This window comes from Roseateles sp. FW305-36 (genome assembly GCF_058787015.1).
The window spans coordinates 218508-330390 of the sequence record NZ_JBYSZK010000007.1; the positions used below are offsets into that span (position 1 = coordinate 218508).

General features: G+C 69.1%; 100 protein-coding genes and 2 riboswitches (2 of these 102 only partly in view). Of the genes, 52 read left to right on the forward strand and 48 right to left on the reverse strand.

The features are described 5' to 3' along the window. The 7 genes from AC3WOE_RS15185 to def form a co-directional block, all read right to left on the reverse strand. Positions 1-320, reverse strand: partial view of an AzlD domain-containing protein gene (locus AC3WOE_RS15185; protein WP_492691523.1) — the 5' portion only. The gene continues 10 nt to the left of window position 1, outside the view; 320 of the gene's 330 nt are visible here — the first part of the coding sequence; its start codon is at positions 318-320; its stop codon lies beyond the left edge, outside the window. Further along, positions 317-1033 (reverse strand): AzlC family ABC transporter permease, encoded by a 717-nt coding sequence (locus AC3WOE_RS15190; RefSeq protein ID WP_492691525.1) that lies wholly within the window; start codon positions 1031-1033, stop codon positions 317-319. The genes AC3WOE_RS15185 and AC3WOE_RS15190 overlap by 4 nt, the downstream gene beginning before the upstream one ends. A gap of 24 nt (positions 1034-1057) precedes the next feature. Continuing rightward, on the reverse strand, positions 1058-1816 hold the full coding sequence (locus AC3WOE_RS15195) for a head GIN domain-containing protein (RefSeq protein WP_492691526.1): 759 nt from the start codon (positions 1814-1816) through the stop codon (positions 1058-1060). A gap of 115 nt (positions 1817-1931) precedes the next feature. Continuing rightward, entirely contained in the window at positions 1932-2318 is a 387-nt protein-coding gene (locus AC3WOE_RS15200) for a hypothetical protein (protein WP_492691527.1), read from the reverse strand. Between the two features lie 36 nt (positions 2319-2354). Further along, positions 2355-3200 (reverse strand): zinc metalloprotease HtpX, encoded by an 846-nt coding sequence (gene htpX, locus AC3WOE_RS15205; RefSeq protein ID WP_492691529.1) that lies wholly within the window; start codon positions 3198-3200, stop codon positions 2355-2357. Between the two features lie 60 nt (positions 3201-3260). Continuing rightward, a complete protein-coding gene (fmt, locus tag AC3WOE_RS15210) occupies positions 3261-4196 on the reverse strand; it encodes a methionyl-tRNA formyltransferase (protein ID WP_492691530.1) in 936 nt (311 codons plus the stop codon). A 5-nt stretch (positions 4197-4201) separates the two neighbouring features. Then, positions 4202-4738, reverse strand: coding sequence for a peptide deformylase (gene def, locus AC3WOE_RS15215; RefSeq protein WP_492691531.1), 537 nt, complete (start codon positions 4736-4738; stop codon positions 4202-4204). Positions 4739-4854: 116 nt separating this feature from the next. Between def and AC3WOE_RS15220 the strand changes: the two genes are divergently transcribed. The 3 genes from AC3WOE_RS15220 to AC3WOE_RS15230 all read left to right on the forward strand — a co-directional run bounded on the left by AC3WOE_RS15220 (position 4855) and on the right by AC3WOE_RS15230 (position 7661). Next, a complete protein-coding gene (locus tag AC3WOE_RS15220) occupies positions 4855-6018 on the forward strand; it encodes a LysM peptidoglycan-binding domain-containing protein (protein ID WP_492691532.1) in 1164 nt (387 codons plus the stop codon). A 9-nt stretch (positions 6019-6027) separates the two neighbouring features. Further along, positions 6028-7122, forward strand: a complete 1095-nt coding sequence (dprA, locus tag AC3WOE_RS15225) for a DNA-processing protein DprA (RefSeq protein ID WP_492691533.1) — start codon at positions 6028-6030, stop codon at positions 7120-7122. Positions 7123-7208: 86 nt separating this feature from the next. Further along, positions 7209-7661, forward strand: a complete 453-nt coding sequence (locus AC3WOE_RS15230; protein ID WP_492691535.1) for a Smg family protein — start codon at positions 7209-7211, stop codon at positions 7659-7661. 61 nt (positions 7662-7722) lie between these two features. On the opposite strand, the gene AC3WOE_RS15235 is transcribed toward AC3WOE_RS15230, so the two are convergent. From AC3WOE_RS15235 to yajC, 4 genes are all read right to left on the reverse strand, one after another. Beyond that, the gene (locus AC3WOE_RS15235; RefSeq protein WP_492691537.1) at positions 7723-10182 is read right to left on the reverse strand and encodes a DUF1631 family protein; all 2460 of its coding nucleotides are present in this window, start codon (positions 10180-10182) and stop codon (positions 7723-7725) included. 45 nt (positions 10183-10227) lie between these two features. Next, positions 10228-11262, reverse strand: coding sequence for a protein translocase subunit SecF (secF, locus tag AC3WOE_RS15240; protein WP_492691539.1), 1035 nt, complete (start codon positions 11260-11262; stop codon positions 10228-10230). An 11-nt stretch (positions 11263-11273) separates the two neighbouring features. Then, the gene (secD, locus tag AC3WOE_RS15245) at positions 11274-13163 is read right to left on the reverse strand and encodes a protein translocase subunit SecD (RefSeq protein ID WP_492691540.1); all 1890 of its coding nucleotides are present in this window, start codon (positions 13161-13163) and stop codon (positions 11274-11276) included. A gap of 69 nt (positions 13164-13232) precedes the next feature. Beyond that, positions 13233-13556 carry a preprotein translocase subunit YajC gene (gene yajC / locus AC3WOE_RS15250; RefSeq protein ID WP_492691542.1) on the reverse strand — a complete coding sequence of 108 codons (324 nt, stop codon included), beginning with the start codon at positions 13554-13556 and terminating at the stop codon, positions 13233-13235. Positions 13557-13717: 161 nt separating this feature from the next. On the opposite strand from yajC, the gene AC3WOE_RS15255 reads away from it, so the two are divergent. Genes AC3WOE_RS15255 through AC3WOE_RS15275 form a run of 5 tightly spaced genes read left to right on the forward strand, consistent with a single transcriptional unit; the run spans position 13718 to position 19967 of the window. Further along, positions 13718-15490: a diguanylate cyclase domain-containing protein gene (locus AC3WOE_RS15255; RefSeq protein ID WP_492691543.1), complete on the forward strand. Its 1773-nt coding sequence runs from the start codon at positions 13718-13720 to the stop codon at positions 15488-15490. After that, on the forward strand, positions 15474-16568 hold the full coding sequence (locus AC3WOE_RS15260; protein WP_492691545.1) for a DNA glycosylase AlkZ-like family protein: 1095 nt from the start codon (positions 15474-15476) through the stop codon (positions 16566-16568). Before AC3WOE_RS15255 ends, AC3WOE_RS15260 begins: the two co-directional genes overlap by 17 nt. Then, positions 16568-17191, forward strand: coding sequence for an FG-GAP repeat protein (locus AC3WOE_RS15265; RefSeq protein ID WP_492691546.1), 624 nt, complete (start codon positions 16568-16570; stop codon positions 17189-17191). Before AC3WOE_RS15260 ends, AC3WOE_RS15265 begins: the two co-directional genes overlap by 1 nt. Positions 17192-17242: 51 nt before the next feature. Continuing rightward, on the forward strand, positions 17243-18739 hold the full coding sequence (locus AC3WOE_RS15270) for a hypothetical protein (protein ID WP_492691547.1): 1497 nt from the start codon (positions 17243-17245) through the stop codon (positions 18737-18739). Positions 18740-18743: 4 nt separating this feature from the next. Continuing rightward, positions 18744-19967 (forward strand): MFS transporter, encoded by a 1224-nt coding sequence (locus tag AC3WOE_RS15275; RefSeq protein WP_492691549.1) that lies wholly within the window; start codon positions 18744-18746, stop codon positions 19965-19967. On the opposite strand, the gene AC3WOE_RS15280 is transcribed toward AC3WOE_RS15275, so the two are convergent. Then, positions 19957-20964: an aldo/keto reductase gene (locus AC3WOE_RS15280; protein ID WP_492691550.1), complete on the reverse strand. Its 1008-nt coding sequence runs from the start codon at positions 20962-20964 to the stop codon at positions 19957-19959. The genes AC3WOE_RS15275 and AC3WOE_RS15280 overlap by 11 nt on opposite strands. Positions 20965-21120: 156 nt before the next feature. Between AC3WOE_RS15280 and AC3WOE_RS15285 the strand changes: the two genes are divergently transcribed. The 9 genes from AC3WOE_RS15285 (at position 21121) to AC3WOE_RS15325 (ending at position 32153) form a co-directional block, all read left to right on the forward strand. Next, complete coding sequence (locus tag AC3WOE_RS15285) at positions 21121-22017, forward strand: AraC family transcriptional regulator (RefSeq protein ID WP_492691552.1); 897 nt, start codon at positions 21121-21123, stop codon at positions 22015-22017. A 9-nt stretch (positions 22018-22026) separates the two neighbouring features. Beyond that, positions 22027-22103: riboswitch (S-adenosyl-L-homocysteine riboswitch) on the forward strand. A 78-nt stretch (positions 22104-22181) separates the two neighbouring features. After that, positions 22182-23600: an adenosylhomocysteinase gene (ahcY, locus tag AC3WOE_RS15290; protein WP_492691554.1), complete on the forward strand. Its 1419-nt coding sequence runs from the start codon at positions 22182-22184 to the stop codon at positions 23598-23600. 6 nt (positions 23601-23606) lie between these two features. After that, a complete protein-coding gene (locus tag AC3WOE_RS15295) occupies positions 23607-24353 on the forward strand; it encodes a TlyA family RNA methyltransferase (RefSeq protein ID WP_492691555.1) in 747 nt (248 codons plus the stop codon). Continuing rightward, entirely contained in the window at positions 24350-25201 is an 852-nt protein-coding gene (gene metF, locus AC3WOE_RS15300) for a methylenetetrahydrofolate reductase [NAD(P)H] (protein ID WP_492691557.1), read from the forward strand. Before AC3WOE_RS15295 ends, metF begins: the two co-directional genes overlap by 4 nt. 127 nt (positions 25202-25328) lie before the next feature. Then, positions 25329-25931: an OmpW/AlkL family protein gene (locus tag AC3WOE_RS15305; protein WP_492691559.1), complete on the forward strand. Its 603-nt coding sequence runs from the start codon at positions 25329-25331 to the stop codon at positions 25929-25931. A gap of 84 nt (positions 25932-26015) precedes the next feature. Next, positions 26016-28304 (forward strand): TonB-dependent receptor plug domain-containing protein, encoded by a 2289-nt coding sequence (locus AC3WOE_RS15310; protein WP_492691561.1) that lies wholly within the window; start codon positions 26016-26018, stop codon positions 28302-28304. Positions 28305-28519: 215 nt separating this feature from the next. Further along, entirely contained in the window at positions 28520-28987 is a 468-nt protein-coding gene (locus AC3WOE_RS15315; RefSeq protein ID WP_492691562.1) for a low molecular weight protein-tyrosine-phosphatase, read from the forward strand. A 26-nt stretch (positions 28988-29013) separates the two neighbouring features. Next, positions 29014-29769, forward strand: a complete 756-nt coding sequence (locus AC3WOE_RS15320) for a tRNA-uridine aminocarboxypropyltransferase (RefSeq protein WP_492691563.1) — start codon at positions 29014-29016, stop codon at positions 29767-29769. Between the two features lie 110 nt (positions 29770-29879). Then, a complete protein-coding gene (locus AC3WOE_RS15325) occupies positions 29880-32153 on the forward strand; it encodes an exo-alpha-sialidase (RefSeq protein WP_492691565.1) in 2274 nt (757 codons plus the stop codon). Here AC3WOE_RS15325 and AC3WOE_RS15330 read toward each other — a convergent pair. The 3 genes from AC3WOE_RS15330 to AC3WOE_RS15340 are packed head-to-tail and all read right to left on the reverse strand — an operon-like array spanning position 32150 to position 34752. Then, positions 32150-33202, reverse strand: a complete 1053-nt coding sequence (locus tag AC3WOE_RS15330; protein ID WP_492691566.1) for a hypothetical protein — start codon at positions 33200-33202, stop codon at positions 32150-32152. The two genes, AC3WOE_RS15325 and AC3WOE_RS15330, sit on opposite strands and share 4 nt — an antisense overlap. Then, positions 33202-34521 carry a Xaa-Pro dipeptidase gene (gene pepQ / locus AC3WOE_RS15335; protein ID WP_492691567.1) on the reverse strand — a complete coding sequence of 440 codons (1320 nt, stop codon included), beginning with the start codon at positions 34519-34521 and terminating at the stop codon, positions 33202-33204. The genes AC3WOE_RS15330 and pepQ overlap by 1 nt, the downstream gene beginning before the upstream one ends. Positions 34522-34527: 6 nt before the next feature. Further along, on the reverse strand, positions 34528-34752 hold the full coding sequence (locus AC3WOE_RS15340; protein WP_492691568.1) for a DUF1161 domain-containing protein: 225 nt from the start codon (positions 34750-34752) through the stop codon (positions 34528-34530). 185 nt (positions 34753-34937) lie between these two features. Here AC3WOE_RS15340 and AC3WOE_RS15345 point away from each other — a divergent pair, with 185 nt between their 5' ends. Next, a complete protein-coding gene (locus AC3WOE_RS15345; protein WP_492691569.1) occupies positions 34938-36800 on the forward strand; it encodes an outer membrane protein assembly factor BamB family protein in 1863 nt (620 codons plus the stop codon). Between the two features lie 12 nt (positions 36801-36812). Here the strand turns inward: AC3WOE_RS15345 and AC3WOE_RS15350 are convergent, their stop codons facing one another. Beyond that, on the reverse strand, positions 36813-37430 hold the full coding sequence (locus AC3WOE_RS15350) for a 5-formyltetrahydrofolate cyclo-ligase (RefSeq protein WP_492691570.1): 618 nt from the start codon (positions 37428-37430) through the stop codon (positions 36813-36815). A gap of 53 nt (positions 37431-37483) precedes the next feature. Between AC3WOE_RS15350 and AC3WOE_RS15355 the strand changes: the two genes are divergently transcribed. After that, a complete protein-coding gene (locus tag AC3WOE_RS15355; RefSeq protein WP_492691571.1) occupies positions 37484-38611 on the forward strand; it encodes a sterol desaturase family protein in 1128 nt (375 codons plus the stop codon). Positions 38612-38613: 2 nt separating this feature from the next. Beyond that, complete coding sequence (locus tag AC3WOE_RS15360) at positions 38614-39054, forward strand: TfoX/Sxy family protein (protein ID WP_492691572.1); 441 nt, start codon at positions 38614-38616, stop codon at positions 39052-39054. Here the strand turns inward: AC3WOE_RS15360 and AC3WOE_RS15365 are convergent. Beyond that, positions 39004-39300, reverse strand: a complete 297-nt coding sequence (locus AC3WOE_RS15365; RefSeq protein ID WP_492691574.1) for a DUF2917 domain-containing protein — start codon at positions 39298-39300, stop codon at positions 39004-39006. The two genes, AC3WOE_RS15360 and AC3WOE_RS15365, sit on opposite strands and share 51 nt — an antisense overlap. 90 nt (positions 39301-39390) lie before the next feature. Here AC3WOE_RS15365 and AC3WOE_RS15370 point away from each other — a divergent pair, with 90 nt between their 5' ends. The 4 genes from AC3WOE_RS15370 (at position 39391) to AC3WOE_RS15385 (ending at position 41724) form a co-directional block, all read left to right on the forward strand. Beyond that, positions 39391-40338, forward strand: a complete 948-nt coding sequence (locus AC3WOE_RS15370) for a LysR substrate-binding domain-containing protein (RefSeq protein WP_492691576.1) — start codon at positions 39391-39393, stop codon at positions 40336-40338. 4 nt (positions 40339-40342) lie between these two features. Continuing rightward, entirely contained in the window at positions 40343-40762 is a 420-nt protein-coding gene (locus AC3WOE_RS15375; protein WP_492691578.1) for a helix-turn-helix transcriptional regulator, read from the forward strand. Positions 40763-40857: 95 nt separating this feature from the next. Beyond that, positions 40858-41391: a DUF4199 domain-containing protein gene (locus AC3WOE_RS15380; RefSeq protein WP_492691580.1), complete on the forward strand. Its 534-nt coding sequence runs from the start codon at positions 40858-40860 to the stop codon at positions 41389-41391. A 9-nt stretch (positions 41392-41400) separates the two neighbouring features. Further along, positions 41401-41724: a hypothetical protein gene (locus AC3WOE_RS15385; RefSeq protein WP_492691582.1), complete on the forward strand. Its 324-nt coding sequence runs from the start codon at positions 41401-41403 to the stop codon at positions 41722-41724. Here AC3WOE_RS15385 and AC3WOE_RS15390 read toward each other — a convergent pair whose 3' ends face one another. After that, positions 41725-43383: a cation:proton antiporter gene (locus AC3WOE_RS15390; RefSeq protein WP_492691584.1), complete on the reverse strand. Its 1659-nt coding sequence runs from the start codon at positions 43381-43383 to the stop codon at positions 41725-41727. 16 nt (positions 43384-43399) lie between these two features. Further along, complete coding sequence (locus AC3WOE_RS15395) at positions 43400-43942, reverse strand: 5-formyltetrahydrofolate cyclo-ligase (RefSeq protein ID WP_492691585.1); 543 nt, start codon at positions 43940-43942, stop codon at positions 43400-43402. A gap of 127 nt (positions 43943-44069) precedes the next feature. On the opposite strand from AC3WOE_RS15395, the gene AC3WOE_RS15400 reads away from it, so the two are divergent. Continuing rightward, positions 44070-45707 carry an esterase/lipase family protein gene (locus AC3WOE_RS15400; RefSeq protein ID WP_492691587.1) on the forward strand — a complete coding sequence of 546 codons (1638 nt, stop codon included), beginning with the start codon at positions 44070-44072 and terminating at the stop codon, positions 45705-45707. A gap of 9 nt (positions 45708-45716) precedes the next feature. Here the strand turns inward: AC3WOE_RS15400 and AC3WOE_RS15405 are convergent, their stop codons facing one another. Beyond that, entirely contained in the window at positions 45717-46289 is a 573-nt protein-coding gene (locus AC3WOE_RS15405) for a DUF4114 domain-containing protein (protein WP_492691588.1), read from the reverse strand. A 208-nt stretch (positions 46290-46497) separates the two neighbouring features. On the opposite strand from AC3WOE_RS15405, the gene AC3WOE_RS15410 reads away from it, so the two are divergent. The 4 genes from AC3WOE_RS15410 to AC3WOE_RS15425 all read left to right on the forward strand — a co-directional run bounded on the left by AC3WOE_RS15410 (position 46498) and on the right by AC3WOE_RS15425 (position 50546). Beyond that, the gene (locus AC3WOE_RS15410) at positions 46498-48531 is read left to right on the forward strand and encodes a lytic transglycosylase domain-containing protein (RefSeq protein WP_492691589.1); all 2034 of its coding nucleotides are present in this window, start codon (positions 46498-46500) and stop codon (positions 48529-48531) included. Continuing rightward, positions 48528-49481, forward strand: a complete 954-nt coding sequence (locus tag AC3WOE_RS15415; RefSeq protein ID WP_492691590.1) for a complex I NDUFA9 subunit family protein — start codon at positions 48528-48530, stop codon at positions 49479-49481. Before AC3WOE_RS15410 ends, AC3WOE_RS15415 begins: the two co-directional genes overlap by 4 nt. 74 nt (positions 49482-49555) lie before the next feature. Then, entirely contained in the window at positions 49556-50236 is a 681-nt protein-coding gene (locus tag AC3WOE_RS15420; protein ID WP_492691592.1) for a glutathione S-transferase, read from the forward strand. Position 50237: 1 nt separating this feature from the next. Beyond that, positions 50238-50546, forward strand: a complete 309-nt coding sequence (locus tag AC3WOE_RS15425; RefSeq protein WP_492691594.1) for a DUF1272 domain-containing protein — start codon at positions 50238-50240, stop codon at positions 50544-50546. A gap of 159 nt (positions 50547-50705) precedes the next feature. Here AC3WOE_RS15425 and AC3WOE_RS15430 read toward each other — a convergent pair whose 3' ends face one another. Genes AC3WOE_RS15430 through AC3WOE_RS15450 form a run of 5 tightly spaced genes read right to left on the reverse strand, consistent with a single transcriptional unit; the run spans position 50706 to position 57849 of the window. Next, entirely contained in the window at positions 50706-51806 is a 1101-nt protein-coding gene (locus tag AC3WOE_RS15430; protein WP_492691675.1) for an S-(hydroxymethyl)glutathione dehydrogenase/class III alcohol dehydrogenase, read from the reverse strand. A gap of 2 nt (positions 51807-51808) precedes the next feature. Then, positions 51809-53923, reverse strand: a complete 2115-nt coding sequence (locus AC3WOE_RS15435) for an FUSC family protein (protein WP_492691596.1) — start codon at positions 53921-53923, stop codon at positions 51809-51811. Beyond that, a complete protein-coding gene (locus tag AC3WOE_RS15440) occupies positions 53920-56328 on the reverse strand; it encodes a tetratricopeptide repeat protein (RefSeq protein ID WP_492691598.1) in 2409 nt (802 codons plus the stop codon). The genes AC3WOE_RS15435 and AC3WOE_RS15440 overlap by 4 nt, the downstream gene beginning before the upstream one ends. A 31-nt stretch (positions 56329-56359) precedes the next feature. Next, positions 56360-57322 carry a Bug family tripartite tricarboxylate transporter substrate binding protein gene (locus tag AC3WOE_RS15445; protein WP_492691600.1) on the reverse strand — a complete coding sequence of 321 codons (963 nt, stop codon included), beginning with the start codon at positions 57320-57322 and terminating at the stop codon, positions 56360-56362. Next, complete coding sequence (locus AC3WOE_RS15450) at positions 57319-57849, reverse strand: MarR family winged helix-turn-helix transcriptional regulator (RefSeq protein WP_492691602.1); 531 nt, start codon at positions 57847-57849, stop codon at positions 57319-57321. The genes AC3WOE_RS15445 and AC3WOE_RS15450 overlap by 4 nt, the downstream gene beginning before the upstream one ends. 54 nt (positions 57850-57903) lie before the next feature. Between AC3WOE_RS15450 and AC3WOE_RS15455 the strand changes: the two genes are divergently transcribed. Continuing rightward, positions 57904-59121: a flavin-dependent oxidoreductase gene (locus AC3WOE_RS15455; protein WP_492691603.1), complete on the forward strand. Its 1218-nt coding sequence runs from the start codon at positions 57904-57906 to the stop codon at positions 59119-59121. A 328-nt stretch (positions 59122-59449) separates the two neighbouring features. Continuing rightward, positions 59450-62089 (forward strand): membrane dipeptidase, encoded by a 2640-nt coding sequence (locus AC3WOE_RS15460; protein WP_492691604.1) that lies wholly within the window; start codon positions 59450-59452, stop codon positions 62087-62089. A 110-nt stretch (positions 62090-62199) separates the two neighbouring features. Here AC3WOE_RS15460 and AC3WOE_RS15465 read toward each other — a convergent pair whose 3' ends face one another. From AC3WOE_RS15465 to AC3WOE_RS15480, 4 genes are all read right to left on the reverse strand, one after another. After that, positions 62200-63882, reverse strand: coding sequence for a DUF885 domain-containing protein (locus AC3WOE_RS15465; RefSeq protein WP_492691606.1), 1683 nt, complete (start codon positions 63880-63882; stop codon positions 62200-62202). Next, positions 63879-64838: a glutathione synthase gene (gene gshB, locus AC3WOE_RS15470; RefSeq protein WP_492691607.1), complete on the reverse strand. Its 960-nt coding sequence runs from the start codon at positions 64836-64838 to the stop codon at positions 63879-63881. The genes AC3WOE_RS15465 and gshB overlap by 4 nt, the downstream gene beginning before the upstream one ends. Before the next feature lie 49 nt (positions 64839-64887). Further along, the gene (locus AC3WOE_RS15475; protein ID WP_492691609.1) at positions 64888-65841 is read right to left on the reverse strand and encodes a DUF535 family protein; all 954 of its coding nucleotides are present in this window, start codon (positions 65839-65841) and stop codon (positions 64888-64890) included. A gap of 150 nt (positions 65842-65991) precedes the next feature. Then, a complete protein-coding gene (locus tag AC3WOE_RS15480) occupies positions 65992-67170 on the reverse strand; it encodes a benzoate/H(+) symporter BenE family transporter (protein ID WP_492691611.1) in 1179 nt (392 codons plus the stop codon). Positions 67171-67214: 44 nt separating this feature from the next. Between AC3WOE_RS15480 and AC3WOE_RS15485 the strand changes: the two genes are divergently transcribed. Then, positions 67215-67997: a class II glutamine amidotransferase gene (locus AC3WOE_RS15485; protein WP_492691612.1), complete on the forward strand. Its 783-nt coding sequence runs from the start codon at positions 67215-67217 to the stop codon at positions 67995-67997. On the opposite strand, the gene AC3WOE_RS15490 is transcribed toward AC3WOE_RS15485, so the two are convergent. The 9 genes from AC3WOE_RS15490 to AC3WOE_RS15530 form a co-directional block, all read right to left on the reverse strand. Then, positions 67984-69291, reverse strand: a complete 1308-nt coding sequence (locus tag AC3WOE_RS15490; RefSeq protein ID WP_492691614.1) for an APC family permease — start codon at positions 69289-69291, stop codon at positions 67984-67986. The genes AC3WOE_RS15485 and AC3WOE_RS15490 overlap by 14 nt on opposite strands. Next, positions 69291-71138 carry a potassium transporter Kup gene (locus tag AC3WOE_RS15495; protein ID WP_492691616.1) on the reverse strand — a complete coding sequence of 616 codons (1848 nt, stop codon included), beginning with the start codon at positions 71136-71138 and terminating at the stop codon, positions 69291-69293. Before AC3WOE_RS15495 ends, AC3WOE_RS15490 begins: the two co-directional genes overlap by 1 nt. Before the next feature lie 313 nt (positions 71139-71451). After that, entirely contained in the window at positions 71452-72717 is a 1266-nt protein-coding gene (gene gshA, locus AC3WOE_RS15500; RefSeq protein WP_492691617.1) for a glutamate--cysteine ligase, read from the reverse strand. A gap of 55 nt (positions 72718-72772) precedes the next feature. Continuing rightward, positions 72773-73897, reverse strand: coding sequence for a GGDEF domain-containing protein (locus AC3WOE_RS15505; RefSeq protein ID WP_492691618.1), 1125 nt, complete (start codon positions 73895-73897; stop codon positions 72773-72775). Positions 73898-73955: 58 nt separating this feature from the next. Then, positions 73956-75329, reverse strand: a complete 1374-nt coding sequence (locus AC3WOE_RS15510) for a CapA family protein (protein ID WP_492691619.1) — start codon at positions 75327-75329, stop codon at positions 73956-73958. Positions 75330-75331: 2 nt separating this feature from the next. Continuing rightward, a complete protein-coding gene (locus AC3WOE_RS15515; RefSeq protein ID WP_492691621.1) occupies positions 75332-78190 on the reverse strand; it encodes a DUF3160 domain-containing protein in 2859 nt (952 codons plus the stop codon). 87 nt (positions 78191-78277) lie between these two features. Further along, positions 78278-79804, reverse strand: a complete 1527-nt coding sequence (locus tag AC3WOE_RS15520; protein ID WP_492691622.1) for an ammonium transporter — start codon at positions 79802-79804, stop codon at positions 78278-78280. Between the two features lie 34 nt (positions 79805-79838). Beyond that, a complete protein-coding gene (glnK, locus tag AC3WOE_RS15525) occupies positions 79839-80177 on the reverse strand; it encodes a P-II family nitrogen regulator (RefSeq protein WP_056192325.1) in 339 nt (112 codons plus the stop codon). Positions 80178-80196: 19 nt separating this feature from the next. Next, positions 80197-80916 carry a TorF family putative porin gene (locus AC3WOE_RS15530; protein WP_492691623.1) on the reverse strand — a complete coding sequence of 240 codons (720 nt, stop codon included), beginning with the start codon at positions 80914-80916 and terminating at the stop codon, positions 80197-80199. Between the two features lie 311 nt (positions 80917-81227). Here AC3WOE_RS15530 and AC3WOE_RS15535 point away from each other — a divergent pair, with 311 nt between their 5' ends. The 4 genes from AC3WOE_RS15535 to AC3WOE_RS15550 are packed head-to-tail and all read left to right on the forward strand — an operon-like array spanning position 81228 to position 86707. Next, complete coding sequence (locus tag AC3WOE_RS15535) at positions 81228-82754, forward strand: YifB family Mg chelatase-like AAA ATPase (RefSeq protein WP_492691624.1); 1527 nt, start codon at positions 81228-81230, stop codon at positions 82752-82754. Between the two features lies 1 nt (position 82755). After that, positions 82756-83724, forward strand: a complete 969-nt coding sequence (locus AC3WOE_RS15540) for an ABC transporter substrate-binding protein (protein ID WP_492691625.1) — start codon at positions 82756-82758, stop codon at positions 83722-83724. A 24-nt stretch (positions 83725-83748) separates the two neighbouring features. Next, positions 83749-84720, forward strand: coding sequence for an ABC transporter substrate-binding protein (locus AC3WOE_RS15545; RefSeq protein ID WP_492691627.1), 972 nt, complete (start codon positions 83749-83751; stop codon positions 84718-84720). A gap of 13 nt (positions 84721-84733) precedes the next feature. Further along, on the forward strand, positions 84734-86707 hold the full coding sequence (locus tag AC3WOE_RS15550) for a diguanylate cyclase domain-containing protein (protein ID WP_492691628.1): 1974 nt from the start codon (positions 84734-84736) through the stop codon (positions 86705-86707). Between the two features lie 7 nt (positions 86708-86714). Here AC3WOE_RS15550 and AC3WOE_RS15555 read toward each other — a convergent pair whose 3' ends face one another. Beyond that, positions 86715-87608, reverse strand: coding sequence for a LysR family transcriptional regulator (locus AC3WOE_RS15555; protein WP_492691629.1), 894 nt, complete (start codon positions 87606-87608; stop codon positions 86715-86717). Between the two features lie 97 nt (positions 87609-87705). Here AC3WOE_RS15555 and AC3WOE_RS15560 point away from each other — a divergent pair, with 97 nt between their 5' ends. After that, the gene (locus AC3WOE_RS15560) at positions 87706-88338 is read left to right on the forward strand and encodes a choice-of-anchor R domain-containing protein (protein ID WP_492691631.1); all 633 of its coding nucleotides are present in this window, start codon (positions 87706-87708) and stop codon (positions 88336-88338) included. Then, positions 88335-89153: a class I SAM-dependent methyltransferase gene (locus AC3WOE_RS15565; protein ID WP_492691632.1), complete on the forward strand. Its 819-nt coding sequence runs from the start codon at positions 88335-88337 to the stop codon at positions 89151-89153. The genes AC3WOE_RS15560 and AC3WOE_RS15565 overlap by 4 nt, the downstream gene beginning before the upstream one ends. 1 nt (position 89154) lies before the next feature. On the opposite strand, the gene AC3WOE_RS15570 is transcribed toward AC3WOE_RS15565, so the two are convergent. Next, the gene (locus AC3WOE_RS15570) at positions 89155-89724 is read right to left on the reverse strand and encodes a glycine zipper 2TM domain-containing protein (RefSeq protein ID WP_492691633.1); all 570 of its coding nucleotides are present in this window, start codon (positions 89722-89724) and stop codon (positions 89155-89157) included. Between the two features lie 91 nt (positions 89725-89815). After that, positions 89816-92518, reverse strand: coding sequence for a methionine synthase (metH, locus tag AC3WOE_RS15575; RefSeq protein ID WP_492691635.1), 2703 nt, complete (start codon positions 92516-92518; stop codon positions 89816-89818). 20 nt (positions 92519-92538) lie between these two features. Then, positions 92539-92610, reverse strand: a riboswitch (S-adenosyl-L-homocysteine riboswitch). Between the two features lie 83 nt (positions 92611-92693). Between metH and AC3WOE_RS15580 the strand changes: the two genes are divergently transcribed. From AC3WOE_RS15580 to AC3WOE_RS15605, 6 genes are all read left to right on the forward strand, one after another. Continuing rightward, complete coding sequence (locus tag AC3WOE_RS15580; RefSeq protein WP_492691636.1) at positions 92694-93896, forward strand: HD-GYP domain-containing protein; 1203 nt, start codon at positions 92694-92696, stop codon at positions 93894-93896. 144 nt (positions 93897-94040) lie between these two features. Then, positions 94041-94388, forward strand: a complete 348-nt coding sequence (locus AC3WOE_RS15585; RefSeq protein WP_492691637.1) for a GntR family transcriptional regulator — start codon at positions 94041-94043, stop codon at positions 94386-94388. After that, positions 94385-95272: an ABC transporter ATP-binding protein gene (locus AC3WOE_RS15590; RefSeq protein ID WP_492691638.1), complete on the forward strand. Its 888-nt coding sequence runs from the start codon at positions 94385-94387 to the stop codon at positions 95270-95272. The genes AC3WOE_RS15585 and AC3WOE_RS15590 overlap by 4 nt, the downstream gene beginning before the upstream one ends. Further along, entirely contained in the window at positions 95269-95937 is a 669-nt protein-coding gene (locus AC3WOE_RS15595; RefSeq protein WP_492691639.1) for a hypothetical protein, read from the forward strand. The genes AC3WOE_RS15590 and AC3WOE_RS15595 overlap by 4 nt, the downstream gene beginning before the upstream one ends. 170 nt (positions 95938-96107) lie before the next feature. Next, positions 96108-98207: an ATP-binding cassette domain-containing protein gene (locus AC3WOE_RS15600; protein WP_492691641.1), complete on the forward strand. Its 2100-nt coding sequence runs from the start codon at positions 96108-96110 to the stop codon at positions 98205-98207. After that, positions 98204-98995 carry an ABC transporter permease gene (locus tag AC3WOE_RS15605; protein ID WP_492691643.1) on the forward strand — a complete coding sequence of 264 codons (792 nt, stop codon included), beginning with the start codon at positions 98204-98206 and terminating at the stop codon, positions 98993-98995. Before AC3WOE_RS15600 ends, AC3WOE_RS15605 begins: the two co-directional genes overlap by 4 nt. Before the next feature lie 36 nt (positions 98996-99031). Here AC3WOE_RS15605 and AC3WOE_RS15610 read toward each other — a convergent pair whose 3' ends face one another. Next, positions 99032-99790, reverse strand: coding sequence for a hypothetical protein (locus AC3WOE_RS15610; protein ID WP_492691644.1), 759 nt, complete (start codon positions 99788-99790; stop codon positions 99032-99034). Between the two features lie 108 nt (positions 99791-99898). Continuing rightward, a complete protein-coding gene (locus tag AC3WOE_RS15615; protein ID WP_492691646.1) occupies positions 99899-101179 on the reverse strand; it encodes a S8 family serine peptidase in 1281 nt (426 codons plus the stop codon). 77 nt (positions 101180-101256) lie between these two features. Here AC3WOE_RS15615 and AC3WOE_RS15620 point away from each other — a divergent pair, with 77 nt between their 5' ends. Then, on the forward strand, positions 101257-101763 hold the full coding sequence (locus tag AC3WOE_RS15620) for an RNA polymerase sigma factor (RefSeq protein WP_492691647.1): 507 nt from the start codon (positions 101257-101259) through the stop codon (positions 101761-101763). Next, the gene (locus tag AC3WOE_RS15625) at positions 101760-102389 is read left to right on the forward strand and encodes a NepR family anti-sigma factor (RefSeq protein WP_492691648.1); all 630 of its coding nucleotides are present in this window, start codon (positions 101760-101762) and stop codon (positions 102387-102389) included. Before AC3WOE_RS15620 ends, AC3WOE_RS15625 begins: the two co-directional genes overlap by 4 nt. Here AC3WOE_RS15625 and AC3WOE_RS15630 read toward each other — a convergent pair. From AC3WOE_RS15630 to AC3WOE_RS15650, 5 genes are read right to left on the reverse strand one after another with little or no spacing between them, the layout of a single operon-like run. Continuing rightward, positions 102386-102679 (reverse strand): antibiotic biosynthesis monooxygenase family protein, encoded by a 294-nt coding sequence (locus AC3WOE_RS15630; protein ID WP_492691649.1) that lies wholly within the window; start codon positions 102677-102679, stop codon positions 102386-102388. The two genes, AC3WOE_RS15625 and AC3WOE_RS15630, sit on opposite strands and share 4 nt — an antisense overlap. Before the next feature lie 37 nt (positions 102680-102716). Further along, positions 102717-103076, reverse strand: a complete 360-nt coding sequence (locus tag AC3WOE_RS15635) for a VOC family protein (RefSeq protein WP_492691650.1) — start codon at positions 103074-103076, stop codon at positions 102717-102719. Continuing rightward, positions 103073-103486 (reverse strand): helix-turn-helix domain-containing protein, encoded by a 414-nt coding sequence (locus AC3WOE_RS15640; protein WP_492691652.1) that lies wholly within the window; start codon positions 103484-103486, stop codon positions 103073-103075. The genes AC3WOE_RS15635 and AC3WOE_RS15640 overlap by 4 nt, the downstream gene beginning before the upstream one ends. A gap of 60 nt (positions 103487-103546) precedes the next feature. Beyond that, positions 103547-104002 (reverse strand): nuclear transport factor 2 family protein, encoded by a 456-nt coding sequence (locus tag AC3WOE_RS15645; protein ID WP_492691653.1) that lies wholly within the window; start codon positions 104000-104002, stop codon positions 103547-103549. Further along, on the reverse strand, positions 103999-104631 hold the full coding sequence (locus AC3WOE_RS15650) for a TetR family transcriptional regulator C-terminal domain-containing protein (RefSeq protein WP_492691655.1): 633 nt from the start codon (positions 104629-104631) through the stop codon (positions 103999-104001). Before AC3WOE_RS15650 ends, AC3WOE_RS15645 begins: the two co-directional genes overlap by 4 nt. A gap of 106 nt (positions 104632-104737) precedes the next feature. On the opposite strand from AC3WOE_RS15650, the gene AC3WOE_RS15655 reads away from it, so the two are divergent. The 6 genes in view from AC3WOE_RS15655 to AC3WOE_RS15680 are tightly spaced (at most 18 nt apart) and all read left to right on the forward strand, a layout consistent with a single transcriptional unit that may run on beyond the window. Beyond that, positions 104738-106111 (forward strand): NAD(P)-dependent oxidoreductase, encoded by a 1374-nt coding sequence (locus AC3WOE_RS15655; RefSeq protein ID WP_492691656.1) that lies wholly within the window; start codon positions 104738-104740, stop codon positions 106109-106111. After that, positions 106104-107411: an NAD-dependent dihydropyrimidine dehydrogenase subunit PreA gene (preA, locus tag AC3WOE_RS15660; protein ID WP_492691658.1), complete on the forward strand. Its 1308-nt coding sequence runs from the start codon at positions 106104-106106 to the stop codon at positions 107409-107411. Before AC3WOE_RS15655 ends, preA begins: the two co-directional genes overlap by 8 nt. A 10-nt stretch (positions 107412-107421) precedes the next feature. Beyond that, complete coding sequence (locus AC3WOE_RS15665) at positions 107422-108921, forward strand: CoA-acylating methylmalonate-semialdehyde dehydrogenase (RefSeq protein ID WP_492691659.1); 1500 nt, start codon at positions 107422-107424, stop codon at positions 108919-108921. Between the two features lie 18 nt (positions 108922-108939). Then, positions 108940-110409: an NCS1 family nucleobase:cation symporter-1 gene (locus AC3WOE_RS15670; protein WP_492691660.1), complete on the forward strand. Its 1470-nt coding sequence runs from the start codon at positions 108940-108942 to the stop codon at positions 110407-110409. Then, positions 110406-111860, forward strand: a complete 1455-nt coding sequence (hydA, locus tag AC3WOE_RS15675) for a dihydropyrimidinase (RefSeq protein ID WP_492691661.1) — start codon at positions 110406-110408, stop codon at positions 111858-111860. Before AC3WOE_RS15670 ends, hydA begins: the two co-directional genes overlap by 4 nt. Beyond that, on the forward strand, positions 111857-111883 hold the 5' end (the start) of the coding sequence (locus AC3WOE_RS15680; protein WP_492691663.1) for a bleomycin resistance protein. The gene runs 339 nt beyond the window's last position; only the first 27 of its 366 coding nucleotides appear in the window; the start codon lies at positions 111857-111859; the stop codon falls past the right edge of the window. The genes hydA and AC3WOE_RS15680 overlap by 4 nt, the downstream gene beginning before the upstream one ends.

Below are 111883 nucleotides of genomic sequence, written 5' to 3' on the forward strand. Positions count from 1 at the left end.
AGTCCGAGCTTCAAGGGCAGCATGACGGCCATGCCGACGAGGATGGTGCCAAGGATGCCCTTGCGCCAGAAAAAATAGGCCGTAGCCGCCACCGCGGCGGGCCAGCGCGCGTCCTGCCAGGTCGTGATGACATGACCTTGCGTCATGAAGATCTCGGGGGCGACGACGGCCATCAGGGCGGCCAGCGGTGCGACCTTGAGCAACTCGCGCAACCAGTCGGGGATGGGCAGGGGCTTCTCGCCGATCATGAAGAAGCCGCGCGTCAGCACGGTGATGGCGCCGAGGCCGAACAGCGCGATCCAGATCAGGATGTCGCTCATCGCCGCGCCTTCCTCGCATCCAGCCACCAGCCCACCGCCCCGGCCGCGACGATGGCGCAGAGGATGTTCAGCTTGAGCGGCAGCGAATAGGTGGCGATGGAAACCGCGCCGGCCGTCAGGGCCACCCACCACAGCATCTTCTCCCCCAGCAGGGAGTAGGAGATGCCGAGCAGGGCCAACACGCCGGCGAAGGCGATGCCCCATTGCGGCGGGATGCGGTCGGCCAGCAGGATGCCGGCGAAGGAGCAGCCCTGCCAGGTCGGCCAGTTGACGGCCACGCCGCCCCAGAAGTAGCGCTGCTGACTCGGCGCCGGCGCAGCGTCGGGATAGCGCTTCACGAAGTAGGCGAAATTCAGGTCGGCGGCGAAATACGTCGTCACCAGCCGGCGCAGGCGGGGCAGGTGGCCGAAGTAGTGGCGCCACTGCGCGCTGAAGATGACGAAGCGCAGATTGACGCAGAAGGCCGTGGCCAGCAGCACCCACAGCGGGGCGCCAGCGGCGATCAGCGGCACCGCCGAAAGCTGGGCGCTGCCGGCGAACACCAGCAGCGACATGCCCATGGCCTGCGGGATGCTGAGCCCGCCCTTCACCATCGTGACGCCGGCGACCAGGCCCCAGGCGGCCAGACCGAGGGAGGGCGAGGCCATGTCGCGTGCGCCCTGGCGGAAATCGGGGTCCGCCGTCAGCGCACGCAGTCGATCAAGAAACTGCATCCCGCCATTGTGGCGGGAGCTGCCTTACTGCCCGATCTTGCGGACTTTGCCGCTGCCGGCGATGGAGCTGGTGATCTCCGGCGTGCCGGCGTACTTCACGTCGCCCGAACCGGCGATGGAGACATGCAGTTTCTTGGTCGCGTTGACCTGGGCATCGCCGCTGCCGGCGATGGTGACCTTGACCTCTTCCGTCACCAGGTCGGCGGCCTTCACGTCGCCGCTGCCGGCGATGGAGACGTTGGCGCTGTTGCAGCGGCCGGCCGCGACGATGTCGCCGCTGCCGCTGACCTTCATGCCCAGGCGCTCGGCCTCGAGGTTGGCGAAGCGGATGTCGCCCGAGCCGGCTATTGCCGCGTCGACGCCGGCCGTCTTCATGGCCTCGACCTTGACCGTGCCGGAACCGGCCACCGACACGGCGCGCAGGGCCGGCATCTCGATGGTCAGGCTGGGGTTGGTGGAGGTGTTGATGTTGAAGCCCTTCTTGGGCTCGACCTGCAGGGTGCGGCCCTTGCCGCTGTCGACGACGCGGGTCTCGATATACGGCAGCAGGTTGCGGTCGGCCTTGACCTCGACCTTGTTGCCCGAGCCCTGGCGGATGACGATGTTGAAGCCGCCGGCCGTGGCCACGCCGTCGAAGGCGCCGGTGTCGCGGGCCTCGGTGGCGATGTCGCCGTTGCCGTTGATGCGCTCGCTGTTGCTGCTCCAGCTCCAGGCCTGGGCGGTGCCGCTGACCGTGGCGGCAGCGATGAGACCAAGGGCGAAAAGACGGCGGGCGTTGTTCATGGCGGGCTCCATCGGGGTTGTGATGGTTCCCATGGTGCCAAGCCGTCCGGGGCGGCGCCCGGAAGAGGTGACGATGCGCGGGATCGGAGGGCCGAAATGCGGCTGGGCGCGCTGGTCAGTGGCCCTTGGCCTTCTCCGGCGCCTTCTCTGCTGCTTTTTCCGCGGCCTTCTCGGGCGCCTTCTCGGCCGGCTTGGCCTCGGCCTCCTCGTCCTTGGGCTTGACCGACCCCGGCCGCGGCACGACGGGCGTGACGCCTTCGAGCTTGTTCTCGCGCATGTACTCGTCCATCTCGCGCCAGCCGGCGTAGATGGCGGCCTTCTGGGCCTTGGGGTTCAGCACATAGCAGTCCTCGATGGCCCGCATGGCGTGCCGGCAGGCGCTGCCGATGGCCTTGCCCTCGGCCTCCTTGGCGGCGGCCACCTTGGCGGGGTCGTCGATGCCCAGTTGCTCGCAGGCGGACAGGGCGGCGAGCAGGGGCAGGGCAAGAAGGAAGCGCTTCATGGGCTCAGGTATCGGCGGCAGGCCGGTGAACTTGAATCAGCGCTTCGCCATCGCGAGCAGACGCGTGACGCGTTCCTCGGTCGACGGGTGGGTGGAGAACAAGCTGCGCCAGCCGCCGCCGGTCAGCGGGTTCATGATCATCATCTGCGCCGTCTCGGGGTGGGCCTCGGCGGGCGCCAGCGGGATGCCCTGGGCAACGCGGTGGATCTTGTCCAGGGCCGACGCCAGGGCGGCCGGATCGCCAGACAGCTCGGCACCGCCGCGGTCGGCCTCGAACTCGCGGGCGCGGCTGATCGCCATCTGGATCAGCATGGCCGCAATCGGTGCCAGGATGGCAACGGCCAAGCCGGCCAGCGGATTGGTCGGACGGCCGTTCTCGTCGCGGCCACCGAAGAAGGCGGCGAAATTGGCCAGCATGGAGATCGCACCGGCCATGGTCGCGCTGACGGTGCTGATGAGGATGTCGCGGTGCGCCACATGGGCCAGCTCATGGGCCATGACGCCGCGCAGTTCGCGCTCCGACAGCACGCGCAGGATGCCGGTGGTCGCGGCGACGGCGGCATGCTCGGGGTTGCGGCCGGTTGCGAAGGCGTTGGGGGCGTCTTCCTGGATCAGATAGACCTTGGGCATAGGCAGGCCGCCCCGTGCGCTGAGCTCCTGCACCATGCGGTAGAACTGCGGCGCCGAGCTCTCGTCCACCTGCTGGGCGTTGTACATGCGCAGCACCATGTCGGCCGAGAACCAGTAGGCGAAGAAGTTCATGCCCGCCGCCACCAGCAACGCGAGCAGCATGCCGGTCTGGCCACCGACGTAGGCGCCGATCAGCATGAACAGTGCCGTGATGGCCGCCATCAGGACGGCAGTCTTCACGAGGTTGAACATCTCAATACGCTTTCAGGGAAGTGGCGACAGCGTGGCAGATGGTGCCACGGCAGCCGGCTTTCAAGCCGCGTCGAAACGTTCGCCGACGGCAATGGGCCGGGCCTGCAGGAAGGCGGCAGCCGGGCCGCGCTTGCCGCCCGCGCGTTGCAGTTCGGTGAGCTTGAGGGCGCCCTGGCCGCAGGCAACGACCGGCCCCGGGGCGATGACCTCGCCCGGCTGGCCCCGGCCTTCGACGACCTCGGCGCGCCAGACCTTGACGACCTCGCCGGCCAGCGTCGCGGCACCACCCGGGAATGGATCGAAGGCACGCAGGCGGCGTTCGATCTCGGCGGCCGGCTGGGTCCAGGCGATGGCGCTTTCGGCCTTCTCTATCTTGTGAGCGTAGGTAACACCCTCGGCCGGCTGAGGCGTGCGCGTCAGGCTGGCGGTCTGCAGGGCCTCGACGATGAGGCGGCCACCCAGAGCGGCCAGGCGGTCATGCAGCACGGCCGTGGTGTCGTCGCCACGGAGGGCCTCACGGCCCACCAGCAGCATGTCGCCGGTGTCCAGGCCCGCGTCCATCTGCATGATGGTGATGCCGGTCTCGGCGTCACCGGCCTCGATGGCACGGTGGATGGGCGCCGCCCCGCGCCAGCGCGGCAACAGCGACGCGTGGATGTTCAGGCAGCCGCGCCGGGGCAGGTCCAGCACCCACTGCGGCAGGATGAGGCCGTAGGCGGCCACGACCACGACGTCGGCGTCGGCCGCCAGCAACGCTTCCCGCGCAGCGGCTGCGTCGACGCCGTACTTGCCGTCCAGCTTCAGGCCTTGCGGCTGGGCGACCGGGATGCCGGCCGCCACGGCGCGCTGCTTGACGCTTGATGCCTGCAGCTTCATGCCGCGACCGGCCGGCCGGTCGGGCTGGGTCAGCACCAGAGGCACGGTGAAGCCGGCGGCCAGGATGGCATCCAGCGCAACGGCGGCGAACTCCGGCGTGCCGGCAAAGACGACCCGCATGGTGGTCAGAGGCGCTGGTTGCGCTTCTTGGCCTCGGCTTCCTCTTCGCGCGTCTTCTTGACCATCTTGGTCTTGATGCGGTCGCGCTTGAGCGGGCTCAGGTATTCGACGAAGACCTTGCCCATCAGGTGGTCCATCTCGTGCTGCACGCAGACGGCCAGCAGGCCTTCTGCGTCGAATTCGTAGACCTCGCCGTCGCGGTTGGTCGCCCGCACGGTGACCTCGGCATGGCGGGGCACCTTGTCGTAGATCTGCGGCACGGACAGGCAGCCTTCCTCGCCGTCGACCATGCGTTCGCTGGTTTTCACCAGTTCGGGGTTGATCAGCACCCGCGGAGTGTCGCGATCTTGCGACGTATCGATGACGACGACGCGCTCGTGCACATCGACCTGGGTGGCGGCCAGGCCGACACCGTCGGCGGCGTACATGGTTTCCAGCATGTCATCGACGAGCTGGCGGATGCGTTCGTCCACGGCGGCGACCGGTTTGGCGACCGTGTGCAGGCGCGGGTCGGGGTAGCGGAGGATGTTGAGTTGGGCCATGGCGCCTTGTAAGCACTCGCAAACGAGCGCTAGCGGTTGTTGGTTGCCCCCGATGATTGCGGGCAGAATCACTCGGATTTTCGCCGATCCGGCAATCCCTTCGGAGACCGCTCCCGATGCCCGCTGCACGCCCCGCTCATTTCGCAGTCCTTGCGACCTGCCTCGCCCTCGCGTCGACGACCTCAGCCTGGGCCCAGACCAGCAAGCTGCCCGTCACCGCCGAGCAGCGGCGCGTGGCCGACGAGGTCGCCAGCGTCGGCATACCCCTGTCCGAACTGGCGCCCAACGCGCCTGACCAGCATGTGGTCAAGGCCGGCGACACCCTGTGGGACATCTCGGCCCTGTTCCTGAAGAGCCCCTGGCGCTGGCCCGAGCTCTGGGGCATGAACCGCGACCAGATCCGCAACCCCCACCTGATCTACCCGGGCCAGGTGCTGATGCTGGTCAAGATCGACGGCCGCGCCCGGTTGCAGCTGGCCCAGGGCGTCGGCCAGGGCAGCAACGGCGTGGTCAAGCTGCGCCCGCAGATGCGCATCGCGGCACTGGATGGCAACCCCATCCCCACCATCCCGATGCACCTGATCCAGCCCTTCCTGACCGACGCCATCGTCTTCGACACCGATGCCCTGGCCAGCGCGCCGCGCATCGTGGCGGCCCAGGAAGGCCATGTGGTGCTGGGCCAGGGCGACCTCGCCTATGCCCGCGGCGACCTCGGCGGCGGCACCGACTTCCGCATCTTCCGTACCGCCCGCCCGCTGGTCGACCCGACCACCAAGGAAATCCTCGGCTACGAAGCGCCCTATGTCGGCACGGCCGAACTGACCCGTGCCGGCGAAGAGCGCCCCAACGGCGACGGCAAGGTCGACATCGTGCCGGCCACCCTGTCCGTCAAGCAGGTCAAGCAGGAAGTCGGCATCGGCGACCGCCTGGCGCCCGCGCCGGCCCGCAACCTCGAGCGCTATGTGCCCCATGCGCCCGACAAGGACATGGCGGGTCAAATCGCGGCCGTCTATGGCGATTCCATCATCGCCGGCCAGAACCAGATCGTCGCCCTGAACCGCGGCAAGCGCGATGGCGTGGAGCGCGGCCATGTGTTCGCGCTGTGGCGCGACGGCGCCCGGGTGCTGGACAAGACCCAGGACCGCGCCGAGGCCATCAAGCTGCCGGACGAGCGCCATGGCGTGCTGTTCGTCTTCGAGGTCTATGAGCGCGTGTCCTATGCGCTGATCATCACGGTCAAGGAACCGGCCAAGCCCGGCGATCGGTTCACACAACCCTGACCGCCGGCCATGCTGGCCTCGGCTGAGCTCGCCGCCTGGCTGCGGCTCACCGAGAGCATGGGGGCGGCGGCGGCCCGCCGGCTGCTGGCCATGGCCGGCAGCCCGGAGGCCGTCTTCGAGTTGCCCGCAGCGGCGCTGGACCAGGCCCTGTCGGGCAAGCAGCGCGAGGCCTTCAACCGGCCGCCCGAACATCTGGCCGAACTCATCGCCAAGGCCGAGGCTTGGCTGGCCGAGCCGGGCCAGGAGCTGCTGGCGCTGGGCGACGCCGACTACCCGCCCCGCCTGCTGGCCACGGCCGACCCGCCGCTGCTGTTGTGGCTGCAGGGCCGCCGCGAGCTGCTGGGCACGCCATCGCTGGCCATCGTCGGCAGCCGCAGCCCGACCGCCCAGGGCCGGGACAACGCCCGCGCCTTCGCCAGGGCCCTGGCTGGCGCCGGCTACACCATCGTGTCGGGGCTGGCGCTGGGCATCGACGCCGCCTCCCATGAGGGCGCGCTGGATGGCGCCGGCGCCACCATCGCCGTCGTCGGCACCGGGCTGGATCAGGTCTACCCGCCGCGCAACAGCGCGCTGGCGGCCCGCCTGCTGGCCGAGGGCGGCCTGATCGTCAGCGAATACTCACTTGGCACGCCGATCACGCAGGGCAACTTTCCCAAGCGCAATCGCATCATTGCCGGCTTGAGCCTGGGCTGCCTGGTGGTCGAGGCGGCCCTGCAGTCGGGCTCGCTGATCACGGCGCGGCTCGCCTCCGAGGCCGGCCGCGAGGTGTTTGCCATACCGGGCTCCATCCACTCGCCCCAGTCGCGGGGCTGCCATGCACTGATCCGCCAGGGCGCCAAGCTGGTCGAATCGGCCCAGGACGTGCTGGAGGAGTTGCCGCCGCTGGGCTCGGTAGACGGCGGGCCGGTGGAGCTTGAGGAAACACCCCACCAGCAGCAGGCGCTGCTGGACGCCATGGGCTTCGATCCCGTCAGCCTGGACGCCCTGATGGCCCGCTGCGGCTGGCCCGCGGCCGAGCTGAGCGCGGCCCTGCTCGAGCTGGAGCTCGACGGCCATGTCGCCCGCCTGGCGGGCCAGCTTTTCCAGCGCCGCAGGCAGGGATGACGAGCTTAACCGCGGATATCAGAGCCCGAACCGAGGGGTTATTCGCGGCCGAGGGCGGCGAAACCCTGGGCTATCATCCCCTCACGATGTTCGATGTCCTGGTTTATCTCTACGAGACCTATTGGCGCCCGGACGCCTGCCCCGACGCGGCGCAACTGACGCGCAAGCTGACGGCGGTGGGCTTCGAGAACGATGAGATCCAGGAGGCGCTGAACTGGCTGGAAGGCCTGGCCGCCGCTGGCGAGTCCTATCAGGGTGAGCAGAGCGAGCATGCCCTGCGCGTCTACTCGGCGGCCGAGATCGAGCATCTGGGCGAAGCCTCCATCGGCTTCATCAGCTTCCTCGAGTCCGCCGGCGTATTGCCCGGCCCCATGCGCGAGATGGTCATCGACCGTGCGATGGCCATTCCCGGCGCCCCCATGGACCTGGAAGACCTGAAGATCATCGTGCTGATGGTGTTCTGGAGCCTGGGCGAGGAGCCCGATGCGCTGATCCTGGACGAACTCTTCGTCGCCCCGGAAGACCGGCTGATCCACTAGGCCGCTCGCCCCCATGAAAAACGGCGCCCGAGGCGCCGTTTTCAATTCCAGAGCCCGCCCGTCACTTGAGCAGTTGGCCCGGATCCGCATCCAGCTTGGCCAGCGCCTTGCGCGTCGCCTGCACCGTCAGCGCCTCGTCCTGGGCCGGCAGCAGCAGGCCGGCCTGCAGGAAGGCCGCCATGCGGTTCAGCGAGAACAGCACGCCCCGGCCCTTGGGCGTGACGAACAGGGCCAGCTGCTTGCGCAGGCCGCGCCAGGCCAGCTGCACCTGCTCGTTGCGGCCGCGGTAGTCCAGCATGAACCAGCCGCCCACCTGCAGTTCGCGGGCCCAGGCGACCATGGCCGGCGTCGGGGCGGAGCCGCCTTCGGCAACGACTTCCATGCCCTCGGACTCGTGGCCGGACAGGTCGCGCACCAGCATCTCGTCGACGTGGCTGTCGCCGCCCTCGACGTCCTCGGGCAGCATGGCTTCCAGCGTCTCGAGCTGGTCCATCAGCTCATCCAGGCGCTCGCGCGGGATGGCGGCCGTCTTGGCCGTGAAGGCCGCGGCCAGCGCGTTGTTCAGGGAGCGCACATGCTCGTCCTGCTTGTCGGTCGGCAGGCCCGCATGGCTCATGCCGTCGCGCAGCGTCTTCAGCAGCGGCGGCAGGCGGCGGATGACGTCGGCGCGTTCCTCGCGCGAGGCCTTGGCGCTGGCGCTCCAGATCAGGTCGGCGGCGGCCCGCTTCATGATCTTGGTGACGTCGGACTGGGCACCGGCGCGCACAGCCGTGACGGCCAGCACGTCGGCCCAGACGTGAAAGAGGAAGTCGCGCACGCCGTCCTGCACCGGCACCTCGGACAGCATCTTGCGCAGCTCGATGGTGTACTGGATGGCCAGGGTCTCGCGCTGCTCGACCTGCTGGGCCAGCGACACGCCGCGCTTGGAGGCCTGGTTCTCGTTCTCGAAATAGTGGTCGAGGAATTTCTCGAACTCGGTCAGCACCGTCGAGAAGACGCGACGGCCGGTGTCCGGGTAGGCCTCGACGACCTGCACCACGCGCTTGATCTCGCGCTCCAGCGCATCGCTGCTGGCGCGCTCCGAGCCCGGCCCGCTGACGTGGGCCGTGTTGAAGCCCATCACGCAGGCGCCCATGCGGTCAATGAGACGACGCGCGGGATGGTCGGCGGCGGCGAAGAAGTCGGGCTCGCTGACGGCGACACGCAGCACCGGCATCTGCAGGCGCGCGAACCAGACCCGCACCGTGGCCGGGATGCGCTCCTCGGTCAGGATGCTCTGGAACATCATCGCGACGATCTCGATGGTCGCGCGTTCGGCCGGGTTGTTGGCCGCCTGCTTCAGGACCTGCTTGAAGGCCTGGTTGCGGGCGCCGATCTCCTCCAGCGCGCGCGGAGCGCTGGCGCTGCCGGCGGAGCCGCTCGAGTCAGCACCGGGGCGGCGGGCCAGCGACTCCTGGGCATGCTTGATGGCGCCCATCAGGCGCGGCGAGGCCGCATTGGCGACGGGCGGCGCATCGGCCAGCGAAGGGCGCGAAGCGGTGCCGGCCGGTGACTCCGCGGCCGTCAGGCCCGTACCGCCGGACAGGCCGCCCGGATGGCTGGGGCCCGCATCGGCCAGGCTGGGCTTGCCGCCGCCCGGCCGGGCCGGCACCTGGCTCTTGGTGACGGGAAAGCCCGGCACATGCCGCGCCAGCACGCGCTGCAGCTGGGCCATGACCTCGTCGGCCTGGCTGCTGGCCTTGCTGCGCACCGTCGGCAGCGGCGTCGGTCCGGACGTGGGGGCGAGGCCGGGGCCCGGGGACACCGGCGGCGGCGGGGGTACCGGCACGCCGGTGGCGGCGGCCGTCGCTGCCGCGGCGGCCTGGGCCGTGCGGCGGATGAAGGGGCGCAGATCGACCTCGGGCAGCACCTTCTGGGCGATCAGCCAGCGGTTGGTCTCGTGATAGGCCTCGCTGATGAGCTGGGCGAATTCCTCATGCAGCTCGTGGTGCAGCAGCTGCCAGATGTTGGCGTCCAGGCCGACACGGCTCCAGGCGTCCAGCGCGACGCGCGCCACCACATGGGCGCGCAGCAGGTCCAGGGGATCCAGGTCGTCGTGGGCTTCCAGGGCCTGCATGCGGGTGCGCAGGTCGGTGAATTCCCAGGTGGCCTTGTCCATCATCACCAGGGCCAGGCGCGAGCTGGTGATCTCGCGCTCGATGGTCGAGTCGTCGACCAGGCTCATCTTCAGCGACTGCGCCGGCACGGTGGAATCGTGCTCGCGGCCGTTGTCGGACACGCCATGCACGGCCGCATGACGCAGGGCCGCGACGATGGCCATCTGCCAGTTCGGGCCCAGCTTCTGCCAGGCCTGCACCGCGTCGCGCCGCGCCATCATGATGGCGTGGGGGGCCGACTGGGCCAGCAACTGGCTGGCCCCCTGGCCGACGGCCGCGACCAGCGGCGTCATGCCACGCACCAGGGCTTCCAGATAGACGCGCCGCGCCTGGGTCGCCAGGGCCTGGTTACGAGCGGCGGTCATGGACGGGTGATGGCGGCGCGGCTGGAGTGAATGGTTGCGATCACTCTACACGACGGCCCCGGAGTTCGGGTCGTTGGGGTCGTCACGATTCACCGCGGCCTTGACCAGGTCCTCCCGCTTGACACCCAGCCACATGGCGATGGCAGCGGCCACGAACACCGAGGAATAGATGCCGAACAGGATGCCGATGGTCAGGGCGACGGCGAAATAGTGCAGCGTCGGGCCGCCGAACAGCAGCATGGAGACCACCATCAGCTGGGTGCAGCCGTGGGTGATGATGGTGCGGCTCATCGTCGACGTGATGGCGTGGTCGATGACCTCGTGGGTGTTCATCTTGCGGAACTTGCGGAAGGCTTCCCGCACCCGGTCGAAGATGACCACCGACTCGTTGACCGAGTAGCCCAGCACGGCCAGGATCGCCGCCAGCACCGCCAGCGAGAACTCCCACTGGAAGAAGGCGAAGAAGCCCAGGATGATGACCACATCGTGCAGGTTGGCGATGATGCCGGCGACCGCGAACTTCCATTCGAAGCGGATGGCCAGGTAGATCATGATGCCGGCCACCGTGACGGCCAGGGCCTTGGCGGCGTCCTGGGCCAGCTCGGCACCGACGGCCGGGCCGACGACCTCGGAGCGCGACAGCCTCAGGGGCTCGGCGCCGTCAGGTTTCTTGCAGATCTGCTTGCTGACCTGCTCGCCCTGGGCCGTCACTTCCTGGTGCTCGCTGACGCTGCCGCTCTCGGCCGTGCACAGCTCGCCGAAGACCTTGCCGACCACCTCGGTCTGCTTCTCGCCGGCACGCACCGGCAGGCGGATCATGACGTCACGCGAGGAGCCGAAGTTCTGCACCTGGACTTCGCCATAGCCCATCTTCTCGATGGTGTGGCGGGTCTTCTCGATCTCGGCCGCCTGCGGATAGGCCACCTCGATGACGGTGCCGCCGGTGAACTCGATGGAGAAATGCAGGGGCCGGGTGATCAGGAAGAACACGGCGGCCGCGAAGGTGACGAAGGAGATGGCGTTGAAGATCAACGCATGCTTCATCAGCGGCAGGTCGCGCTTGATGCGAAAGAGTTCCATGTTCCAGTTCCTCAGGCCTTGGCGGCCACGTCGGTCGTTTCGGCTTCAGGCTCGGGTTTCCAGACCTGGCCGATGGACACGCTCTTGAGCTTCTTCTGGCGGCCGTACCAGAGGTTCACGAGGCCGCGCGAGAACACGACGGACGAGAACATCGAGGTCAGGATGCCCAGGCAGTGCACGACGGCAAAGCCCTTGATCGGACCGGAGCCGAACACCAGCAGCGACACGCCGGCGATCAGCGTCGTCACGTTGGAGTCCAGGATGGTGGCCCAGGCGCGCTCATAGCCCAGGCGGATGGCCTGCTGAGGCGACTCACCGCCGCGCAGTTCCTCGCGCACGCGCTCGTTGATCAGCACGTTGGAGTCGATGGCCATGCCCAGCACCAGCGCGATGGCGGCAATGCCCGGCAGGCTCAGCGTGGCCTGCATCATGGACAGCGCCGCGATCAGCAGCAGCAGGTTGAAGCCCAGGGCCAGCGACGAGAACACGCCGAACAGCAGGTAGTAGACGCACATGAAGGCGGCCACGGCGGCAAAGCCCCACTGCACGCTGGCGATGCCCTTCTCGATGTTTTCCTTGCCCAGGCTCGGGCCGATGGTGCGCGACTCGATGATCTCCATCGGCGCGGCCAGCGAACCGGCGCGCAGCAGCAGGGCCGTGTCACTGGCTTCCTGCGTCGTCATCGCACCGCTGATCTTGATGCGGCCGCCGCTGAGTTCGCTGCGGATGACCGGCGCCGTGACGACCTCGCCCTTGCCCTTCTCGAACAGGATGATGGCCATGCGCTTGCCGATGTTCTCGCGCGACAGGTCCTTCATGATGCGGGCGCCCTTGGCGTCCAGCGTCAGGTCGACGGACGGCGAGTGGTTCTCGTCGAAGCCTGGCTGGGCGTCGACGAGGGCGTCGCCCGTCAGGACGACCTGGCGCTTGACGATGATGGGGCCGAAGCCGCGGTCCATGAAGCGCTCGGTGCCGAAGGGCACGGGACCATTGCCCTTCAGTGCCTCCAGCGACTCGGCACCGTCGTCCACCATGCGCAGCTCCAGCGTCGCGGTGCGGCCGATGATGTCCTGGGCCTTGGCCGAGTCCTGCACGCCGGGCAGCTGCACGACGACGCGGTCGGCGCCCTGCTGCTGGATGACCGGTTCGGCCACGCCCAGTTCGTTGACGCGGTTGTGCAGCGTCGTGATGTTCTGCTTGATGGCCGCTTCCTGCACGGCGACCTGGGCCTTGGGGCTCAGTGCGCCGGACAGCTGCAACTCGCTGCCTTCGCCCAGCGGCGTCCAGATGACGTCGGGCAGCTGGTTCTTCAGCACGTCGGTGGCGGCGGTGCGCTGCTCGGCGTCGCGGAAGGCAATGACCACGGTATTGCCGTCACGGGTGATGCCGGCGTGGCGGATGTTCTTGTCGCGCAGCATGGTGCGCGCATCGCCGGTCAGGGCCTCGGCCTTCTTGGTCAGGGCCGCCTTCATGTCGACCTGCATCAGGAAGTGCACGCCGCCGCGCAGGTCCAGACCCAGGTACATGGGATTGGCGTGCAGGCTGGACAGCCACTGCGGCGAACGCGACAGCAGGTTCAGCGCAACGATGTAGCTGGGCTCCGCGGCGTTGGGATTCAGCGCCTTGTTGATGACGTCCTTGGCCTTGAGCTGGGTGTCGGTGTCACCGAAGCGCGCCTTGATCGAATTGCCGTCGAACTGCACATAGTCCGCCTGGACGCTGGCGTCCTTCAGCGCGGCCTCGATGCGCTCTTGCAGCGCCGTGTCGACCTTGACGGTGACCTTGGCGCTGGAGATCTGCACGGCCGGCGCTTCGCCGAAGAGGTTGGGCAGCGTGTACAACGTGCCGATCAGCAGCGCGACGAGCAGGATCGCGTACTTCCAGAGCGGATAGCGGTTCATGGGGACTTCCTTGTCGGCGCCCGGGCGGCGTGGTGGCCCGGCGGAATGGGCAAGTGGGCGCGTGGCCGCTTACTTCAAGCTGCCCTTAGGGAGAACCTGGGTGATGGCGCCGCGCTGGATCTGCAGCTCGACGCCATTGGCGACCTCGAGGTGGACGAAGTTGTCACCCAGCTTGCTGATCTTGCCGATGACGCCGCCGGCGGTGACGACCTCGTCGCCCTTGGCCAGCGCCTCGATCATGGCCTTGGCCTCTTTCTGGCGCTTCATCTGCGGCCGGATCATGACGAAATAGAGCACGACGAACATCAGCACCAGGGGCAGCATGCCGAGGAGGCCGGATTCGGGGCTGGCGGCCGGGGCGGCAGCCTGGGCGTAGGCGTTGGAGATGAACACGTTGAATTCCTTGGATGGGCGGCCGCAAAAACCGCAGGGCAACCTTGAATTCTAGTGCGCCCCGCCGACCACCCGCCGACAGGGGCCCAGGGGGCTACGCCGGGACGCCGGCCCCTGCTAACCTGCCGCCGCCGTCCCACCCATCCGCCCGGAGCCCTCCCTTGCCGATCAGGACCCTGACCGATCGACTGAGCCTGCGCAGCCTGCTGACCCTGCCCTATGTCGTGTTGGTGCTGGCCCTGGTGCTGCTGGTGGGCGCCCTGTCCTGGCGCGCCGGCCGCGACACGGTGGACAACCTGTCGGGCCAGCTCCTCGCCGAGGCGGTCAATCGCATCTCGGTGGCGCTGGAGCGCCATGTCGGCGGCGCCGACGCCGTGCTGGAAGCCGCCTTCCCCACCGGCCTGCCGGCGCCCGAGAACCTGCCCAAGGAGCTGGACACCCTGCGCACCCGCTTCTGGCTGGCCACCTCGGTGCACCGCGACCCCAACAACTACGTCTACTACGGCGACCGCCGCGGCCATTTCCTCGGCCTGTGGCGCTTCTCCGAACTGGAGGCCGAGCTGCGCCTGCGCATCAAGGGTGAAGGCCCGCGCACCATCTACCGCCTCAGCGGCATCACCGGCGACCTGCGCTCGCCCGTCGTCGAGGACAAGGTCTTCGAGCCGCGCGAGCGGCCCTGGTACCAGGCCGCCCTGGCCAACCCGGCACCGCTGAGCTGGACACCGGTCTATATCGACTTCAAGACCCTGGACCTCGTCACCACGCGCACCAAGCGCGTCGGCAACGACGTCGGCGAGCCCGAGGGCGTGGCGGCCACCGACCTGCCGCTCAAGCAGGTCAATTCACTGCTGCAGCGTGTGGCGCTGACCGAGAACGCGGTCGCCATGGTCGTCGAGGCGGATGGCCCGCTGGTCGGGGTGTCCCGTGGCGCCCACATGAAGACGCTGGCCGTCGGCCAGCACGAGCGCCTGAACGCCGCCCAGAGCCCGGACGCCCTGGTCGCCTCCGCCTACGAGGCGGTGCGCCAGCGCACGGCGGCGGCCGGCGCCGACGCCCTCGGCACCGCGGCGCGCACGTCCAGCTTCACCGATGCCGAGGGCCGCGTCGTGCAGATCGGCTACGCCCGCGTCGAGCCGGCCCTGGGCCTGAACTGGCTCATCATCGTCGCGGTGCCACGCTCGGACTTCCTGGCCGGCGTGCAGCGCAACTTCGTGCAGGCCGCCGTGCTGGCGGGCCTGGGCGTCGTCATCGCCCTGGGCCTGGGCTGGGCGGTGCTGGGCATCGTCACCCGCGAGCTGCGCGAACTGGCCGAGGCGGCGCGCCGCGTGGGCGATGGGGTGCTGGACGAGCCACCCGAGGTGCACCGCACCGACGAGCTGGGCGAACTGGCACGCAGCTTCGCCGACATGCAGCGTCGCCTGCTGACCGACCAGCTGACCGGCCTGTCCAACCGCGGCGCCATCCTGCGCCGCATCGAGGACCGCATCCTGCAACAGCGCCGCCGCGGCGACCGCTGGCCCTTCGCCGTCATGTTCGTCGACCTCGAGCGCGTCAAGGAAGTCAACAAGCGCTTCGGCCACGGCGTCGGCGATGCCGTCCTGAAGGAGGTCGGCCAGCGCCTGCGCGCCGGCGTGCGCATCGGCGACATCGTGGCCCGTTATGCCGGCGACGAGTTCGTACTGCTGCTGGACTCGGTCGAGAACCGCGCCGACGCCGAGGCCGCGCGCGACCATCTCGAGGCCGCCATGCGCGCGCCGCTGGAGGCCCTGACCGGCATCGCCCCGGCCGGCTTCCAGGTCAGCGCCAGCTTCGGCATCGCCCTCTACCCGGACGACGGCCAGGAAACCGAAAGCCTGCTCCGCCATGCCGATGCCGACATGTTCGCCCGCAAGCAGGGCCAGCCGAACACCAGCTCGAATGCCTCAAGGTTTTGACATCGCCGCCCTGCGCCGCCAGGCGATCGCGCGCAGCCTGTTCACGCCCACCACGCTGCTGAAGGCCGTCGAGCAGCTCGGCGGCTTCGTGCAGGCCGACCCGCTGCGCGCGCCCGCCCGCGCCCAGGACCTGACGCTGCGCCACCGCGTCAAGGGCTACCAGGCCGGCGACCTGGAACGCCGCTACCCGCGTCTGCCGCTGCAGGAAGACTTCTTCATCAACTACGGCTTCGTCACGCCCGAGCTGCGCGCGCTGATGCACCCGCGCACCACGCGCCGCGTCTGGGACAAGCCGCGCTGGAAGCTCGCCAAGGCCGTGCTGGCCGAGGTCGAGCGCCTGGGCGAGGCTCATCCGGCCGAGGTCGATGCTGCCCTGGGCCACGGCGCGGTGAAGAACTGGTTCGGCGGCAACAGCCGGCTGTCCACCGAGCTGCTGGACGGCCTGCACTACCGCGGCCATCTCGACGTGGTGCGGCGGGACAGCGGCACCCGCGTCTATGCCCTCGGGCCGCAGTGGGAGGCCCACCCCGACCCGCAGCTCGCCATGGATGCAATGGCCGATGCGCTAGTGAAGAAATACGCGCCGCTGCCGGCCGCCAGCCTGTCGCTGGTCATCCGCATGCTCTTCCACGGCGCCCACCAGTGGCGCGAGCTGGCGCCGGCCACCATCGCCCGCGCCAAGGCCCGGCTGGCCCATGCCCAGGTCGACGGCGTGGACTGGTACTGGCCCGCCGACGAAGACCCGACACGCGGCTGGCGTATTCCGTCACAGGTGCGGCTGCTCGCGCCTTTCGACCCCGTCGTCTGGGACCGCCGCCGTTTCGAACTACTGTGGGGCTGGGCCTACCGCTTCGAGGCCTACACGCCGGCGGCCAAGCGGGTGCGCGGCCACTATGCGCTGCCGATGCTGTGGCGGGATCAGGTCGTCGGCTGGGCCAATGCGGGGGTCAAGGACGGGCGGTTGAAGGTGGAGTGCGGCTATGTGAGCGGCAAGGCGCCGCGGGATGCGGGGTTCAAGACGGCGCTGGACGAAGAGCGCGAACGACTGGCGACATTTCTCGCCGTGGAACTGGCGTGATGGTGAACCGGCTGCGTCGCATGTCCTGCCTGGTCTTGTTCTGGGCACTGTCTGCCTCCGCCCAGGACAGTGACCGATTCCAACGGGCTTTTTCCGAGCTGGCGCCCGAGCTTCGGCATCTCAACTTCTTGTGGGCGGTGACGACGGGCGATTTGAACGGCGACGGGATTGACGACGTCGCCATGGTGATGACGGGAAGCAGGCGGGATGACGCCGATCGCGAGGAGCGGCTGGTGGTGCTCGCCGGACAACCCGACGGCAACTACAGAATCCTCTCCATTTCCGGCGAGTTCTGCCATCCCGCCAAGTTCTACAACCTGGACATCAAGAGGAATTCGCTGTTCGTCCAGGCGGTGGAATACGCCGATGCCGCCCGGGTGTCGAGCTACACCTTGCAGTTTCGCTACGACGCGCGGCTTCGGGACTTCGCGCTGATCGGCAACGAGACGGTTTCCGAGGGCTATGAAGACGGCACACTGGATCGCCTCAGCACCAACCGCCTGACCGGCGAGACGCTTCACACCATCCGACAAAAAGGCAAGACCCGCTCGGTGAAGGGGCGCATCGCGCTCGCCGCCAAGCAGGTTCTCGGTGGCACCGCCTGCGACGTTTTTCAGGACTAGAGGACTGACGCGCCTACGATGCATGCGGTCCCCTGATTGCGGAATCGCCCCATGCGCCCTCTTGCCCTTCTGCTGTTGTCCGCCGCCGCGTTCACCGCCCACGCCGACGAAGCCAGCACCGCCAAGGCCTTCCAGAAGCTGCGCACCAGTCCCTGGCTGCTGCGCCAGTTCATGGCCGAATTCCCCAAGGGCGGCGACCTGCACAACCATCTGGACGGCAGCATCTACGCCGAGAACATCATCCAATGGGCGGCCGAGGACGGCAAATGCGTGGCGCCCATCACCGGGCAGATCAGCTTCCCGCCCTGCGATGCGTCGCGGCCGCCGATGAAGGATTACGCGGCCGACTCGGTCAACTACCGCCAACTCGTCGACGCCTACTCGGTGCGCAACTACGAGCGCGGGCCCAAGTCCGGCCACGACCAGGTCTTCGACACCTTTGGCCGCTTCATGCCCGGCACCCTGGGCCGCGAGGGCGACATGCTGCGTGAGGCGACCAATCGTCGCGGCGCCGAGAACACGGTCTACCTGGAACTGCTGCAGTCCTGGGGCATGGACAAGGCCCGCGCCATCGCCGCGGCCGAGCCGGGGGCCTTCCGTGCCGGCCGCTCGGCCAAGGATTGGGCCGCCCACCCGGCCCTGCAGAAGATCGTGGCCGACACCCGCGCCGAGCTGGACCGCATCGAGAAGCGCTGGCGCGAGCTGTCCCATTGCAACCAGGCCAATGCCGAGCCCGGCTGCGGCGTGGCCCTGCGCTATCTGGCGCAGGTCATCCGCACCTTCCCGTCCGAACAGGTCAATGCACAGATCGCGCTGGCCTTCCTGCTCGTCAAGGCCGACCCGCGCTGGGTCGGGCTCAACCTCGTCGCACCCGAGGACGACCCGAGCACGCTGCGCCACTACACCGAGCAGATGAGCGTCATCGGCGCGCTGGCCAAGCTCTACCCGGACGTGAAGGTCTCGCTGCACGCCGGCGAGTTCGGTTTCGGCCTGGTGCCGCCCGAGGACTTCCGCGACCACATCCGCCAGGCCCTGGACATCGCCGGCGCGCGCCGCATCGGCCATGGCGAAGCCATCGGCCTGGAGACCGGCGCCCTCGACACCCTGCGCGACATGGCCAAACGCGGCATCGCCGTCGAGATCAACCTGACCAGCAATGCCATCGTCCACGACCTCAAGGGCGACCAGCACCCCTTCCTGCTGTATCGCCAGTTCGGCGTGCCGACGGCGCTGTCGGCGGACGACGAGGGTGTGTTCCGCATCGATTTGACGAACGAGTACCAGCGCGCCGCGGCGACCTATCCGCGGCTGAGCTACCGTGACTTCAAGCAACTGTCTCGCAATGCCCTCCACTACGGCTTTGTCGAAGGCCAGGCCCTGCTGGCCGACACGGCGAACGGTCGCCTCGTTGCGGCCTGCACCGGCGAACGCCCAGGCCGCGAAGCCAAGGGCGCCCACTGCCGCGACTTCCTGACTACCAACACCAAGGCCCGCCTGCAATGGGACCTGGAAGCGCGCTTTGCCCGCTTCGAAAGCCAAGCTCGCTGACTGCATGCTTCTTGATATCGGGCCGCTGCGCCGCAACACCGCCTTTCGCCGCCTTTTCGCCAGCCAGTTCATCTCCGGGCTGGGCACCATGGTCAGCTATGTGGCCGTGCCCTGGCAGCTCTATCAGCTGACCCACTCCAACGCCCAGGTCGGCCTGCTCGGCCTGGTGCAATTGATTCCCGTCGTCGTCTGCGGCCTGCTCGGCGGCGCCGTGGCGGACCGCGTGGACCGCAAGCGACTGCTGATCGGCTCGGAAGCGCTGATGGCGCTGTGCCTGGCGGGCCTGCTGATGAACGCAGTGAGCGCCGCACCCAGCGTGCTCGCCATCTACGCGCTGGTGGCCGTGCTGCAGGGCGCCAGCGGCTTCCACCGCCCGGCGCTGGAGGCCTTGACTCAAAAACTGGCCAAGCCCGAGGAGTTCGCCGCCGTGGCGGCGCTGTCGTCCGTGCGCGGCACGGTGGGCATGGTGGCCGGGCCGGCGCTGGCCGGCATCCTGCTCGCCGAGTGGGGCGCGGTCGGCGCCTATGTCTTCGACTTCGCGACCTTCATCGCCGCACTGTTCTTCATCGCCCGCATTCCCCGCGAAGCCATCGGCACCCTCGATGCACCGGGCGAGCGCCCGCATCTGCTGGCCGACCTGGCCGAGGGCCTGCGCTTCGCGTGGAAACGCCCCGAGCTGATGGGGACGTACATCGTCGACATCGTCGCCATGGCCTTTGCCTTCCCGGTGGCGCTCTTCCCGGCCATGGCGGCGGCGGACGGGCGCACCGAGTCGGTCGGCTGGCTGCTGTCGGCGATGTCGGTCGGCGCTTTGATCATCGGCCTCTTCAGCGGTTGGACCGGCAAGGTCAGCCGCCACGGCCGCGCCGTCGTCATCGCGGCGGCCGTGTGGGCCATCGGCATCGTCGCGCTGGGCTTTGCACCCAGCCTGGTGCTGGGCCTGGTGTGCCTCGCGATTGCGGGCGCCGCCGACATGGTCAGCGGCGTGTTCCGCGGCACGATCTGGAACGAGACCATTCCCAACACGCTGCGGGGCCGCCTCGCCGGCATCGAGATGATCAGCTACCTGACCGGCCCGCTGATCGGCAATGCGCGGGCCGGCTTCATGGCGGACGCCTGGGGCGTCGCGCCCGCCATTTGGGTCGGTGGGGCGATCTGCCTGGTCGGCGTCATCGCCACCGGCTTTTTGCTGCCGCGCTTCTGGGCCTACAGAAGCATCACACGTTGACCGAGCCCATCTGCGCCGTGGGATAGCGCGTGCCCGCGATGGCATGCGTGGCCAGCAGGGTCTCGATGCGGTCGCGCCGGCCGCCGTCAAGCTGGACGCGGGCCGCCAGCGCGTTCTCGTCCAGGCGGGCGATGCTGCGTGTGCCGGGAATGGGAATGATGTCGGGGCCCCGGTCCAGCAGCCAGGCGAGAACCAGTTGGGCCGGCGTATAGCTCCATTCCTCGGCCAGGGCGCGCAAGGCATCGGCCAGAGCGAGGTTGTGATCCATGTTCTCGCCCTGGAAGCGCGGGTGGATGCGGCGGCGGTCGTCGGCGGCCAGTTGATCGGCGGAGCGGATGGCGCCGGTCAGGAAGCCGCGGCCCAGCGGGCTGTAGGGCACCAGGGCGATGCCAAGCTGGCGGCAGGTCGGCAGCACCTCGGCCTCGACGTCGCGCGTCCACATCGAGTACTCAGTCTGCACGGCCGCGATCGGGTGCACGCCATGGGCGCGGCGGATGGTCGTCGCCGAGGCCTCGGACAGGCCGAGATGGCGCACCTTGCCGGCCTTGACCAGCTCGGCCATGGCGCCGACGGTCTCCTCGATGGGCACGGTCTTGTCGACGCGGTGCTGGTAGTAGAGGTCGATGTGGTCGACACCCAGCCGCTTGAGGCTGGCGTCACAGGCTTCGCGCACATAGGCGGGGCTGCCGTCGATGCGTGTGACGGCGCCGTCGGTCGAGCGCACATGGCCGAACTTGGTGGCGATGAAGACCTCGTCGCGGCGCGTGGCCAGCAGCTGGGCGATCAGGCGCTCGTTGGCGCCGATGCCATACATGTCGGCCGTGTCGAGGAAGTTGATGCCGATGTCCAGCGCATGGTTCAGCACGGCCAGGGACAGGGCGTCGTCGGCCGGGCCGTAGAAATCGGACATGCCCATGCAGCCCAGGCCCAGGGCCGAGACCTCGGGGCCGGCGCTGCCGAGGCGTCGGCGGGGAAAGTTCGTCGTGTTCGTCGTCATGAAGGGACTCCTTGAATCAATCATCAACGGGACGGCGACAGCTTAGGAAATCACCCCGGCATCGCCCAGCACAAAGCTCGGACTTGCTTGCCCAATCCTCCGGGCCAAGACCCCACAGGACGCCGGGCCGGTTGAAGCATTTGCACAATCCACCGCATGGCCACCGATGACGACCTGCAAACCCTGCGCCAGCGCAGCATCGCGCTGACCCTGGCCCGCGCGCCGGCGGACGGCCTGCACGACACCGCCCTGCCCTGGCTGAGGCTGATCCGCGCCAGCGCGCCGGCCCTGCCCGTGCCGGCCATCTACGACCCCGGCCTCGTCCTCGTCCTGCAGGGGCGCAAGCAGGCCCAGCTGGGCGAACGCATCGTGCACTACGACGCCCTGCAATGCCTGGTCGTGCCCATGACCCTGCTGCCGCGCGGCCGCGTCGTCGAGGCCAGCGCCGACAAGCCCTATCTCTGCATCCGCATCTCCTGCGAGACCCAGGCCCTGGCCGAGCTGCTGCTGGACGGCGACGCGCCGGCCGGCGACGACGAGCCGGGCCTGCAGGTCGCGCCCGTCACCGTGCCGCTGCTGGACGCCGCCCTGCGCCTGCTGCAGCTGCTGGACCAGCCCCAGGACCTGAAGACGCTGGCGCCCCTGGTGCAGCGCGAGATCCTCTACCGCGTGCTGACCGGGCCGCTGGGGCCGCGGCTGCGGGCGCTGGCCCACACCGACAGCACCACGCGGCGGCTTGCTCGCGTCGTGGAACAGATGTCGCGCCGCTATGCCGAGCCCCTGTCCATCGAGGAGCTGGCCGAGCTGGCCCATATGAGCCCGTCAACCCTGCATCTGCGCTTCAAGCAGCTGACCGCCCTGTCGCCGCTGCAGTTCCAGAAGAACCTGCGCCTGCAGCAGGCGCGGCGGCTGATGCTCTCCGACGGCCTGGACGCCGCCAGCGCCGCCCACCGGGTCGGCTACGAGAGCCCCAGCCAGTTCAGCCGTGAATACCGCCGCCTTTTCGGCGCCCCGCCGCGCGAAGACATCTCGCTTTTGCGCGCCGCCGGCTAGAATGCCGCCTCTTCCGAGGAGCGTTGCAACCTCATCCCTTGAGGCCAGGCTCGGAAGTTTGCCCCCTGCAACTGCGCTCACCCGCTGGCCGACCGTGCCTGGGTGAGGATTGATCCCCCCGCACCGTCATTGCCAGCGGCTTCATTCGCTTGAAGGAGCCCCGCATGACCGCTGCCATCCCCGCCCATATCGTCAAGGACCTGTCGCTCGCCGACTGGGGCCGCAAGGAAATCAAGATCGCCGAGCACGAGATGCCGGCGCTGATGGCCATCCGCAAGGAATACGCCGCCTCGCAGCCGCTGAAGGGCGCCCGCGTCACCGGCTCCCTGCACATGACCATCCAGACGGCCGTGCTGGTCGAGACCCTGCAGGCCCTGGGCGCCGAAGTGCGCTGGGCCTCGTGCAACATCTTCTCGACGCAGGACCACGCCGCCGCGGCCCTGGCCGCCGTCGGCACGCCCGTGTTCGCCTACAAGGGCGAGACGCTGGAAGACTACTGGGACTACACCCATCGCATCTTCGAATTCGGCGCCAAGGGCACGGCCGGCGAAGGCCCCAACATGATCCTGGACGACGGCGGCGACGCGACGCTGCTGATGCACCTGGGCCAGAAGGCCGAGAAGGACTTGTCCGTGCTGGCCAACCCCGGCAGCGAGGAAGAGCGCATCCTGTTCGCGGCCATCAAGAAGAAGGTCGCCGAAGACGCCACCTGGTACACCCGCAAGAGCGCCGAGATCATCGGCGTGACCGAAGAGACGACCACGGGCGTGCACCGCCTGAAGGAAATGTCGGACAAGGGCACGCTGCTGTTCCGCGCCATCAACGTGAACGACTCGGTCACCAAGAGCAAGTTCGACAACCTCTACGGCTGCCGTGAGAGCCTGGTGGACGGCATCAAGCGCGCCACCGACGTGATGATCGCCGGCAAGATCGCCGTCATCGCGGGTTACGGCGACGTGGGCAAGGGCTCGGCCCAGGCGATGCGTGCGCTGTCGGCGCAAGTGTGGGTCACCGAGATCGACCCCATCTGCGCCCTGCAGGCCGCGATGGAAGGCTATCGCGTCGTGACCATGGAATACGCCCAGGACAAGGCCGACATCTTCGTGACGACGACGGGCAACAAGAACGTCATCCGCCACGAGCACATGGCCGCGATGAAGAACAACGCCATCGTCTGCAACATCGGCCACTTCGACAACGAGATCGAGGTCGCGGCCCTCGAGAAGTACGAGTGGGAAGAGATCAAGCCCCAGGTCGACCACGTCATCTTCCCGGACGGCAAGCGCATCATCCTGCTGGCCAAGGGTCGCCTGGTGAACCTGGGCTGCGGCACGGGCCACCCGAGCTATGTGATGAGCTCGTCCTTCGCCAACCAGACCATCGCCCAGATCGAGCTGTTCGCGCACAAGGACAACTACGCCGTCGGCCAGGTCTATGTGCTGCCCAAGCACCTGGACGAGAAGGTCGCCCGCCTGCAGCTGACCACGCTGAACGCCCAGCTCACCGAGCTGACCGAGGAGCAGGCGGCCTACATCGGCGTCAGCAAGGCCGGCCCGTACAAGCCGGACACCTATCGCTATTGATCGCCAATGCGCGCTGACCAGCTCCTCGTCGCCCAAGGCCTGGCACCGACCCGTTCGGTGGCCCAGCGTCTGATCAGCAATGGTGCCGCCGAATGGGCCTCGCCCACCGGCTGGGCCGTGCTGAAAAAGGCCGGCGAGGACCTGCCCGACACGGCCCAGCTGCGCGTCACCGACGACGCGGAGCTGCGCTATGTGTCGCGCGGCGGGCTCAAGCTGGAAGGCGCGCTGGCCCGCGTGGGCTTCGACGTCACGGCCCACACCGTGCTGGACGTCGGCCAGAGCACCGGCGGCTTCACCGACTGCCTGCTGGCCCATGGCGCCCGCCATGTCGTAGGTGTGGACGTCGGCCACGGCCAGCTGCATGCCAGGCTGCAGGCCGACCCGCGCGTGACCGCCCTGGAGGGCGTGCATGTGCGCGAGCTGGACGTGCTGCGCCAGCACCAGCCGACGGGGGGCTTCACCCTCATCGTCGGCGACCTGAGTTTCATTTCCATGGTGGGCAGCCTCCCGGAGTTGCTGCCCTGGCTGGAGGTGCACGGCCATCTGCTCGTGCTCATCAAGCCGCAGTTCGAACTGGGGCCACAAGCCCTGGGCAAGGGTGGTCTCGTCAAGGACGAGGCCGACTACCCGCGACTGGAAGCCCGCGTGCGCCTGGCCTGCACGGCCCTCGGCCTCAAGGTGCTGGACTACTTCGACAGCCCCATCACCGGCGGTGATGGCAATCGCGAATTCTTCTTGTGGGCCTCCCGATGAGCACCCCTGTCAGTTTCGAATTTTTCCCTCCCAACACGCCGGTCGGCGTCGAGAAGCTCAAGACCGTCGTGCAAGACCTGGGCGCACTGAAGCCCCAGTACTTCAGCGTCACCTATGGCGCCGGCGGCTCCACGCGCGACAAGACCCTCTCCGCCGTGATGGACATCGCCGCGGCTGGCTTCGAGGCCGCGCCGCATCTGAGCTGCGTAGGCTCCACGCGCGAGAACATCGCCGAGATCCTGGCCACCTACCGCGCCCAGAACATCCACCGCGTCGTGGCCCTGCGCGGCGACCTGCCCAGCGGCACGGCCACGGCCGGCGAGTTCCGCTACGCCTCCGAGCTGGTCAGCTTCATCCGCCAATTTGAGAAAAACAGGCAGGGCGAGGCATGGCACATTGAAGTCGCCGCCTACCCCGAGGTGCATCCGCAGCAGCGTTATGCCGCCAAGGACATGCAGCACTTCGCCGACAAGATGCGCGCCGGCGCCGATGGCGCCATCACGCAGTTCTTCTTCAACGCCGACGCCTATTTCCATTTCGTCGACGAGGCCCGCAAGCTGGGTGTCACCCAGCCCATAGTCCCGGGCATCATGCCCTTCCACAACTACGGCCGCATCGCCCAGTTCGCGCAGCGCGACGGCATCGACATCCCGCGCTGGGTGCAGATGAAGATGGAAGGCTTCATGGACGATGCCGCCAGCATCCGCGCCTTCGGGCTGGACGTCATCTCGCGGCTGTGCGAACGCTTGATCGACGGCGGCGCGCCGGGCCTCCACTTCTACACGCTGAACCAATCGGCGCTGACGCTCGAGTTGTGCAAACGCCTCGGCCTCGGCAACAAGTCTTGATGCAACACAAACCCGGCCACTGAGCGCCAGCGCCGGGCGGGGCGACCTTGCGTTGCCTCAAACCCGTGTTGCGGCCCAGGGCTTGCAATGACTCCATCGGGATACGTCCCATCTTTGGAGCCATTGAATGAAGAAGATCCTCATCGCCGCTGCCGTCGCCGCACTGGCCCTGCAACCCGCCTTCGCCGACGAAGGCCCGCTGCTCGTGCGCGTGCGCGCCCTGCACCTGGATTCCGCCAACAAGGACAGCACGGGTCTGGGTCTGTCCATCAACAACAAGACCTTTCCCGAGGTCGACTTCAGCTACTTCATCGCGCCGAACATCGCCGCCGAGCTGATCCTGACCTATCCGCAGAAGCAGACGATCTACTCCAACGGCAGCGCCATCGGTTCGCTGAAGCATCTGCCGCCCACGCTGACGCTGCAGTACCACTTCCTCCCGACCGGCACGGTGCGCCCCTACGTCGGCGCCGGCGTGAACTACACCAACTTCTCCAGCGTGGAGTTCGCGCCTGCCGTGCAGACTGCCCTGCATCCCAGCATCAAGCGCAACAGCTGGGGCGCCGCCTGGCAAATCGGCGCTGACGTCGAGGTCGCCAAGGGCACCTATCTGAACTTCGACCTGAAGAAGGTCGACCTGAAGACCACGGTCTATTCCAGCGGCACCGCGGCCGGCAAGTTCAAGGTCAATCCGACCCTGGCCAGCATCGGCCTCGGCTGGCGTTTCTGACCGCGTAGAGCCATCACTTCCGCTCATGTAAATGAGCGCTTTACGTGAGCGGCCGTAACGGCCGCGCCGCCAGAATGCGCGGCCATGAGCCGCCTTCTTGTTGCGCTGGCAATGCTGTGTGCCAGCGCCTTGTGCGCGGCCCAGACGCCGCCTGCCAAGCCACCCGCCGCGCCCGCTTCTGCCGCCAGCAGTGCGGGCAACCGGCTGGACCGCGTCGAGGTCAGCGGCGGCCCCACCGCCAACAGCCGCCGCCGCAACAGCACGGCCAGCAAGATCGTCATCGAGCGCGAGGACCTGGACCGCTATGGCGACACGGTGCTGGGCGACGTGCTGCGCCGCCTGCCTGGCGTCACCATCGGCGGCCGTCCCGGCCGTGGCGGCGACATCCGCATGCGCGGCCTTGGGGCAGGCTTCACGCAGATCCTCGTCGACGGTGAACGCGCGCCGGCCGGCTTTGCGGTGGAAGACCTGCCGCCCGACCAGGTCGAGCGCATCGAGATCTACCGCGCCCCCACCGCCGAGACCGGCGCGCGGGCGATTGCCGGCACCATCAACATCATCCTGCGCGAGCCTCTGGTCAAGTCCAACCACGAGTTGCGCTTCACGCTGGGCCGCGACCGCGGCGAACCGCAGGCCGACTTCAGCTGGACGCGCAACCTGAAATGGGGCGGCCCGAACGGCGACGAGTTCGTCGGCGCCATGTCCACCAACGGCGGCCTGCACCGGCGCTTCAACAACATCGATTCGCACAACCGCGTCGTCGACACCGACACCGGCGAAGTGCTGAACGAGACCGTGCAGCAGGGCCAGAGCATGGGCCACAGCGCCAACCTGAACGGCAATGCCCGGCTGCGCTGGAAGTACAGCGACACGCTGAGCTTCAACCTCGCGCCCTTCTTCGCGCTGTCGCAGAGCGAAGGCAGCAGCCAGAACAACGCCGTGGGCTTCACGCGCTTTCGCGACGTGCAGGGCGAGAACGACGGCCGCGTGCACAACATCCGCGTCAACCTGTCGGCCAACTACCGGCCCACTGCAAACGAGACATGGGACTTCCGCGTCGGCCGCGGCGGCTTCAAGTCCACCAGCAACAGCCAGCGCCGCGAGACGCTGAAGGACGTGGGCATCGACATGCAGCGCGTCCAGGACGACCACAACGTCACCGAGGACGACCAGACCAGCCTGGGCGCCAAATGGAGCCTGAAGACCGCCAAGGAGCATCAGTGGGTGACCGGCGTCGAGAGCGAGCAGAGCCGCCGCACCCAGCGGCGCCGCACCCTGATCGATGGCGAGGAGTCGCCGGCGCTGCAGAAGTTCGGCGACACCCTGGGCTCGCGCGGCCAGCGCTTCGCCACCTATACACAGGACGAGTGGAGCCCGAGCAAGATCTGGTCGGTCTACGCCGGCATCCGCTACGAGCGCATCGAGACCCAGGCCGACGCCGCCGGCCTGCTGCCCGACACGCGCAATGTGTCCCAGGTCACCTCGCCCCTCTTCCACCTGCTGTGGAAGCCAGAGTCCATGCCCAAGGACCAGGTGCGCCTGAGCCTGACGCGCAGCTACCGCTCGCCCAATCTCAACGACCTGATCGCGCGACCCACCATCAACACCACCTATCCCAGCGGCCCCAATCTGCCGACCTATGCCGACCGCGCCGGCAACCCCGACCTCAAGCCCGAACTCGCCACCGGCGTGGACCTGAGCCTGGAGCACTGGCTGCCCACCGGCGGCATCGTGTCGGGCAGCGCCTTCCTGCGCGACATCAAGAGCCTGATCCGCAGCCGCATCGACCTGGAGACCGTGCCCTGGGACAGCACTTCGCAGCGCTGGGTCAGCCGGCCACGCAACATGGAAGGCGCCCGCACCATGGGCCTGGAATTCGAGGTCAAGGCCAGGCTGGACGAGGTCTGGGAAGAAGCGCCGCCCGAGTGGCAGTTGCTGCTGCTGCGCTTCAACGTCGCCGTCTTTGACAGCAAGGTCAAGGGCATCCCCGGCTCCAACGCCCGCCTGGACCAGCAGCCCCGCGGCAGCCTGAACTTCGGCCTGGACCATCGCTGGAAGGCCCTGGGCCAGAACTTCGGCAGCGGCTTCAACTTCAACTACGTGCCGGGTACGCGCGTGCAGCAGACCGAGAACCTGAGGCGTGAGGAGACCTCGCGCCGCCAGTTCGACGCCTACCTGTCCTGGGCCAGCGGCTCGGTGCGCGACGGCATCAACTGGCGGCTGTCCCTGGCCAACCTGCTGCCGCGCGACGCGCAGGTCACGTCCGAGGCGAGCTATGTCGACCCGATCAGCAGCCACAACCTGGTGACCGACACCTGGTCGCGCAACACGACCTTCCGCGTCATTTCCCTGCGCGCCGACATGAGGTTCTAGGAATCTGAAGCCCCTCGTCCAGTGAGTACCCTGGCCGGGACCGCTCTGCGGCCAAGACCGCAGAGCTTCGGCAGGCACAGCGCGCCCACTGGGCGCACTGGGTCCGGCCTCAGCCCCCGAGGGGACGGCGATGCTTGCCGGTTCGACCGGCAAGCACATCGCCAGAGCGGGCCGGCTAGGGAGCGGCCCGGCGCTCGGCCCGCAAAATCGCTGTCATGACCACACGCCGCATCCTGTTCTTCTGCATGGGCAATATCTGCCGCAGCCCCACGGCCGAGGGCGTCATGCGCGCCAAGCTGGCGGCGGCCGGGCTGGACGTCGAGGTGGACTTGGCGGGCACGCACGGCTATCACGTCGGCGCACCGCCGGATGAACGCAGCCAGGAGCATGCGTTGAAGCGAGGCTACGACCTCGGCTCGCTGCGTGCGCGCAAGCTGATCGCCGAGGACTTCACCCGCTTCGATCTCGTGCTCGCCATGGACGAGGACAATCTCGCCAATGCGCAAGCGCTGTGCCCGTCTGCACAAAGGCACAGGCTCAAGCTGCTGCTGGACTACGCGCCGCAAGCCGGCAAGCGCCATGTGCCCGACCCCTACTACGGCGGCGCAGCCGGCTTCGACGAAGTGCTGGACCTGGTGGAACAGGCCTGCGATGGGTTGGTCGCATCCCTGCGCACACGCTGAGCGAAGAGCGCCTGGACAATCCAAGCATGTCTCATGCTGTCTCTCGGCTGCGCGCCGCGCGCCTGGCGAATTCCACCAAGCCCTTTTCGGCTCGCGGCGGCTTCAAGCGGGAGCGCTGCGAGGGCTGCCGGCTGGTGCCGACGCACTGCATGTGCGCCCTGCGCCCCTCGATGAACACGCACGCCGCGGTCTGCCTGCTGATGGCCGACATCGAACCGCTGAAGCCGACCAACACGGGTTGGCTGATCGCGGACGTGGTCGCCGACAGCTTCGCCTTCGGCTGGTCGCGCACCCAGCCCGATCCCGCCCTCCTCGCGCTGTTGAGCGACCCGGCCTGGGAGTGCTATGTCGTGTTCCCGGGCCAGTACGCCGCGCCGGAACGCGTGGTGCACACCCTCGCACCCCGCGCGCCGGACCCGGGCGGCCAGACCCGGCGACCGCTCTTCATCCTGCTCGACGGCACCTGGTCGGAGGCGCGCAAGATGTTCAGCCGCAGCCCCTATCTGAACCACATGCCGGTGCTCAGCCTGGCGCCCGCGGGGGGCTCGCAATACCGGCTGCGCCGGTCCCGCTGCAGCGACCATTTCTGCACCAGCGAAGTCGCCGCGCGCTGCCTGCAGCTGGCGGGCGACGCGTCCGCCGAGAAGACCCTGCAAGCCTACCTGGGCGTCTTCACTCACCACTACCTGCAAGCCAGGAACCAGCTGCCCGTCGTCTGGGAAGGACCGGCGCATCGGCACCTGAGTGAGGCGATCGCACAGCAGGCCCCGCGCCCCGCCTGAGCGCCGGCCGGCGGGCCGCCACGGCCGGTTTCCACGGGTAAACCGTATTTGTTCGTCTCGCGAACAAATTACGATGTCCAGCGCTGTCATTTGAAGAATGAGCTGGAGACATGAATTCCATCAAGCCCCTGCTGGGCGCCCTGCTGCTGGCCGGCGCCTGCGCGCAGGTCACCCAGGCCGCACCGCCCGCCAACCTGCCCTACCAGTGGCGCTCCATCGCCATCGTCGGCGGCGGCTTTGTCGACGGCTTCGCTTTCCAGCCCGCCGTGCCGGGGCTGAGCTACGCCCGCACCGACATGGGCGGTGCCTACCGCCGCGACACGGCCACCGGCCGGTGGCAGCCGCTGCTGGACTGGCTGCCGCTCAGCGAGGTCAACCTGATGGGCGTCGAGAGCCTGGCCGTCGACCCCAACAACCCCGACGCCCTCTATCTGGCCTGCGGCACCTACACCAACCCGGCCGTGCCCAACGGCGCCCTGCTGCGCTCCAGGGACCGCGGCCAAAGCTTCCAGCGCACCGAGCTGCCCTTCAAGCTCGGCGGCAACGAAGGCGGTCGCGGCAACGGCGAGCGCCTGGCCGTGGACCCCAACGACGGCCGCGTGATCTACCTGGCCTCACGCCTCGCCGGGCTGTGGCGCAGCGGCGATTCGGCCGCCAGCTTCCAGCGCGTCAACGCCTTCCCCGACAGCGCCTGGCAACGCAACGAGTCCGACGGCCCGCCACCCAGCTGGGGCGGCAGCGACGGCAAGGCGACCATCAACTTCATCCTCTTCGACCCGGCCAGCGGCCAACGCGGCCAGCCCAGCCGCACGATCTACGCCGGTGTCTCCGTCATCGGCCGGCCCAGCCTGTGGCGCAGCGTCGATGCCGGTGCCAGCTGGCAGCCCCTGCCAGGCGCGCCAGCCGCGCACCGCCCCATGCGCGCCGCACTCGCGAGCGACGGCAAGCTCTATGTCGCCTATGCCAGCGAACCCGGCCCGCATCGCATGAAGGACGGCGCCGTCTGGCGCTATGAGGTGGGCACACAGGCCTGGGCCGACATCACGCCCGAGCGCCCCAGCGCCACCGAGCCTTTCGGCTATGCCGCCGTCACCGTCGACGCCAGCAACCCGCGCCGCCTGCTCGCCAGCACCGCCGGCCGCGGCAAGGGCGACGAGCTGTTCCGCAGCACGGACGGCGGCGCGACGTGGAAGCCGCTGTTCGCCGCCGCGAAGTTCGACGCCTCGGCCGCGCCCTATGTGGCCGACACGCCCCTGCACTGGCTCTACGACGTCAAGATCAATCCCACCAACCCCGACCACGCCCTCTTCACCACCGGCTACGGCGGCTGGGAAACCCTGGACCTGACCCAGGTCGACAAAGGCCAACCCACGCACTGGCGTGTCATGAGCACCGGCATCGAGGAGACCGTCGCCCTGGCCCTGCATAGCCCGACCCAGGGCGTGCCGCTGGTGACGGCCATCGGCGACTACTCGGGCTTCGTCCACACCGACCTCGACACGCCCGCGCCCGGCAACCCCAAGCCGCCCTTCTTCGGCAACACCCACGATGTGACCGGTGCTGAGCTGGCGCCCGAGGTGATCGTGCGCATCGGCCATGCGCGCGATGGCGGCAAGAACCTCGGCTATTCGCTGGACGGTGGCAAGACCTGGCGCGAGCCGAAGACGGCGCCCGAAGGCAAGACGGGTGACGGCTTCATCGCCGTGTCGGCCGACGGCAAGTCCTGGGTCTGGACGCCTGAATCCAGGGACGGCGGCATGCCTCATGTCAGCCTCGACCGCGGCGACAGCTGGACCGCCGTCAAAGGCCTGCCCGCCGGCACCCGCGTCGTCGCCGACCGCGTGAATCCGAAGCGCTTCCACGCGATGGCGCTGTTCGACAACCAGCTCTACGCCAGCGACGACGGCGGCAACAGCTTCAGCGTGCGCCCGCTGGCCCTGCCAGATGCATCCCAGGGCCCCGTCACCCGCGCTGCAGCCGGCAGCAACAACCGCAGCAACCGTGGCGACAACCGCGGCGGCCAGGACCGCCTCTACGCCGCACCGGGCCGCGAAGGCGAGCTCTGGCTGGCCGCCTTCCACGGCCTCTACCGCGCCGGCGACAGCGGGGTCTTCAAGCGCCTGCCGGCCGTCTCGGAAATCCACGCCTTCGGCTTCGGCCACGCCGCGCCTGGAGTGAGCGAACCGGCCCTCTACCTCGTCGGCAGCGTCGCCGGCCAATACGGTGTCTTCCGCTCCACCGATGGCGCCGCCAGCTGGCAGCGCATCAACGACGACGCCCACCAGTGGGGTCTGATCCTGCAGATCAGCGGCGATCCCAAGGTCTTTGGCCGTGTCTATGTCGGCACGCACGGGCGGGGCGTGCAGGTCGGCGATCCGCGCTAACGCCTGGGCAGATCGAAGCGTCGAAGCGAGGTCTTCAGCAGGCGGCCGTTGGCATCGAACAGGCTGACCAGCTCCAGCTGCACCGGCCCGGCCGGCGTCTTGAGGTCGCGCAGATGGCGCTGCAGCCGACGACCCGATTCGAAGCGGGTGTCGTCGCTGGCCGGGCCGACCTGCTGTGCGACCTCGGCGGGTGTCATGTCAGGCTTGAGGGCCAGCGCGGCCTGGACCCAGTCGTCCTTGAGCGCGAGCAAGGCCGCATCGGGCGGCGTCGCGGGATCGTCCATGGCCTCGAAGACGACCCGCGTGTCGTCCGGCCACGTCGTGTCACCCATGGGCAGGCGGAACATGCGCTCGCGCAGCGAATAGCCCCAGTCGTACTTGGGCCCGCCGTCGTCGCGCAACCCGTGCAGAAAGCGCTCGCTGAGGGTCAGCCGCCGATCGCCGCTCACCAGCGTCACCGCGAAGAGGGGCCGATCCGCGAAGTTGCTCGGGCTCCAGTCGCGGTCCCAGCAGTCATCGACACCGAAGGAGAACAGGCCGCCGAAAAAGTCGGTGCCGCGAGCGACGCCGCTGCCGAAGGCAACACGGCATTGCAGCCGCAGATCACCCAGGCGGCGCTCGCCTTCGCTCGAGCCAGGCAGGCCGGGCGTGCGGATGTCGGGCCGCCAGGTCACGCGGCCATCGGCCAGGCGGCTGCGCACCTCGGTGCGCTCGTCCAGGGCGCGCCAGGCCGGGTCGACGACGAAACGGTCTTCGCCATCCAGCGCGACGGGCCGGCGGCCGCCGGGCGCCATCAGGCCCAGCTCCAGCGCCTGCGTCGTCTCGGCCTGGGTGCGCGCATAGACCTTGAACTTCAGGGTCGCGGCCGGTGCCAGGGCGTGATGCTTCTCGAACAAGGCCTCGGCCTTGAAGAGCTGGCCCAGCGTCTTCTTCTCGCGCGCCGTGGCGGCCTCGCCCTGGACCGCGACCAGGCCAAGCTGGGCTTCGGGCTGTGGCGCGCTGGCGGGCAGCGCAAGCGCGCCGGCCAGCAACACCGCCGCCGTCAGCATCACGCCAGCGCGAACGCGTCCCGCGTCAGGTTCTCGGGCGCCTCGCCGGCGGCACGGCAGGCCACGTCGTCCTCGATGCGAATGCCGCCGTAGCGCGCCAGCCGGTCCACCGCGTCCCAATCCACCTGGGCTGCGTGAGGCGAGGCGCGCAGCTGGCGCAGCAGCGTCGGGATGAAATACAGCCCCGGCTCGATGGTGACCACCATGCCGGCCTGCAGCGGCCGCGTCAGGCGCAGATAGCGATGGCCCTCGGGCTTGGTCGCAACGCCGCCCGTCTCGCTGGCCATGAAGCCGCCGACATCATGCACCTGCAGGCCCAGCAGATGGCCGATGCCGTGCGGGAAGAAGGGCTTGGTGACGCCCTCCTCCACCATGGCTTCGACGCTGATGCCCTTGACGATGCCAGCACCGCGCAGCACGCCGGCGATGCGGCGATGCGTGCTCAAGTGGATGTCGCGATAGTCCACACCCTCGCGCACCTCGTCGACAAGGGCCAGCTGCTCGACCTCCATCGCCGCGACCAGCGCCGCGAACTCGTCATGGCCGGGTGCAACCCAGGTGCGGGTGATGTCGCTGGCATAGCCGTTGACCTGGGCGCCGGCATCGATGAGGAAGCTGCGCGCTTCGGCCGGCGGGCTCTCGTCCTGGTACTGGTAGTGCAGCACCGCGGCATGCTCGTTGAGGCCGACGATGTTGGTGTAGGGCAGGTCGCGGTCGGTGTGGCCGGTGGCGACCAGATAGGCGCGGTGGATGCCGGCCTCGCTCTCGCCGCGCAGGAAGGCCGCGCGGGCGGCGTTGTGGCCCGGCACGGCGCGGCGCTGGGCGGCGCGCATCTGCTCCAGCTCGTAGGCGCTCTTCGCGCCACGCGCCCAGTGCAGCAAATTGAGCAGGGCCTCGGGGTTGTTGGGCGTGAGGCCAGGCAGGGCCGCGTCGGCCTCGCCGAGGATGGCGGTGCGCGGCGTGACCAGGTCGGCCAGGGCCTTGGCGGCCTCTTCCGGCTCGCGGATGACGACCAGCTCGACCGCATCCACCCATTCGCCGCTGGGCGCGCTCGGCGGCACATGCCAGTAGTCGTCGGGCTGGTAGTAGATGACGCGCGGCTTCTGGCCCGGGCGCACCGCCAGCCAGGAATGCGGGTGATTCGTCAGCGGCAGCCAGTGCTTGAAATGCGGGTTGGCCTGGAAGAGATAGGGCCGGTCATCGAGGAAGGCGTATTTCTCGATGCCGGAGGCAATCAGCAACGCTTCGAAGCCGGTGCGCTCGAGTGCCGATTCAGCATGCTGCTGCAGCGCGGCGAGGTGGTCGGTGTAGAGACTCATGTCAGTTCACTTGCGCACATAGGTCAGCTTCTTGGTGCCGCCCTCACAGCTGCCGATGACCTTGGCGTCGCCGACCTTGTCGTTCTCGACGGCAGCGATCTCGTAGTTCTTGACGCCCTTGGCATCGAGCTTGGCGGCGATCTCGGCCTTGAGTTCGTCGCAGGGCTTGGCAGCGGCGAAGGCGCCGGTGCAGGCGGCGGACAACACGAAGACGGTGAAAAGCTGGGACATGAGGCACCCGAGGCTGGAAGTGATGGATGGGATTGTGGAGGACACCGTACCCCCCGCAAGGACGGGGGCCGCAAGCGGTCGAGCGACAACCTGCTCCCTAAAATCCGCCGACTCAAAAAACACAGAACACCGAGGGAGGGTTCATGCTCAAGTGGCGGCAACTGGGGTGCCTGCTGGCGCTCGCCATGGTTTTGACAGGTTGCGGTGGGGGCGGCGGAGGCGGCGGCCAGGACTCGTCCTACCAGCTCACGTTCTCGCCCGGCACCTTGACGGCCAGCTATGACCAGGGCTGGTCCATGCCCATGACCGTGACGGGCTCGTTGGACCGCCCCGTCGACAAGACACTCAACGTCGCCATCATCGACAGCGAGGGTGTCCTCGAGCCCGCCATCAAGCTGAATGCCGGCGCGGGCTACAGCTTCGTGGTCAACATCACGCCCAAGGCCTCGCTGGCGGCGGGCGAGCATTCCGGATCGCTGCAGATCAAGCTGTGCTTCGACCAGCCCTCGGTCTGCAGCTCGCAGCTCCCCGGTTCGCCCTTTTATCTTCCCTACCGATTCAAGGTCACCATCCCGCCGGCCGCAGTGGCCAGCCCGGAGCGACTGTCCGTGGACGACTATCCCGGCGAAGCGCAGCCGATCACGCTGTCGGCGCAGTTGGCCAGCGGCCAGCTCTACTACCCCAAGATCATCGACAAGGCGGGGGTGTTCCAGGCCAGCCCGCCGATGACGACAGGCAGCAACACGGTGCGCGCCACCCTGACCATGAGTTCGACGCTGGCGCCGGGCAGCTACACCGGCAACGTGGAGATCCATGTCTGCAAGGACCCCGCGTGCACCGAGGAGGCCCCCAACTCACCGGCGCTGGTGCCCTATGCCGTCACGCTGAAGCCGTCCACCAACCTGACACCGCTGGCCCGCGCAGCCGGCGTCGGTGAATGGGCCCAGCACCAGGCCAACGCGGCGCACACCGGCTATGTGCCGGTGACGCTGGACCCGGCCAAGTTCAACCGCCGCTGGCGCTGGTCGGTGCCGGCATCGCTGGACGCCATCCATCCGGTGGTGACGTCCAACGGCAGCGTCTATGCCTTGGCCAACGGCTTCTCGTCGTATCAATACACGCTGTTCGCGCTGTCGGAGCACGACATGTCGCTGCGCTGGAAGAAGGAATTTGGCAGCTTCAGCACGGTGAACCCACCATCCTCCGAAGCCGGCCAGATCTACCTGGCCACCAGCGGTTACTCGGACGCCGCCATGTGGAGCTTTGACGGCAGCACCGGCGCAGTCGGCTTCCGCACGCCCTTCCGTTCGCAAGGGCAGCACTACCTGGCGCCCGCGATCGCCAATGGTGCCGTCTATACCAACGGCGGCTATGTCGGTGGTCTGTTGAGCTTCGGGCTGGGCAGCGGCGCGCAGAACTGGTTCACCGACCTGTATACACAGGACATGTGGACGCCGGCCGTCGATGCGCGTCATGCCTACAGGCGAGCAAACAACGATCTGCAGGCCTTCGATGTGAGCACCGGCCAGCTGGCGTTCAGCATCGTCGACGCCGCCAGCCAGAGCACTGACCAGACCGGCGCGCCGATGATCATCGGCACCAACAATGTCGTCGCGGTGAGTGGCGGCACGCGGCTGGCGAACTTCGATCTCACGACCCGCAGCGTCAAATGGGCCATCACCGGCTCGTTCGCCATGACGCCCGCGGCCGCCAAGGGCGTCATCTACATCGCCAACGGCGCCAAGCTCGAGGCCCGCAGCGACACCGATGGCAGCCTGCTGTGGTCCTGGACGCCCGGCGAGGCCTCCGCGACCCCTTTCGACGATGGCGCCAACTACGCCCATGTCGGGCGCAACATCGTCGTGACGGACAACCTCGTCTTCGTCAGCTCGACCACCCAGGTCTATGCCATCAGCCTGAGCAGCCACCAGGCGGTCTGGTCCTTCCCCAGGGCGGGCCGGCTGTCGCTGTCGCCCAGCGGCCTGCTCTACATCAACGTGACGCCGCCCCACCCCGCCACGGGCCTGTATGCGATCAACCTGAACTGAGGCCCGCCCGGCTCAGCCCTCGCGGTCCCAGACGACGCCTTCTTCCGTCAGCATCGCATCCAGCGCCACGTCCAGCGCGCTGGGCTTGAGCAGCGGCAGAAAGCCGTGCGCGTAGCCGATGCCCACCGCCGCGGGCCGGGGCTGCAGCTCCGACAGGGTCTTGTCCATGAAGCCGCCGCCATAGCCCAGGCGCAGGCCGCAGGGGCCGAAGCCCAGGCAGGGCACCAGCATCAGCTGGGGCCGGAATTCCTCGGTGCCCTTGGGCTTGGGGATGTGGAAGGCGTCTTCCTCCATCGGGCAACCGGGATACCAGACATGAAAGCGCAGCGTGCCGTGCTCCTTGTCGACCACCGGCAGACCGATGCGCCTCTCGGGGTGGTCTTCGCTCCAGCGATAGAGGGCCGGCAGCGGATCGAACTCGCCCTTGATGGGCCAGTAGGCGCCGATGGTGGTTTCCGGGCGGCGCAGCAGCCAGACGCGCAGCACCTCCTGCAGGTCGGCAGCCAGGCCCAGGCGGTTGGGCAGGGCCAGGCGTTGTTCGATCAGCTTGTGCCGGATGGCGGCGCGGTCGTTGGCGTCCAAGGGTGAGAACTTCCTGGCTGACCTGGGAATCTGGCCATTGTGGGCCATGGGCCGGCATCACTACAGTCGCGCCACGCAATCGCCATCAGGGACAACAACAGATGCTGGACAAGCTCAATCAACTCAGTGAATCGAGCGGGGCGCTCAAGCCGGGCCGCGGCATGGTCAGCGGCGTCATCGCGCTGATGCTGGCCATCCTGTGCTTTCTCGGCGTGCTGGCCTTCCATTTCCCCGAATACCTGACGACACCGCAGTTGCGTCAGGCCTATGACGTGGAAGTCATCCGGCGCCTGCTGTATTGGAGCCTGGTAGTGGCGGGCGGCCTGGCCCTGTTCAACATCGTCTTCAGCCGCCAGCGCTGGCTGGCCCTGTGGACCTTCGTGCTGCTGGGCCTGGCCCTGGGCCTGGGCGGCCACAAGGTCGAGGTGGATCCCAACTTCCCCGACCACACGCCCTATGTCGGCCTGGACTGGTTCATCCTCGACCTGCTGGGCTCGACGCTGATCTTCGTCTTCATCGAGAAGCTGTTCGCGCTGCGCCGCGACCAGCCGGTGTTCCGCCCCGAATGGCAGACCGACTTCCAGCACTTCATCGTCAACCACCTGGCCGTCGGCTTCGTGATGCTGGCCACCAATCTGCTGGTGCACAAATTCTTCGGCTGGGCGGCCAAGGACGGCATCCAGGGCTGGGTGCAGAACCTGCCCTTCCCCATCGCCCTCTTCCTCATCATCCTGGTCGCCGACCTGATGCAGTACTGGACGCACCGGGCCTATCACGAGGTGCCCGCGCTGTGGCGGCTGCATGCGGTGCATCACAGCGTGAAGAGCATGGACTGGCTGGCCGGTTCGCGCCAGCACATCCTGGAGCTCATCCTGACCCGCACCCTGGTGCTGGCGCCCATCTTCGTGCTGGGCTTCAGCAAGGAGGTCATCGACGCCTACATCGTCGTCGTCGGCTTCCAGGCCGTGTTCAACCATGCCAACGTCAGCGTGCGCCTGGGGCCGCTGCGCTATGTCATCGTGACACCCAACTTCCACCACTGGCATCACTCCCAGGACCAGGAGGCCCTGGACAAGAACTACGCGGCTCATTTCGCCTTCCTGGACCACCTGTTCGGCACGGCCGTGCAGTCGGAGCGCAAGTGGCCGGAGCGTTATGGCGTGCTGGGCGACTATGTGCCGGACGGCTTCCTGCGCCAGTTGCACTTCCCGTTCACCTGGAAAGGCTGAACGTGGCAAAGCCCCCAGACGCCTTCACCGAGCTCTGCATCGAGATGCTGTCGCCGCTGGGGCCCGTGCGCCCGCTGCGCATGTTCGGCGGCCAAGGGCTTTATGTGGACGGCCTCTTCATGGCGCTGATCATCCAGAACCAGCTCTACCTGAAGACCGACGACACCACGCGGGAACGCTTCGTCGCCGCCGGCTGCGAGCCCTTCACCTACGAGACCAAGACCGGCGAGGTCCAGGTGCTGAGCTACTACCGGCCGCCCGAGGAGACGCTGGAGTCGCCGCCGCTGATGCTGCCCTGGGCGCGGCTGGCCATGGAGGCGGCACTGCGCGCGGCGAACGCCAAGAAGCCCAAGAAACCCGCCGCCAGCAAGACGCCGGCGGCCAAGAAAACTTCAGCGGCTAAAAAGAAGACGCCCACCAAGAAAACCGCGGCGCGCGGCTGAGGTCGGCGGCACCAGCAGCTCGAAGTCAGCAGCCGGCCAGCCCTCCAGCACGGCCGTCTGGCCCGGGGCGAGGGCCACGGCCTCACCAGCTTCCAGCCACTGGTCTTCAGCCGGCTCGTCGGCCGTGCCGGACAGGGTCAGCCAGACGCGGCCACGGGCCACTGCCAGGCGGCGTGCCTCGGCGGCACCGGCCAGGGTCAGGGCCCGGCCACCGTCCAAATGCCATGTAGATTGCGCATCACTCATGATGACTCTCCTGGGTTGATGTCAGGGATTCTGCTGATTTCACCCAGGGCGGTCCAATGACTCCGCCGCGCGGATTGATACCATTCGCGCATGAATCAGCCGATGCGTCAGCGTCCCTTGTCGATTGGCCCCCTGCGCGCCTTCGAGGCCGTGGCCCGGCTGCTGTCCTTCCGCGCCGCGGCGGACGAGCTGAGCCTGACGCAGTCGGCCATCAGCCGGCAGATCCAGTCCCTGGAGGAGGAGATCGGCTGCACCCTCTTCCTGCGCGGCACCCGCAAGGTCGAGCTGTCCAGCGACGGCGCCCAGCTGCTGCCGACGGCCGTGGCCGTGCTGTCCAAGCTGGACCAGACCGTGCGCCAGATCCGCCGCGCGCGCGGCCGGCGCATCGTCAACGTCAGCACCTTCGCCTCCTTCGCCTCGCTGTGGCTGATCCCGCGCATGGAAGCCTTCCAGCGCGAACACGAGGACATCGACATCCGCGTGTCGGCCTATGACCGCAAGGTCGACCTGGAAGAAGGCGAGAGCGACCTCGCCCTGCGCTACGACGACCGCCCCTCGGTGCCGGCGGACGCCGAGCAGCTGTTCGAGGAAATGCTGTCGCCCTGCGTCAGCCCCTGGTATCTGCAGAAGCCGCCGGCGCCGCTGAAGAAGCCCGCCGACCTCCAGGGCCACGCCCTGGCCGAGGAGGACGATCCCCGCCCCAGCGCCGAATACCTGAGCTGGCGGCGCTGGTTGACGGAGATGGGCGAGCACGACCTGCAGCCGCGTCGCTGGCTGTATCTGAACTTCACCTACCAGCAGGTGCAGGCCGCCCTGACCGGCCAGGGCGTGGCCCTGGCCCGCCTGCCCCTGGTGCACGAGCATGTGCAACGCGGCGAACTCGTCGAGCCCTTCGGCAAGCAGGGCCGGCTGGGCAGCCCCTTCAGCTACTGGCTCATCATGGGCACGGGCGCGGCCCGCCGGCCCGAGGTGCAGCAGTTTGCGGAATGGGTGAAGCAGCAGGCCGCCCTCACACGCGACGCGCTCGCCGGGGTCTAGCCCGATGTGGAAGCGCATCGTCCTCTACGGCCTGGCCCTGGCGGCCGGCACGGGGCTGCTGCAATGGCTGGACTACCGCCACCTCGCCCGGGCCCAGTCCGAAACCTTCTACATCGCCGTCATCGCCCTCGTCTTCCTGGCCCTGGGTGCCTGGGCCGGCATCCGGCTGCTCGGCCACCGCGCGCCGCCGCCTCCGCCCTTCGACGGCAACCCGCAGGCCCAGGCCAGCCTGGGCATCAGCCCACGCGAACGCGAGGTGCTGGAGCTGCTGGCGGCCGGCCTGAGCAACAAGCAGATCGCCGACAAGCTGAATGTGTCGCCCCACACGGTCAAGACGCATGTGGCCCGGCTGTTCGAAAAGCTCGACGCGCGGCGCCGCACCGAAGCCATCCTGAAGGCGAGAGAGCTCGGTTTGTTGCGCTGAAGGGCTGATTTCAGCGAAATCACCCATTTGTCCGATGGCCTTGGCGGCCCGAACATCGTTCCATGGCGGCTCTTTCAACCCGCCATGAGGCTTCCATGCTGAAAACCATCCTGACCTTCGGCGGCGCTGCCGGCTTGGCTGCCGGTGTGCCGCTGTTCGCCCTGCTGATCCTGAACCGGGGCGCGCCGCCGGCGCACGGCATGCTCATCGGCTACACGCTGATGCTGATCGCGCTGAGCCTGGTCTTCGTCGCCACCAAGCGGCGCCGCGACGACGAACTCGGCGGCGTCATCCGCTTCTGGCCGGCCTTCGCCCTCGGCCTGGCCATCAGCCTGGTGGCCAGCGTCATCTACGCCGCGGCCTGGGAGGTGACCCTGGCCGTCACCAAGATGGACTTCGGCACCGAATGGGCCAAGATGTATCTGGCCCAGAGCAAGGCCAAGGGCCTGCCCGAGACGGAGCTCGCCAAGCTCGCCGCCGAGATGGACGAGTTCAAGCGCAACTACGCCAACCCGCTCTACCGCTTCCCCATGACCATGTGCGAGATCCTGCCGGTGGGCCTGCTGGTGTCGGTGGTGTCGGCGGCGCTGCTGCGCAATCCGCGCTTCATGGCGAGGCAGCGAACCTAGACTGCATCGATGCTGCGTCGCGACTGGCCCGACTACTCCGTCACCGAATATGTGCTGTGCGGCCTCTTCCTCGGCGGCGCCATCGTCTGCTTCATCGTCGCCGGCCACGCATGGTCTGGCGACGAGGGCTTCACGGCGCTGGAGGCCGCTGGCGGCGCCCTGCTGTTGCTGGGCGGCTGCGTCGATCCGGTGCGCTACGTCGTGGACACGCTGACCGTCCCCTGGCATTTCAGCGAGCCGGCCGGGCGCGACACCTGGGTCACGCGCATCGCCGCTGGCCTCGGACTGGCGATGTGGCTGGCCGGTGCGGCCGGCAATTGGTGGACGGCCTGATCAGGCCGCCACGACCTTGGCCAGTGCCTGAGCCATGGCCTGCTGCGAGCGCAGCACCTCGTTGACGCCGGCGTCCTTCAGCCACTGAGCCTCTTCGCGCGTGTGCGCCACGACGGCGCAGCGCAGCTCGGGGTTGAGCTGCCGCGCCGCGGCCAGCATGGCCGGCACGCCGCGCACATCGGTCACGGCGACGACCAGCCAGGCGGCCTGGGCGATATGGGCCTGCACCAGGGTCATGGCCTCCGCGGCCTCGCCCAGCACGGCGGCCTGGCCGGTGGCGCGCAGCTTCTCGACGACCTCGCGGTCATGGTCGATGACGACCAGCGGGCGGCTGCCCAGCTCGTCATGCAGGGCCGTGCCCAGCGAGCCGTGGCCCACGAGCACGACCTGGCCGGCCAGCGCGCTCTCGGGCGTGTCGGCCGGCAACTCGGCCAGTGGGTCGTCGCGCGCCTCCAGCTTGCGCGCCCAGGCCGAGCGCTTCAGCACCCAGTGGCGCAGCGGCTCCACGCCCGCGAACAGCACCGGGTTGAGCGCGATGGAGACGATGGCACCGGCCACGACCAGGCTGGTCGCCTCGGCCGGCACCAGGCCGAGGCTCTGGCCCAGGCCGAGCAGGATGAAGCTGAACTCGCCGATCTGCGCCAGGCTGACCGCCACCGTCAACGCCGTGGACAGCGGGTAGCGCAGCAGCAGCACCAGCACGCCCGCGGCCAGCGTCTTGCCGATCAGGATGACAGCCACGGTGGCCAGCACGGCCAGCGGCTGCTCGATGAGGACGCGCGGGTCGAACAGCATGCCGACGGCAACGAAGAAGAGCACCGCGAAAGCATCGCGCAGCGGCAGGCTCTCGTGGGCCGCGCGCTCGCTGAAGGCCGATTCGCGCAGCACCAGGCCGGCGAAGAAGGCGCCCAGGGCCACGCTGACGCCGAACAGCGCCGCCGCACCCACCGCCAGGCCCACGGCCGCGGCCACGGTGGCCAGCGTGAACAGCTCGCGCGAGCCGGTGCGGTTGACCTGCCACAGCATCCACGGCAGCAGGCGCCGCCCGGCCACCAGCATCACCGCGACGAACACGCCGACGGCCAGCAGCGTCTTGCCAATGGTCAGCCACAGCGCGCTGCCGCTGGCACCGCCCTCGCCGCCCAGCACCGGGATCAGCACCAGGGCCAGCACCATGGCCAGGTCCTCGACGACCAGCCAGCCGACGGCGATGCGGCCATTGCCGGTATGCAGCAGCTCGCGCGACTCCAGCGCCCGCAGCAGCACCACCGTGCTCGCCACCGAAAGCGCCAGACCGAAGATCAGCGACGCCGGGAGCGCCCAGCCCCACCACCCGTGCGCCATCGCCGCGCCCATGCCGGTGGCGGCTGCCATCTGCACCAACGCACCGGGCAGCGCAATGCCCTTGACCGACATCAGATCGCCGACCGAGAAGTGCAGGCCGACGCCGAACATCAGCAGCATGACGCCGACCTCCGACAGCTGCTGGGCCAGATGCACGTCACCGACAAAGCCCGGTGTGTGCGGCCCGATCAGCACGCCGGCCAGCAGATAGCCCACCAGGGCCGGCAGCCGCGCCCATTGCGCGAGCAGGCCCAGCACCAGGGCCAGGCCAAAGGCGGCGGCCAGCGTCGAGATCAGGGTCATGCCGTCATGCATCGTGAGAGGGTTCCTGTCAGTCGGGAGCGATGAGTTCGCGTTCGGTGAGGACGAGCGTCAACGCGCGGTCATGCGCCTCGACGGGGAAATGGGTCTCGGCACCCGACCAGGCGAGGCCGATGGTCGTCACGCCGGGATGCAAGGCCAGCCAGCGGTCGAAGTAGCCGCCGCCATAGCCGAGGCGAAAGCCCGCGCGCGTGAAGCCCACGCAGGGCACCAGCACCACGTCGGGCACGGCCACGGCACCAGTGGACGTCGCGATGCCGCATTCGTCCTGGGCCGTCGTTGGGCCGCCGTCCCAGCGGCGGAACACCATCTCGGCCGGATCGCGCCGTGCGAACGGCAGCGCGCGCGGGAAGGGCAAGGCGCCGGGATCGAACTCGCCCGGCAGCGGCCAGTAGACGCCGAGCAGCTCAGGCTCCAGCTGAGCCAGCAGTTCGCGCAGCGGCCCGTCGAGGGCGGCCCGCGCGGTCTGGAAGGCCGGGCTGGACGCGAACTCGCGGCGCGCGGCCAGCAGCTCGCGGCGCAGGGTGGGTCGGTCGGGAGGGGCGGCACTCATCGGCCTATTAAAACCCAGGCCCCGTTTCGGTCCTCAGCCCTGAGGATGAAGGCTGGGCACGGGATGGCGCGCAGCGTACCGCCGGGACTATGGTCGCCGTCGTCTTCAGCCCTTCTGGGAAGCCGCCATGCCCACGCCCGACGCCCCCTTCCATCCCATCATCTATGTGCGCGGCTACGCCATGTCGCGCGGCGAGATCGACGAGACCACGGCCGACCCTTTTTGCGGCTTCAACCTGGGATCGACCATGTACCGCGCCGTGCCGAACAAGGACGAGAGACCGCGCAAATACGTCTTCGAGTCGCCCGTCGTGCGCCTGGCCTCGGAGTACGGCTACCAGGACGTCTACGAGGACGGCTACGACATCGTCGACCCCGAGTGGGAGGCCGACTCCCTGGGCAAGCCGACCGACAACAAGCTCGGCAGCCGCTGCATCGTCATCTACCGCTATTACGACGCCGCCTCCTCCTACCTGGGCAACAGCAAGACCCCGGAGATCGAGGATTTCGCCAAGGGCCTGTCCAAGCTCGTGGCCCGCGTGCGCGACCTGGTCTGCAAGAACCCGGAGAACAAGATCGTCCCGGCCGACTTCCGCTGCTACCTCGTCGCCCACTCCATGGGCGGCCTGGTCTGCCGCGCCTTCCTGCAGAACGTCGCGCTGGACACCGAGAAGGTCGCGAAGCATGTCGACAAGTTCTTCACCTATGCCACGCCGCACAACGGCATCGACGTGCTGGGCCAGAACATCCCGTCCTGGCTGAGCGTCAACGACATCTCCAACTTCGACCGCGACAAGCGCATGCCGGCCTATCTGGACCTGGCGGCCGCGGCCAAGAAGTACAAGCGCGTGGACCTGCTGCCCGAAGCCCGCTTCCCGTCGCGGCGCGTGTTCACGCTGGTGGGCAGCAACCGCCTCGACTACGAAGCCGCGGCGGGCATGTCGCGCAGCTTCGTCGGCCATGGCAGCGACGGCCTCGTCAAGATCGAGAACGCGACGCTGTGCGGGCTGGACGCCAAGGGCAACATCACCGAGCAATGCGCCAAGGCCTTCGTCTACCGCGCCCACTCGGGCTACTTCGGCATCGTCAACAGCGAAGAGGGCTTCCAGAACCTGTCGCGCTTCCTGTTCGGTGACGTGCGCGTGGACCTGTGGCTGGAGATCGACGACATCCGCCTGCCCGACCCGGTGCAGAAGGAGGCCGACGCCGGCCGCGCCGTCAACGCCCTCTACCAGATCGAGGTGCTGGCCTCGCCACGCGGCAAGCTCTGGTTCGTGAGCCGGCGCACGTCGGAGGAAGACTCGGTGGCCTGCGTGGCCCAGGCCAACTGGAAGAAGGATTCCAGCCAATACCTCAGCACCGTCTTCCTCGCCAACCGGGCCAAGGTCAACCCGCGCCGCAAGTCGCTGGCCTATGGCATGACGTTGGGTGTGCGCGTGCCCGACTACGAGATCGAGAAGCGGCTCTGGCTCAACGAGCACTTCGAGGGCGGCTATCTGTTCCGCAATGCGCTGATCCTGGAGATGGTGCCGCCGACCAGCGGGGGCGAAACCTGGAAGGTCAAGTACGCCTGGCAGGACGCCGGCGTGTCCATGGCCGACACCGAGATCGCGCCCAAGCAGCTGAAGTCCGGGCGCATCGAGGTCAGCGTGCCTTTCGACAGCAGCGCCGTGGCGGCCAACGGCAAGATGAAGCCGACCAACCCCGGCATCCGCGGCCGGCTGCGCTTCGAGATCGAGGGCTGGAACCTGGACGCGGCGGACTGAGGCCGAGCGTCAGCCCCGCGCGCGGCGACGCCAGGCCAGCAGGGCCATGCCGCCCAGCAGCAGGGCCGCACTCTGCGGCTCGGGCACGGCGGTGATCTGGTAGACGAAGCTGTGGTCGCGGTAGTTGAAGTCGCCGCCGCTGGGCAGATCCTCGAAGGCGAGGTTGGTGCCGGCCGGCACCTGGGCATCGCCGGCAAAGGCCTTGGCCCAGACATGGTTGACGCCGTCGCTGTTCAGGCTCACGTCGCTGTAATAGCGCGCCGCCCCGCTGTTGGCATCGATGAAGAACACCAGGCTGTCGCCGGCCGACACCTGGCCCAGCACGAAAGTCTGGCCATAGGCGCTGCCATGGTTGGACAGTCCGGGCGTGCCGTCGACGCCATTGATGCGCACGCCGACGAGGTTGGTGAAGCCGCCGGCCTCGCCGGTGTAGTAGGCCACCAGCAGGCCGCTGGCGCCCGCCGTGAAGCTGCTGGCCGGCGCCTGGGTGCCGGGCGTCGGGTAGACGTCGGGGTTGGCCTGGGCAGACAGGCTCAGCAGCAGGGCCGAGGCCAGGAGGACATGTTGTGCGGCGGTCTTCATCCACAGTCTCCTTGTCGATCGGCGTCATGATCAGCGAGACTGGTAGCGCTATCCAGCCCCTAACTCTTGGGCCGCCCCAGCCGAGGGCGCCAGCCTGCGTAAAAGGCGAAGCCGCGGGTTTGCCTGGGTTAAATTCAGGCAGGAGGCGCGGCGCTCGGCCAGCTGGCCGGGACGCACGCAGTGTTGGGCAGTCACGGGCGTCAAGCGCATGAGTCAGATCGGTGGTCGAGTTTTCCAATGCATGGGCCGCGGCGCGCTGGCCCTGCTGTTGTCGGTGGCACTGAGCGCCGATGCCGCGCCGTCGGCGCCACCCGAGTCCGACCTCGCCGTGCAGGCCCGTGATGCCTGGGTCAAGCGCGACCGCAAGCGCCTCACCGCCCTCGTCGACGCGGCCCGCGCGCAGAACCATCCGCTGGCCGGCTGGGTCGAGTATTTCGACCTCAATGTCCGCCTGGCCGAGGTGCGCCAGCCGGAGATGGACGGTTTCTATGCCCGCTACCCCGGCAGCTATGTCGAGGACCGGCTGCGCAACGACTGGCTGCTGGAGCTGGGCCGCCGCCGCGACTGGGCTAACTTCAAGCGCGACCATACGAACTACCAGATGCGCGACGACCGCGAGGTGGCTTGCTATGCCATGCTGGCCGACCATGTCGCCGGCACCAAGGCCGACACCGAGGCCGCCCGAGCAGAGTTTGTGAACGCCGCGCGAGCGGCGTGGATGGCCCAGAAGGACGGCGACGACGGCTGCCTGCAGCTCGCCAGCGTCCTGGTCGACGCCGGCCAGTTCAAGCCCGACACCCTGTGGGCCAAGGCGAGGCTGGCCACCGAACTGAGCCGCCCCCGCGCCGCGCGCCAGGCCGTGTCCTTGCTCAACAGCAAGCCCCTGGACCAGAAGCTCGCCGAGCTGCAGGACAACGCCGGCCGCTATCTGACGCGCAAGGCCCGCACCGCGCCGAGGCCCGAGGCCGAACTGACGGCCCTGGCCCTGGCCCGCGTCGCCGCCAACGACCCCGGCCAGGCCGGCGACCTGCTGCAGGACAAATGGAAGTCGCTGTCGCCCGAGCTGCAGGCCTGGGTCTGGGTGCAGGTGGGCCGCCAGTTCGCCCTGCGCCTGCAGGACGGCGCCCTGACCGCCTTTGCCCGCGCCGAGAAGCTGGCACCCGACCTGGCCTGGACCGACGACGCGCTGGCTTGGGCAGCCCGCGCCGCCCTGCGCGTGCGCCAGCCCGCCACGGCCCTGCGCGCCATCGAGCGCATGACGTCGGCCGAACAGCGCGATCCGACCTGGGCCTACTGGAAGGCCCGCGCGACGCGCCAGAACGGCGACCAGCCAGCCGCGCGTGCCCAGCTCGCCACGCTCGCGGCCACGCCGCTGAACTACTTCGGCCGCCTGGCCGCCGAGGACCTCGGCCTGCCCACGCCGCTGCCGCCCGCGCCCGCGCCGCTGACGGCGGAGGAGCGGCGGGTCGCGCGCCAGCATGCGGGCCTGGCGCGCGCGCTGCGCCTCATCGACCTCGGCCTGCGCAGCGAAGGCGTGCGTGAGTGGAACTTCTCGCTGCGCGGCATGAACGACCGCGCCCTGCTGGCCGCGGCCCAGGAGGCCTGCGACCGCGAGGTCTGGGACCGCTGCATCAACACCAGCGAGCGCACCAAGGCCGAGATCGACATCAGCCAGCGCTACCCCACGCCTCACCGCGCCGAGCTGCAGCGCGAGGCCCAGGCCAGCGGCATCGACCCGGCCTATGTCTACGGACTGATCCGCCAGGAATCGCGCTTCGTGCTGGACGCCCGCTCCCATGTCGGCGCCGCCGGCCTGATGCAGGTCATGCCCGCCACCGCCAAGTGGACGGCCAAGAAGGCCGGCCTCAACTACAGCGCCGAGCTGATGCACGACCGCGACTTCAACCTGCGCATCGGCACCCAATACCTCAAGCTGGTGCTGGACCGCTTCGACGGCGCCCAGGCCCTGGCCGCCGCGGCCTACAACGCCGGCCCCGGCCGCCCGGCGCGCTGGCGCGACGGCCCCGTCATGGACGCGGCCATCTGGGCCGAGAACATTCCCTTCAACGAGACGCGCGACTATGTGCGCAAGGTGCTGCTCGGAGGCGCCATCTACGCCCAGGTGATGGGTCTGCCGGCCACCTCGCTGCGCGAGCGTCTGGGCGTCAGCATCGGCCCGGCGGGCGCGCGCGAGGCCGACGTCAGCGATGTGCCGCCGGCGGCGGTGGGGGACAAATCATGAGTCTTTCCGTCCTTGTTCTCGGCGGCAGCGGCTTTGTCGGCCGCGCGCTGTGCGAGCAGTTGCTGAGGCGCTGCGGCGCCGATGTGCGCATCACCGTGCCGACGCGCCGTCTGCCGCATGCGCAAAGCGTGCAGAGCCTGCCCGGTGTCACGGTCGTGCAGGCCGATGTCTTCAAGGACCTGCCCCGCCTCATGCCCGGGCACGACGTCGTCGTCAACCTCGTCGCCATCCTGCAAGGCAGCATGGCCGCCTTCGAGCATGTGCATGTGGAGCTGCCCAAGCGCATCGCCCACGCCATGAGCGACGCCGGCGTGAAGCGCCTCGTCCACATCAGCGCCCTCGGCGTGGCCGAGCATGCGCCGTCGCGCTATCTGCGCAGCAAGGCGGCCGGCGAAGCCGCCCTGCAGGTCGCGGCCCAGACCCATCCGCTGGAGCTGACGCTGGTGCGACCGTCCCTGGTGTTCGGCGACGGCGACGAGAGCGTCAATTTCTTCGCCTGGCTGCAGGGCCTGTTCCCGCTGATCCCCCTCGGTGGCGCCGGGGCACGCCTGCAGCCGGTGTGGGTGCAGGATCTGGCCCGTGCCCTCGTCGAAGTGCTGCTGCGCCGCGAGTCCGTCGGCCAGACCTACGAGATCGCCGGCCCGCGCGAGCTGACGCTGGCCGAGCTGGTGAAGCTGGCGGGCCGCGTCTCGGGCCGCGAACGGCCCGTGCTGGCCCTGCCCCACGCGTTGGCCACGCTGCAGGCCCTCGTCATGGAATGCCTGCCCGGCGTGCCCAAGCTGTCGCGCGACAACCTGGCCTCGCTGAGCGTGCCCAACGTGCCCAGCGGCCAGCTGCCCGGCCTGGCCGAACTCGGCATCCGCGCCAGCTCGCTGGAGGCCGTGCTGCCGACCTATCTGTCGGGCAAGGGCGGTGTCGCGCGCCTGGATGCCTGGCGCGCCAGGCATTAATCCCTTGCGGATTGCTCAACCCTGACGCGGCCTGCGGCCCCTAAGCTCGGTCGCCTGTTCAACGCGGTCCCGTCATGAAGCTCTACATCGGCAACAAGAACTACTCGTCCTGGTCCATGCGCAGCGGCGTGCTGCTGGCGGCCTTCGGCATTCCCTTCGAAGAGGTCAAGCTGCGCTTCGACTTCAGCGAAGGCTCGGAGTGGAACCAGGTCATCGCCGGCATCACGCCCACCAAGCGCGTGCCCGTCATCGTCGAGGCCGACGGCTTCGCCGTCTGGGACACCCTGGCCATTGCCGAGTACATCGCCGATCGCCATCCCGAGCACGCCATCTGGCCGCGCGACGCCAGGGCCCGCGCCCGCGCGCGCAGCCTCTGCGCCGAGATGCATGCCGGCTTCACGCGGCTGCGCACCGTCTGCCCGATGAACATCGAGGTCTTCTTCCCCGACGTGGGCCAGAAGCTCTGGGCCGAGGACGAAGCCCTGCGCGCCGACGTGGCGCGCCTGGACGCCGCCTGGAGCGATGCGCTGAAGACCAGCGGCGGGCCCTTCCTGTTCGGCGCCTTCAGCGCGGCGGATGCCTATTTCGCGCCGGTGGCGGTGCGGCTGAGCCGCTTCGGCCTGCCGGTCTCCGAAGCGGCGGCCGCCTATCGCGATGCGCTGCTGGCCCATCCGGCCGTGGAAGACTGGATCGCCGACTCGATGCGCGAGCAGGACTTCATCGCCGAGGACGAGCCGTACAGAAAGAGCCGCTGACATGCTTGAACTGCGCCCCAGCTGCGAGCACTGCGATGTCGCCCTGCCGCCCGAGTCGACGGCAGCGCGCATCTGCAGCTTCGAATGCACCTTCTGCGCGGACTGCGCGGAAGGGCTGCTGAGCACTGTCTGCCCCAACTGCGGCGGCGGCTTCGTGCCGAGACCGGTGAGGCCGGCGCGGAACTGGAAGGGCGGCAACTACCTCGGGGACTATCCGGCGCGGACGGTGCCGAAGTTCAGGCCGGTGGATCTGGAGGCGCATGCGCGGTTGGTGGAGTCGCTTGCTGGGCTGGCGCCGGAGAAGCGGTAGGAGGCTTTGTGAAGGTCCTCATGACTCGCGTGCAGTGCCGCGGGAATCCGCCCCGCGAGGGCGGGTAACTTTCTTCTGACGCGCCAGAAGAAAGTTACCCGGCCGCCGGGACGGACTCCCGGCAATGCAACGGGCAGACACACACTCGCCCAAGCAACCTTAGAACTCCACCACCGAGCGAATGCTCTCCCCGCGCCGCATCAGCTCGAAGCCCTCGTTGATGTCCTCGAGCTTGAGCTTGTGCGTGATCAGCTCGTCGATCTTGACCTTGCCGTCCATATACCAATCGACGATCTTGGGCACATCGGTACGCCCGCGCGCGCCACCGAACGCCGAGCCTTCCCAGTGCCGCCCCGTCACCAACTGGAACGGCCGCGTCGCAATCTCCGCACCCGCCGGCGCCACGCCGATGATGATGCTGCGGCCCCAGCCCTTGTGGGTGCACTCCAGGGCCTGGCGCATCAGCTGCACATTGCCGACGCACTCAAACGAATAGTCGGCGCCGCCGTCGGTCATCTGCACGAGGTGGTCCACGACATTGGGCACGTCCTTGGGATTCACGAAGTCGGTCATGCCGAACTGCCTTGCCATCGCTTCGCGGCCCGGGTTGATGTCGACGCCGATGATCTTGTTGGCGCCCACCATCCTGGCACCCTGGATGACGTTCAGGCCGATGCCGCCCAGGCCGAAGACGACGACGTTGGCGCCCGCCTCCACCTTGGCCGTGAACAGCACGGCGCCGACGCCCGTCGTCACGCCGCAGCCGATGTAGCAGACCTTGTCGAAGGGCGCGTCCGGCCGGATCTTGGCCAGGGCGATGCCGGGCACGACGATGTGGTTGGCAAAGGTGCTGGTGCCCATGTAGTGGAAGATGGGCTCGCCGTTCAGCGAGAAGCGCGACGTGCCGTTGGGCATCAGCCCCTTGCCCTGCGTCGAGCGGATGGCCTGGCAGAGATTGGTCTTGCGACTCAGGCAGAACTTGCACTCACGGCATTCCGGCGTGTACAGCGGAATGACATGGTCACCCGCCTTCAACCACGGCACCTTGCTCTCCAGCACGACGCCTGCGCCTTCATGGCCCAGCACGGCGGGGAACAGGCCTTCGGGGTCGGCACCCGACAGCGTGAAGTCGTCGGTGTGGCAGATGCCGGTGGCCTTGACCTCGACCAGGACCTCGCCGTCCTTCGGCCCCTCCAGGTCCAGGGTCTCGATGGTCAACGGCTGGCCGGCCTTCCAGGCAACGGCGGCTCGGGTCTGGATGCTCATGAAGCTTCTCCTAGTTGATTCAGGGCGGCGACGAGTTGTCGCGATTCGTGGCGACACAGCCTGAGGCGGCGCAACAGCCACGGGGTCAAATCCTGCTGGCCCAGATGTTCAGGCCAGGCACCGGCGTCGCCGTCGGGAATTTCTGCCGGGTCGGTACCGGTGGCAGCTTCGCCCTTGAGGATGTCGACGCAGGCCTTGCGAGCCAGCGGCAACGCGGTCCCGGCTTTCGGCGCGTCCAGGCGCTCGGTGCGGCGCTGCACTTGGTGCTGCACGGCCCCTAATAGTGCCATCAGGCGGTAGCCGTGGCTGAGGGCCGACTCGATCTCACGCTCCGACAGGCGCACGCTTTCGGGCTCGACGCGCGTGCGCTGGGCCGCGGCAGCCAGCGCGGCCAAGGCGGCGTAGGCCTGCTGGCGCGACAGGCGCTGGGCCAGCTGCTCCTCGGCGCTGGGCATCCAGCGCAGCATGTTGGACGAATGCCGGGCCAGGGCACCCCGCAGCTGTGAGCCCAGCCGCGGCGCGGCGGCACGCTCCCAGGACGGCAGCACGAAGCTGAACAGCCAGGCCAGGCCCGCGCCGATGAGGGTGTCGGCCAGGCGCTCGACGACGGCGGGGTTGCTGCCCGGCGCCAGCATCAGCGGCTGCAGCAGGGCCATCAGCGTGGCGGCCGTGGCGGCGACGCGGTAGCGGCGGTTCACATAGGCGTGGGCCGTGCCGACGGCGGCGATGAAGCACAGGCTGAGCAGCGGCGTCCAGTGCACATGGGCCAGCAGCAGCACCAGCAGGCAGCCCTGCACGGTGCCGATGATGCGTTCGTTGCGGCGCGACAGCGTCTGCTCGAGATTGCCGCGCAGCACGACGGCCACGCTGAGCATCAGCCAGAAGGGATGGGCCGCCCAAGGCAGCAGCGCGCCCAGCCAGTAGGCGAACGACAGGGCCAGGGCCGAGCGCAGCGCGTGACGCATGACGCTGGACTGCAGGTTCAGATGCGGCTTCAGCGCGGCCAGCGGCCAGCCCTCGGGCGAGACGAACGGCGCCAGGCGTTCCGGCGTCCACGGGCTGTCCGGGTCATCAGCCGCCGCCTGGCGGGCCACCATGGCGCTGACGTCGTCCAGCATATGCCCCAGGCGTGATTGCAGGGCCGACACCAGGTGGCTGCGCGAGTCGCCGGCCGGCGCGCTGACATCGGCGAGCCGGGCTGCGAGCTGCTGGCGCCAGGCATCCGCCGACACCTCGGGCAAGGGCGCGCCGAAGGCCACCGTGTTGGCCAGGGCCGCCAGCACGTCGGCCAGATGGCGCAGCGTCTCGGCCAGGGCGGCGCGCCACTGGCGGCCGGGGAAGTCCTGGCCGAGCAGCTCGGTGTCCAGGCGGCTGGCCAGCAGCAGGTCGCGCAGCTCGATGAGGCCGAGCACGAGGTCGGTCTGGCGGCGGCTGCGCGGCGAACGGCGGGCGGCGAAGACCTGGTCACGCGCGGCCTGCAGCGCGTCGGCCAGCAACACGTCGTCGGCAATGGACGCACGGATGCTGGCCTCGGCCCCGCCCACGGCGCCGGCGATGCGTTCGGCGCGCGAACGCAGCCGCTTCTCGGTCGCGCGCAGGGCCGTGGCCAGCGCCAGTTGGCGCAGTCGGTGGCGCAGCACGACGGCGCTGGCCCGTGCCCAGCCGGCATAGATGCAGCCGCCCAGGCCCACCCACAGCGCATGCTCCCAGGGCGAGGCTGCTCCCGCCGTGCGGTCCCAGGCCATCGCGAACACCATGGCCAGCACCGGTGCGAAGGACAGCGGCCCGGCGCGCAGACCCCAGGCCAGGGCCATCAACGACACGAAGCTGACGACGGCCACCAGGGCCACGGTCAGCGGCAGGGAGCCGTCGGTGAGGCCGACCAGCAAGGTAACGAGGGCCGCGGCCGCGGCGGCCGGCAGCACCCGGGGCAGCACGCGTTGCGGGGGGTTGGGCACATCGGTCAGGCTGGCGCAGACCGCGCCGCCGACGGCGGCCAGCCCCGCCGTCTCGCCAAACGAGGCGCCCACGAGCAGATGCGTCGCCGACACGCCGAGGGCGACGCTGAGACCGTTGAGATGGGCGGCCTCCAGCCGCTTCAGGAATCTCACTTGACGAGCAGCTCCATCACCTTGCGTTCGTTGGCCGGCAGCTCATGCACCGAGAACCAGCCCGATTTGTCGGCCCGGTAGACGTATTGCGGTGGCGCCTGCGTGGCGATGCGCTGCTTCAGCGGCGCGATGGCGGTTTGAGCCGCTTCGGTCTGGCCCAGCGACTGCAGGGCCGCGGTCTGCACGATGAGGGCCAGGTCGCTCCAGGCCCCCAGGGCCAGCGCCTCGCCGGCATCGCGGCGTGCGGCTGTCGCATCGCCGTCGGCCAGGGCCAGCCAGCCCTTCAGTGCCAAGGTGTCGGGGTCGGCCGGGTCGAGGATGAGGGCTTCCCTGACCTGGGCCCGCGCGGCCTCCTTGCGGCCGGCGCGCAGCAGGTCCAGCGCATAGTCGCGGCGCAGCGGCACAAGGCCGGTGCGCAGGCGCAGCACCGCCTCGTACTGTGCAAAGGCCTCGTCCCAGCGGCCATCGAGCGCCAGGGTCGCGGCACGGCCCCACAGCGCCTCGGGCTGGTCGCCCTGGTAGGCCAGCACGGCCTCGTAGGCCGCCAGCGCACGCGGTACATCGCCGAGGCGGCGGTAGTGGTCGGCCAGGGCCAGGTCGACACGGAAGCGGTCCTCGCCCTTCAGCGCATCGACATCGCGCACCAGGCCCGGCAACACCTCTCCGGCCAGCGGGCGGCCGCCATGCCAGAGGGCATCGGCCACGCCCACGCGCAGGGCACCGCTCTTCGGATGCGCAGCCGTTGCGCGTGTGGCCAGTTCGCCGACCGCGGCGCCATCGCCCTCGATGGCCAGCGCATTGAGCTGGGCCGTCAGCGCGCGCTCGTCGGTCGGCGCCAGTTTCAGCGCCCGCGCGAACAGCGGCCTGGCCTCGGCCAGCTTGCCGTCTTCGAGCTTCTGGTTGCCGGCATTCACGAGCGCCACCGGCAGGCTGGCGCGCGTGTCGCGCTGGGCATAGAAGCGCTGGATGGCGGCGCGCAGGGCCGGGTCCATCGCGATGAGGCGCTCACGCACGATCTCGCGGCCGTCGTAGGCGTCACGGCGGGGCGAGGCCTCGGCATTGGCGCCCTCGGCGAAGTACTCCCAGACCGAACCACCGGCATAGCGGGACAAAAAACCATTGCGAGTCTTGGCCTCGCGCGCCTTGGCCTGCTGGTACAGCGCCTCGATGCCGCGCGACTGGTCGGCCGTCAGCACGCCGTGGACCTGGTGGGTCAGCTCGTGCAGCACGGTGTTGTATTTGGCGAAGATGCTGCGCTCGACGTCCTCGATGCCGGTGACGGTGAAGTGGCCGCCCATGCCGCGCACGTCGTCCCACAGGCGCGAGTCGTAGTCGATGCGGGCATCCTTCAGCGCGTGGGCCTCGGGCGTCTCGGACAGGCGCATCCACATCGGCTTGATGAAGTGGGTGGCGCCACCTTCGACCAGTACGGGGATGAAGGCCTTCCACGGCGCGACGGACAGGGCGACGCGCTTCTGGTGGCGCGGCGACAGATCCTTCCAGTTCAGCACATAGCGCTCGATGCCAGGCACCCGGGGCATGGGCGTGGCGGCGAAGCGGCGCTCATAGTCGGCACGGTGCACGTCGATGAGGAAGCGTTGCGACTCCAGGGCCTTGGCCGCGATGGCATGGGCGCGGCCGAGCTGGGGGCAGCGCTGCAGCACGGCCAGGCTGATCGACAGCGCAGTGTCGAACTCGCCTTTCTCGAAAGCGTCCGACGCGCGCTTCACATCGGCCATCAAGGGCGCAAAGCCGTCGCCCAGGCGCGCCGCGAGCTGGCTGTAGTTCTCGCGCACATAGCCGTTGCCGAGCAGGTAGTGGGCAGCCTCGTGGTGGCGGTTCAGCGCGACGGCGCCCTCGGCCGCTGCGATGGCGTCCTCGGTGCGGCCGAGGCGAATCAGCGTGTCGGCCAGGGCCGAAAGGCCGTCGGCGGTGCGGGCCTCGGCGAGGCCCTTTTCCAGCTGGGCCAGCGAGGCGTCGAACTCGCGCAGCTGGTAGTGGCGCTGGCCGAGGCCGCGCCGGGCCTGGGCGCGGTCGACAGGACGAGAGGCCTTTTCCAGTGCCCGCTCGAAGCAGGCCTTGGCGCGGTCGAAGTCGCGGCGGTCCAGGGCCAGGCGGCCCGCGGCCAGCAGGTCGATGGCCTCGGCCTTGTCGTCCGTCAGCGCGGCCTGCGTGCGGCGGTCGATGGCGGCGCCGTCGTCGCGGGCGACCAGCCACTGATAGAGGGCTTCGCGCTCGGCGGCGTCAGGCTGCTGCTTGCGCAGCAGCGCTTCCATGTCGCCGCGCACGGCGGCGTACTGCTGCTCGGTCAGCAGGGCCTGCAGCCGCGCGGCATCAGTGGCCGCGTGGGCGGCATTCAGGGTCAGGCAGACAGCGAGGGCAAGGGCCAGTCGACGCCAGGGCATGCAGGCAGCTCCATTTTGTGGAGCGCCGATGCTAATCGTCCGAGCTGAATCCCGAAGCCTTGACGACCGGCCCCCAGTAGTCGCGCTCGGCGGCCAGGCGCTTGCTGTAGTCGGCCGGCGCCAGGCTTAGCGGCTCGAAACCGAGCTTGCCCAGGGCCTCGACGACGCTGGGCTCGCGCACGGCGTTGCGGGCGAGGTCGGCCAGCTTGTCGACCATGGCCTGCGGCGTTTTCGCCGGCACGAAGAGGCCATAGGTCTCGACGCCGACGATGCCCTTGAAGCCCTGCTCCTCGAAGGTCGGCGCGTCGGGCACGAAGCGCGAGCGGGCCTTGTCAGTCACGCCGAGCAGGCGCACGCGGCCGCTGGGCAGATGGGGCAGAAAGTCGCCGATGGAGAAGCAGCCCGAGGCGATCTGGCCGCCCATCAGGTCCTGCATGCCGGGTGCCGCGCCGCGGTAGGGCGCATGCGTCAGCTTGAGCCCGGCGGCATGCTCGAATTGGTTGCCCAGGAAGTGGGGCATAGCGCCCGCCGCCGGCGAGGCGTAGGCGGCCTTGTCGGGGTTGGCCTTGGCCCATTCGGCGAACTGGGCCAGCGTCTTCACCGTGGCCGGCACCATGGGACCGACGCCGAAGCCGCAGGTCGACAGGGCCAGCGGCGCGACGGCGATGACATCGGTGGCCGGGTTGTAGGCGAGCTTGCGGTAGGCGTGGGGGTAGATGGTGAACATCGACGACGGGCTGATCAGCAGCGTCTGGCCGTCGGGCGCAGCGTCCTTCAGCGCGGCGATGGCGATGCGGCCGCCGGCACCGACCTTCTGCTCGACGAGCACGGTCTCGGCCAGCTTGCCGCGGCTGAATTCGGCGATGCGGCGCGCCGTGGTGTCCACCGAGCCCCCGGCCGGAAAGCCGACGAGGATGCGCGGCGGCTGGCCCTGGGCGCGGGCGGCGAAGGGAACTGCCGCCAATGCGGCAAGGAGGTGGCGTCTGTCCATCATGGCTGTCTCCTGGGCTTGTTGTCGGGTGCGGTGCTCTGCGCGGTGGCGACCCAGGCCAGGCGTTCCAGCCCGGCCTTGAGTGCGGCGCCCTGCTCGCCGAGGGCGGCGACCAGCGCGCGGTCGTGTTCGGCGACGACGGCTTCCAGCTTGACGAGGCGGCGCCTGCCGGTCGGCGTCAGGTAGAGGCCCCAGGCGCGGGCGTCGTCGGGCGCATCGCGTCGCTCGGCCCAACCCTGGGCGGTGAGCCAGTCCGTCAGGCGCAGGGCGCCGCTGCGGTGCAGGCCCATGGCCTGGCCGAGCAGGCCCTGGCGCATGCCCGGGTTGCGGGCGATCAGCACCAGGGCGGCGAAGCGCTGCGGGCTGACGTCCCACTCGGCGGTGGCCCGGTAGAAGTCCAGATAGAGGGCGTTCTGCGCGCGGCGCAGTGCATAGCCGAGCAGGCCGTCCAGCGCGCCGTAATCGACGCCGGGCACGGGCAGCATCAGGCCTTCGGGCGTCACGGCATCGAGGCTGTCGGTCTTGCTCACCCTTGCAGGCTAGTTTTAGTTGCGTACTGCAACAATCTCGCATACCCTGAGTTGATGCAGATCATCATTGCTGGCGGTGGCATCGGCGGGCTGACGGCCGCCCTGGCCCTGCGCGCACGCGGCCATGAGGTGACCGTGCTGGAGGCCGTGCGCGAACCCCGTCCGCTGGGGGTGGGCATCAACCTGCTGCCTCATGCGGTGGAGGTGCTCGATGAGCTGGGCCTGCTGCCGGTCCTGCGCGACATGGCCGTCGAGACCTCGGCCCTGGTGTTCGCCAACAGGCATGGCCAGGCCATCTACCGCGACCCGCGCGGCCTGGCCGGGGGCTACAGCCACCCGCAATTCAGCATCCACCGCGGCGAGCTGCAGATGCGGCTGTGGCGGGAGGCAAGCGCCAAGGTCAGGGTGCTGGGCGGCCAGCGCGTCGTCGGCGTACGTGACGGCCATGTCGCGCTGATCGAAACGGCGGATGGCCCGCGCGAGCAGGTGGCCGACCTCATCGTCGGCGCCGACGGCATCCATTCGGCGCTGCGCAGGCGCCTGGCCCCCGACGAAGGTGCGCCCCGCTGGCGCGGCGTCATGATGTGGCGCGGCACGTCATGGGCGCCGCCCTTCCTCGACGGCCGCACCATGGTGCAGGCCGGCCACAGCCAGGCCAAGTTCGTCGTCTACCCGATAGGCGCGCCGAGGGCCGACGGCCTGCAGCTCATCAACTGGATCGCCGACCGCCGCGTGCACGAACCCACGCCCGGTCTGACCGCGCCCGACCGGGCCGACTGGAGCCGCGCCGGCAGGCTCGAAGACCTGCTGCCCACCTTCGGCCGCTGGCGCTTCGACTGGCTGGACGTGCCCGGCCTCATCAGCGGCGCGGAGCAGATGCTGGAATGGCCCATGGTGGACCGCGACCCGCTGCCGCAATGGCGGTTGGGGCCTTCAACACTGCTGGGCGACGCGGCGCATCCCATGTATCCCATAGGCAGCAACGGCGCGACCCAGGCCATCATGGATGCGAAGGCCCTGGCCGAGGCGCTGTCCAACCACGCCGACCTCGACACGGCGTTTGCGGCCTACGAAGACGAGCGCCGCCCCCTGTGCGCCCGCATCGTCGAGATGAACCGCCGCGAAGGGCTGGACGCCATCCTGGATCGCGTGGAGGCGCTGGCGCCGGACGGCTTTGCGCGGTTGGAGGACGTCATCGACCCGGCCGAGGTGGCCCGCGAGATCAACAGCTACAAAGCCGCGGCGGGACATCGGACGCAGGCAAGCCGATAGGCGGGCCGCTGATGGATGCGCGCCTGGCCGGCGGGTTCAGTCCCCGTTCTTGGTCAGCCGCAGCGCGAGCTTCATGAACGTGGGAACGCGCTTGCGGCCGTGCATGGCGCGCAGGCCACGACCAGCGGCCTGGCCTCGGCTTCGAGGGCAGTTGCCCCCTGCTCGAGGTCGCTCCAGGCTTTCAGGGTGCAGACCAGAGCCATGTCACCCGCTGAATGCCCGATGTCCGGATCGGAGGCAAGGCGTCGTCTGAATCTGCATGGACGCAGACGCGGTCCAGCGTCACCCGCCCAAGCCCGATCCGTTCAACCCACCTGGGAGAAGAGAAATGCCAACGACCCTTCGCTTCAGGGCGTGCCGGCTAAGGCTGGCCGCCGGCATGGCGGCTGTTCTCGCGGCCGGCAGCCCCGGCATTTCGTCGGCCGAGACTTTCAGCCTCTCGGCGTCCATGCAGGCCGGAACCAATCCGAGCGGGCAGTGGGAATATGGCGAGACCGCTGGATTCGGCGGCGCGTTCACGCGCTATCTGCCGTCGTCGAGGACGACGAACCACGGCGTCGCCATCTGGATGGGCGCGAATCCCTTCGCGTCGACGCCAACGGTCTATTTCAATCCGACTGCCGCGGCCGTGAGCCTCGGCACGCCGATTTACGAATCGCACACGGCCGGTTTTCACCCGGGACTCGGCGACCGGGTGAGCACGGTGCGCTTCACTGCCAAACGCGCCGGCGCACACCTCGTCGAAGCCGCGCTGTTCGGACAAGACAGCCGCGGCACAACGACCGAAGTCGGCGTCTTCGTCAACGGCATTCAGCAGGGCGGCCTGGTGCCGGTGAATGGATTCGGGCCGACCAGCGTTCAATTGCTCAAGCGCACGCTTTCGGTACAGCCGGGCGACCATATCGACGTCTCGGTCGGCAACCGCGGGAACGTCTCGAACGACTCGACGCAGATCGATCTGCGGATTACGGACCCGGGCGATGCCTTTACGCCGACCCTGCGCGGATATGCCGATATCCACAACCACGCCTTCGCGAATCTCGCATTCGGCGGCAAGTTCCTGTACGGCTCGGCTCATGGGCCGGAAAGCGCGGTACTTTCCGTCGACGGCGATATCGCCTCGCACGGCCTGATTCACGGCAACGAGATCATCGGCGCCGGAATGGACGGGCGCTGGGGGCTCTTTCTCGGCAACAACGGCGCGCCGAATCTGGGTGACTGGCCGACGCACCGCGATACCGACCACCAGAAGGTCTACAAGGACTGGCTGGCGCGCGCCGTCAAGGGCGGCATGCGACTGATGGTGATCTTCGCCGTCGACAGCCCCAAGCTGTGCCTGAGCGTCGGCAATGACGGCCGCAACTGCGGCGACGAAGCGCCGACGCTCGAAGCCCAGTTGCGCGAGGCGCGAGCGATGCAGGCCGAGATCGACGCCGAGGCCGGCGGCAACGGACTCGGCTTCTTCCGCGTCGTGAAGACGCCTCTCGAGGCCCGCACCGCGATCGGCAAGGGCCAGCTCGCCGTCGTGCTCGGCGTCGAATCGTTGAACTCGCTCGGCATCCAGGCGTCGTCGGCCCGCATCGCGCAATTGCACGCACTCGGCGTGCGCCATGTGTTTCCGATTCACCAGGCCGACAACAGCGTCGGTGGTGCCTCGTTCTTCGAGGCGCGGGTGCAGGGGCAGACCAACCATGCCGATCCACCGTTCCTGAACTTCGATGTCGACTACCACTTCGCCAAGATTGCCGGGCGCTACTCGATCACGACCGAAGACTGCCCTGAACTGGAAAAGTACGGGCGCTGCAACGTGCTCGGCCTGAACGCGAACGGCAAATTGATCGTCGAGGAATTGATGCGCGCCGGGATGCTCGTTGACGTCGATCACATGTCGCGCAAGTCGTTCTCCGACACCCTGGACATCGCCGAACGCTTCGGCGCGCCGGCCGTCGCCAGCCATGCGGGCTTCAACGACGTGAACCACAGCGGCGGCCGCTTCACCGAGCTTCTGCCGCTGCCGCACCCGCGGCCAAGCGACCAGGACCATGAAGGCCAGCTCACCGCGGCCAAATACCACCGCGTTCTCGATTCCGGCGGCATGGTCGGCGTGATCCTCGCGCAGGGCCGCGACATCCGCGACGTGCAGACCTATCAGCGTGCCCCGGGCAAGGCGACGATCCCGCACCGCTGCGGGCGCAGCAGCGAGACCTTCGCGCAGGGGTATCTGTACGCCGTCGATCAAGGCGGCGGGCAGGCCGTGGCTTTCGGCACCGACATCAACACGCCCTCTCTGCTGCAGCCGAGCCCGCGCTTCGGTCCCGGCGCCTGCGGCGGCGGAACCGACACCTCGCTGCCCGGCTGGGGGCCGCGGTTGGCGTATCCCTTCGCCAGCCAGTTCTCCGCGGGCATGACGATGCCGCCGATGACGGACGGCCAGCGCACCTTCGACTTCAATACCGACGGCTTCGCGACGATCGGCCAGTTCCCCGATCTGATTGCCGACTTGAGTGCACTCGGCGTGCCGGCGCCAGATATCGAGCCGCTGTTTCATTCGGCCGAGGCGTATATCCGGATGTGGGAAAAAGCCGAAGCCGCGGCCCTCTCGTCCTCGATGCTGCGGCGGCCGGTGGTCACGGTTTCGCCGAGCCCCTTCAAGGCCGACCAGCCCGTTGCCATCAAGGTCACGGCTGTCGACGCCTATTTCGGAACGCAGGCCAGCGGCGGGACGGTTTGGGTGAACGGCGTTGCCAAGGGCGCGCTCGGCGATACGTTCACGATGACATTCAAATCGAGAATCGTGAAGAAAAACTGCCACATGGTCACCGACCCGCCGGACGCTGGCCAGCCCAGGCCCAAGCCACACCAGGAATGCGAACAGGGCAAGGTGGCCGACACCGTACGAATCGACGTGAAAGGCGTGCCGCAGTTTCTCGATGCCGATCCGCTGTTCGTCGACGTGGCAACGGATTGAGGCAGTCGTCAGAAGGCAGCCGCCGCCGGATGAGGGGCACTTCTGGTTCGACTTCATCGCCGGCACCCGCGATAGCGGCCATGCCAGCCATGCCGCGGGTGCATGCCGCTTCAGGCTTTCAGCATCTCCGCTGCAATCAACCGCACCGGCGCATTGCCATAGCTGAGGAATTGCTCGTGGAAGGCCTTGAGGTTGAAGCCGGGGCGTGACTTCAACTGCTCACGCAGCGCAAAGATCTCGCTGTAGCCGCTGAAATAGCTGGTCAGCTGCACCGAGGTCAGCTGCACGCGGCGCCACTTCTCCTTGGCCTCGCGCTCGGTCTGGAAGGCCTGGCGCACCAGCAGGTCGGTCGCGTCGGCCTCGCTCATGCCGAGCACATGGACGCTGTAGTCGAGCACGGTGTTGGTGACCGAGCGCAGATGCCACTTGCCCCACATCAGCGTCATCTCGGGCGAGGCGCCGTAGCCGCTCTCGATCATCATGCGCTCGCCGTAGACGGCCCAGCCTTCCACCATGGCGCCATTGCCGAACAGGGCCTTGACCTTGCTCGGCGCGCGGTTGGCGTGCACGAGCTGGGTGTAGTGGCCGGGAATGGCTTCGTGGATATTGAGAATCTGCAGGATCCAGTGGTTGTACTCGCGCAGCGAACTCTCGGCCTCGTCGGCCTTGAGATCGTCCAGCGGCGTGACGTTGTAGTAGGTGCGGTCCTGCGGTCGGTAGGCGCCGGGCGCCTCGATGCTGGCACCGGCCACGCCGCGCTGGTATTCGGGCGTCTCGCGCACGGCCAGGGGCTTGCTGACGTCCTGGCTCAGCAGGTCGTGGTCGCGGACCCAGGCTTCCAGCTGCGGAATCTGGGCGCGGATCTCGTCGACGAAGCGCTCGCGGGCCACATGGCGCTCGCTGAGCTTGGCGATGACGCGGCCGATCAGCGCGAAGCGGTCGGTCGGCGGCGCCTCGCTGCCGATGACCGTGGGCCACAGCGCGGCGGCCTGGGTCTGCATGCTGGCCAGCACCTCTTCGCGGCGCGCCTGAGCCAGCTCATAGGTTTCCCTGGCCGTGCGGGCCGACTGGATGTCGTGGGTGAACTTGGGTTCGTAGAGCTCGGCGCCGAGGCGGAAGCCACGCGTCGGCTTGAGTTTCTTCAGATGCGCCACATAGCCGTTGACGGCGGCGCGTGCAGCGGCAAACGGCTCGTTCATGTTCAGGCCAATCTCGGCGTAGCGCTTGGCGACGTCATCCAGGACGCCCAGCACGCCGGGTGCCTGCTGGATGGCCAGCTCGGCGTGCTCGCGCGAGACGCCTGAGAGACTGGCCTGGGCCGCACGGTAGTAGGCCGGCAAGGCCGCGACGCGCGGCTTCAACGCCTTCAGTCTTGCAGGCAAGGGTGCGTATTCGGTATTGAGCAGCAGGTCCAGCGGCGCGGCCGGGTTGTGCTCGGCCGGGTTCCACGACCATTCACGCAGCGTGTCCAGGCGCCAGAGATCGCTCTGCAGCTTGGCGATGAGCACGCTGCGGTCCATGCGCTGGCTGGTGTTCAGCGGCGCCTCGGGCTGGCGCTCGAACTCGGCCTGCCACTGCTTCAGGAAGGCCCGCATGCGCTCACGCTGCGCGTTGCTGGGCAGGGTGACCTGGGGCACGAACTCGAAGCGGCCGGCAGCGACGGCGGCATCGGGGTCCTGGCGCCACAGCGCCTCGAGGAACTTCTCGGTCAGCTTGTCGAAGCCGGCGTCCTGGGCAAAGGCGGGCAGCGCAAAAGCGGCGAGTCCGACGGCAGCAAATTCACGACGTTTCATGCCAGGGCCTCTTCCAATGCATCGATGAACATCTTGGCGACGTCGAAGCCGCTCTGATCCGTGATCTCCTGGAAGCAGGTCGGGCTGGTCACATTGATCTCGGTGACGTTCTCGCCGATGACGTCCAGGCCCACCAGCAGCAGGCCGCGGGCGGCGAGGATGGGGCCGAGGTATTCGGCGATCTCGCGGTCGCGCGCAGTCAGCGGCCGGGCCACACCCTTGCCGCCCGCGGCGAGGTTGCCGCGCACTTCACCGCCCTGCGGAATGCGGGCCAGGCAATGCGGCACCGGCTTGCCGCCGATGATGAGGATGCGCTTGTCGCCCTCGGCGATGGCCGGGATGAAGCGCTGCACCATGACCGTCTGCGTGCCGTCCTTGTTCAGCGTCTCGATGATGGCACCGAGGTTCAGCCCGTCGTCCTTGACGCGGAAGATGCCCATGCCGCCCATGCCGTCCAGGGGCTTGAGGATGATGTCGCGCTGCTCGGCGTGGAAGGCGCGGATCTCGGCCGGATCGCGCGTCACGAGCGTGGGCGAGATGAACTGCGGGAACTCGAGGATGGCGAGCTTCTCGGGGTGCTCGCGCAGGGCGCTGGCCCTGTTGAAGACGCGGGCGCCTTCGCGCTCGGCCTGACTGAGCAGATGGGTGGCGTAGAAGAACTCGCTGTCGAAGGGCGGGTCCTTGCGCATCAGCACGGCGTCGACGTCGGCCAGGGCGACGTCGGCGGTGGACTCGACCTTGAACCAGTCGTGGCCGTCCTTCTGGCTCAGGCCGGTCAGCGTGATGTGGCGGGCGCCGCGCGCCGTCACGCGGCCGCCGCGCAGCCAGACGAGTTGGTTCACCTCGCAGGCCAGGATGCTGTGGCCACGCCTGGCGGCCTCGCGCATCATCGCGAAGGTGGAGTCCTTGTAGGTCTTGAAGGTGTCGAGCGGGTCGGCAACGAAGAGAAGCTTCATGGGGCGGGCCTGTCAATTCAGCGCCGGCCAGTGTTGCACAGCGCTGCCTTCAGCCTCTGACGTAGGGGCTCAGGGCCGCCTCGGCGGCGCTGGCGATGCCGCGCCAATGCTCGCGCCTTTGGCGGGCCCTGGCGCGATGCTTGGCCTTGAGCTCGGACAGCGGCGCGACGGTGACGGGCACCCGGATCTCCACGCCGTGCCGCTCGAGCGGCAGGCCGCCGAAACCCAGCCAGAAGTCGTCGTAGGAGCGCCTGAAGCCGGTCGCGTAGCAAGCCTCGTAGGCGATCTGGTGCGTGTCGCGTACGCCGACGATGCGGGTCTGGCCCAGGGCGCGCGCGAGGCCGTTCAGCGCGGCGAAGGCGAAATAGGCGGGCGAGTTCTGCGGGAACTCGGCGCGAAAGCGCGCCAGCGCGGACGCGTCCGGGCGCACCGACTGGTTGCGCGTCGCGAACAGCACCGGGCCCGCCCCCGCATCGGGCCCGAGCCGGCTGGCCTCGATCCAGGCGAAGGACAGCTCGTGCAGGGCCTCCCCGCGATGGCCCAGCAGCAGGCTGAGCGGGCCCTCGTGGCGGGTCGCGGCATTGGCCCGCAGGCGCAGGTCATGGCCTGCCGGGTCACGCCACAGCAGCAGGCCTTCGCCATGCAGGGCCGGCAGCAAGGTTGGCGTGAAATGGGCCTGCTCGAACTGGAAATGGTCGAGGGCGCAGGCCAGGCGCTCGGCGCCGCCGAAGCCGCGCGACAGGAAGTGGCGGTGGCTGATGAAGAAGAAGGCATCGGCCCGCGGCTGGGCGGTCATCAGCCGCGCAAAGGCGGGAATGGCGAAGAGCCGGGCCAGGCCCTCTCGTTCGCCAAGCATCCGGCCGCCGCCGAACAGCACCCGCAGGCCGTCGGGCAGCCCCTCGGCCTGGGTCCGCAGCCAGGCATTGCCGGCAACGCGGCTCAGCAGTTGCAGGCTGCTCGGCAGCTCAGGGATCGGCCAGTCAGGCGCGGTGGTGGGGGGCACGTCTCGAAGGGAAAGCCGCCTGGGCGGCAATGATTGACAGCTTCGAGAAAGATTATCGACAGATACAGGGCATGAAAGCGCTGCCACGCCCCTCGATCCGAGGGCGGGGAAGTCCCCGGGGCGGGATTTGCGTGACTTAAGGCGCGCCGCTTACACGTGGGCGCGGCGCCAGCGCGCGGCGACGGTGGCCACGCCCCCGGCGACCACGCCCCAGAAGGCCGCGCCAATGCCGAAGAGGCTGATGCCCGACAGGCAGACCAGGAAGGTCAGGATGGCGGCGTCGCGGTGACCCTCGTCCTTCAGCGCCGCGGCCAGGGCGCCGGCGATGGTGCCAAGCAGGGCCAGGCCGGCGATCGCCGCGACCAGTTCGCGCGGAAAGGCGGTCAGCAGCAGGGCGACCGCGCCGCCGGCCAGGCCCAGCAGCACATAGAACAGGCCGGCGCTCACGCTGGCCGTGTAGCGCCGCGCCGGGTCTTCATGCGCCTCGCGGCCCATGCAGATGGCGGCCGTGATGGCGGCCAGGTTGAAGGCATAGCCGCCGAAGGGCGCCAGCAGCGTCGTCGCGGCGCCGGTCACGGCGATGGAAGCGGACACCGGCGTCTGGTAGCCGCTGGCGCGCTGGGCGGCCACACCGGGCAGGTTCTGCGAGGCCATGGTGACGATGAAGAGGGGCAGGGCCACACCGATGGCGGCATGCCAGCTGAAGGCCGGCGCCGTCCAGACCGGCAGCGCGAAGACCTGGGAGGTATCGACGCCGGCGAAGCTCAGGCGCCCCTGGGCCAGGGCGACGACGACGCCGGCGATCAGCACGCCGGGCACCGCATAGCGCGGCCAGACGCGCCGGCCGACCAGATAGGCCGCGGCCATGGCGAGGACGAGCAGCGGCGCCGTCTTCACGCTGCTGACGGCGTCGAGGCCGAAGCGCGCCAGCACGCCGGCCAGCAGGGCCGAGGCAATGGCCACGGGGATGCGGTCCATCAACTTCTCGAACCAGCCGCTGGCGCCGGCCCAGGCGATCAGCAGGCCGCAGACGATGAAGGCGCCGATGGCCTCGGGCATCTCCACGCCCGAGGTCGAGGCCAGCAGGGCCGCGCCGGGCGTGGACCAGGCCGTGAGCACGGGCTGGCGCGTCCACAGGCTCAGGGCGAGGCTGGTCAGGCCCATGCCCAGGCCCAGGGCCCACAGCCAGGAGGCGGTCTGGGCCGGCGTCGCCCCCAGGGCCACGGTGGCCTGGAAGATGATGGCGACCGAGCTGGTGTAACCCACCAGCACCGCGACGAAGCCGGCAACAACAGTGGACGGCGAAAAATCTTGCAGCAGGCGACTCATGCGGTCAGCATAGCCGTCACCTCAATGACGAAAGTGCTGAGCGGATGTGCCGTTTCCTCGCCTACTCGGGCGACGCGATCTTTCTGGAAGACCTGGTCTGCAAGCCGCGCCATTCGCTGGTGCGCCAGAGCCTGCAGGCCGAGCAGGCCAAGTCGGTGACCAATGGCGACGGCTTCGGCATCGGCTGGTATGGCGAGCGCGACACGCCGGGCGTCTACCGCGAGGTGATGCCGGCCTGGAGCGACGACAACCTGATGGCCTTGTGCGCCAATGTGCGCTCCCATCTCTTCATGGCCCATGTGCGGGCCGCGACCGGCGGCGGCGTGTCCAGGCAGAACTGCCACCCCTTCCACCTCGGCCGCTACCTCTTCATCCACAACGGCCAGATCGGCGACTTTCCGCGCCTGCGCCGCGGCATGGAGGCGCGACTGACGGACGAGCTCTACGACCTGAAGCGCGGCGCGACCGATTCGGAGCTGCTCTTCCTGCTCATCATGGCCCGCGTGCAGGACGGTGCCACGGTCCAGGCCGCGACGCGCGAAGTGCTGCTGGACACCGTAGCCGAGATGCAGGCACGCGGCATCACCACGCCGCTGCGTTTTTCGGCGGCTCTCGCCGACGGCGAGCAGCTCTGGGCGGTGCGCTGGGCCAGCGACGACAAGCCACCCAGCCTCTACCTCAAACCCCAGCCGGGTGGCTGGGCCATCGCGTCGGAGCCGCTGGGCGACGATGCCGAGGCCTGGTCACCGCTGGCCAAGGGCGAGATGGTGCATGTGCGTGACGGGCGCATCGAGCGCCGCCTGCTCTGCGGCGCTAGCGACGCCTGAGCAGGGGCAGCAACAGCGCTCCCGCGGCCAGCACCGCCACGCCGATCACGGCACCGGCCTTCACATAGACCAGGCTGGCCCACAGCACATAGGCGCTGCAGGCACAGAACAGCAGCGGCAGCCACGGGTACAGGGGCACGCGAAAGGGTCGCGGCTGGTCGGGCTCGCGCCGACGCAGCACGATGAGGGCGGCACCGCTGAGCACCAGGAAGAACCAATACACCGGCGAGAGGTAGTCCACCATGGTCGAGAAGCCGCCGCGCGTGAAGTCGCCCAGGCCCACCAGCAGCAGGGCCATGGCAGCGGTCGCGACGACGGCAGCACTCGGCGTACCGCGCCGCGCATTCCACTGCGCCAGCTTCCACTCGGCCGCGAGGTCGCGCGCCGCGGCATAGGTGGTGCGCGGGCCGGCGATCAGGATGGCGTTCATGACCGACAGGGCCGTCAGCGTGACGACGCCCACCATGACCAGCTCGGCACCACGCCCCAAGGCCAGGCGCATGGCCTCGGCCGCGGGCGCCTCGCTGTGGGCCAGGCCGGGCAGGCCCAGCACCCGCACATAGGCCCAGTTGGCGAGCAGATAGAGGGCCATGACGACGCCCAGGCCCAGCAGCAGCGCACGCACCATGCCGCGCTGGCCGTCGCGCATCTCGGCGGACAGCGTCGCCGCATCGCTCCAGCCGCCATAGGCCAGGAAGACAAAGACCATGGCCGTGCCCCAGTCGGTCGTGGCCGTCGCCGCGCCCTGGGTCGCGGGAGGCTGAAGCCCCAACTGCGCAGCGCCCGCCCCCAACAGCAGCAGGCCGCACAGCACCAGCGTCGTCAGCCCCAGCTGGGTCCCGAGGCCGACGCGAACACCCAGCAGATTGAGCCCGGTCAGCACCACGATCAGCGCGGCGGCCAGCAGCGCACTGGCATGGCTGCCCAACCAGGGGCTGAGGTCCACAACCTGGGACAGGTAGTCACCGAAGACAAAGCCCAGCAGGGCCATCGAGCCGGTGTGGATGACGGCGAAGCGCGACCAGGCGAACAAAAAGCCCAGGCGCCGGCCATAGGCGCGGCTCAGGAAGTGATAGTCACCACCGGCGTCGGGGAAGGCCGCCGCCAGCTCGGCAAAGCACAGCGCGCCGACGAAGGACAGCACACCGCCCAGGGCCCAGGCCAGGTAGAGCTGGCCCGCCTCCGGCAGCGACTGCGCCACCATGGGCGAGGTCTTGAAGATGCCGGCACCGACGACCATGCCGACGCACAGGGCGCCGGCATGCCGGGCGCCCAGGCGCGGCTCGGGCCGCATCAGATCTCGACCTTGGAGCCCAGCTCGACGATGCGGTTGGTCGGCAGATGCAGGAAGTCGGCCGCGGCGGCCGCGTTGCGGTGCATGCTGGCGAACAGCTTCTCGCGCCACAGGGCCATGCCCGAGCCTATGGTCGGAATGATGATGTCGCGGCTCAGGAAGTAGCTCGTCTCCATCTCGTCGAGCTGCACACCGTGCTTCTTCAGCAGGGCCAGGGCCTCGGGCACGTCGGGCTCGTTCTTGAAGCCGAAATGCAGGGCCACCTGCCAGCAGCAATGGCCCAGGGCCTCGACCTCGCAGCGCTTCTCGAAGCCGACCCAGGGCACCTCGTGGTGCTTGACGGTGACGAAGACGTTCTGCTCGTGCAGCACCTTGTTGTGCTTGAGGTTGTGCAGCAGGGCGTTGGGCGTGGAGCCCTTCTCGGACGACAGGAAGACGGCCGTGCCGGCAACGCGCGTCGGCGGGTTGATGAAGACGGCGTCGAGGAAGGTGTTGAGCTCGATGGCGTCCTCGCGCAGCTTGTCGGACAGCTGCTTGCGGCCCTGCTTCCAGGTCAGCATCAGCGTGAACATGCCGATGCCGATCAGCAGCGGGAACCAGCCGCCGGCGGCGATCTTCAGCAGGTTGGACGCCAGGAAGGTCACGTCGATGAGGAAGAAGACGCCGGTGGCCGCGACGCAAAGCGCCAGCGGATATTTCCAGCCGTAGCGGATGACGAAGAAGGTCATCACCGTCGTGATCGTCATGTCGATGGTGACGGCCACGCCGTAGGCCCCGGCCAGCTTGGTGGACGAGCCGAAGAAGACGACGGCGACGACGACCAGGGCGAACAAGCCCCAGTTGATGAAGGGCACGTAGATCTGGCCGGTGTCGCGCACGCTGGTGTGCAGGATGCGCAGGCGCGGCAGGATGCCGAGCTGGATGGCCTGCTTGGTGACCGAGAAGGCTGCGGTGATCAGGGCCTGGGACGCGACGATGGCTGCTGCGGTGGCGAGCAGGAAGAGCGGAATCTCGGCCCAGCCCGGCGCCAGCAGGAAGAAGGGGTTCTGCACGCCGGCCGGGTTGTCCAGCAGCATGGCACCCTGGCCGAAATAGTTGATGACCAGGGCCGGCATGACGACGCCATACCAGGCGATGCGGATGGGCTTCTTGCCGAAATGGCCCAGGTCGGCGTACAGCGCCTCGCCGCCGGTCACGACGAGGACGACGGCGCCCAGGGCGACGAAGGCCACCCAGCGGTACTCGAGGCAGAAGTTCAGCGCATAGACCGGGTTGACGGCCGCCAGCACGCGCGGGTTGTCGAAGATGTGCGGCAGGCCGAGGGCCGCCAGCGTGATGAACCACACCATCATGACCGGCCCGAAGGCCTTGCCGATGCCGCCCGTGCCGAAGCGCTGCACGGCGAACAGGCCGACCATGACGATGAGCGTCAGCGGCAGGATGGCGTCGTGGAACTGCGGCTCGTAGACGTCGATGCCCTCGACGGCGCCCAGCACCGTCATGGCCGGCGTGATGACGGCGTCGCCAAAGAAGATGGCGGTGCCGAACAGCCCGACCAGCAGCAGGGTGCGGCGCAGCGGCGGCTTGTCGTTCACGGCATTGGTGGCCAGGGCCAGCATGGCGATGAGGCCACCTTCGCCGTTGTTGTCGGCGCGCAGGATCAGCAGCACGTACTTGATCGAGACGACGACGGTCAGGGTCCAGAACAGCAATGACAGCACGCCGAGGATGTTCTCGGGCGTGGTGCCGACATGGCCGCCATGGAAGACTTCTTTGAGGGCGTACAACGGGCTGGTGCCGATGTCGCCGTAGACCACTCCGAGTGCCCCGAGGGTCAGACCCGCCATCGCCGAAGGGCTGCGGGCCGCATGGGAAGAACTCACTTCACGAAGGCCAGCGGCTTGGGCTGGCGTTTGTTCGAAAGTGGGGATTCTGCGCCCGGTTTTGGTGTTTTGTGCAGCGCAGCAAACCTGCAACTCCGGCTTGACTCCTTATGCGTCCAGGCGTAGCGACAGCCATTTCTTCGCCTCGAGGGCGGCAGGCGTATTCGCAGCCGCAAGGCGGGCTGCTACTCCAGCGACTGCCATGGATCCGGCTTTGCCGGTCCATCGGCAGCGCCCCCTTGAGGGGGCGGCCGCTAGGCCGTAGGGGGTGGGAGAGTCAGGCCGCTTCAGCCTCGGCCTGCGGGTCCGTCGCTTCCAGCTCGTAGCTGGCCGCCAGCATGGCCAGGCGGCCGATGACGCCGTACATATAGAAGCGATTGGGCGCGCTGGCACCGGGCTTCTCGCCGGGCCGGGGCAGATGAGGTGACTCGGCGAAGGCCAGCGGCACATAGCTCGCGCCGGGGGCGTTCAGGCTCTCGTCGATGCCGCGGTGGGCATGCACGCGGTAGTAACCCCCGACGACATAGCGGTCCATCATGTAGACGACCGGCTCGGCCACCGCCTCGTGCACGCGCTCATGCGTCGGCACGCCTTCCTGCACGATGACTTCCTGACCGAGGTTCTCGGGCAGGCGATCGGCCAGGGTCTCGATGTCCTTGGCGTCGCGCACGGTCATGACGCCCTTGCCATAGCTGCCGACGTCGCTCTTGATGATGACGAAGGGCTTCTCGTTGATGCCGTATTCCTTGTACTTGCGGCGCACCTTGGTCAGCTGGGCGTCGGCCGCCGTCTGCAGCGCCTCCAGGCCCTTCTTGCCGTGCAGGTCGACGCTCTGGGACATCGGCGTGATCAGCCAGGGGTCCATGCCCAGCAGCTTGGCGAAGCGCTTGGCGACCTCGTCGTAGGCGCGGAAGTGCTGGCTCTTGCGCCGCACCGTCCAGCCGGCGTGCAGGGGCGGCAGCAGGTATTGCTCGTGCAGGCCCATCAGCTGCGGCGGCGTGCCGGCGGCGAGATCGTTGTTGAGCAGAATGGTGCAGGGATCGAAGCCCTTGAGCGTCAGGCGGCCGCGCTTGCGCACCACCGGTTCCAGGGTCAGCGACTCGCCGTTCTGCATGCGCAGCTCGGTCGGTTCGGTGACGCGGCTGTCCAGCGTGCCGAAGCGCACGTTCAGCCCGGCCTGGGTGAAGATGCGCGCCAGCGTCGCCAGGTTCTCCAGGTAGAAGCTGCATTGCGCGCCGGTCTCGGGGATGACGAGCAGGTTGCGCGCCTCGGGGCAGATCTTCTCGATGGCCGCCATGGCCGCCTGCACGGCCTGGGGCAGCATCTGGGCGGTCAGGTGGTGGAAACCGCCGGGGAAGAGGTTGGTGTCCACCGGCGCCAGCTTGAAGCCGGCGTTGCGCAGGTCCACCGAGGCGTAGAAGGTCGGCGTGTGCTCCATCCATTCCAGCCTGAACCAGCGTTCGGTGGCCGGCATGGATTCCAGCACGCGGGCTTCCAGCTCGTTGATGGGGCCGTTCAGGGCGGTGATCAGATGGGGAACCATGGCCGAATGATCTCAAACTCGGGAAGGGCGTCCCACTTGGGGGCGCCCGGCGGGATCACAAGACGCCGTCGGCGCAGCAGGTCTGGCCGCGCCCGGCATGCTTGGCGCGGTAGAGCTGGTCGTCGGCCCGCTTGATGGCGGCGGACAGGGTTTCGCCCGCCTCGATGCGCACCGCGCCGGCACTGAAGTCGACGACGAAACCCAGGCTGGCCTCGCAACGCCGCCGCATGGCCTGGTGCAGGCGGCTGTCCAGGCGGCCGAAGGCCTCGGCGTCGCACTGGCGCACCAGCAGGCAGAACTCCTCGCCGCCGTAGCGGCCCACCAGGTCGCTGGCGCGCAGCTCGCCGCGCAGCACCTCGCCGGCCAGCTTGAGCACCTCGTCGCCGACCGGGTGGCCGCGCTCATCGTTGATGCGCTTGAAGTGGTCCAGGTCCAGCATCATCAGCACGCTGGCGGGGCCCGCGGCGCCCAGGGTCGCCGCCGCCCGGCTCATCCACTCACGGCGGTTCAGCAGGCCGGTCAGGGTGTCCAGCGAGGCCAGCCTCACCAGGGCCTGCTCCGCCGCGTCGCGGTGGGCCAGCAGGAAACCCATGGTGCCCAGCACCAGGCTGGCGTTGAGCAGCATCATCGAACCGATGTTGAGCGGGTTGGGCGTCAGGAAGCGCGGGTAGATCTCGGGCCAGCCCAGCACCAGGCAGCCGCGCGCCAGCGTCATGACGCCATTGGCCAGGGCGGCGCCGCCGCACAGCCAGCGCCAGCGCACACCACCGGCACCGCGCAGCAGCACGACGCTGGCCCAGATGATCTGGGCACCTATGGTCAGGTTGGTCAGGCCGGTGGCGACTCCCAGGTCGCTGAAGACCAGGGCATGCACGACGCCCAGGCCCAGCGGTGCGCCCCACAGCCAGCCGCGCCGCGCCGTCAGGCCGAGAAAACGGCAGGCCGTGATGACCGTGGCGGACGCCGACCCGCTCAACGCCATGACGCCCAGCGTCGCCAGCAGGCGCGGCGCCGCCAGGGTGGCGCCGATCAGCAGGGCAAAGCCGGCCGCCTGGCCCAGCAGCATGAACTGCCAGGCCTGCAGGCCACTGCGGGTGCGCAGGCCCACGCCGACGGCCAGCGCCAGGCTCATCAGCAGCGCATTGACCAGCACCGCCCCGAGGAGGGTGATCACATCCATGACGGGCCAGCATAACGGGCGGTCAGGGCGGCCCGGCGTGAAAGACGACCGGGCCGGGTCAGGAACTCACCCCGGCATAGCGCTCGGCGCAGCGCTGCTGCTCCTGCGGCGACCGGGCCGCGCCGAAGCCGAAGCCCGACCAGCGATAGGCGAGGGTGCGCCGGCTGGTCGAGCCGGCACCGCCCAGGAAGGACTGGTCGGCATGCAGGGCGCAGAGCAGGTCGCCGCCTTCGCCCGGCAGCACGACGGCGTCGATCAGCGGATAGGCCAGTGCCGTGCCGCGCCACTGCGCCAGCAGGCCCGACGCGCGCACCGCATAGACATAGGGCCGCGGCGCCACGCGACCGTCGAGGTCGGAGGCATGGTCCTCCAGCACCAGCAGCGAGGGTGGCAAGCCGGGCGCAAGCCGGATGCTGGCGATGCGCCGGATGACCCGCGCGGCCTCGACCTTCAGGCGCCGCCCCTGCGACCACAGCTCGAGGCGGATGCCCTCTGCCACGCCTATGCCCGAGGGCTGGGCTCGCAGCTGCACGCCGTCGAACACCAGGCCGGGCCGCGTCGGCACGCTGCAGGCCGGCCTCACGGGCGGCTGCGCGGCGGCCTGGGGAAAGGAGGTGCCTTCCGGCGTGCGCGAGGCCCGCCCTTCGCAAGCCAGCCCGGCCTCGCCCCATTCGCAGCGGGCCATCAGGCCCTGGCGCGTGATGGGGTATTTCTGGTCGAACACGTGATTGCCCAGCGAGAAGAACACCGGCCGCCCGTCGACGCAGGCCGGCGCCTGCACGACATGGGGGTGATGGCCCACCACCACGTCGGCCCCCTGCGCCATCAGCGTCTGGGCCTCGCGGAACTGCACCTCGTCGGGCCAGTCCTGCAGCTCCGTGCCCCAGTGGACGTAGGCGATGCTGGCGTCGCTCAGCGCACGCGCCGTGTCCAGCTTCTGCTCGAGCGCGATGTCCAGCGGCGCGAAGCCGCCGGCCGCATCGGCCACGCGCGAGAAGCTGACGATGCCGACACGGTGCTCGCCCACCTGCAGGAAGCTCGGACCGTCGGCAAGGCTCAGGCCCAGCAGGCCGGCCGCGGCGACGGCCTGTCGCGTCCTCTGCCGACCTGGCGGGCCCAGGTCGGCCGCATGGTTGTTCTCCAGGCCCAGGGCCGTGAAGCCGGCCTGGCGCGCCAGGTCGAGATGGGCGGCCTCGATGGAGAAGCACAGGGTGGGGCGCACGCAGTCCGATGCCGGCCCCACGGCGCCCTCGAGATTGCCGACGACGACATCGCCCGCGTCGAAAAGGCGGCGCCATGCCGCCGGCCCCTTGTGCGCCAGCTCCTCCGCCACACGTCGCGACAGCAGCACGTCGCCCGTCATCACGAGAGCTGGCTCGGCCCGCACGGCACTCGCCAGCATCAGGGCCGCGCCGAACAGCCAGGCGCGCATGGTCAACGCGGCGTCGTCGACATCGGCTGCGCCGGGCCGGCCGACGGCAGCAGATAGGGCTTCAACCAGTCCGGTCGCGCCTGCGTGGTCACCCGCTTGCGCCACTCCTCGTCGGTCAGCACGCCACCGCTGGCGAACTCGTAATAGGAATAGGCCGCCCCCTTGACGATCTGGCGCCGGCCATGAAAGGGCACGACCTGCTGCCACTCCAGCGGCTCGCCGACGGCCACCAGCAGCCGGCCGCTGGGGCCGTTCGCGACGTCGGCCACCTTGGGCACGTCTTCGGGCACGACCAGGCCATAGGGCTCGGCCTCGCTGCCGCGCTTGCTCTGGGCGCTCTTGAAGACCAGGAAGTTGTGCTCCACGGCACCGCCGACCTGCATGATGAGGGCGTACTCCTCGTCGTCGAGCAGCTTGCCGGCGGCCTGCTTGCGCGCCATGGCCTCGAAGCGCAGCACGAGGTCGCGGGAGTCGACAAGGCGCTGCTTGTAGCCCTCGCGCAGCTGGCGCGCAGCGGGCGTCTTCCAGTTCAGGGCGATGCCGTCGAAGGCCTGGGCGGCCCGGTCGAACAGGCCGGCGATGGCCTTGAAGGTCGGTGCGTCGGGTTCGACATAGCCGCGTGGCGGGCGCTGGATCATGAACTCGAAGGTCGGCCCGCCCTCGCCGCCCTCGGCGCCGGCCTGGTCGTTCACGAGCAGGGTGCTGTGGCGCAGCGTCGCCCAGGACGCCAGCCCCGTCTGCAGCCGCTTGGCCGCCCACAGGCCGTCGGACCTCGGGCTGCCAGGGAAGCTCGGCTTGTTCGCCCACTGCACGCCGAGGGCCTGCAGCCAGGCGTGATACAGGCCATCCTTCAGTTCGGGCGTGTCGCGCTTGGCCAGGGCGTAGGAGCGCAGGCGCTGCAATTGCTGGCGGTAGTTGGGCTGCGCCCGGATCTCCGGCTCCAGCAGCTTCAACGCGAGGTCGCTGCCCATGACGACGGCCAGGTCCAGGCCCGAGGGCAGCATGCGGTTGACCTGCTCGTCCGACGGTGCATCGGCGTGCAAGACGACCCGGTCGAACACCTCGTTGTCCAGGCCCCAGGCCAGCGGGAACAGCTTGGCCTCGAGCACGGGCCTGCGCGCATAGCTGGCCAGCGGGGCGCCGTCCTGCCAGACGAGCGGCGCGCGGGCCGCCGCGATGAAGGGCCGGTAGCAGCGGATCCATTCCTGGGCCGCCTGCTGCACCGCCGGCGGCATGCCCTTGAACGCCGCCAGGCTGCGCTCGCTGAAGGGCGCCGACGTCAGATAGCGCATGGCCTGGAAATAGCGGCTGGCCGCCTCGGAGCGCGTGTAGAAGCCGCGCGGCGCCATGCCACCGAAGTCCAGCAGCACGGGGCGGCGCTTGGGATCCCCGAACACGGTCGACGGCTGCGCCCGCCCGGCCTCGATCAGCGCCACCTCGAGATGCTTCACCCGGCCGGCGCGCAGCGCGGCCAGCGCGTCGAAGGCGGCCACCAGCTCGGCCTCCTTGTTCGGCGTGGCGGCCAGATGGCGCTGCACCTCGGCCACCATGCGCCAGAAGGCAGGAATGGCCGACTGGTCCTCGCTGACCGTCAACATGCTCTCGAAGGCCGACGAGAACAGCTCCCAGAACAGGTCGGTGGTGATCAGATAGGGCAGCGGCGCACGGTCCTGGGTGTCGACATAGCGCTCGACGTCGTAGAGGCTGTGCATCTGCGGCATGACGCCCGGCTTCAGCAGCCCCTCGTGCTGCAGCAACGTCGCCAGGGCCTGACGGTCGCGGGTGAAGGCCTCGGCATTGACGACGTCAGCCAGTGGCAGCGCGATGGGCACATAGCGCAGCTCGACGCCGGCCGGCCCCGCCACCGGTCCGACCAGGCCGCGCCCATCGGACGTCGGCCGCGGCCGCGCGGTGAAGCGCTGCTCCGTTGCGATGAAGCGCGCGCCGTAATGCCTGAGGCCGAGGTTGACGCCGTCGACGCCGGCCGCCCAGTGCAGCCAGCCCAGACCGTTGGGCAGGTAGTCCACCTCGCCGACACAGGCGAGGTCGTCACGCAAGGTCGCGCCCTCGCCGCGCCAGCGCCAGTTGTCGCCGACATGGCGCAGGATCTGGAAACAGCCCTTGTCGTCCTGCAGGGCCAGTTCGCCACCGCCGGGATGGGCCGCCACGGGACGCGCCGCCCCCTGGCCCTGGAACACCTCGGTGCCCTCCTCCAGGCCGCCGAGAAAGCTGGAGGGGCCCAGCACCTGCAGGGCCCTGGGCGTGGCGAACATCGTGTACAGGCCACGGCCGTCCTCGCGCACCGTCTGCACCGCCATGCCGGCTTCGGTCTGCACCGAAAAATAGAGGCGATAGCCCACCGACCCGCCCTCCATCGCCGAGGTGAAGCGGCGCGGCACCACCAGGACGTCGGCGAGAGGCTGCTTGCTGGTCGCGAGAAGCGACGGTGCCCACTTCGAGCCGGGGAAGCGCTGCCCCAGCAGTTGCCAGACCGTGCCGCGACGCGCGCTGACGAAAAGCTCTGGCTGCTCGGGGTGGAAGGCCAGCCCGGAGACGTCGACGTCGGCTGGCAGCGGCAGCTCCTGGGCCTGGTCGGGCTCGCGGACATCCCAGCTGATGAGCCGCTGGCGGGCGCCTTCGCTGACCACCACGGCCACCACCGGGGCCAGCGGCGACACCGCCCAGGCCTTGATCTGTTCATTGGCACCGAGCTTGAGGCTGGCGGGCGACGCCGGCGCGGCCGCCACGACCGGTTCCGGCGTGCTCTTGAGCCAGTCCAGGTCAGCCTCGCCAGCCACGGCCTGCATGCCGGCCAGCAGGGCCCAGCCCCCCACGGCCAGGCCGTGAAACCTCTTCTTCATCGCGCCCCCTGCGTCGTCTTTGCGCAAATCATAGGCACGAAAAAAAGCCGCCCCGGAGGGCGGCTTCGTGACTGCCGCAGCAGTGGATCACTTGTGATAGGCCGTCTCGCCGTGCGACGAGATGTCCAGGCCTTCGCGCTCTTCCTCTTCGGTGACGCGCAGGCCGATGGTCATGTCCACCAGCTTGTAGGCCACCAGGGAGACGATGCCCGACCAGACGATGGTCACGCCGACGGCCTTGGCCTGGATGATGAACTGGCTGGCGATGGAGTAGGCCTCCGGCGTGGTCATGCCGGCGGTGACCCAATCGGCCACGGTGCTCGGGCCGCCCAGGGCCGGGCTGTTGAACACACCGGTCAGCAGGGCGCCGACGATACCGCCCACGCCGTGCACGCCGAACACGTCCAGCGAGTCGTCCTTGCCGAGCAGCTTCTTCAGGCCCGTCACGCCCCACAGGCAGGCGAAGCCGGCGACGATGCCGATGACCAGGCCACCACCGATGCCGACGTTGCCGGCGGCGGGCGTGATGGCCACGAGGCCGGCGACGGCACCCGAGGCAGCACCCAGCATGGAAGCCTTGCCCTTGAGCAGCGCTTCACCCACGCACCAGGCCAGCACGGCGGCAGCCGTGGCGGCGAAGGTGTTGATGAAGGCCAGGGCGGCGAAGCCGTTGGCTTCCAGCGCGGAGCCGGCGTTGAAGCCGAACCAGCCCACCCACAGCAGCGCGGCACCGACCATGGTCAGCGTCAGGCTGTGGGGCGTGAACTGCTCCTTGCCGTAGCCGACGCGCTTGCCGACCATGATGGCGCCCACCAGGCCCGCGACGGCGGCGTTGATGTGCACCACCGTGCCGCCGGCGAAGTCCAGCGCGCCCCATTGCCAGATCAGGCCAGCCTTGGCGTTCATCGCGTCAACGACTTCCTTGCCCGTATAGGCATCCGGACCCATCCAGAACCACACCATATGGGCGATCGGCAGATAGCTGAAGGTGAACCACAGCGTCAGGAAGGCCAGGCAGGCGGAGAACTTGATGCGCTCGGCGAAGGCGCCGACGATCAGGCAGGCGGTGATGCCGGCGAAGGTGGCCTGGAAGGCGGCGAACACCATCTCGTACATCGGCACACCCTTGCTGAAGGTGCCGCCGGTGGCGAAGGTGCCTGCGACGTTGTCCCAGATGCCCTTCATGAAGAGGCGATCGGTGCCGCCGATGAAGGCATTGCCCTCGGTGAAGGCGAAGCTGTAGCCGTACAGCACCCACAGCACGACGATCAGCGAGAAGCCGACCATGACCTGCATCAGCACCGACAGCATGTTCTTGCTGCGCACCAGGCCGCCGTAGAACAGCGCCAGGCCCGGCACCGTCATCATGATGACGAGCAGGGTGGACAGCAGCATCCAGGCGGTGTCGCCCTTGTTCGGCACGGGGGCCGGTGCCGAGGCGGCTTCAGCCGGTGCAGAGGCCGCCGCAGCAGCGGGGGCGGAGGCGGCATCGGCCGCAGGAGCGGTGGCCGTGGCCGCCGCAGCAACGGGCGCCGAGGCGGCCGGATCCTGGGCCCAGGCGGCCGGCGCCAGCAGGCCGGCAGCGAGCGCGAGCCCGGCAAGGATTTTCTTCATTTGAATGGTCTCCAACGGGTGGTGGTGCGACGCTTCAGAGCGCGTCATTGCCGGTTTCGCCGGTGCGGATGCGTACGACCTGATCCAGCGGCGACACGAAAATCTTGCCGTCACCGATCTTGCCGGTGCGGGCGGAGGACTCGATGGCCTCGATGACGCGCTCGACGACGTCGTCATTCACGGCCGCTTCGATCTTGACCTTGGGCAGGAAGTCGACGACGTACTCGGCGCCGCGGTACAGCTCGGTGTGGCCCTTCTGGCGGCCGAAGCCCTTGACCTCGGTGACCGTCAGGCCCTGCACGCCGATGGCGCTCAGGGCCTCACGCACCTCGTCGAGCTTGAAAGGCTTGATGACGGCAGTGATCAGTTTCATGTCGCTCTCCAATGAGTTCTTAGAAAGTCTTCTTCAGGCCGACCACGAGCATGGTCTTGCCCAGGTCCTTGCCGTTGGGGCTCAGATAACCCTTGGCATCGGTGCCGATGACGCCGCCGCTGACGACCAGGCCCGAGAAGTCCTTGGCCAGGGTCAGGGAGTAGTCGGTGTAGGAGGCACCGGAGTTGCGCTTGACGGTCTGGTGGCCGACGTGGGGCGACAGGGTCATGCCGTCACCGAGGTCGAAGTTGGCCGTCACGTCGAAGTAGCCGGAGTTCTTGCTGTCGGCGAAGCCGAACAGATTGGTCGCGCTGTGCGAGTACTTGGCCGTCACCGGGCCGAAGCTCAGGGCGCCGTAGAGCTCGAAGGTGTTGGCGCTGGGGTGGAGCTTGTTGCTGGGGTAGAGGTACTGCAGCACGCCGACGTCCAGCGTCAGGCCCTTGGCCACTTCGGTCTTGTAGCCGCCGTAGAGGTCGATCTCGACCTGGCCGTCGCCGCCGGCGTCCTTGATCCACTTGATGGTGGAGGCCCAGGTGCCGACGTAGAAGCCGTTCGGGGCGGCGTAGTCGATGCCGCCCTGCAGGGCCGGCTTCAGGCGGCTCTGGGAGATGCCGCGGTAGCGGTATTCGCTGACGGCGCCGACGTTGAACGACAGGGGGTCCGGCGCCGGCTCATCGGCGAACGCGGGCAGGGCGACCGCGGACAGCGCGAGTGCGATCAGCGAAGGGGACAACTTCATGGCGGAGCTCCTGAGTAGAAAGAAAGTGGGTGGGAATACGGTCCGCCGGGGTATTTGCAGCTTCCGTGCCAAGGGTCACGCCTTGTCACACTGCACGGATCTGGGCTGGCGGCGCCCCCAACTCAGGCATTTGCACCAAACTGGATCCCAAGCATGAAGGAGGAGGCACTCATATGGTGCATTCCTGGGAGAAGCACTGGGCCGACTCGCGCCGGACCGGCGGCTAGACTGGTCCGCCACCCCTGGGAGCCTCTCGATGCCGGAGCCGTCCGCCACCCCGCCCGCCCCCACGCCGAGCCCGGCCTGAGCCGATGAGCCTCGCCATCGTCCACAGCCGCGCCCTCGATGGCCTGGCCGCCGCGCCGGTCACCGTCGAGGTCCATCTGGCCAACGGACTGCCGTCCTTCACCGTCGTCGGCCTGGCCGACACCGAGGTCAAGGAAGCCCGCGAGCGGGTGCGTGCGGCACTGCAGAACAGCGGGCTGTCATTCCCGGCCAACAAGCGCATCACGGTCAATCTCGCACCGGCCGACCTGCCCAAGGAGGGCGGGCGCTTCGACCTGCCCATGGCCCTGGGCCTGCTCGCGGCCAACGGCCAGATCGATGCGGCCCGGCTGGTGGGCTACGAGTGCGCCGGTGAACTGTCGCTGGCGGGCGAGTTGCGCGCCGTGCGCGGCGCCCTGGCCATGGCCCTGGCACTGCGCCAGGACGGTGCAAATGGCGAGATCCGGCGCGAACTGCTGCTGCCCGAAGCCAGCGCTGCCGAGGCCGCCCTGGTCGACGGCCTGGTGGTCAGGCAGGCCCGCCATCTGCTCGACGTCGTGGCGGCCCTGCAGCCCGGGGGCGAGACCCTGCCGCGCGCCACCGCCCTGCCCCGCGAGGCGGCGCGCGGCCTGCCCGACATCGCCGACATCAAGGGCCAGGCCGCGCCGAAGCGCGCGCTGGAGATTGCCGCGGCCGGCGGGCACAGCCTGCTGATGGTGGGTCCGCCCGGCACCGGCAAGTCCATGCTGGCCCAGCGCCTGGCCGGCCTGCTGCCCCCGCTGGACGACGAAGCGGCCCTTGAATCGGCCGCCGTCCTCAGCCTGGCCGGACAGTTCGACGTCGAGCGCTGGGGCCAGCGCCCGCTGCGCTCGCCCCATCACTCGGCCTCCAGCGTGGCCCTGGTGGGCGGCGGCTCGCCGCCGCGGCCGGGCGAGATCTCACTGGCCCAGCATGGCGTGCTCTTCCTCGACGAACTGCCCGAGTTCCCGAGGGCGGCGTTGGAGGCCCTTCGCGAGCCGCTGGAGACCGGCCGCATCCTGATCTCCCGCGCCGCGCGCCAGGCCGAATTCCCGGCCCGCTTCCAGTTGATCGCCGCCATGAACCCCTGCCCCTGTGGTCATCTGGGCAGCCCGCTGAAGGCCTGCCGCTGCACGCCCGACCAGGTCTCGCGCTACCAAGGTCGGCTCAGCGGCCCCTTCCTCGACCGCCTCGACCTGCTCATCGAAGTGCCCGCCATCCCACCCCGCGAGCTGCAGGACCTGGCGCCCGGTGAAGCCAGCGCCGCCGTCGCCGAGCGCGTCGCCGCGGCGCGCCAACGGGCGCTGGCACGCCAGGGCATGGCCAACGCCCAGCTGCAGGCTCAGGACCTCAATGAGCACGCCGTGCTGGAGCCGACCGCCAAGGCCCTGCTGGAGCGCTCGGCGGAGCGCCTGGGCTGGTCGGCGCGCGGCTTCCACCGCGTGCTGCGCGTCGCCCGCACGGTGGCCGACCTGGCCGCGGCCGCATCGATCGCCAGCCCCCACGTCGCCGAGGCCATCCAGTTGCGCCGCGGCCTGCCCGGCCAGGCGGGCTGAGATGCGCCCGCTGCAACTCACCCTCGCGACGCTGCTGGCCCTGTCGGCTGCCTCTTCCGCGCTGGCCGCCACCATCAGCATCGCCATGCCCAGCGGCCCAGTCTCGCTGCCGCTGACGGTGGCCGTCGAGCAGCGCCTCTTCCAGGCCGAAGGCCTGGACGTCGTCCGCATCCCCTGCACCAGCGGCAAGGCCTGCCTGGCCGCCCTGCGGTCCGGCGCCGCCGACATCGCCGCCAGCGCCGAGTTCGCCGTCGCGATGACGGCGACCCAGACGCCCTCCGTCGCCATCCTCGCGTCCATCGGCGAATCCACCGCCCAGATCAAGCTCATCGCCAGCCGCCGGGCCGGCGTGCGGCAAGGCCCCGACATGTCGGGCAAGCGCATCGCCACGGTCGCCGGCACTTCGGCCGAATATTTCCTCGATCGCTGGCTGACCTACCAGGGCATCGACCCGGACCGCGTCAAGCTGAGCTTCGCCGAGCCCGGCGCCCTGGGTGACCTGGTCCTGCAGGGCAAGGCCGCCGCCGCCGTCGTCTGGGAGCCGGAAGCGGGCCGCATCGAGGACAAGCTCGCCGCCGATGCGGTGCGCCTGCCGTCGGCCCATGTCTACACCCAGCACTTCTGCATCGTGGCCCAGGCACGCGCGGTCGAACGGGACCGGCCCCGCTTCGAGAAGGTCTTGCGGGCCCTGCTGCGGGCCCAGCGTTTCATCGCGGACGCACCTGCCGAGGCCCAGGCCATCCTCGCGGCCAGCCTGAAGGTCGGCGTGCCGGTGGCGCAGAGGCTGATGGCCGAACAGGACTACCGGATCGCCCTGCACACCTCGCTGCCCACGACCATGCTCAGCCAGATCCGCTGGCAGCTGGGCCAGGACAACAAGTCCGGCGAGCCGCCGCCCTCGGTGCAGCAACTGATCGACGCGCGCCTGCTGCAGGCCCTCGCGCCCGGCGCGGTCACCCTCGCCCGCTGAAAGCCTCTCCGCAAGGACGCAGCCATGTGGACTCCGCGCCTGAAACCCGCTTCGCTGCTGCTGGCCGTCTGGCTGGCAGGCAGCGCGGCGGCCGCCCCGCTGACGGTCGCGGTGTCGCGGTCGCCGCATTCCCTGCCGGTGTTCGTCGCGCTCGCGGACGGGCTCTTCGAAGCCGAAGGCCTGGAGGTCAAGGCCGTCGAGGCGCCCAGCGGCCGGCGCTGCCTGAAGTTGATGGCCGAGGGTCGCGCCGACGTCGGTACCGCCGCCGAAACCGCCATCGTCTTCGAGTCCTTCGAGCGCACCGACTTCGCCGTCATCGCCACCTTCTCCAGCACCACCAGCGACGTCGAGCTGGTGGCCCGCCGCGCCGCCGGCGTCAAGGTGCCTGCCGACCTCGTCGGCAAGCGTGTGGGCGTCGTCAAGGGCACCTCGGCGCAGTACTTCCTGGACAGCTTCCTGCTCAACAACAACGTCGACCCGCAAAGCATCGTGCAGGTCCCCATCCAGCCCGATGCGGCGTTGAATGCCATGGCCACGGGCCAGGTCGACGCCGTCGCGGTCTTCCAGCCCTTCGCCTACGCCACCGCCCACAGCCCGCGCGTAGACGGCGTGGTGCTGAGCGAATCGGGCGACTACAAGCAGACCTTCAACCTCGTCGCGCAGAACAGCGTGTTGAAGACACGGCGCAGCGACGTCGAGCGCTTCCTGCGCGCCATCCACCGCGCCAACGAATCCATCCGTGCCCAGCCGCGCCGGGCCGAGGCCATCTTCGTCGCCCGCCTCGCCGTCGAGCCCAGCTTCGCCGCCTGGTCCATGCAGCGCACGCATGCGCTGCTGGCGCTGGAAGAAGGCCTGCTGCGAACCCTGCAGCTGCAGGCCAACTGGGCGCTGCGCGAAGGCTATGCGACCGGCAGCAAGCCGGCCGACTACCGCGTGATGATCGACGCCGCGCCGCTGCGCGCCGTTCTGCCCAACGCCGTGGGCCTGGCGCGTTGAGACCGGGACGGTCATGAAGATCCGCACCCTCTTCGTCGCCGCGGGCAGCATCGCCCTGCTGCTGAGTGCGCTGGCCATCGGTGCGATGTGGAAGGCCACGCAGGAGGAAGCCCGGGCGGAGGCCCAGCAGCAGCGTGCCCAGCAGGTGGCGCGCGACGTCGCCGGCCTGGTCGGCGCGACCTATGTGTTCCAGCGCGAACGCGACGAACTGTCGGTCTCGGAATGGAAGACCTGGCATGCCAACATCTCCCGCGAACTGGCCGCCGCCGAGTCGCAGCGCGGCTCGCAGGCGGAACTGGAACTGCTCAAGGACGCGGTCTCCCGCCTCCCCAGCCTGTTCGAGCGCGCGCTGAAGACCTCCAGCGCGCCGGCCAGCGACTTCGAGCGGCGCCGCCGCGACCAGGCCTTCGATCTGCTGCTGGCTGACGCGCAAGCCATGGCGGACGCCGCCTTCCGCTGGTCGCGCAACGCGGGCCAGGCGCGCCGGACGGCGGAGGACGTGCATGAGCAGGTCACCATGGCCGCCGTCGCCACCTTCGGCCTGCTGCTGCTGGCCCTCGCCATCGTCGCCGTGCACCGCGTGCTCCGGCCGCTGGCGCGGCTCACGGAGGCGACCGAGGCTCTGGAGCGCGGCGAGCAGGTGCCGCTGTTCGACAGCACGACGCGCGACGAGATCGGCACGTTGAAGCGGCGCTTCGACGCCATGAGCATCGCACTGCAGCGCCGCACCGACGAGCTGCGCGAGGCCGAGAGGCGCATGCGCGAGATCACCGACAACGTCCCGGCAGTCATCTCGCACTTCGACCGCGAGCTGCGCGCCGACTTCGGCAACCTGGCCGTCGAGAAGACCATGCGGCGGCCCGTCAAGGAATTGATGGGGCAGACCTTCCAGCAGATCCGCGGCGAGGCGGTCTGGCAGATCGCCAAGCCCTATATCGAAGGGGTGCTGCGCGGCGAGCCGCAGCAGTTCGAATCCTACGTCAGGCATGGCGACGACACGCGCTTCTTCGCGCAGAAATACGTGCCGGACTTCGATGCCCAGGGCGAGATCCGCGGCTTCTATTCCGTCTCCTTCGACATCACCGAGCGCCGCCGGGCCGAGGAGAAGCTGGCCGAAAGCGAGAAGCGGCTGCGCGACATCGCCGACAACCTGCCGGTCATGATTTCGTACATCGACAAGGACGAGCGCCTGCTCTTCCTCAACGAGACCTTCAGCAGGTGGACGGGCCTGGATCACCGCGCCACCATCGGCAAGACAGTGGCCGAGGCGATTCCGGCGCCGCTTTACGAGCAGCGCCGCGAACCGCTGGCGCGCGCGCTGGCCGGCGAGCGGGTCGAGTTCCATCTCGAATCCCTGGCCCTGGGCGTGGCCCGCTCCCTGCACAACCTCTATCTGCCGGACATCGCGCCTGACGGATCGGTGCGCGGCCTGTATGCGCTGAGCACCGACGTCACCGAGCACCGGCGTTTCGAGCGCCAGCTCGCCGAGTTGGCCCGTACCGACGCCCTCACCGGCCTGCCCAACCGCTACAGCTTCAACGAGCAGCTGGCGGCCGTCATCAAGCGCGCCCACCGGGCCCAGAGCTTCACGGCCCTGCTGTTCCTGGACATCGACCAGTTCAAGCTCATCAACGACGGCCATGGCCACGGCGTCGGCGACGAGGTGCTGCGCGAGTTCGCGCGACGCCTGCTCGGCCTGGTGCGCGGCACGGACTTCGTCGGCCGGCTGGCGGGCGATGAATTCGTCGTCGTGCTGGAGGGCCTGCGCGCCGCCACGGAGGCCGAAATCGTGGCCGGCAAGATCATCGAGGCCGTCAACCAGCCCTTCGTGATGTCGGTCGGCCCCCTGGCCGTGGGCACCAGCATCGGCGTTGCCGTGCACCCGCGCGATGAGCTCGGTGGCGAGGAACTGCTGGGCCGCGCCGACCAGGCCCTCTATCTGGCCAAGGGCGCGGGGCGCAACCAGTACCGGGTGCACACCGGCTAGCGCCGCCTCAGCCCGTGACGATGGGACGCAGCGCGTCCAGCTCGTCGATGATGAAATCGAAGAAGGCCGCGATGCGCGGCGTGTGGCGCAGCTCGACGCGGGTCAGCAGCCGCCAGATGCGGGTCAGCTCGGGCACGGGACCGAACAGGCGCACGAGGTCGGCATCGCCATCGCCCAGGGGCATGGGCAGGGGCGCGATGCCGACACCCGCCTTGACCGAATACAGCATGCCCAGCACGCTGTTGTTGCGCGCCGCCAGCGTGGCGTCGGGCGCGACCTGGCGCAGCCATTGCGACACGCGGTGCTGGGGCAGCGAATCGTCGAAGCCGACCAGGGCGTAGCGGCCCAGTTCGTCCAGGCTCTGTGGACGCCCATGGGCTTCGACATAGGCGCGGCTGGCGTAGACACCCCAGAAGGAATCGCCCACCTTGCGGCCGACGAGCTCGCCGTCCTCGGTGTCGCCGGAGCGCAGCGCGATGTCGGCCTCTCCTTTGGCCAGGTCGATGTAGCGGTCACTCATGACCCATTCGACGCGCAGGCCCGGATGCTTGGCATGGAAACGCTCCAGCAGCTGTGATCGGGTGATGCGCTGGGCCAGCGGCTCGGGGCAGGTGACGCGGATGACGCCGACGACGTCGTCGCGGCGTGCCAGCACCTGCTGCTCCACTTCCTGCACCGCCGCGGCCACGCGCTCGACCGCCGGCAGCAGGGCGCGGGCGTAGTCGGTCAGCTGGTAGCCCTGGGCCTCGCGCCTGACCAGGGTCTGGCCGACGCGTCGCTCCAGTTCCTGCAGCCGGCGCTGCACCGTCGTCGCGCTGACATCCAGCGCCCGGGCCACGGCCAGGGTGCTGCCGTGGCGGGCCAGCGCATGCAGGTATCGGAGGTCGTCCCAATCGAACATGGGGGATGCAGAAAGGAAGGGGCGGGGTGCAGTTTCGCGGCTTCCGCTGGGCGAGCGCGAACCCTAGGCTGAAGCCATCCCAACCCAGGAGATCGCGATGAAGAAATCCCTGCTGCTGGCTTCGGCCGCCCTGCTCGCCGGCGCCACCCAGGCCGAAGTGCTGCTCGGCAACCTCGACCAGCCCTCGCGGGCGACCAGCGAACTGAGCGCGCAGTTCTGGGCCGCGCAGAGCTTCACGACCGATGCGTCCGCTCACGGCCTGCTGTCCATCGACGCCCTGCTCAACGTTCACCTGCGCCAGCCCGGCACGGTCTTCGTCGCCGAGCTGCATGCCGATGGTGGCGCCAGCGGTATCGGCAGCCTGCTGACGAGCTTCAGCTTCGCGGCCCTGCCTCAAGCCCTGCCTACGACTGTCCGGCTGCTGCCTGACAGCGCGGCCCTGCTGCAACCCGGCCAGACCTACTGGCTGGTCATCGGTGAGCACTTCAGCAGCGACGACCGCGAATACCTGGGCTGGACCTATGCCCAGGGCAATGCCAGCAAGGGGCCGGGCCATTTCGGCGCCTTCGGCTTCTCGACCGACGGCGGCGCGAGCTGGACGGCGTCGACCTTCGACACGCCCAACCCCTTCCAGATGGCGGTCAACGTGTCCGCCGTGCCCGAGCCCGCGGCCTGGGCGCTGCTGACGGCCGGCCTGGGCCTGATCGCACTGCGCCGGAGGCCGGCATGAGTGCCCGCGAGCAATGGGATGCCGCCGCCGCCGGCTGGGATGCCTTCACGCCGGCCCTGCATGCCTGGCTGGCCGCGCCGACCCAGGCCTTGCTGGCCATGGCCGGCATCGCATCCGGCAGCCGCGTGCTGGACGTGGCCGCCGGCGCGGGCGACCAGACCCTGGACGTCGCCCGGCGCGTCGGCGCCAGCGGGTTCGTGCTGGCGACCGACGTGTCACCCGTCATCCTCGAACACGCCCGACGGCGCGCGGCCGGCCTGTCCCAGGTCTCGACGCGGGTGGCCGACGCCGAGGCGCTGCCGGCCGATCTGGTCGACTTCGACGCCGCCATCTGCCGCCTGGGACTGATGCTGATGGCCGAGCCGCTGGCGGCCCTGCGCGGCATGCGGCGCTCGTTGCGCGAGGGCGGCGGTGTCTGCGCCCTGGTCTTCGGCGCACCGGCGCGCAACCCGGCGGTGGCCCTGCTGATGAAGGCGGCCTGCGAACACGCCGGCCTGCCCCTGCCCGATCCCGCACGGCCCGGCGGCCTGTTCAGCCTGGGTGAGGCGCGGCGCCTCGATGCGCTGTTCGAACAGGCCGGCTTTCGCGAGATCGCGACGACGGCCATCGACGCCCCCTTCCATTGGGCGTCGGCCCGGCACTACCTGGACTTCGTGAGGGCGTCGGCCAGCCCGGTGCTGGTGCTGCTGTCGCGGTTGGACGCAGCCGCTCAGCTAGCCGCCTGGGACGACATGGCACAACGGCTAACGGCCTTCGAGACGGCCGCTGGTTTCACCGCACCGCATGAGCTGCTGCTCACCGCGGCGCGGCGCTGAATCAGGCCCGCGTGAACCCGTTCTCCGTCAGCCTGACCTCGTCGCCGACGCGCAGACCCGGGTCGGCGCTGCGCTCGAAGCGACGCAGGCGACCATCGCCTTCACGCACCTGGACGACCCAGACGGTGTAGGTCTTCTGGTTCTTCTCGATCTCGTTGCCGGCATAGCCGCCGCCGACGGCACCGGCCACGGTGGCGAGCTTGCGGCCATTGCCGCCGCCCACCATATTGCCCAGCAGGCCGCCGACGACGGCACCGCCCACGGCACCCACGCCGCTGGCCTTGCCGTGGCGCGACTCGGTGTGCACGTCAGTCACCCGGCCGCAGCTCGAGCACAGGGCCGGCGCGGCCTGGGTTTCAACCGGGGCCGGCTGGGCCGTGGAGCGCACGGGGTCGGCGCTGGCCAGACGTTGCGGCTGGGCGCTGGTCTGCGGCTGCGTCGCCCCGGCCACCGGCTCGGGGCTATCGGTGTGCGAACGCCCCACGGCATAGGCGCCGCCGAGCAGCGCCAGCACGACGGCGACGCCGGCGACGATCTGGGTGGACTTGACGGGAAGGGTGGGGGTCGACATGGGGCCTCCTGGCGTTGATATGACCCGCAGGATGCCGCCCCGGCGCGACCCGCCCTGTAGGACGGAGCCGCTTCAGCCTAGGGATGTCGACCTAACCCAACAGCGGCGCCAGCGCGCGGCGCGCCTGCTCTTCACTGAGGCCGCAGCGGGCGGCCCAGTCGGCGAGCTGGTCGTCGCCGATGCGGCCGACATTGAAGTAGGCCGCGTCGGGATGGGCCAGGTAGAAGCCGCTGACGCTGGCAGCCGGCGTCATCGCCATGCTGTCGGTCAGGCCCATGCCGATCTCTTCCGGACCCAGCACCTTGAACAGATCGCGCTTGGCAAGGTGATCCGGGCAGGCCGGATAGCCGGGCGCGGGGCGGATGCCCTGGTATTTCTCGGCGATGAGAGCTTCGTTGCTCAGGGCTTCGGCGGGCGCATAGCCCCAGAACTCGCGGCGCACGCGCTCGTGCAGCCATTCGGCGGCCGCTTCGGCGAGGCGATCCGCCAGGGCCTTGAGCATGATGGCCGAGTAGTCGTCGTGTGTCGCGAGGAAGTCGGCTTCCTTCTTGTCGACGCCCAGGCCCGCCGTCACGGCGAACAGGCCGACGTGGTCGCCCTGCTCCGCCACGAAGTCCGACAGGCAACGATTCGGTCGCTTCACGCCATCGACGACCGGGCGCTCCGATTGCATGCGCAGGCCGCGCCAGGTCATGGGCGGCTCGCTGCGGATGGCGATGTCGTCCTCGTTGACGCGCGCCGCCGGGTAGAGACCGAAGACGGCATGGGCCTGCAGCCAGCGGCCGTCGATGATCTTCTTCAGCATCGCCTGGGCGTCGGCGAAGACCTTGCGCGCCTCGGTGCCGACGACGGCGTCGTCGAGGATGGCCGGGTAGGGACCGGCCAGGTCCCAGGTCTGGAAGTAGGGCCCCCAGTCGATGTAGCGGGCCAGCTCGGCGAGGTCGAGGTTCTTCAGCACGCGGCGGCCGGTGAACTTCGGCGCGGGTGCAACGCGGTTCAGGTCCAGCACCGCCTTGTTGGCGCGCGCCTGCTCCAGCGTGACCAGCGGCGTCTGCTTCTTGCTGGCGTGCAGCCGGCGGGTCTTCTCGATGTCGGCGCGCAGCTCGGCGATATAGGCCGCGGCGCGCTCATCGCTGAGCAGTTCGGTGCACACGCCCACGGCGCGTGACGCATCCGGCACATAGACGACCGGCCCTTCGTAATGCGGCGAGATCTTGACGGCGGTGTGCACGCGGCTGGTCGTTGCGCCGCCGATCAGCAGCGGCATGTGGCGCGAGGCGAAGTAGTCGTCGCGCTGCATCTCGGCGGCGACATGCTGCATCTCCTCGAGGCTGGGCGTGATCAGGCCGGACAGGCCGATGATGTCGGCGCCCTCTTCCTTGGCTTTGCGCAGGATGTCCTGGGCCGGCACCATGACGCCCATGTTGACGACCTCGTAGTTGTTGCACTGCAGGACCACCGTGACGATGTTCTTGCCGATGTCGTGCACATCGCCCTTGACGGTGGCCATGACGATCTTGCCCTTGGGCTTGACGTCGCCGCCGGCGGCTTCGAGCTGGCGCTTCTCTTCCTCGATGTAGGGCACGAGATGGGCCACGGCGCTCTTCATCACGCGGGCGCTCTTGACCACCTGGGGCAGGAACATCTTGCCCTGGCCGAACAGGTCGCCCACGATGTTCATGCCGGCCATCAGCGGGCCTTCGATGACATGCAGCGGCCGGCCGCCACCGGCCTTGATGGCCTGCCAGGCCTCCTCGGTGTCGTCGACGATGAAGTCGGTGATGCCGTGCACCAGCGCATGCGACAGCCGCGCGTTCACGTCACCGGCACGCCAGGCCAGGCGGGCCGAGTCGTCCTTGCCGGCGCTCTTGGCGCGGTCGGCGATCTCGATGAGGCGCTCGCCGGCGTCGGGGCGACGGTTCAGCACCACGTCCTCGACGCGCTCGCGCAGCTCGGCATCGAGGTCGTCATAGACGCCCACCATGCCGGCGTTGACGATGCCCATGTCCATGCCCGCCTGGATGGCGTGGTACAGGAAGACGGTGTGGATGGCTTCGCGCACCGGCTCGTTGCCGCGGAAGCTGAAGGAGACGTTGGACACGCCGCCCGAGACCTTGGCGCCGGGCAGGTTCTTCTTGATCCAGCGCGTGGCCTCGATGAAGTCCACGGCGTAGTTGTCGTGCTCCTCGATGCCCGTCGCGATGGCGAAGATGTTGGGGTCGAAGATGATGTCCTCGGGCGGGAAGTCCACCTCGTCGACGAGGAAGCGGTAGGCCCGCTCGCAGATCTCGGTCTTGCGCGCGAAGGTGTCGGCCTGGCCCTTCTCGTCGAAGGCCATCACGACCGCGGCCGCGCCGTAGCGCTTGACCAGCTTGGCCTGGCGCTTGAATTCCGCCTCGCCTTCCTTCAGCGAGATGGAGTTGACGATGCCCTTGCCCTGGATGCATTTCAGGCCGGCCTCGATGACCGCCCATTTGGACGAGTCGATCATGATGGGCACGCGCGCGATCTCGGGCTCGCCGGCGATCAGGTTCAGGAAGCGCACCATGGCCGCCTGGCTGTCCAGCATGGCCTCGTCCATGTTGATGTCGATGACCTGGGCGCCGTTCTCGACCTGCTGGCGCGCGACGGCCAGCGCCTCCTCGAACTGACCGGCCAGGATCATGCGGGCGAAGGCCTTGGAGCCGGTGACGTTGGTGCGCTCGCCGATGTTGACGAACAGGCTGCCGGCGTCGATGGCGACGGGCTCGAGGCCGGAGAGTTTGAGGGCTGGAGGCGAAAGGGGGGCGGTCATCGATGGCGGCTCAAGCAGAGGATCGATGAGCGCCGTTTCGGTCAATCCGAGCCTGGCAGGCTGGAAAACCCGTCGCAGCGCTCCTCGGATGGGCGGGAATTCTACGCAGCACCCCCTTCGTCAACACTCAAGCTTGGCTTGTTCGTGCCGAAGCGCACGGAGAATGCCTCAATCCATGGCCTCAGACCTCATCCCCCTTCCAGCCCGCACGCTGCGGCTGGGCATGACCCTGCCCTATGACCTGTTCGACGCCAACGGCAAGCTGCTGTTCGCGCGCGGCCAGGTGCTGCGCGACTCGCCGCTGGTGCGCAGCCTCGTCGAGGGCGGCGCCTGGGTGAACTCCGAGGACACCCTCGAGTACCAGCGCGCCCTGGCCCACCGGCTGGACACCATGGTCATGCAGGACGTGTCGCTGTCCGACATCGCCAAGGCCGATGGCAGCTTCCGGCTCGAGGCCCCGGCACCCACCAAGGTCGAGCTCGGCCCGCGCGAGGCCTGGTCGGACCTGCTGCTGCACCTCCACAGCCTGCTGCGCGAGGCCGAGCCGGCGGACTTCGCGGCCCGCCTCGGCCAACTGCGCGACGCGGCCCTGAAGCGCCTGCACGCCCACCCCGATGCCACGCTGATGCTGCTGGTCTTCGAGAGCAGCCAGGAATTCGGCGACTACAGCGCCCGCCATGCCCTGCTGACCCTGCTGGTCTGCGACCTGGTCGCCCAGCAGCTGCAGTTGGCGCCCGAGCTGCGCACCGCCCTGCAAGGCGCGGCGTTGACGATGAACTATGGCGCCACGGCGGCCCACGACCGCATGGCGGCTCAGGCCGACGCCGCCACGCCAGCCCAGCGCCAGGCCCTGGCCGCCCATGGCGACCGCGCCGCCCAGCGCCTGGCCCAGGTCGGCGTCAACGACCCCGTCTGGCTGACCGCCGTGCGCCTGCATCACGAGGCCGGCCCCGGCCCGCTGGGCAGCCGCGGCGACGGCGAGAAGCTGGCTCGCCTGCTGCGCCGCATCGACCTCTTCGGTGCCCGCCTGTCGCCGCGCCGCAGCCGCCAGGCCATGAGCGGTGCCGCGGCGGCCCGCGCCGTCTTCCTCGACGAACTCGGCCAGCCCGACGAGGCCGGCGCCGCCCTGATCAAGACCGTCGGCCTCTACCCGCCGGGCAGCATCGTGCGCTTGGCCAATGGCGAGGTCGGCCTGGTCTTCAAGCGCGGCTTCAGCGCCAACGAGCCGCTCGTCGCCGCCCTGATCGGCAAGAGCGGCAGCCCGCTGAGCAACCCGGTGCCGCGCGACACGCGCCTGGCGGCCCAGGCCATCACCGCCAGCCTGGCGCCGGCGGAATTCAAGCTGCGGGTGAACCTTGAGGCGCTTCTGAAGCTCTGAGCGTTCGGCGATTCCGACGCACAAGGGCGGCCCGCGGGCCGCCCTTGCTCATTCGGGGACTTGCATTCGCCCGACTGTGCATATATTCTGTGTATACACATTATGCACAGCAGTCTTTTCATATCCCAGACGGACGCCCGGCCGATGTATCTGCAGATCGTCGAGCAGATCCGTCAGCGCGTGGCCGCCGGGGATTGGCCGGCGGGACAGGAATTGCCCTCCATCCGCGCGCTGGCGGCCGACCTGCGGGTCAGCGTCATCACCGTCAAGCGCGCCTACCTGGACCTGGAATCCGAGGGCGTCATCGTGACCCGACACGGCAAGGGCTCCTTCGTGGCCGACGCGCAAGGCCTGGCCAAGGACATGCGACTGGCCCAGCTCGACACCCATCTCGCCGCCGCTGGCGAGATCGCACGTTCGCTGGCCATGCCAGAGCCCGAACTGATTGAACGACTGCGCAGCGCGCTGAACACCGAGGAGCACGAGCAATGAGCGCAAGGGCCATCGACATGAAAGGCGTGCGCAAGGCGTTCCGCTTCTTCACGCTGGAAGACGTCTCCCTCGAGCTCGAGCAGGGCCAGATCATGGGCCTGGTCGGCCCCAACGGCGCCGGCAAGAGCACCACCATCCGGCTGCTGATGGGCCTGCTGACGCCCGATGCCGGCAGCATCCGACTGCTCGGCCACGAGATGCCGCGCCGCCAGGCCGTGGCCAAGGCCGACGTCGGCTTCGTCAGCGACGACATGAAGCTGCTGCCGCAGGCGACGCTGGCCTGGCATATGGACTTCGTCGCCTCCATCTACCCCGGCTGGGACGCGGCCTACGCCGCCAGGCTGATGAAGCGCTTTGGCCTGCATGCGGCGCAGACGGCCAGGCACCTGTCCACCGGCGAGCAGGCCAAGGCCCTGCTGCTGCTGGCCCTGGCCCGCCGTCCGCGCTTGCTGGTGCTGGACGAACCCACGGCCGGCATGGACCCGGTCGCACGGCAAGAGCTGCTGACCGAGTTCATGGACGTGCTGCGTGACGACAGCCGCTCCATCCTGTTCTCGTCACACAACACGCTGGACGTCGAGCGCATTTCCGACCGCATCAGCTTCATCGACCGCGGTCGCGTCGTCGCGTCGGACAACAAGGAGGATTTCCTTGAACGCTGGCGCACGCTGCGTTTGCGGCTGCCGGAAGGTGCCCCCGATTGGCAGCTGCCCGAGATCGTCCACCGCGATGTGGACGGCCCCAACATCACGCTGACGGTTGACGGCTTCAGCGACGACTTCCTGGCCCGCCTCGGCGCACCCGTGCAGGAGATGCACCGCATGAGCCTGGAAGAGGTCTTTGTCGCCACCGTCATGCACAGCCGGGAGGCACGGCCCTCATGAACCTGCTCACGCGCAAGCTCATCGCCAAGGAGCTTCACCTCTTCCGCTGGCTGCTGGTCGGCGCCACGGCCGCCGGCTTCGCGGGCCTGCTGAGTGCGGCCTCGGGCGAGGTGGGCTTCAACGTCGGCTTCATCGTCTGGCTGACGGCCATCATCGCCCTGGGCGTCATGCTCGCGCTGTTCGGCGTCGCCCAGGAGCGCAAGGAGCGCTCGCTGCTGTTCGTGCTCAGCCTGCCGCTTTCTCCAGGTGACTACGTGCGCGCCAAGCTGCTGGGCCTGCTCGCCTGCTTCCTGCTGCCCTGGGGCCTGCTGAGCGCCGGCGCGCTGGGCCTCATCCTCGTCATGCCGGGCATCCCGGACGGCCTGCTCCCATATGCACTGCTGCTGTGCGTCTTCCTGCTGCTGAACTTCTCGATGGTGCTGTGCGGCGCGCTGCACATCGCCTCCGAAGCCGGCATGGGCGGACTGATCATCCTGACCAATATGTCCATCTCGCTGTTCATGATGGGCGTCGGCCGCATCCCCGCCATCGGCCAGTACACCCAGGCCGCTGCCCCGGTCTGGAATGCCGCGTTCTGGCAGCTGCTCGCTGCCGAGCTGGCCCTGACCCTGCTGACCCTCTCCCTGCCCCTGTTCATCGCCGCCAGACGGCGTGACTTCCTGTGAGAAGGCATGAACGAACCCCTCACACCCGCTCGTCCCGCCGCAACGCCGCCACTCGGCGTTGCAAATGCTCGCCGTAGCACGGGCTACGGCTCCGCTTTGCGCCTTGATTGGCGCCGCCGCGACGGTCCGCTCGGCCGCGCGGAGTCCGTCCACACCTTCTAGGAGTTCCCATGCACACCCAACCCAACGGCGAGAGGCTGCACGCCCTCGACGCAGTGCGGAGCTTTGCCCTTTTGCTGGGCGTGGCCTTCCACGCGACGCTGTCCTTCATCCCCGGCATGCCGCCCGGCCTCTGGGCCATGGTCGACAACTCGCCCAGCCCTTTCCTGGCCGACGCGAGCTTCGTGGCCCACAGCTTGCGCATGACGCTGTTCTTCTTCATCGCCGGCTTCTTCGCGCGGCTGCTGCATCAGCGGCTGGGCACGAAAGGCTTCTGGGTCAACCGCGGCAAGCGCATCGCCGTACCCCTGGTGGTGGGCTGGATGCTGATCTTCCCGGCCATCGCCGCGGTCTGGTATTTCGGCATGCAGAAGGTCTTCCACGGCGCGCCGCCGACCATGCCGGCGCTGCCCAAGACGCCGGGCGCCTTTCCGCTGACGCATCTGTGGTTCCTCTACCAGCTGCTGTGGCTGTATGCCGGGGCGCTGCTGATTCGCAGCCTCGTCGTGCGGCTGGATGCCAGCCAGAAGCTGCGTGGCCTGGCCGATCGCATCACCGTCGGCGCCCTGCGCTGGCCCGCGGGCGCGCTGCTGCTGGGCCTGCCGCTGGCCTCCGCCCTGCTGTCGCTGCCGACGTGGCTGCCCGTGATGGGCATTCCCACGCCCGACCAGTCGCTGATCCCGCAGCTGCCCGCCACGGTCGGCTACGGCACGGCCTTCGTGTTCGGCTGGCTGGTGCAGCGCGCCCCGGAGGCACTGGCCGCGATGCGTTCGCGTTGGATACTGCATCTGGCCCTGGCCGCCGCGTCGTCGGCCGTCTGCCTCTACATCCTGAAGACCCAGCCCATGTTCGGCATGCCCGAGCAACCGAAGCTGATCTTCACGCTGGCCTTCGTCGCCTCGGCCTGGGCCTGGAGCTTTGCCGTCACCGGCGCCGCGCTGCGCTACCTGTCCGGCCATCGCCCGGCGGTGCGCTATGTGGCCGATGCGTCCTACTGGATCTATCTCGTCCACCTGCCCGTCGTCGCGGCCCTGCAGGTCTGGGTCGGCGACTGGCCCCTGCATTGGAGCCTGAAGTACCCCTTCATCGTCGCCGTCAGCCTGGCCCTGCTGCTGTTGAGCTATCACTGGCTGGTGCGGCCGACGCCGCTCGGCAAGCTGCTCAACGGCAAGACCTATCCGCGCCGCACGGCAGCCGCAGCGCCGGCCGAGAAGACCGAGTCCCCAAGCGACGTCGTCGCATCGCTGCGCGGCGTGTCAAAGCGCTATGGGAATCTCGAAGCCCTGACCCGCATCGACCTGGACCTGAAGCGCGGTGAGCTGCTCGCCCTGCTCGGCCCCAACGGCGCCGGCAAGTCCACCGCCATCTCACTGTGGCTGGGCTTGAGCGAGGCCGACAGCGGCGTGGTGCGACTGCTCGGTGGCGCACCGACCGAGGTGCAGCAGCGCCTGGGGCTGGGCGTCATGATGCAGGACGTCGAGCTACCCAAGGATCTGAAGGTGCATGAGCTGGTCGCCCTGTCGGCCAGCTATTACGAGCAGCCGATGACGGTGAAGCAGGCGCTGGAACGCTCCGGCATCGTCGAATTGGCCGACCGTCCCTACGGCAAGCTCTCGGGCGGCCAGAAGCGCCAGGTGCAGTTCGCGCTGGCCCTCTGCGGACGGCCGAAAGTGCTGTTCCTGGACGAGCCCACCGTCGGCCTCGACATCCAGGCCCGCGAGGCCATGTGGAACAACATCCGCGGCCTGCTGCGCGAGGGCTGCTCGGTGCTGCTGACCACCCACTATCTGGAAGAAGCCGAAGCCCTCGCCAGCCGCGTCGCCGTGCTCAGCAAGGGCCGCCTGATCGCGTCGGGCAGCGTCGACGAGATGCGCGCCCTGGTCTCGCGCCGCCACATCCGCTGCGACACCACGCTGCCACCGATCGAGGTGCGCCGCTGGGCCGGTGTCGTCGACGTGGCCTGCGACCACAGCCAGCTGTCCATCGTCGCGACCGACGCCGAATCCGTCGTGCGCCGCCTGCTCGCGGCCGACCCCCAGCTCTCGCGCCTGGAAGTGAAACAGGCCGGGCTCAACGATGCCTTCAACGAACTGACACGGGAGGCCGCATGAACACCTTGACCTTGATCCCATCCGCCCAGCCGACGCGCTCCAATCGCGTGATGGCGGCCTACACCACCGAGATCCGCCTGGAGCTGCTGCGCCTGGTGCGCTCGCCGGCCTTCGCGCTGCCGATGTTCGTGCTGCCGGTAGCCCTCTATCTGCTGTTCGCCTTCGCCGTGATGGGCGAGCAGGCCACCAAGGATGCCGACGCGGCGCGCTTCATGTTCGCCGGCTTCTCGCTGATGGCCGTGAGCATGTCGGCCATCTTCGCCACCTGCCCCTCCATCGCCATGGAGCGCGAGTTCGGCCTGCTGACCCTGAAGCGCGCCCAGCCCGCGCCGCCCGGCGCCTGGCTGACGGCCAAGATCGTGGCCGGGGTGGTGACCGGCGTCATCGCCTATCTGCCCATCCTGATCGTCACCGCCGTCAGCGGCCAGGCAGCGTTGAGTGCCGGCCAGTTCGCGGCCATGAGCGCCGTCTTCATCGCCGGCACCATCCCCTTCTGCGCCCTGGGCCTGATGGTGGGGACGCTCGCCAGCGGCTCGTCCGCGCCGGCCTATGCCCATCTCGTCTACCTGCCGGGGCTCTACCTGTCGGGCACTTTCTTCCCCCTGCCCAAGTCCATGCATTTCCAGGCGCCCTTCTGGCCGCATTTCCACCTGAACCAGCTCGTCTTTGCCGCTGGCGGGGTCGACAAATTCCGCTGGATCGCGCCGGAGATGGCGTTTGCGGTGCTGCTGGGCTTCACGCTGCTATGCGGTGGCGTGGCGATGTGGCGTTTGAGCCGCAAAGGCTGAAGCGGCCCGCGGGCCGCCTCCGGGCATCAAGCGTGATCAGCGCTTGGCCGAGCCGTCGGCCGCCGCATTCAGCGCCATGCCGTTGTCGCTGCGCGAGGCCTTCGCCGAGGCGCTGCCCTCGGCCTGGCCCTTGCGGCCGGTGGCCTGGCCGCTGGCGCTGCCGCCGACTTCCTTCTTGCTGGCATTGCCGGCCGAGCTGCCGCCCAGGGCCAGCGGCGACGCGGGCTTGGCGGGCGTCGTGGACGCGGTGGGAGCGGCCGGTGCGGCGGGCGGGGTCGGCGCCGTGGTCGTCGGCGTCGCCGGGGTTGCCGGCGTCGTCGCGGCCGGCGTGTCGCTCGGCTTCACCGCACCATTCAGCATGCCGCCGCCCTGGCCGGCCAGATTGCCGCTGACGCCGTTGGCCGTGCCGTTCAGCGCGCCGTTCAGGCTGCCGTCGGCGCTGCCCGAGGCGGCACCAGCGACCTGGCGCAGCGAATCCTTGGCGCCTCCGCCGGCGGTCTTGAGTTCGCCGACCTTGCCGCTGGCCGTGTCCTTGACGCCGCCCACGGCGCCCTTGGTCTTGTCCAGCGTGCCCTTGACCAGAGAGCCGTCGGCCGAACCGCTGGCATTGCCGCCGGCCTTGCCGCCGACGTCGAGCTGGCGCGGCGACAGCGCGCCGTTCAGGCCGCCGGTCAGGCCACCGGTGAGGCCGCCACCACCGCCGAGCAGGCCGGCGTGGGCGGTCGTGGCAATGAGGCCGGCCGCCATGGCGACGGCGCTCAGGGTGATGCGGAAGCTGCGACGGGTTGCAACCATGATGGATCTCCGGGGTTTTGATCGGAAGAGCCAGCCATTCCGGCCCTTTCACTGATCACAACGACCCCGGTCCCGACTTCCTTCCCGGCCCAGGTGCAACGGTCTGTATCAGCGCTGCTGCCGGGCCTGCAACTGCTCGGGCACGACGCGCAGGTCCTCGGCGACGAGGCCGCGGCCGTAGACGGGGTCGCGGCCCGGGGCGCCCAGGTCGACGGCCGACGCCGCCAGCTTCTCGACGACGGCCGCCGCGGCCGCGGCATCGGGCTCGCGCAGTTCGGCCGCCAGCAGGCCCGCCACCAGCGGGGCCGCGAACGAGGTGCCGCGCGCGATGCCGTAACCACCACCGCTGCGCGCCACCGCCATGTCGGCCCCCGGCGCCGTCAACAGCACCTGCGGCCCCTGCGCCGCCTCGGGCAGCACGCGGCGGTTGCTGTTGATGCCGGTCACGCCGACGACGCCGACATAGGAGGCCGGAAACAGCGGCGGGGCGGCCGGCCCGTCGTTGCCGACGGCCGCGACCAGCAGATGGCCGCGCTTCACCAGGGCCGCCACGCCCTGCTCCAACAGCCGGTTCTGCGGCCCGACCAGGCTGAGGTTGATGACGGCGACGCGCTCGCGCGCCATCCAGGCCAGAGCGCGCACGACCTCCTCGGCCGAGCCACCGTCCGGCTTGTCGCAATAGACGTCGGCCGCATAGAGCTCGGCCTTCACGGCCGCACCGGCAAAGCCGCGGTCGCGGCCGACGAGCAGGGAGGCGACGGCGGTGCCGTGCTCGCTCGGCACGGCGTTGCCGCCGCAGCCAAAGCTGGGGCCACCCGCATGGCGCAGGGCGGCATGGCGGCGATCGACACCGCCGTCGATGAGGCCGATGCGTACGGAGCCGCGCTGCGCCGGAGCCGCCGGCGAGCCGCCCTTCGCCACCTCGCCGCTGCGTGAATACAGATGGTTGAAGTCGGCCTGCAAGTCCGGCTGGGCCGCGCGCAGCTTGTCCAGCGCCTCGGCCGTGTCCAGGCCCATGGGCACGCGCAGCACGACCTCGCGCAAGTCCAGCTCCGGCCAGGCCTCCTCGCGCAGCTTGACGAGGCCCAGGGCTGCGGCAGCCGCCAGGGCCGCATCGCTGGGCGCCAGCAGCACCAGTTCGCGCCGGCGGATCAGCTCGCCGCGCGGGTCGGCCTCGATGACGTCGGGATGGCGCAGCAGCAGGTCGCGCACCTGGGTCACGCGCAGGTCCACGAGCCGGGTGGTCGATGACAGCAATTCGGGCAGGGGCTGCACCACGCGGTCGACGACGCCGGGCAGGCGCTGTACCCCGGGCAGCTGCGGCAGGCGCAGTTGGGCCTGGGCCGCGAAGCTCAGGCTCAGTGACAGGGCGAGGACGGCTTGTTTCATGGCTTTGTGAGGATAACGAGCAGATAACGGATGACAGCGGGAAGAAAATCCATGCCTCGTCCGTTGTCCCTGTATCGATGCCCGACAACCCTTCCGAACTTCGCCAGGAGATCGCCGCCCTGCTGCCGCGGCTGCGCCGTTTCGGCCGCACGCTGGCTCACTCCCGCGAAGACGCCGACGACCTCGTGCAGGTCGCCATCGAGAAGGCCTTGACCCGCACCGACCAGTGGGCGCCTGGAACGCGCCTGGACAGCTGGATGTTTCGCATCATGCAGAACGCGTGGATCGATGAACTGAGGGCCCGCGAAAGGCGCGGCCAGACCTTCCTGCCCGAGGAGGAGGGCGAACATGTCGGGGACCGCGCGGCAAGCTCGGGTTCTGGCTCGCAGCTCGACGCCATCCTCGTTCGCAAGGCCGTGGCCAGGCTCAGCGACGAGCACCGCGCCATCGTCGGCCTCGTCCTCGTCGAAGGCCTGAGCTATCAGGAAGCAGCGGAGACCCTGGGCGTGCCGGTCGGCACGGTCACGAGCCGCCTCGCCCGGGCCCGCGAGGCTTTGCAGGAATTGCTGGGAGAGTGGCCATGAGCCGCAATGAAGAAGACGCGCTATTGAAGGCCGAGCGCCAGCGCATGGGGGCGGCCTTCGACGATGTCCTGAAGGAGCCGGTGCCCGACCGCCTGAAGGCCTTGCTGGCCGAGCCGGTGGCCGAGGTCGTGAACCTGGGCGCCGTGCGCGCGCAGCGGCGGGGCATGTCGAACTGGGCCGCCTGGGGCGGCATGGCGGCGACCCTGGTGCTGGGCACCTTGATGGGCACACGGCTGGCGCCGTCGGACGGCGACGGCCTGGACCGGGGCCGGCTGGTCGCGACGGGCAGCATCGCCAAGGCCCTGGAAGGCCAACTGGCCAGCGCGGTCGACGGACCGGTGGCGGTGCAGATCAGCTTCAAGGCCAAGGACGGCCGCTATTGCCGCAGCTTCTCGGCGGCGGCGACGGCGGGCCTGGCCTGCCGCGAAGCCGATGGCGTGTGGGCCTTGCAGCAGGTCGCGGCCGTCGCGCCAACGAACAGCTCGGGCATGCGCCAGGCCGCCAGCGCCCTGCCGCCCGCCGTGCTGACCGCCATTGACGCCAACATGGCCGGAGAGGCGCTGAACGCCGATCAGGAAAAGGCGGCCCGCGACGCCGGCTGGCGCCAGGGTCCGTTGGTGCCCTAGGCCACGGCCTGGAAATGCTCCATGCTCGGCGGGCTGGCGAAGTAGCTGCCGATGTGGCCGCGCCAGACGGCGAACAGCGGCCCGTTGCGGAAACCCTGCATATGGGCTTCCAGCGTCTGCCATTCGACCAGCAGCACATAGCGCTCGGGCGATTCGAGGCCGCGCTGCACGCTGGCGCGGATGAAGCCAGGCGACTGCGACAGCGCCTCGGCAATACCCAGTTGCAGGGCGGTTTCGAAGGCGGCCTGCTGGCCGGGCAGGATGCGGAAGTCGGCGATTTCGAGAATCATGGGCCCGACTCTGCCATGTATGCCACGCCCGTGGAGTTCAGGCCGATTTGTGGTCTTGCATCAGGCCGACGGCCAGGCCCAGCGGATCCAGCATCACCGCCATCACGTCGCCGTCCGGCAAGGCCGTGACGGGCACGATGACCATGGCGCCCTGGGCCGTGGCGGCCGCCAGCGTGGCGGCCACGTCGGGCACGCTGACGAAAACCTGCACGCTGCTGGGGGCGCCGGGCGGCGCGGGCCAGATGCCGCCGGGGATGCCGCCCGGCGCGGCCGGGATCTCGCGGTAACCCATGGCGTTGTGGGCCGTGATGGCCCAGCCGAACACGCGGCCATAGAACTGCGCGGCCTTCTCCGGATCGGGCGTGACGATCTGCCAATGCGTAACGGGTGCGGTCATCGTGGAGTCTCCTCGAGGGGGGATTGAAGTTGCCAGTCGCCCCGACTCCGCATGACGAGCACGCGGTCGACCAGCAGGCGCTGCAGGGCCACGTTGACAGCGTCCAGCGGCAGGCCGGTCATGGCGGCCAGCCAGCGGGAGTCGGGACGGAAGTCGCGTCGCGTGATGGCGCGGCATAGGCCGCGGCGGGCCTCGGCGAGGCCGAGCTGGGCGATGTCGGCGTCGGCCAAGCCCAGGCGCCGGCCCAGGCGCTGCACGCAGCGACCGGTGGCGATGGTGCGACCGGCCAGCAGCCGGGTCAACGTGGCGTGGTGCACGCCCAGCGACTGCGCCAGCGCTCGCAGCGAATAGGCCGGATTGACGGCGCGGCGGCGGGCCAGGGTGTCGGCGAGCAGGGTGTGCAGAACCATGGCGGCCAGCTTAAGCGCGGGCCGGGCGCTGCTCGAACAGAAACTGGTGCGATCCCCCGGTCAGGGCGCCTTGTCGGGTTCCGGGATGCGGCTGATCTGCACGCTGACGATCTTCCAGGCGCCGCGCCGCTTCACGTAGATGTCGATGTAGCGATAGTGGGTCTTGAAGGCCTGGCCCTCGTAGCTGCCGGTCATGCGGGTGCGGCCGCTGAGCAGGGCCGTTTCGCCGTAGACGCGCACCTCGAAGTCCTCGACCGTGTAGGGGTCGAGGACGAGGTCGGGCGACATCAGGCCCTCGACGAAGCTGGCCTTGGTCTCGACATGGCCGCGGCCGTCGATCTGGCGGAAGTCGCCGGCCATGTTGGACTCGATGGCGGCTCGGTCCTTGCTGACGATGGCCCGGTCCCAGGCATCGGCCTGGGCCTTGAGCCGGGCGACGAGGCCGGCGGGCGGCGCCGCCTGGGCCGAGCCGGCGACCATCGCCAGGGCCGCAAGCAAGCTGCGGCGAGTGCTCATGGGGCCAGGCTGCGCCAGATCAGGCTGGTGATCAGCTCGCGGGCGGCCTCGAAGTCGGCGTCATCCAGATGCGGTTTGCCCATGTAGAGGGAGAACTGCGGCCCCAGGTCGGCATAGGCCTGGGTGGACGACCAGATCAGGAACATCAGGTGGGTGAAATCGACGCGGCGGATCAGGCCCGCATCGGCCCAGCCCTCGAAACGCTCCACGTCGGCGTGCAGCAGCGGCATGACCTGGGCCTTCAGCACGTCCTGGTAACGCGGCGCGCCGGCCATGATCTCGCGCGTGAAGACGGCGTTGCCGCTGGCGCGGTCGCGGCTGAAGCGCAGCTTGACGGCCACATAGGTCTGGATGGCCGCCTCGGGCTCGTCGGCCTCGGCGATCGCCGTCATGTTGGCCATCCACTCGCCCATCACGCTGTCCAGCACGGCGCGGTAGAGCTCTTCCTTGCTGGGCCAGTGGTAAAGCAGGTTCTGGCGCGACAGATCCAGCACGGCCGCGATGCTGTCGAGGCTGACGCCTTCGAATCCGTAGCGGGCAAATTGGCGTTCGGCTTCGGCGAGGATGGCCTCCTGCTTGCGCAGGGTGGCGGCGCGCGGGGTGCGCGTCACGGTCACGGGATCGGTCATGCGGCGGATTTTGACGGGGCGCTCCCGGCGGGAGCTGCGGGTTTTTACGTCTACGTCAATTTTTACAGGGTAGTAATGTTTGACTGTTTTCCCTTGGGAGATTCCCGTGGACCTTGCCGATTTGAAATCCGGCCGACTGAAGGCCGATGACTACGCCCGGAATTTTGCGGACGGTCACCCGCCGCTGAACCGCACCCAGGCGCTGATCGAGGCCGAGCGCTGCTACTACTGCTACGACGCGCCCTGCCAGACGGCCTGCCCGACGGGCATCGACATCCCGAGCTTCATCCAGCGTATCGCACAGGACAACGTCCGGGGCGCCGCTGAAAGCATCCTGACAGCCAACCCGCTGGGCGGCATGTGCGCCCGCGTCTGCCCCACCGAGGTGCTGTGCGAGCAGGCCTGCGTGCGCAACACCAACGAGAGCAAGCCGGTCGAGATCGGCCTGCTGCAGCGCTTCGCGGTGGAGGGTCACTTCGCCAATCCCGGAGCCAAGCCGCTGTTCGAGCGCGGCATGCCGACGGGCAAACGCGTCGCCGTGGTCGGCGCCGGCCCGGCCGGCCTGGCCGCGGCCCACGGCCTGGCCTGGCGCGGTCATGACGTCGTGCTGTTCGACGCCAATGCCAAGCTCGGCGGCCTGAACGAATACGGCCTGGCCACCTACAAGGTCGCCGGCGGCTTCGCCCAGAAGGAAATCGACTGGCTGCTCAGCATCGGCGGCATCACGCCGAAGCTGAACTGTCGACTCGGCCGCGACATCACCCTCGACGGCCTGCTCGCCGAATACGACGCCGTCTTCCTCGGCCTGGGCCTGGCCGGCGTCAATGCCTTGGGGCTGTCCGAGCCCGAAGTCGACGGCCTGCGCGATGCGGTGGACTTCATCGCCGAACTGCGCCAGAGCAACCCGGCCCAGGTGGCCGTGGGCCGCAAGGTCGTCGTCATCGGCGGCGGCATGACGGCCGTGGACGCTGCCGTGCAGAGCCGGCTGCTGGGTGCCGAGCAGGTGACCATGGTCTACCGCCGCGGCCCCGAGGGCCTGTCGGCTTCCGAGTACGAGCAGCACTGGGCCCAGACCCATGGCGTGACGCTGCGCTGCTGGGCTCGCCCCCTGTCCGTCGAGGCAGCGGGCGGCGTGCTGCGCGGCATGCGCTTCGCGGCGACCAAGCTCGAAGGCGGCAAGCTGGTCGACACCGGCGAGCAGTTCTTCCTCGAGGCCGACATGGTGCTGCGCGCCATCGGCCAGACCTATGAAGCCGCACCGGCTGGCACGGCCATCGAGCTGCAGGGCGGGCGCATCAAGACCGATGCCGACGGCCAGACCAGCCTGGCCCGCGTCTGGGCCGGCGGCGACTGCCGCTACGGCGGCCGCGACCTGACCGTCGAAGCCGTGGAGCACGGCAAACGCGCCGCCGTCAGCATCGACCGCGCCCTGGGCCTGAGCACCGTCCGCCATCTCGACAAGGAGGCCAGCCATGGCTGACCTGAGCACCAACTTCCTGGGCATCAAGAGCCCCAACCCCTTCTGGCTCGCGTCGGCCCCGCCGACCGACAAGGAGGTCAATGTGCGCCGCGCCTTCGAGGCCGGCTGGGGCGGCGTGGTGTGGAAGACCCTGGGCGAGGACCCGCCGGTCGTCAACGTGAACGGCCCGCGCTATGCCACGCTGTGGAGCCAGGACCGCCGCGTCATCGGCTTCAACAACATCGAGCTGATCTCCGACCGGCCGCTGCAGACCAACCTGGACGAGATCCGGCGCGTGAAGCGCGACTTCCCGGACCGTGCCATGGTGGTGAGCCTGATGGTGCCGGTGAACGAGCCGGCCTGGAAGGCCATCCTGGAGCGCGTGGCCGACACCGGCGCCGACGCCGTCGAGCTGAACTTCGGCTGCCCCCACGGCATGAGCGAGCGCGGCATGGGCTCGGCCGTCGGCCAGGTGCCCGAGTACATCCAGCAGGTGACGGAATGGTGCAAGAAGCACACCAAGATGCCCGTCATCGTGAAGCTGACGCCCAACATCACCGATGTGCGCTTCCCGGCGCGCGCGGCGCATGCCGGTGGCGCCGATGCGGTCAGCCTCATCAACACCATCAACTCGGTGATGGGCGTGGACCTGGACACCATGATCATGAGCCCGTCCACCGACGGCCTGGGCTCGCATGGCGGCTACTGCGGCCAGGCCGTCAAGCCCATCGCGCTGAACATGGTGGCCGAGATCGCGCGTGACGCGACCACGGCCGGCCTGCCCATCAGCGGCATCGGCGGCATCACCACCTGGCGCGACGCAGCCGAGTTCATCGCCATGGGCTGCGGCACGGTGCAGGTCTGCACCGCCGCCATGGTCTATGGCTTCAAGATCGTGCAGGACATGTGCTCGGGCCTGTCCAACTTCATGGACGAGAAGGGCTACAAGACGCTGGCCGACTTCCAGGGCCGCGCCGTGCCCACGGTGAAGAACTGGAACCAGCTCAACCTGAACTACGTCGAGAAGGCCGTTATCGACCAGGACAGCTGCATCCAATGCGGCCGCTGCCACGTCGTCTGCGAGGACACCTCCCACCAGGCCATCTTCGCCACCAAGAACGGCCAGCGCCATTTCGAGGTCAATGACGCCGAATGTGTCGGTTGCAATCTCTGCGTGTCGATCTGCCCCGTCCCTGGCACCATCTCGATGCGCAAGCTGCAGGCCGGCGAGACGGATGCCCGCACGGGCCGCGTCATCGACGGCAGCTACGCGAACTGGACCACGCATCCCAACAATCCCATGCGATCGGGCTGCGCTTGAAGGACAAGCCATGAGTCACTACGAAGTCGCCCACTGGATCAACGGGGCCGTCACGCGCGGCCAGCCCAAGGGCCAGCAGGACATCTACAACCCCGCCACCGGCGCGGTGCAGGGCCAGCTGCTGCTGGGCAGCGCGGGCGACCTGGATGCCGCCGTCGCCAGCGGCACCAAGGCCGCCAAGGCCTGGGCGCAGACGCCGGCGCTGGCGCGCTCGCGCGTGCTGTTCAAGTTCCTGTCCATCGTGCAGGACAAGCGCGAAGAACTGGCCGCCGCCCTGGTGCGCGAGCATGGCAAGACCCTGCCAGACGCGCTGGGCGAAGTGGCCCGCGGCATCGAGAACATCGAGTTCGCGACCGCCATGCCCCAGTTGCTGAAGGGCGAGTACACCGAGCAGATAGCCCGCGGCCTGGACGCCTGGAGCGTGCGCCAGCCCCTGGGCGTCGTGGCGGGCATCACGCCGTTCAACTTCCCCGCCATGGTGCCCATGTGGATGTACCCGCTGGCCATCGGCTGCGGCAATGCCTTCATCCTCAAGCCCAGCGAGCGCGACCCCAGCGCGTCGCTGTTGATGGCGCAATGGCTGAAGGACGCCGGCCTGCCGGACGGCGTCTTCAGCGTCATCCAGGGCGACAAGGACATCGTCGACGCCATCCTGGCCCACCCCGGCATCGCGGCGGTCAGCTTCGTCGGCTCCACCCCCGTGGCCGAGCACATCTACAAGGTCGGCTCGGCCCACGGCAAGCGCGTGCAGGCCCTGGGCGGCGCCAAGAACCACATGGTTGTCATGCCCGATGCCGATCTCGAGCAGGCCGTCGACGCGCTGATGGGCGCGGCCTATGGCTCGGCCGGCGAGCGCTGCATGGCGATCTCGGTCGCCGTGGCGGTGGGCGACGCGGCCGATGCGCTGGTGGCGGCGCTGGCGCCCAAGGTCGCGGCGCTGAAGATCGGCGAAGGCCATGGCAGCGGCATCGAGATGGGCCCGCTGATCACGCGGGCCTCGCAGCAGCGCGTCGAGAAGCTGATCGGTGAAGGCGTGGCGGCCGGTGCCAAGGCCGTCGTCGATGGCCGCGGCTATCGCGTGGCCGGCCATGAGGACGGCTTCTTCGTCGGCGGCACGCTGCTCGATGGCGTCAGCGCCGACATGACTTGCTACAAGGAAGAAATCTTCGGCCCGGTGCTGTGCGTGGTGCGCGTGCCCGACCTGGCTGCGGCCCTGGCGCTGATCGAAGCCAACGAATATGCGAACGGCGTGGCCATCTTTACCCGTGACGGCCATGTGGCGCGCGAGTTCGTGCACCACATCCAGGTCGGCATGGTGGGCGTCAATGTGCCCCTGCCGGTGCCCATGGCCTTCAACAGCTTCGGTGGCTGGAAGCGCAGCCTGTTCGGCGACCACCACGCCTACGGCCCGGAAGGCGTGCGCTTCTATACCAAGCACAAGGCCGTCATGCAGCGCTGGCCTGATTCGCTGCCCAAGGGCCCGCAATTTGCTTTCCCGCAGAACACGTAAACCCCACGGAAACTGCCCATGACAGACCCGACGCTGAGCAACCCTGATCTCGTACCGACGACAGCTGCGCAGCGAACGTGGCGCTGGTATCACTTTGCCGCGTTGTGGGTCGGCATGGTCATGTGCATACCGGCCTACACGCTGGCGGCCAGCCTGATCGAGTCGGGCATGAGCTGGAACCAGGCCGTCGGCACGGTCTTCCTCGGCAACCTCATCGTGCTGGTGCCCATGCTGCTGATCGGCCATGCCGGCGCCAAATACGGCATCCCGTATGCGGTGCTGGCGCGCGCGTCGTTTGGCACCCAGGGCGCGCGGCTGCCGGCCCTGCTGCGGGCCCTGGTGGCCTGCGGCTGGTACGGCATCCAGACCTGGTTCGGCGGCCAGATGATCTACACCCTGGCCGGCGTGCTGGTCGGCCAACCACTCACGGGCGACCCGCTGCCGGGCCTGGGCATCAACCCGGCCCAGCTCGGCTGCTTCCTGCTGTTCTGGGCCCTGCAGTTCTATTTCGTCGTGCACGGCATCGAGGCCATCCGCAAGCTCGAGACCTACACCGCACCGATCAAGATCGTCATCTGCTTCGTCTTGCTGTGGTGGGCCTGGGACAAGGCGGGGGGCTTCGGCCCCATCCTCGACCAGCCCTCGGCGTTTGTGGAAGGCGGCAAGAAGGCCGGCCAGTTCTCGGCCGTGTTCTGGCCCTCGCTGACCGCCATGGTGGGTTTCTGGGCCACGCTGGCGCTGAACATCCCCGACTTCACCCGCTTTGCCAAGAGCCAGCGCGACCAGCTCGTCGGCCAGGCCATCGGCCTGCCGGCGCCCATGGGCCTGCTGGCAGCGCTGGCGGTCTTCGTCACGTCGGCCACCGTCGTCATCTACGGCAAGGCGCTGTGGGACCCGGTGGACCTGGCCAGCCGCATGACGGGCGCCGCGGTGCTGATCGCCCTCATCGTGCTGCTGATCGACACCGTCAGCGTCAACCTCGCCGCCAACCTGGTCGGCCCGGCCTATGACTTCTCGGCGCTGGCGCCCGGCCGCATCAGCTACAAGACCGGCGGCATGCTGACGGCCGGCATCGCCATCGCCATGATGCCGTGGAAGATCCTGGCCTCGACCGAGGGCTATATCTTCACGTGGCTGATCGGTTATTCCGCGCTGCTGGGGCCGGTGGCGGGCATCCTCATCGTCGACTACTACGTGCTACGCAAGACCGAGCTGGCCGTCGATGAGCTCTATCGCGAGGGTGGCCGCTACAGCTATCGCGGCGGTTGGAATATCGCCGCCGTCGTCGCCTTCGTCGTCGGCGTCGCGCCCAATGTGCCCGGCTTCCTGAACGCCGCCTTCCCGGCCGCCTTCCCCGAGGTCGGCGCCGCCTTCAAGGCCATCTACACCTACGCCTGGTTCGCCGGCCTCGCCCTCGCGGCCATCGTCTACGGCTTGATGATGGCCGGCAAGACCCAATCCCAACCGCTCACCCGGAGCGCGACATGACCTCCTCTCCCCTCCTGATCCGCGGCGCCGTCGTCGTCAATGCCGACGCTGAAAGCCGCACCGATGTGCTGTGCATCGACGGCCGCATCGCGGCCCTCGGCGACCGCGCCGCAAAGGAAGCACCGAGCGGCACCACGACGCTGGATGGCACCGGCCAGTACCTGCTGCCCGGCGGCATCGACCCGCACACCCATATGCAGCTGCCCTTCATGGGCACGGTGACGCAGGACGACTTCTTCAGCGGCACCGCCGCGGCCCTGGCGGGCGGCACGACCAGCATCATCGACTTCGTCATCCCCAACCCGCAGCAGCCGCTGATGGACGCCTACCAGCAGTGGCGCGGCTGGGCCGAGAAGAGCGCGGCCGACTACGCCTTCCACGTCGCCGTGACGTGGTGGAGCGAGCAGGTCCATGCCGACATGGGCACGCTGGTGCGCGAGGAAGGCGTGAACAGCTTCAAGCACTTCATGGCCTACAAGAACGCCATCATGTGCGACGACGAGACGCTGGTGAACAGCTTCAAGCGCGCCCTCGAACTCGGCGCCATGCCGACCGTGCACGCCGAGAACGGCGAGCTCGTCTATCTGCTGCAGGCCGAGGTCGCCAAGATGGGCATCACCGGCCCCGAAGGCCACCCGATGAGCCGCCCGCCCATGGTGGAAGGCGAAGCCGCCAACCGCGCCATCGCGATTGCCGACGTGCTGGGCGTGCCCATCTACATCGTGCATGTCAGCTGCATCGAGAGCGCCGAAGCCATCGCCCGTGCCCGCGCCCGTGGCCAGCGTGTCTACGGCGAAGTGCTGGCTGGCCATCTGCTCATCGACGACAGCGTCTACCGCGACCCCGACTTCGCCAAGGCCGCCGCCTATGTGATGAGCCCGCCCTTCCGACCCAAGATCCACCAGGAGTTCCTGTGGCGCGGCCTGCAGAGCGGGCAGCTGCACACGACCGCGACCGACCACTGCACCTTCTGCGCGGGCCAGAAGGCCGCCGGCATCGACAACTTCGCCAAGATCCCCAACGGCTGCGGCGGTGTCGAGGAGCGCATGGCGGTGCTGTGGGACGCCGGCGTCAACTCCGGCCGGCTCACGCCCAGCGAGTTCGTCGCCATCACCTCGTCCAACGCGGCCAAGCTCTTCAATATGTACCCGCGCAAGGGCGTCATCGCTGAAGGCGCCGACGCCGACCTGGTGCTGTGGGACCCGGCCGGCATCAAGACGCTGAGCGCCAAGACCCAGTTCTCCAAGAACGACTTCAACATCTTCGAGGGCCGCACCGTGCGCGGCATCCCCAGCCACACGATTGCGCAAGGCCGCGTCGTGTTCGCCCGCGGCGAGCTGCGTGCCGAGCAGGGCAAGGGCCGCTATCTGAAGCGCCCGCCGTTCGGCCCGCAGTTCGATGCGGCCGCCAAGCGCGCCGCCGACCTGCAGCCCACCGCCGTCGCCCGATGAGCAAGCAGACCGTCGTCCCGCAG

What these genes read in the sequence shown, in the direction of transcription:
- AC3WOE_RS15190 (WP_492691525.1), bottom strand. Translation starts at nt 1,033, where the DNA reads ATGCAGTTTCTTGATCGACTGCGTGCGCTGACGGCGGACCCCGATTTC.
- AC3WOE_RS15195 (WP_492691526.1), bottom strand. Translation starts at nt 1,816, where the DNA reads ATGAACAACGCCCGCCGTCTTTTCGCCCTTGGTCTCATCGCTGCCGCC.
- AC3WOE_RS15200 (WP_492691527.1), bottom strand. Translation starts at nt 2,318, where the DNA reads ATGAAGCGCTTCCTTCTTGCCCTGCCCCTGCTCGCCGCCCTGTCCGCC.
- htpX (WP_492691529.1), bottom strand. Translation starts at nt 3,200, where the DNA reads ATGTTCAACCTCGTGAAGACTGCCGTCCTGATGGCGGCCATCACGGCA.
- fmt (WP_492691530.1), bottom strand. Translation starts at nt 4,196, where the DNA reads ATGCGGGTCGTCTTTGCCGGCACGCCGGAGTTCGCCGCCGTTGCGCTG.
- def (WP_492691531.1), bottom strand. Translation starts at nt 4,738, where the DNA reads ATGGCCCAACTCAACATCCTCCGCTACCCCGACCCGCGCCTGCACACG.
- AC3WOE_RS15220 (WP_492691532.1), top strand. Translation starts at nt 4,855, where the DNA reads ATGCCCGCTGCACGCCCCGCTCATTTCGCAGTCCTTGCGACCTGCCTC.
- dprA (WP_492691533.1), top strand. Translation starts at nt 6,028, where the DNA reads ATGCTGGCCTCGGCTGAGCTCGCCGCCTGGCTGCGGCTCACCGAGAGC.
- AC3WOE_RS15230 (WP_492691535.1), top strand. Translation starts at nt 7,209, where the DNA reads ATGTTCGATGTCCTGGTTTATCTCTACGAGACCTATTGGCGCCCGGAC.
- AC3WOE_RS15235 (WP_492691537.1), bottom strand. Translation starts at nt 10,182, where the DNA reads ATGACCGCCGCTCGTAACCAGGCCCTGGCGACCCAGGCGCGGCGCGTC.
- secF (WP_492691539.1), bottom strand. Translation starts at nt 11,262, where the DNA reads ATGGAACTCTTTCGCATCAAGCGCGACCTGCCGCTGATGAAGCATGCG.
- secD (WP_492691540.1), bottom strand. Translation starts at nt 13,163, where the DNA reads ATGAACCGCTATCCGCTCTGGAAGTACGCGATCCTGCTCGTCGCGCTG.
- AC3WOE_RS15260 (WP_492691545.1), top strand. Translation starts at nt 15,474, where the DNA reads ATGCCTCAAGGTTTTGACATCGCCGCCCTGCGCCGCCAGGCGATCGCG.
- AC3WOE_RS15265 (WP_492691546.1), top strand. Translation starts at nt 16,568, where the DNA reads ATGGTGAACCGGCTGCGTCGCATGTCCTGCCTGGTCTTGTTCTGGGCA.
- AC3WOE_RS15270 (WP_492691547.1), top strand. Translation starts at nt 17,243, where the DNA reads ATGCGCCCTCTTGCCCTTCTGCTGTTGTCCGCCGCCGCGTTCACCGCC.
- AC3WOE_RS15275 (WP_492691549.1), top strand. Translation starts at nt 18,744, where the DNA reads ATGCTTCTTGATATCGGGCCGCTGCGCCGCAACACCGCCTTTCGCCGC.
- AC3WOE_RS15280 (WP_492691550.1), bottom strand. Translation starts at nt 20,964, where the DNA reads ATGACGACGAACACGACGAACTTTCCCCGCCGACGCCTCGGCAGCGCC.
- AC3WOE_RS15285 (WP_492691552.1), top strand. Translation starts at nt 21,121, where the DNA reads ATGGCCACCGATGACGACCTGCAAACCCTGCGCCAGCGCAGCATCGCG.
- ahcY (WP_492691554.1), top strand. Translation starts at nt 22,182, where the DNA reads ATGACCGCTGCCATCCCCGCCCATATCGTCAAGGACCTGTCGCTCGCC.
- AC3WOE_RS15295 (WP_492691555.1), top strand. Translation starts at nt 23,607, where the DNA reads ATGCGCGCTGACCAGCTCCTCGTCGCCCAAGGCCTGGCACCGACCCGT.
- metF (WP_492691557.1), top strand. Translation starts at nt 24,350, where the DNA reads ATGAGCACCCCTGTCAGTTTCGAATTTTTCCCTCCCAACACGCCGGTC.
- AC3WOE_RS15305 (WP_492691559.1), top strand. Translation starts at nt 25,329, where the DNA reads ATGAAGAAGATCCTCATCGCCGCTGCCGTCGCCGCACTGGCCCTGCAA.
- AC3WOE_RS15310 (WP_492691561.1), top strand. Translation starts at nt 26,016, where the DNA reads ATGAGCCGCCTTCTTGTTGCGCTGGCAATGCTGTGTGCCAGCGCCTTG.
- AC3WOE_RS15315 (WP_492691562.1), top strand. Translation starts at nt 28,520, where the DNA reads ATGACCACACGCCGCATCCTGTTCTTCTGCATGGGCAATATCTGCCGC.
- AC3WOE_RS15320 (WP_492691563.1), top strand. Translation starts at nt 29,014, where the DNA reads ATGTCTCATGCTGTCTCTCGGCTGCGCGCCGCGCGCCTGGCGAATTCC.
- AC3WOE_RS15325 (WP_492691565.1), top strand. Translation starts at nt 29,880, where the DNA reads ATGAATTCCATCAAGCCCCTGCTGGGCGCCCTGCTGCTGGCCGGCGCC.
- AC3WOE_RS15330 (WP_492691566.1), bottom strand. Translation starts at nt 33,202, where the DNA reads ATGCTGACGGCGGCGGTGTTGCTGGCCGGCGCGCTTGCGCTGCCCGCC.
- pepQ (WP_492691567.1), bottom strand. Translation starts at nt 34,521, where the DNA reads ATGAGTCTCTACACCGACCACCTCGCCGCGCTGCAGCAGCATGCTGAA.
- AC3WOE_RS15340 (WP_492691568.1), bottom strand. Translation starts at nt 34,752, where the DNA reads ATGTCCCAGCTTTTCACCGTCTTCGTGTTGTCCGCCGCCTGCACCGGC.
- AC3WOE_RS15345 (WP_492691569.1), top strand. Translation starts at nt 34,938, where the DNA reads ATGGTTTTGACAGGTTGCGGTGGGGGCGGCGGAGGCGGCGGCCAGGAC.
- AC3WOE_RS15350 (WP_492691570.1), bottom strand. Translation starts at nt 37,430, where the DNA reads ATGGCCCACAATGGCCAGATTCCCAGGTCAGCCAGGAAGTTCTCACCC.
- AC3WOE_RS15355 (WP_492691571.1), top strand. Translation starts at nt 37,484, where the DNA reads ATGCTGGACAAGCTCAATCAACTCAGTGAATCGAGCGGGGCGCTCAAG.
- AC3WOE_RS15365 (WP_492691574.1), bottom strand. Translation starts at nt 39,300, where the DNA reads ATGAGTGATGCGCAATCTACATGGCATTTGGACGGTGGCCGGGCCCTG.
- AC3WOE_RS15370 (WP_492691576.1), top strand. Translation starts at nt 39,391, where the DNA reads ATGAATCAGCCGATGCGTCAGCGTCCCTTGTCGATTGGCCCCCTGCGC.
- AC3WOE_RS15375 (WP_492691578.1), top strand. Translation starts at nt 40,343, where the DNA reads ATGTGGAAGCGCATCGTCCTCTACGGCCTGGCCCTGGCGGCCGGCACG.
- AC3WOE_RS15380 (WP_492691580.1), top strand. Translation starts at nt 40,858, where the DNA reads ATGCTGAAAACCATCCTGACCTTCGGCGGCGCTGCCGGCTTGGCTGCC.
- AC3WOE_RS15385 (WP_492691582.1), top strand. Translation starts at nt 41,401, where the DNA reads ATGCTGCGTCGCGACTGGCCCGACTACTCCGTCACCGAATATGTGCTG.
- AC3WOE_RS15390 (WP_492691584.1), bottom strand. Translation starts at nt 43,383, where the DNA reads ATGCATGACGGCATGACCCTGATCTCGACGCTGGCCGCCGCCTTTGGC.
- AC3WOE_RS15395 (WP_492691585.1), bottom strand. Translation starts at nt 43,942, where the DNA reads ATGAGTGCCGCCCCTCCCGACCGACCCACCCTGCGCCGCGAGCTGCTG.
- AC3WOE_RS15400 (WP_492691587.1), top strand. Translation starts at nt 44,070, where the DNA reads ATGCCCACGCCCGACGCCCCCTTCCATCCCATCATCTATGTGCGCGGC.
- AC3WOE_RS15405 (WP_492691588.1), bottom strand. Translation starts at nt 46,289, where the DNA reads ATGAAGACCGCCGCACAACATGTCCTCCTGGCCTCGGCCCTGCTGCTG.
- AC3WOE_RS15410 (WP_492691589.1), top strand. Translation starts at nt 46,498, where the DNA reads ATGAGTCAGATCGGTGGTCGAGTTTTCCAATGCATGGGCCGCGGCGCG.
- AC3WOE_RS15415 (WP_492691590.1), top strand. Translation starts at nt 48,528, where the DNA reads ATGAGTCTTTCCGTCCTTGTTCTCGGCGGCAGCGGCTTTGTCGGCCGC.
- AC3WOE_RS15420 (WP_492691592.1), top strand. Translation starts at nt 49,556, where the DNA reads ATGAAGCTCTACATCGGCAACAAGAACTACTCGTCCTGGTCCATGCGC.
- AC3WOE_RS15425 (WP_492691594.1), top strand. Translation starts at nt 50,238, where the DNA reads ATGCTTGAACTGCGCCCCAGCTGCGAGCACTGCGATGTCGCCCTGCCG.
- AC3WOE_RS15440 (WP_492691598.1), bottom strand. Translation starts at nt 56,328, where the DNA reads ATGCCCTGGCGTCGACTGGCCCTTGCCCTCGCTGTCTGCCTGACCCTG.
- AC3WOE_RS15445 (WP_492691600.1), bottom strand. Translation starts at nt 57,322, where the DNA reads ATGATGGACAGACGCCACCTCCTTGCCGCATTGGCGGCAGTTCCCTTC.
- AC3WOE_RS15455 (WP_492691603.1), top strand. Translation starts at nt 57,904, where the DNA reads ATGCAGATCATCATTGCTGGCGGTGGCATCGGCGGGCTGACGGCCGCC.
- AC3WOE_RS15460 (WP_492691604.1), top strand. Translation starts at nt 59,450, where the DNA reads ATGCCAACGACCCTTCGCTTCAGGGCGTGCCGGCTAAGGCTGGCCGCC.
- AC3WOE_RS15465 (WP_492691606.1), bottom strand. Translation starts at nt 63,882, where the DNA reads ATGAAACGTCGTGAATTTGCTGCCGTCGGACTCGCCGCTTTTGCGCTG.
- gshB (WP_492691607.1), bottom strand. Translation starts at nt 64,838, where the DNA reads ATGAAGCTTCTCTTCGTTGCCGACCCGCTCGACACCTTCAAGACCTAC.
- AC3WOE_RS15480 (WP_492691611.1), bottom strand. Translation starts at nt 67,170, where the DNA reads ATGAGTCGCCTGCTGCAAGATTTTTCGCCGTCCACTGTTGTTGCCGGC.
- AC3WOE_RS15485 (WP_492691612.1), top strand. Translation starts at nt 67,215, where the DNA reads ATGTGCCGTTTCCTCGCCTACTCGGGCGACGCGATCTTTCTGGAAGAC.
- AC3WOE_RS15490 (WP_492691614.1), bottom strand. Translation starts at nt 69,291, where the DNA reads ATGCGGCCCGAGCCGCGCCTGGGCGCCCGGCATGCCGGCGCCCTGTGC.
- AC3WOE_RS15495 (WP_492691616.1), bottom strand. Translation starts at nt 71,138, where the DNA reads ATGGCGGGTCTGACCCTCGGGGCACTCGGAGTGGTCTACGGCGACATC.
- gshA (WP_492691617.1), bottom strand. Translation starts at nt 72,717, where the DNA reads ATGGTTCCCCATCTGATCACCGCCCTGAACGGCCCCATCAACGAGCTG.
- AC3WOE_RS15505 (WP_492691618.1), bottom strand. Translation starts at nt 73,897, where the DNA reads ATGGATGTGATCACCCTCCTCGGGGCGGTGCTGGTCAATGCGCTGCTG.
- AC3WOE_RS15510 (WP_492691619.1), bottom strand. Translation starts at nt 75,329, where the DNA reads ATGCGCGCCTGGCTGTTCGGCGCGGCCCTGATGCTGGCGAGTGCCGTG.
- AC3WOE_RS15515 (WP_492691621.1), bottom strand. Translation starts at nt 78,190, where the DNA reads ATGAAGAAGAGGTTTCACGGCCTGGCCGTGGGGGGCTGGGCCCTGCTG.
- AC3WOE_RS15520 (WP_492691622.1), bottom strand. Translation starts at nt 79,804, where the DNA reads ATGAAGAAAATCCTTGCCGGGCTCGCGCTCGCTGCCGGCCTGCTGGCG.
- glnK (WP_056192325.1), bottom strand. Translation starts at nt 80,177, where the DNA reads ATGAAACTGATCACTGCCGTCATCAAGCCTTTCAAGCTCGACGAGGTG.
- AC3WOE_RS15530 (WP_492691623.1), bottom strand. Translation starts at nt 80,916, where the DNA reads ATGAAGTTGTCCCCTTCGCTGATCGCACTCGCGCTGTCCGCGGTCGCC.
- AC3WOE_RS15535 (WP_492691624.1), top strand. Translation starts at nt 81,228, where the DNA reads ATGAGCCTCGCCATCGTCCACAGCCGCGCCCTCGATGGCCTGGCCGCC.
- AC3WOE_RS15540 (WP_492691625.1), top strand. Translation starts at nt 82,756, where the DNA reads ATGCGCCCGCTGCAACTCACCCTCGCGACGCTGCTGGCCCTGTCGGCT.
- AC3WOE_RS15545 (WP_492691627.1), top strand. Translation starts at nt 83,749, where the DNA reads ATGTGGACTCCGCGCCTGAAACCCGCTTCGCTGCTGCTGGCCGTCTGG.
- AC3WOE_RS15550 (WP_492691628.1), top strand. Translation starts at nt 84,734, where the DNA reads ATGAAGATCCGCACCCTCTTCGTCGCCGCGGGCAGCATCGCCCTGCTG.
- AC3WOE_RS15555 (WP_492691629.1), bottom strand. Translation starts at nt 87,608, where the DNA reads ATGTTCGATTGGGACGACCTCCGATACCTGCATGCGCTGGCCCGCCAC.
- AC3WOE_RS15560 (WP_492691631.1), top strand. Translation starts at nt 87,706, where the DNA reads ATGAAGAAATCCCTGCTGCTGGCTTCGGCCGCCCTGCTCGCCGGCGCC.
- AC3WOE_RS15565 (WP_492691632.1), top strand. Translation starts at nt 88,335, where the DNA reads ATGAGTGCCCGCGAGCAATGGGATGCCGCCGCCGCCGGCTGGGATGCC.
- AC3WOE_RS15570 (WP_492691633.1), bottom strand. Translation starts at nt 89,724, where the DNA reads ATGTCGACCCCCACCCTTCCCGTCAAGTCCACCCAGATCGTCGCCGGC.
- metH (WP_492691635.1), bottom strand. Translation starts at nt 92,518, where the DNA reads ATGACCGCCCCCCTTTCGCCTCCAGCCCTCAAACTCTCCGGCCTCGAG.
- AC3WOE_RS15580 (WP_492691636.1), top strand. Translation starts at nt 92,694, where the DNA reads ATGGCCTCAGACCTCATCCCCCTTCCAGCCCGCACGCTGCGGCTGGGC.
- AC3WOE_RS15585 (WP_492691637.1), top strand. Translation starts at nt 94,041, where the DNA reads ATGTATCTGCAGATCGTCGAGCAGATCCGTCAGCGCGTGGCCGCCGGG.
- AC3WOE_RS15590 (WP_492691638.1), top strand. Translation starts at nt 94,385, where the DNA reads ATGAGCGCAAGGGCCATCGACATGAAAGGCGTGCGCAAGGCGTTCCGC.
- AC3WOE_RS15595 (WP_492691639.1), top strand. Translation starts at nt 95,269, where the DNA reads ATGAACCTGCTCACGCGCAAGCTCATCGCCAAGGAGCTTCACCTCTTC.
- AC3WOE_RS15600 (WP_492691641.1), top strand. Translation starts at nt 96,108, where the DNA reads ATGCACACCCAACCCAACGGCGAGAGGCTGCACGCCCTCGACGCAGTG.
- AC3WOE_RS15605 (WP_492691643.1), top strand. Translation starts at nt 98,204, where the DNA reads ATGAACACCTTGACCTTGATCCCATCCGCCCAGCCGACGCGCTCCAAT.
- AC3WOE_RS15610 (WP_492691644.1), bottom strand. Translation starts at nt 99,790, where the DNA reads ATGGTTGCAACCCGTCGCAGCTTCCGCATCACCCTGAGCGCCGTCGCC.
- AC3WOE_RS15615 (WP_492691646.1), bottom strand. Translation starts at nt 101,179, where the DNA reads ATGAAACAAGCCGTCCTCGCCCTGTCACTGAGCCTGAGCTTCGCGGCC.
- AC3WOE_RS15620 (WP_492691647.1), top strand. Translation starts at nt 101,257, where the DNA reads ATGCCCGACAACCCTTCCGAACTTCGCCAGGAGATCGCCGCCCTGCTG.
- AC3WOE_RS15625 (WP_492691648.1), top strand. Translation starts at nt 101,760, where the DNA reads ATGAGCCGCAATGAAGAAGACGCGCTATTGAAGGCCGAGCGCCAGCGC.
- AC3WOE_RS15630 (WP_492691649.1), bottom strand. Translation starts at nt 102,679, where the DNA reads ATGATTCTCGAAATCGCCGACTTCCGCATCCTGCCCGGCCAGCAGGCC.
- AC3WOE_RS15635 (WP_492691650.1), bottom strand. Translation starts at nt 103,076, where the DNA reads ATGACCGCACCCGTTACGCATTGGCAGATCGTCACGCCCGATCCGGAG.
- AC3WOE_RS15640 (WP_492691652.1), bottom strand. Translation starts at nt 103,486, where the DNA reads ATGGTTCTGCACACCCTGCTCGCCGACACCCTGGCCCGCCGCCGCGCC.
- AC3WOE_RS15645 (WP_492691653.1), bottom strand. Translation starts at nt 104,002, where the DNA reads ATGAGCACTCGCCGCAGCTTGCTTGCGGCCCTGGCGATGGTCGCCGGC.
- AC3WOE_RS15650 (WP_492691655.1), bottom strand. Translation starts at nt 104,631, where the DNA reads ATGACCGATCCCGTGACCGTGACGCGCACCCCGCGCGCCGCCACCCTG.
- preA (WP_492691658.1), top strand. Translation starts at nt 106,104, where the DNA reads ATGGCTGACCTGAGCACCAACTTCCTGGGCATCAAGAGCCCCAACCCC.
- AC3WOE_RS15665 (WP_492691659.1), top strand. Translation starts at nt 107,422, where the DNA reads ATGAGTCACTACGAAGTCGCCCACTGGATCAACGGGGCCGTCACGCGC.
- AC3WOE_RS15670 (WP_492691660.1), top strand. Translation starts at nt 108,940, where the DNA reads ATGACAGACCCGACGCTGAGCAACCCTGATCTCGTACCGACGACAGCT.
- hydA (WP_492691661.1), top strand. Translation starts at nt 110,406, where the DNA reads ATGACCTCCTCTCCCCTCCTGATCCGCGGCGCCGTCGTCGTCAATGCC.